At 62.4% G+C, this 113,776-nt stretch carries 106 protein-coding genes and 3 pseudogenes (1 of these 109 cut by a window edge); 72 read left to right on the forward strand and 37 right to left on the reverse strand.

All coding sequences use genetic code 11. From position 1 onward, the window contains the following. The 3 genes from GTP41_RS17890 to GTP41_RS17900 form a co-directional block, all read left to right on the forward strand. Positions 1–578: RNA-guided endonuclease InsQ/TnpB family protein (locus GTP41_RS17890; protein ID WP_229502948.1), on the forward strand; the 578-nt coding region annotated here is incomplete at its 5' end. 175 nt (positions 579–753) lie between these two features. Next, positions 754–993 carry an RpnC/YadD family protein gene (locus GTP41_RS17895; RefSeq protein ID WP_161026945.1) on the forward strand — a complete coding sequence of 80 codons (240 nt, stop codon included), beginning with the start codon at positions 754–756 and terminating at the stop codon, positions 991–993. A 69-nt stretch (positions 994–1,062) separates the two neighbouring features. Beyond that, positions 1,063–1,614: an ATP-dependent Clp protease proteolytic subunit gene (locus GTP41_RS17900; protein WP_161026946.1), complete on the forward strand. Its 552-nt coding sequence runs from the start codon at positions 1,063–1,065 to the stop codon at positions 1,612–1,614. A 50-nt stretch (positions 1,615–1,664) separates the two neighbouring features. Here GTP41_RS17900 and GTP41_RS17905 read toward each other — a convergent pair whose 3' ends face one another. Beyond that, on the reverse strand, positions 1,665–1,844 hold the full coding sequence (locus tag GTP41_RS17905) for a hypothetical protein (protein WP_161026947.1): 180 nt from the start codon (positions 1,842–1,844) through the stop codon (positions 1,665–1,667). Positions 1,845–2,071: 227 nt separating this feature from the next. Here GTP41_RS17905 and GTP41_RS17910 point away from each other — a divergent pair, with 227 nt between their 5' ends. After that, positions 2,072–4,837 carry a DUF1631 family protein gene (locus GTP41_RS17910; RefSeq protein ID WP_161026948.1) on the forward strand — a complete coding sequence of 922 codons (2,766 nt, stop codon included), beginning with the start codon at positions 2,072–2,074 and terminating at the stop codon, positions 4,835–4,837. Here GTP41_RS17910 and GTP41_RS17915 read toward each other — a convergent pair. Then, positions 4,834–5,304, reverse strand: a complete 471-nt coding sequence (locus tag GTP41_RS17915) for a low molecular weight protein-tyrosine-phosphatase (protein WP_161026949.1) — start codon at positions 5,302–5,304, stop codon at positions 4,834–4,836. The genes GTP41_RS17910 and GTP41_RS17915 overlap by 4 nt on opposite strands. A gap of 78 nt (positions 5,305–5,382) precedes the next feature. On the opposite strand from GTP41_RS17915, the gene smc reads away from it, so the two are divergent. From smc to GTP41_RS17950, 7 genes are read left to right on the forward strand one after another with little or no spacing between them, the layout of a single operon-like run. Further along, positions 5,383–8,910: a chromosome segregation protein SMC gene (gene smc / locus GTP41_RS17920; RefSeq protein WP_161026950.1), complete on the forward strand. Its 3,528-nt coding sequence runs from the start codon at positions 5,383–5,385 to the stop codon at positions 8,908–8,910. Further along, on the forward strand, positions 8,910–10,073 hold the full coding sequence (locus tag GTP41_RS17925; protein WP_161027059.1) for a cell division protein ZipA C-terminal FtsZ-binding domain-containing protein: 1,164 nt from the start codon (positions 8,910–8,912) through the stop codon (positions 10,071–10,073). The genes smc and GTP41_RS17925 overlap by 1 nt, the downstream gene beginning before the upstream one ends. An 18-nt stretch (positions 10,074–10,091) precedes the next feature. Beyond that, complete coding sequence (gene ligA, locus GTP41_RS17930; RefSeq protein ID WP_161026951.1) at positions 10,092–12,452, forward strand: NAD-dependent DNA ligase LigA; 2,361 nt, start codon at positions 10,092–10,094, stop codon at positions 12,450–12,452. A 2-nt stretch (positions 12,453–12,454) separates the two neighbouring features. Further along, complete coding sequence (gene def / locus GTP41_RS17935; protein ID WP_161026952.1) at positions 12,455–12,991, forward strand: peptide deformylase; 537 nt, start codon at positions 12,455–12,457, stop codon at positions 12,989–12,991. A 51-nt stretch (positions 12,992–13,042) separates the two neighbouring features. Continuing rightward, positions 13,043–15,028: an OPT family oligopeptide transporter gene (locus tag GTP41_RS17940; RefSeq protein WP_161026953.1), complete on the forward strand. Its 1,986-nt coding sequence runs from the start codon at positions 13,043–13,045 to the stop codon at positions 15,026–15,028. After that, complete coding sequence (locus GTP41_RS17945; protein ID WP_161026954.1) at positions 15,028–15,723, forward strand: hypothetical protein; 696 nt, start codon at positions 15,028–15,030, stop codon at positions 15,721–15,723. The genes GTP41_RS17940 and GTP41_RS17945 overlap by 1 nt, the downstream gene beginning before the upstream one ends. Before the next feature lie 2 nt (positions 15,724–15,725). Next, positions 15,726–16,547: an aldo/keto reductase gene (locus GTP41_RS17950; protein WP_161026955.1), complete on the forward strand. Its 822-nt coding sequence runs from the start codon at positions 15,726–15,728 to the stop codon at positions 16,545–16,547. Between the two features lie 15 nt (positions 16,548–16,562). Here GTP41_RS17950 and GTP41_RS17955 read toward each other — a convergent pair whose 3' ends face one another. Beyond that, a complete protein-coding gene (locus tag GTP41_RS17955; RefSeq protein ID WP_161026956.1) occupies positions 16,563–17,330 on the reverse strand; it encodes a MipA/OmpV family protein in 768 nt (255 codons plus the stop codon). A 109-nt stretch (positions 17,331–17,439) separates the two neighbouring features. Here GTP41_RS17955 and GTP41_RS17960 point away from each other — a divergent pair, with 109 nt between their 5' ends. Together GTP41_RS17960 and GTP41_RS17965 are read left to right on the forward strand one after the other, a co-directional pair. Further along, the gene (locus tag GTP41_RS17960; RefSeq protein WP_161026957.1) at positions 17,440–18,111 is read left to right on the forward strand and encodes a response regulator; all 672 of its coding nucleotides are present in this window, start codon (positions 17,440–17,442) and stop codon (positions 18,109–18,111) included. Further along, entirely contained in the window at positions 18,108–19,517 is a 1,410-nt protein-coding gene (locus tag GTP41_RS17965) for a sensor histidine kinase (protein ID WP_371867373.1), read from the forward strand. Before GTP41_RS17960 ends, GTP41_RS17965 begins: the two co-directional genes overlap by 4 nt. On the opposite strand, the gene GTP41_RS17970 is transcribed toward GTP41_RS17965, so the two are convergent. From GTP41_RS17970 to map, 4 genes are all read right to left on the reverse strand, one after another. Then, entirely contained in the window at positions 19,492–20,247 is a 756-nt protein-coding gene (locus GTP41_RS17970; protein ID WP_202419791.1) for a flagellar brake protein, read from the reverse strand. The genes GTP41_RS17965 and GTP41_RS17970 overlap by 26 nt on opposite strands. A 124-nt stretch (positions 20,248–20,371) precedes the next feature. Continuing rightward, complete coding sequence (locus GTP41_RS17975) at positions 20,372–21,121, reverse strand: pseudouridine synthase (RefSeq protein WP_202419792.1); 750 nt, start codon at positions 21,119–21,121, stop codon at positions 20,372–20,374. Further along, positions 21,121–23,703: a [protein-PII] uridylyltransferase gene (locus GTP41_RS17980; protein ID WP_229502949.1), complete on the reverse strand. Its 2,583-nt coding sequence runs from the start codon at positions 23,701–23,703 to the stop codon at positions 21,121–21,123. Before GTP41_RS17980 ends, GTP41_RS17975 begins: the two co-directional genes overlap by 1 nt. An 18-nt stretch (positions 23,704–23,721) precedes the next feature. Beyond that, positions 23,722–24,585, reverse strand: a complete 864-nt coding sequence (gene map, locus GTP41_RS17985; RefSeq protein WP_371867374.1) for a type I methionyl aminopeptidase — start codon at positions 24,583–24,585, stop codon at positions 23,722–23,724. A 159-nt stretch (positions 24,586–24,744) separates the two neighbouring features. Here map and GTP41_RS17990 point away from each other — a divergent pair, with 159 nt between their 5' ends. Then, positions 24,745–27,165, forward strand: coding sequence for a phosphocholine-specific phospholipase C (locus tag GTP41_RS17990; RefSeq protein WP_161026959.1), 2,421 nt, complete (start codon positions 24,745–24,747; stop codon positions 27,163–27,165). Position 27,166: 1 nt separating this feature from the next. Here GTP41_RS17990 and GTP41_RS17995 read toward each other — a convergent pair whose 3' ends face one another. The 3 genes from GTP41_RS17995 to GTP41_RS18005 are packed head-to-tail and all read right to left on the reverse strand — an operon-like array spanning position 27,167 to position 28,358. Then, complete coding sequence (locus GTP41_RS17995) at positions 27,167–27,646, reverse strand: hypothetical protein (protein ID WP_161026960.1); 480 nt, start codon at positions 27,644–27,646, stop codon at positions 27,167–27,169. 60 nt (positions 27,647–27,706) lie between these two features. Further along, positions 27,707–27,913, reverse strand: coding sequence for a DUF4287 domain-containing protein (locus tag GTP41_RS18000; RefSeq protein ID WP_161026961.1), 207 nt, complete (start codon positions 27,911–27,913; stop codon positions 27,707–27,709). A gap of 10 nt (positions 27,914–27,923) precedes the next feature. Next, positions 27,924–28,358, reverse strand: a complete 435-nt coding sequence (locus GTP41_RS18005) for an SRPBCC family protein (protein ID WP_161026962.1) — start codon at positions 28,356–28,358, stop codon at positions 27,924–27,926. Positions 28,359–28,666: 308 nt separating this feature from the next. On the opposite strand from GTP41_RS18005, the gene rpsB reads away from it, so the two are divergent. The 18 genes from rpsB to GTP41_RS18095 all read left to right on the forward strand — a co-directional run bounded on the left by rpsB (position 28,667) and on the right by GTP41_RS18095 (position 46,096). Then, entirely contained in the window at positions 28,667–29,419 is a 753-nt protein-coding gene (rpsB, locus tag GTP41_RS18010) for a 30S ribosomal protein S2 (RefSeq protein WP_161026963.1), read from the forward strand. Positions 29,420–29,564: 145 nt separating this feature from the next. Next, complete coding sequence (gene tsf / locus GTP41_RS18015; RefSeq protein WP_161026964.1) at positions 29,565–30,479, forward strand: translation elongation factor Ts; 915 nt, start codon at positions 29,565–29,567, stop codon at positions 30,477–30,479. A gap of 162 nt (positions 30,480–30,641) precedes the next feature. After that, the gene (pyrH, locus tag GTP41_RS18020; protein WP_161026965.1) at positions 30,642–31,358 is read left to right on the forward strand and encodes a UMP kinase; all 717 of its coding nucleotides are present in this window, start codon (positions 30,642–30,644) and stop codon (positions 31,356–31,358) included. A gap of 32 nt (positions 31,359–31,390) precedes the next feature. Next, positions 31,391–31,951 carry a ribosome recycling factor gene (gene frr / locus GTP41_RS18025; protein ID WP_161026966.1) on the forward strand — a complete coding sequence of 187 codons (561 nt, stop codon included), beginning with the start codon at positions 31,391–31,393 and terminating at the stop codon, positions 31,949–31,951. A 66-nt stretch (positions 31,952–32,017) separates the two neighbouring features. Further along, entirely contained in the window at positions 32,018–32,767 is a 750-nt protein-coding gene (gene uppS, locus GTP41_RS18030) for a polyprenyl diphosphate synthase (protein ID WP_161026967.1), read from the forward strand. A gap of 6 nt (positions 32,768–32,773) precedes the next feature. Next, the gene (locus GTP41_RS18035; protein ID WP_161026968.1) at positions 32,774–33,610 is read left to right on the forward strand and encodes a phosphatidate cytidylyltransferase; all 837 of its coding nucleotides are present in this window, start codon (positions 32,774–32,776) and stop codon (positions 33,608–33,610) included. An 8-nt stretch (positions 33,611–33,618) separates the two neighbouring features. Then, positions 33,619–34,791 (forward strand): 1-deoxy-D-xylulose-5-phosphate reductoisomerase, encoded by a 1,173-nt coding sequence (gene ispC, locus GTP41_RS18040; RefSeq protein ID WP_161026969.1) that lies wholly within the window; start codon positions 33,619–33,621, stop codon positions 34,789–34,791. A 16-nt stretch (positions 34,792–34,807) separates the two neighbouring features. Further along, complete coding sequence (rseP, locus tag GTP41_RS18045; RefSeq protein WP_161026970.1) at positions 34,808–36,172, forward strand: RIP metalloprotease RseP; 1,365 nt, start codon at positions 34,808–34,810, stop codon at positions 36,170–36,172. Positions 36,173–36,189: 17 nt separating this feature from the next. Next, positions 36,190–38,523 carry an outer membrane protein assembly factor BamA gene (bamA, locus tag GTP41_RS18050; RefSeq protein WP_161026971.1) on the forward strand — a complete coding sequence of 778 codons (2,334 nt, stop codon included), beginning with the start codon at positions 36,190–36,192 and terminating at the stop codon, positions 38,521–38,523. Between the two features lie 32 nt (positions 38,524–38,555). Continuing rightward, a complete protein-coding gene (locus tag GTP41_RS18055) occupies positions 38,556–39,074 on the forward strand; it encodes an OmpH/Skp family outer membrane protein (protein ID WP_161026972.1) in 519 nt (172 codons plus the stop codon). A gap of 21 nt (positions 39,075–39,095) precedes the next feature. Continuing rightward, entirely contained in the window at positions 39,096–40,151 is a 1,056-nt protein-coding gene (lpxD, locus tag GTP41_RS18060; protein ID WP_161026973.1) for a UDP-3-O-(3-hydroxymyristoyl)glucosamine N-acyltransferase, read from the forward strand. Further along, positions 40,148–40,609, forward strand: a complete 462-nt coding sequence (gene fabZ / locus GTP41_RS18065; protein WP_161026974.1) for a 3-hydroxyacyl-ACP dehydratase FabZ — start codon at positions 40,148–40,150, stop codon at positions 40,607–40,609. The genes lpxD and fabZ overlap by 4 nt, the downstream gene beginning before the upstream one ends. A gap of 4 nt (positions 40,610–40,613) precedes the next feature. Then, positions 40,614–41,405 carry an acyl-ACP--UDP-N-acetylglucosamine O-acyltransferase gene (gene lpxA / locus GTP41_RS18070; protein ID WP_161026975.1) on the forward strand — a complete coding sequence of 264 codons (792 nt, stop codon included), beginning with the start codon at positions 40,614–40,616 and terminating at the stop codon, positions 41,403–41,405. Then, on the forward strand, positions 41,389–42,543 hold the full coding sequence (lpxB, locus tag GTP41_RS18075) for a lipid-A-disaccharide synthase (protein WP_161026976.1): 1,155 nt from the start codon (positions 41,389–41,391) through the stop codon (positions 42,541–42,543). The genes lpxA and lpxB overlap by 17 nt, the downstream gene beginning before the upstream one ends. A 65-nt stretch (positions 42,544–42,608) precedes the next feature. Next, positions 42,609–43,226, forward strand: a complete 618-nt coding sequence (rnhB, locus tag GTP41_RS18080; protein WP_161026977.1) for a ribonuclease HII — start codon at positions 42,609–42,611, stop codon at positions 43,224–43,226. After that, positions 43,223–44,008, forward strand: coding sequence for a TrmH family RNA methyltransferase (locus tag GTP41_RS18085; protein WP_161026978.1), 786 nt, complete (start codon positions 43,223–43,225; stop codon positions 44,006–44,008). Before rnhB ends, GTP41_RS18085 begins: the two co-directional genes overlap by 4 nt. A 43-nt stretch (positions 44,009–44,051) precedes the next feature. Beyond that, positions 44,052–45,236, forward strand: a complete 1,185-nt coding sequence (locus tag GTP41_RS18090) for an EAL domain-containing response regulator (protein WP_229502950.1) — start codon at positions 44,052–44,054, stop codon at positions 45,234–45,236. Positions 45,237–45,292: 56 nt separating this feature from the next. After that, positions 45,293–46,096: a peptidase MA family metallohydrolase gene (locus GTP41_RS18095; protein ID WP_161026980.1), complete on the forward strand. Its 804-nt coding sequence runs from the start codon at positions 45,293–45,295 to the stop codon at positions 46,094–46,096. Here the strand turns inward: GTP41_RS18095 and ppsR are convergent. Next, a complete protein-coding gene (ppsR, locus tag GTP41_RS18100; RefSeq protein ID WP_161026981.1) occupies positions 46,071–46,919 on the reverse strand; it encodes a posphoenolpyruvate synthetase regulatory kinase/phosphorylase PpsR in 849 nt (282 codons plus the stop codon). The genes GTP41_RS18095 and ppsR overlap by 26 nt on opposite strands. 153 nt (positions 46,920–47,072) lie before the next feature. Here ppsR and ppsA point away from each other — a divergent pair, with 153 nt between their 5' ends. The 7 genes from ppsA (at position 47,073) to GTP41_RS18135 (ending at position 53,621) form a co-directional block, all read left to right on the forward strand. Further along, positions 47,073–49,502: a phosphoenolpyruvate synthase gene (gene ppsA / locus GTP41_RS18105; protein ID WP_161026982.1), complete on the forward strand. Its 2,430-nt coding sequence runs from the start codon at positions 47,073–47,075 to the stop codon at positions 49,500–49,502. 75 nt (positions 49,503–49,577) lie between these two features. Next, the gene (locus tag GTP41_RS18110) at positions 49,578–49,997 is read left to right on the forward strand and encodes an NfeD family protein (protein WP_161026983.1); all 420 of its coding nucleotides are present in this window, start codon (positions 49,578–49,580) and stop codon (positions 49,995–49,997) included. A gap of 14 nt (positions 49,998–50,011) precedes the next feature. After that, positions 50,012–50,932 (forward strand): SPFH domain-containing protein, encoded by a 921-nt coding sequence (locus tag GTP41_RS18115; RefSeq protein ID WP_161026984.1) that lies wholly within the window; start codon positions 50,012–50,014, stop codon positions 50,930–50,932. 44 nt (positions 50,933–50,976) lie between these two features. Next, a complete protein-coding gene (locus GTP41_RS18120; protein WP_161026985.1) occupies positions 50,977–51,396 on the forward strand; it encodes a DUF4259 domain-containing protein in 420 nt (139 codons plus the stop codon). Beyond that, on the forward strand, positions 51,393–52,535 hold the full coding sequence (locus tag GTP41_RS18125) for a hypothetical protein (RefSeq protein WP_161026986.1): 1,143 nt from the start codon (positions 51,393–51,395) through the stop codon (positions 52,533–52,535). The genes GTP41_RS18120 and GTP41_RS18125 overlap by 4 nt, the downstream gene beginning before the upstream one ends. 14 nt (positions 52,536–52,549) lie before the next feature. Then, positions 52,550–52,798, forward strand: coding sequence for a DUF1272 domain-containing protein (locus GTP41_RS18130; RefSeq protein WP_161026987.1), 249 nt, complete (start codon positions 52,550–52,552; stop codon positions 52,796–52,798). Continuing rightward, complete coding sequence (locus GTP41_RS18135) at positions 52,776–53,621, forward strand: NAD-dependent protein deacetylase (RefSeq protein ID WP_161026988.1); 846 nt, start codon at positions 52,776–52,778, stop codon at positions 53,619–53,621. Before GTP41_RS18130 ends, GTP41_RS18135 begins: the two co-directional genes overlap by 23 nt. On the opposite strand, the gene GTP41_RS18140 is transcribed toward GTP41_RS18135, so the two are convergent. The 3 genes from GTP41_RS18140 to smpB all read right to left on the reverse strand — a co-directional run bounded on the left by GTP41_RS18140 (position 53,602) and on the right by smpB (position 55,393). Next, positions 53,602–54,147 carry a FlgO family outer membrane protein gene (locus GTP41_RS18140; protein ID WP_161026989.1) on the reverse strand — a complete coding sequence of 182 codons (546 nt, stop codon included), beginning with the start codon at positions 54,145–54,147 and terminating at the stop codon, positions 53,602–53,604. The genes GTP41_RS18135 and GTP41_RS18140 overlap by 20 nt on opposite strands. Continuing rightward, complete coding sequence (locus GTP41_RS18145) at positions 54,147–54,830, reverse strand: hypothetical protein (protein ID WP_202419793.1); 684 nt, start codon at positions 54,828–54,830, stop codon at positions 54,147–54,149. The genes GTP41_RS18140 and GTP41_RS18145 overlap by 1 nt, the downstream gene beginning before the upstream one ends. Before the next feature lie 113 nt (positions 54,831–54,943). Continuing rightward, on the reverse strand, positions 54,944–55,393 hold the full coding sequence (smpB, locus tag GTP41_RS18150; protein WP_161026990.1) for an SsrA-binding protein SmpB: 450 nt from the start codon (positions 55,391–55,393) through the stop codon (positions 54,944–54,946). Positions 55,394–55,460: 67 nt separating this feature from the next. Between smpB and GTP41_RS18155 the strand changes: the two genes are divergently transcribed. Both GTP41_RS18155 and GTP41_RS18160 read left to right on the forward strand, forming a co-directional pair. Continuing rightward, positions 55,461–55,892: a type II toxin-antitoxin system RatA family toxin gene (locus GTP41_RS18155; protein WP_057262688.1), complete on the forward strand. Its 432-nt coding sequence runs from the start codon at positions 55,461–55,463 to the stop codon at positions 55,890–55,892. Next, positions 55,885–56,166 carry an RnfH family protein gene (locus GTP41_RS18160; RefSeq protein WP_161026991.1) on the forward strand — a complete coding sequence of 94 codons (282 nt, stop codon included), beginning with the start codon at positions 55,885–55,887 and terminating at the stop codon, positions 56,164–56,166. The genes GTP41_RS18155 and GTP41_RS18160 overlap by 8 nt, the downstream gene beginning before the upstream one ends. Here GTP41_RS18160 and GTP41_RS18165 read toward each other — a convergent pair. From GTP41_RS18165 to GTP41_RS18190, 6 genes and pseudogenes are all read right to left on the reverse strand, one after another. Continuing rightward, positions 56,163–56,447: a hypothetical protein gene (locus GTP41_RS18165; protein ID WP_161026992.1), complete on the reverse strand. Its 285-nt coding sequence runs from the start codon at positions 56,445–56,447 to the stop codon at positions 56,163–56,165. The genes GTP41_RS18160 and GTP41_RS18165 overlap by 4 nt on opposite strands. Before the next feature lie 68 nt (positions 56,448–56,515). After that, positions 56,516–57,046: a DUF4124 domain-containing protein gene (locus GTP41_RS18170; RefSeq protein ID WP_161026993.1), complete on the reverse strand. Its 531-nt coding sequence runs from the start codon at positions 57,044–57,046 to the stop codon at positions 56,516–56,518. 59 nt (positions 57,047–57,105) lie between these two features. Next, complete coding sequence (locus GTP41_RS18175) at positions 57,106–59,157, reverse strand: S9 family peptidase (RefSeq protein ID WP_161026994.1); 2,052 nt, start codon at positions 59,155–59,157, stop codon at positions 57,106–57,108. A gap of 23 nt (positions 59,158–59,180) precedes the next feature. After that, positions 59,181–60,986, reverse strand: coding sequence for a hypothetical protein (locus GTP41_RS18180; protein ID WP_161026995.1), 1,806 nt, complete (start codon positions 60,984–60,986; stop codon positions 59,181–59,183). Positions 60,987–61,406: 420 nt separating this feature from the next. After that, positions 61,407–61,901 (reverse strand): annotated as a pseudogene (locus GTP41_RS28105) (ATP-binding cassette domain-containing protein); the annotation flags it as partial. 2 nt (positions 61,902–61,903) lie between these two features. After that, complete coding sequence (locus GTP41_RS18190) at positions 61,904–62,314, reverse strand: GntR family transcriptional regulator (RefSeq protein ID WP_161026997.1); 411 nt, start codon at positions 62,312–62,314, stop codon at positions 61,904–61,906. A gap of 135 nt (positions 62,315–62,449) precedes the next feature. Between GTP41_RS18190 and guaB the strand changes: the two genes are divergently transcribed. Together guaB and guaA are read left to right on the forward strand one after the other, a co-directional pair. Beyond that, complete coding sequence (gene guaB, locus GTP41_RS18195) at positions 62,450–63,910, forward strand: IMP dehydrogenase (RefSeq protein WP_161026998.1); 1,461 nt, start codon at positions 62,450–62,452, stop codon at positions 63,908–63,910. A 53-nt stretch (positions 63,911–63,963) separates the two neighbouring features. Next, complete coding sequence (guaA, locus tag GTP41_RS18200; RefSeq protein WP_161026999.1) at positions 63,964–65,565, forward strand: glutamine-hydrolyzing GMP synthase; 1,602 nt, start codon at positions 63,964–63,966, stop codon at positions 65,563–65,565. 286 nt (positions 65,566–65,851) lie between these two features. On the opposite strand, the gene GTP41_RS18205 is transcribed toward guaA, so the two are convergent. Then, positions 65,852–66,988, reverse strand: coding sequence for a hypothetical protein (locus tag GTP41_RS18205; RefSeq protein WP_161027000.1), 1,137 nt, complete (start codon positions 66,986–66,988; stop codon positions 65,852–65,854). A gap of 91 nt (positions 66,989–67,079) precedes the next feature. Then, entirely contained in the window at positions 67,080–67,409 is a 330-nt protein-coding gene (locus GTP41_RS18210; RefSeq protein ID WP_161027001.1) for a hypothetical protein, read from the reverse strand. A 255-nt stretch (positions 67,410–67,664) separates the two neighbouring features. Here GTP41_RS18210 and GTP41_RS18215 point away from each other — a divergent pair, with 255 nt between their 5' ends. The 4 genes from GTP41_RS18215 to GTP41_RS18230 are packed head-to-tail and all read left to right on the forward strand — an operon-like array spanning position 67,665 to position 76,079. Further along, positions 67,665–68,285, forward strand: coding sequence for a recombinase family protein (locus GTP41_RS18215; RefSeq protein ID WP_161027002.1), 621 nt, complete (start codon positions 67,665–67,667; stop codon positions 68,283–68,285). After that, positions 68,282–70,951, forward strand: a complete 2,670-nt coding sequence (locus GTP41_RS18220; protein WP_161027003.1) for a TrlF family AAA-like ATPase — start codon at positions 68,282–68,284, stop codon at positions 70,949–70,951. The genes GTP41_RS18215 and GTP41_RS18220 overlap by 4 nt, the downstream gene beginning before the upstream one ends. Continuing rightward, positions 70,933–72,102: an RNA/DNA-binding domain-containing protein gene (locus GTP41_RS18225; RefSeq protein WP_161027004.1), complete on the forward strand. Its 1,170-nt coding sequence runs from the start codon at positions 70,933–70,935 to the stop codon at positions 72,100–72,102. The genes GTP41_RS18220 and GTP41_RS18225 overlap by 19 nt, the downstream gene beginning before the upstream one ends. 44 nt (positions 72,103–72,146) lie before the next feature. Continuing rightward, on the forward strand, positions 72,147–76,079 hold the full coding sequence (locus GTP41_RS18230) for an NACHT domain-containing protein (RefSeq protein ID WP_161027005.1): 3,933 nt from the start codon (positions 72,147–72,149) through the stop codon (positions 76,077–76,079). A 454-nt stretch (positions 76,080–76,533) separates the two neighbouring features. Here GTP41_RS18230 and GTP41_RS18235 read toward each other — a convergent pair whose 3' ends face one another. Further along, complete coding sequence (locus GTP41_RS18235; protein ID WP_161027006.1) at positions 76,534–77,901, reverse strand: FAD/NAD(P)-binding protein; 1,368 nt, start codon at positions 77,899–77,901, stop codon at positions 76,534–76,536. A gap of 72 nt (positions 77,902–77,973) precedes the next feature. Here GTP41_RS18235 and cysC point away from each other — a divergent pair. Continuing rightward, positions 77,974–78,444 (forward strand): annotated as a pseudogene (gene cysC / locus GTP41_RS27450) (adenylyl-sulfate kinase); the annotation flags it as partial. Here the strand turns inward: cysC and GTP41_RS18245 are convergent. From GTP41_RS18245 to GTP41_RS18270, 6 genes and pseudogenes are all read right to left on the reverse strand, one after another. Then, positions 78,402–79,295, reverse strand: a complete 894-nt coding sequence (locus GTP41_RS18245; RefSeq protein WP_229502951.1) for an arginase family protein — start codon at positions 79,293–79,295, stop codon at positions 78,402–78,404. The pseudogene cysC and the gene GTP41_RS18245 overlap by 43 nt on opposite strands. 32 nt (positions 79,296–79,327) lie before the next feature. Beyond that, positions 79,328–80,572, reverse strand: coding sequence for a sulfotransferase family protein (locus GTP41_RS18250; RefSeq protein WP_161027008.1), 1,245 nt, complete (start codon positions 80,570–80,572; stop codon positions 79,328–79,330). Then, a complete protein-coding gene (locus tag GTP41_RS18255) occupies positions 80,556–81,260 on the reverse strand; it encodes a methyltransferase (protein WP_161027009.1) in 705 nt (234 codons plus the stop codon). Before GTP41_RS18255 ends, GTP41_RS18250 begins: the two co-directional genes overlap by 17 nt. 215 nt (positions 81,261–81,475) lie before the next feature. Continuing rightward, a pseudogene (locus tag GTP41_RS18260) lies at positions 81,476–81,976 on the reverse strand (DDE-type integrase/transposase/recombinase); the annotation flags it as partial. Positions 81,977–82,204: 228 nt separating this feature from the next. Then, entirely contained in the window at positions 82,205–83,293 is a 1,089-nt protein-coding gene (locus tag GTP41_RS18265) for a 6-phosphofructokinase (protein WP_161027010.1), read from the reverse strand. A gap of 15 nt (positions 83,294–83,308) precedes the next feature. Beyond that, positions 83,309–83,572 (reverse strand): BON domain-containing protein, encoded by a 264-nt coding sequence (locus tag GTP41_RS18270; RefSeq protein WP_161027011.1) that lies wholly within the window; start codon positions 83,570–83,572, stop codon positions 83,309–83,311. 43 nt (positions 83,573–83,615) lie between these two features. On the opposite strand from GTP41_RS18270, the gene GTP41_RS18275 reads away from it, so the two are divergent. Beyond that, positions 83,616–83,966 carry a nitroreductase family protein gene (locus tag GTP41_RS18275; protein WP_161027012.1) on the forward strand — a complete coding sequence of 117 codons (351 nt, stop codon included), beginning with the start codon at positions 83,616–83,618 and terminating at the stop codon, positions 83,964–83,966. A gap of 137 nt (positions 83,967–84,103) precedes the next feature. Here GTP41_RS18275 and GTP41_RS18280 read toward each other — a convergent pair whose 3' ends face one another. After that, entirely contained in the window at positions 84,104–84,574 is a 471-nt protein-coding gene (locus tag GTP41_RS18280; protein WP_161027013.1) for a pyridoxamine 5'-phosphate oxidase family protein, read from the reverse strand. Between the two features lie 281 nt (positions 84,575–84,855). On the opposite strand from GTP41_RS18280, the gene GTP41_RS18285 reads away from it, so the two are divergent. The 4 genes from GTP41_RS18285 to rodA all read left to right on the forward strand — a co-directional run bounded on the left by GTP41_RS18285 (position 84,856) and on the right by rodA (position 90,142). Beyond that, on the forward strand, positions 84,856–86,109 hold the full coding sequence (locus tag GTP41_RS18285) for a putative Na+/H+ antiporter (RefSeq protein ID WP_161027014.1): 1,254 nt from the start codon (positions 84,856–84,858) through the stop codon (positions 86,107–86,109). A gap of 262 nt (positions 86,110–86,371) precedes the next feature. Next, entirely contained in the window at positions 86,372–88,102 is a 1,731-nt protein-coding gene (locus tag GTP41_RS18290) for a cation:proton antiporter domain-containing protein (RefSeq protein ID WP_161027015.1), read from the forward strand. 24 nt (positions 88,103–88,126) lie between these two features. Continuing rightward, a complete protein-coding gene (locus tag GTP41_RS18295) occupies positions 88,127–88,960 on the forward strand; it encodes a universal stress protein (protein WP_161027016.1) in 834 nt (277 codons plus the stop codon). A gap of 63 nt (positions 88,961–89,023) precedes the next feature. Next, on the forward strand, positions 89,024–90,142 hold the full coding sequence (rodA, locus tag GTP41_RS18300; protein WP_161027017.1) for a rod shape-determining protein RodA: 1,119 nt from the start codon (positions 89,024–89,026) through the stop codon (positions 90,140–90,142). A gap of 247 nt (positions 90,143–90,389) precedes the next feature. Here rodA and GTP41_RS18305 read toward each other — a convergent pair whose 3' ends face one another. From GTP41_RS18305 to GTP41_RS18315, 3 genes are read right to left on the reverse strand one after another with little or no spacing between them, the layout of a single operon-like run. Beyond that, the gene (locus tag GTP41_RS18305) at positions 90,390–90,719 is read right to left on the reverse strand and encodes a DUF389 domain-containing protein (protein ID WP_229502952.1); all 330 of its coding nucleotides are present in this window, start codon (positions 90,717–90,719) and stop codon (positions 90,390–90,392) included. A gap of 14 nt (positions 90,720–90,733) precedes the next feature. After that, positions 90,734–91,882: a YbdK family carboxylate-amine ligase gene (locus GTP41_RS18310; protein WP_161027019.1), complete on the reverse strand. Its 1,149-nt coding sequence runs from the start codon at positions 91,880–91,882 to the stop codon at positions 90,734–90,736. A 1-nt stretch (position 91,883) separates the two neighbouring features. Further along, entirely contained in the window at positions 91,884–93,071 is a 1,188-nt protein-coding gene (locus tag GTP41_RS18315; RefSeq protein WP_161027020.1) for a cation:proton antiporter, read from the reverse strand. Between the two features lie 146 nt (positions 93,072–93,217). On the opposite strand from GTP41_RS18315, the gene GTP41_RS18320 reads away from it, so the two are divergent. From GTP41_RS18320 to GTP41_RS18330, 3 genes are read left to right on the forward strand one after another with little or no spacing between them, the layout of a single operon-like run. Beyond that, on the forward strand, positions 93,218–93,607 hold the full coding sequence (locus tag GTP41_RS18320) for a site-specific integrase (protein WP_161027021.1): 390 nt from the start codon (positions 93,218–93,220) through the stop codon (positions 93,605–93,607). Positions 93,608–93,609: 2 nt separating this feature from the next. After that, positions 93,610–93,867, forward strand: a complete 258-nt coding sequence (locus GTP41_RS18325) for a DUF5985 family protein (protein WP_161027022.1) — start codon at positions 93,610–93,612, stop codon at positions 93,865–93,867. Beyond that, positions 93,867–94,151 carry a DUF5985 family protein gene (locus GTP41_RS18330; RefSeq protein WP_161027023.1) on the forward strand — a complete coding sequence of 95 codons (285 nt, stop codon included), beginning with the start codon at positions 93,867–93,869 and terminating at the stop codon, positions 94,149–94,151. The genes GTP41_RS18325 and GTP41_RS18330 overlap by 1 nt, the downstream gene beginning before the upstream one ends. Here the strand turns inward: GTP41_RS18330 and GTP41_RS18335 are convergent. Further along, positions 94,146–94,622 carry a MarR family winged helix-turn-helix transcriptional regulator gene (locus GTP41_RS18335; RefSeq protein ID WP_161027024.1) on the reverse strand — a complete coding sequence of 159 codons (477 nt, stop codon included), beginning with the start codon at positions 94,620–94,622 and terminating at the stop codon, positions 94,146–94,148. The two genes, GTP41_RS18330 and GTP41_RS18335, sit on opposite strands and share 6 nt — an antisense overlap. Positions 94,623–94,818: 196 nt before the next feature. Between GTP41_RS18335 and GTP41_RS18340 the strand changes: the two genes are divergently transcribed. From GTP41_RS18340 to GTP41_RS18375, 8 genes are all read left to right on the forward strand, one after another. Continuing rightward, positions 94,819–95,727 (forward strand): GGDEF domain-containing protein, encoded by a 909-nt coding sequence (locus GTP41_RS18340; RefSeq protein ID WP_161027025.1) that lies wholly within the window; start codon positions 94,819–94,821, stop codon positions 95,725–95,727. 533 nt (positions 95,728–96,260) lie between these two features. Next, the gene (locus GTP41_RS18345) at positions 96,261–96,800 is read left to right on the forward strand and encodes a carboxymuconolactone decarboxylase family protein (protein ID WP_161027026.1); all 540 of its coding nucleotides are present in this window, start codon (positions 96,261–96,263) and stop codon (positions 96,798–96,800) included. A 263-nt stretch (positions 96,801–97,063) separates the two neighbouring features. Further along, positions 97,064–97,933 carry an HD-GYP domain-containing protein gene (locus GTP41_RS18350; protein WP_229502953.1) on the forward strand — a complete coding sequence of 290 codons (870 nt, stop codon included), beginning with the start codon at positions 97,064–97,066 and terminating at the stop codon, positions 97,931–97,933. Positions 97,934–98,305: 372 nt separating this feature from the next. Further along, positions 98,306–98,725: a TerB family tellurite resistance protein gene (locus GTP41_RS18355; protein WP_161027027.1), complete on the forward strand. Its 420-nt coding sequence runs from the start codon at positions 98,306–98,308 to the stop codon at positions 98,723–98,725. A gap of 318 nt (positions 98,726–99,043) precedes the next feature. Further along, complete coding sequence (locus GTP41_RS18360; protein WP_161027028.1) at positions 99,044–100,264, forward strand: hypothetical protein; 1,221 nt, start codon at positions 99,044–99,046, stop codon at positions 100,262–100,264. Between the two features lie 182 nt (positions 100,265–100,446). Then, entirely contained in the window at positions 100,447–101,049 is a 603-nt protein-coding gene (locus GTP41_RS18365) for a TetR/AcrR family transcriptional regulator (protein WP_229502954.1), read from the forward strand. Further along, positions 101,037–101,336 (forward strand): YciI family protein, encoded by a 300-nt coding sequence (locus GTP41_RS18370; protein ID WP_202419795.1) that lies wholly within the window; start codon positions 101,037–101,039, stop codon positions 101,334–101,336. The genes GTP41_RS18365 and GTP41_RS18370 overlap by 13 nt, the downstream gene beginning before the upstream one ends. After that, a complete protein-coding gene (locus GTP41_RS18375) occupies positions 101,333–101,938 on the forward strand; it encodes a DNA-3-methyladenine glycosylase I (RefSeq protein ID WP_161027029.1) in 606 nt (201 codons plus the stop codon). The genes GTP41_RS18370 and GTP41_RS18375 overlap by 4 nt, the downstream gene beginning before the upstream one ends. A 213-nt stretch (positions 101,939–102,151) precedes the next feature. Here the strand turns inward: GTP41_RS18375 and GTP41_RS18380 are convergent, their stop codons facing one another. From GTP41_RS18380 to GTP41_RS18390, 3 genes are read right to left on the reverse strand one after another with little or no spacing between them, the layout of a single operon-like run. Next, entirely contained in the window at positions 102,152–103,540 is a 1,389-nt protein-coding gene (locus tag GTP41_RS18380; protein ID WP_161027030.1) for a TolC family protein, read from the reverse strand. After that, a complete protein-coding gene (locus GTP41_RS18385) occupies positions 103,537–106,827 on the reverse strand; it encodes an efflux RND transporter permease subunit (protein WP_161027031.1) in 3,291 nt (1,096 codons plus the stop codon). The genes GTP41_RS18380 and GTP41_RS18385 overlap by 4 nt, the downstream gene beginning before the upstream one ends. Before the next feature lie 9 nt (positions 106,828–106,836). Further along, the gene (locus GTP41_RS18390; protein WP_371867375.1) at positions 106,837–107,904 is read right to left on the reverse strand and encodes an efflux RND transporter periplasmic adaptor subunit; all 1,068 of its coding nucleotides are present in this window, start codon (positions 107,902–107,904) and stop codon (positions 106,837–106,839) included. A 304-nt stretch (positions 107,905–108,208) separates the two neighbouring features. On the opposite strand from GTP41_RS18390, the gene GTP41_RS18395 reads away from it, so the two are divergent. The 8 genes from GTP41_RS18395 to ureG form a co-directional block, all read left to right on the forward strand. Beyond that, the gene (locus GTP41_RS18395; protein ID WP_161027033.1) at positions 108,209–109,039 is read left to right on the forward strand and encodes a HoxN/HupN/NixA family nickel/cobalt transporter; all 831 of its coding nucleotides are present in this window, start codon (positions 108,209–108,211) and stop codon (positions 109,037–109,039) included. Between the two features lie 90 nt (positions 109,040–109,129). Further along, positions 109,130–109,972, forward strand: a complete 843-nt coding sequence (locus tag GTP41_RS18400; RefSeq protein ID WP_161027034.1) for an urease accessory protein UreD — start codon at positions 109,130–109,132, stop codon at positions 109,970–109,972. Between the two features lies 1 nt (position 109,973). After that, a complete protein-coding gene (locus tag GTP41_RS18405; RefSeq protein WP_161027035.1) occupies positions 109,974–110,276 on the forward strand; it encodes an urease subunit gamma in 303 nt (100 codons plus the stop codon). An 8-nt stretch (positions 110,277–110,284) separates the two neighbouring features. Further along, on the forward strand, positions 110,285–110,602 hold the full coding sequence (locus GTP41_RS18410; protein WP_161027036.1) for an urease subunit beta: 318 nt from the start codon (positions 110,285–110,287) through the stop codon (positions 110,600–110,602). Beyond that, positions 110,602–112,302 carry an urease subunit alpha gene (gene ureC / locus GTP41_RS18415; protein ID WP_161027037.1) on the forward strand — a complete coding sequence of 567 codons (1,701 nt, stop codon included), beginning with the start codon at positions 110,602–110,604 and terminating at the stop codon, positions 112,300–112,302. Before GTP41_RS18410 ends, ureC begins: the two co-directional genes overlap by 1 nt. A gap of 9 nt (positions 112,303–112,311) precedes the next feature. Next, positions 112,312–112,803, forward strand: a complete 492-nt coding sequence (gene ureE / locus GTP41_RS18420) for an urease accessory protein UreE (RefSeq protein WP_161027067.1) — start codon at positions 112,312–112,314, stop codon at positions 112,801–112,803. Between the two features lie 2 nt (positions 112,804–112,805). Then, positions 112,806–113,465 (forward strand): urease accessory protein UreF, encoded by a 660-nt coding sequence (locus GTP41_RS18425; protein WP_161027038.1) that lies wholly within the window; start codon positions 112,806–112,808, stop codon positions 113,463–113,465. Between the two features lie 10 nt (positions 113,466–113,475). Continuing rightward, a protein-coding gene (gene ureG / locus GTP41_RS18430) for an urease accessory protein UreG (protein WP_229502955.1) crosses the window boundary here: on the forward strand, positions 113,476–113,776 show its 5' portion. 344 nt of this gene lie beyond the right edge of the window; the window shows 301 of its 645 coding nt (coding positions 1–301); the start codon lies at positions 113,476–113,478; its stop codon lies beyond the right edge, outside the window.

Consider the following 113,776-nt stretch of genomic DNA (forward strand, 5'->3'; position numbering starts at 1 on the left):
GCGTGCAGCGCATTCACGCGCGCATAGGTAATGCGCGCAAAGACTTTTTGCACAAGGTGACGAGGGCGATCTGCAACAACCACGCGATCGTCTATATCGAAGACCTGCGTGTGAAGCAGTTGTCGAAGTCGGCTGCCGGCAGCCAAAGCGAGCCTGGGCGCGGCGTGCGCGCCAAATCCGGCCTGAACAAGGCAATCCTCGACCAAGGCTGGTATGAGTTTCGTCGCCAGCTTGCTTACAAACTGGCCTGGAAAGGCGGCTCGCTGGTGGCGGTTCCTGCGCATCATACGAGCCAGACTTGCCCGGGGTGTGGTCATGTCTCGCCCGATAACCGGCGCACACAAGCCAAATTCGCGTGTGTGGCGTGCGGCTATGAGAATAATGCCGATGTGGTGGGCGCGATCAATGTGTTGCGACGCGGTGAAGCAATGATTCGAAGCGAAGGGCGGGACGACGCCCGGTTAGCCTGTGTAGTGAATGGTGTAGTAATGCCGTCAACAGCAGGAACCCTCCGAAGCGGACTATGCCAGCCCACTGCTGGTAGTGGCGCAGCAGGAATCCCCCTCCTTCCCGCGTAAGCGGCGACCGGAGGCCGAGGTGGGGGAGGATGTCAACCGTCGGGCCTACAGTATCGGGTGGGGCCAGCAGCGCATCGTGGATTTTCTCAATGTACTAGACTGGTTAATGCAGTTACCCGGTGAGCAGGAGGCAAATTATCGAGTTTACCTGCGTGACTTGGAAAGGAGTATGAAAATGCCTTATGTACATAGCATGGTGCGTGAGAGCCGCCAGGAGGGCTGGCGGCAGGAAGGGCGGGACGAGGGGCAGCTTGAGGGACGGCGCCAGATGCTGGCGGAGGTGCTGGCCTCGCGGTTTGGCGCGCTGCCGGAGCCGGTGCGCTTGCAGTTGCAGGCTGCTTCGCATGAGCAATTGTCGCGCTGGGCGAGCAGGGCACTGGTGGCGCCAACCCTGGCTGAGCTCACGGGAGCGTGAGCCGGACGTAGCAAGTCGCGCGCCTGCGCTAGAATGGCCTTTCCATCCATCTCGACAAGTGGAGCGACCATGAGCGAAAAAGAAGACAAGTCGGCCTGGTTCACGCTGTCCGGTGACGTAAACAGCGACATGGTGCACCGTGTCTTCGATGCCGTAGCGGATATGACCGAGGACGGCATCGAAACCGCCCACATCCTGATCCAGTCCAATGGCGGCTACGTCAGCGATGGCCTTTGCCTGCACAATTACCTGCGCAACCTGCCGATCAAGATCATCACGTATAACGGCGGGGCGGTGGCATCGATTGCCGTCATCCTGTTCCTGTCGGGCAGCGAGCGCTATGCCAGCGAGACGGCCCGTTTCATGGTGCATAAATCGCACGCCAGCGCGCCGCACGGCGCCCGCCCCGATGCGCTGCGTATCATTGTGGAAGGCCTGCAGGCCGACGACGCGCGCACCGAAGCCATCCTGCGCAAGCATGTCCAGCTGACGGAGGAGCACTGGAACATCCACGCCTATTCAGACCTGCACCTGACTGCCGCCGAAGCAGCCAAGGTCGGTATGGTCAATGAGGTGGCCGACTTCCGCCCGCCCAAGGGCAAGCGCGTCACGAATATCTAAGCGAAAGGGGCCGTGAGGCGACGCTCCCGGCCCCCTGGGCTGCTCGTCGCTTAGCGTTTGCCGCTGCGGCTGGAAGGCGTCTTCTTATCCGTTTTGGCCTGACGGCCAGTGTCGGACTGCTCGTTTGCCGTCTGGGCGCCCGAGCGGGAGCCCTGGTCTGCCGACTGGCGGGCGCCCGAACCAGAACCCGACCCCGAGCTCTGCTTGCTGGATTTTTGCTTGGATTTCATGTCAGCTCCCTTTCAAAAGGATGGGAGCTTCATCATGCTTTGTGCAATAGTAAAGGTGTATCGGAATACAACGGCAAGCCTTGTAGGACAAGCCCCCGCACTATTGTGGTGCGCACTCGACAGTTGCGCGACATCACTGGAAATATTTTGAGATAATTTCCTTTTGCGTATTGCCATATGGAAATAATCTGCGACAATATGGATAACCCTCAAAGTCAGGTTCAATCATGATTCCAGAAACTCCACCATCTGCGGCGCCTAAAAAAGCGGTTACGCCGCGGCATGCGCTTCTGGAAAATCTGATCAGCCTGGTGAATAAGCACATCGGCGAGCAGTTCAGCGAACTCTCGACCAACTGGGCGGCCCGCCTGGTGGATGTGACGGATGCCTCCAACGTCAAGGACATGCAAGCGCGCCTGCGCTCGGGCAACCTGCTGCGCACCGACCATTACGCACTTCTCGGTTTGTTTGCCAAGCAGCTGGAGAGCGACCTGCGTCACGAAATCGCCCAGTTGGCGCCCGGCCAGAAGACCCAGGTGCGCAAGACGGCCGAACCGCTGTCGCTGGTCTCCATGGAAGAAATGGACAGCAAAGTCACCATGGGTAGCTTCAGCAAGGCGTTCGAAACCAAGTATTCCGACGCGCTGGCCACACTGAATGTGCGGCTGGCGTTCCTGCTCGACCGCGATATCCTGCGCATCAACCAGAATCCCTTCCGGCCCGAGGTGTTCCTGGGCGCTTTCCAGCAAGCGTGGATGGATTTCGTGAAGGACGAAGAGTCGAACGAGCTGGTAAAGCCCTTCCTCAAACCGGACGATTTCTTTGATTTCGCGCCGATGCTGGAGGAATTGAACCTGGCCCTGGAACGCAAGGGCGTGGGCCCGGGCTCCGTGGAAAAGCACAAGTCGCGCCGTGCCGATTCGCACGACGCGTCGCAAGCGCCAAACCGCAAGAAGAACCAGCAGGCCGCGCTGGCCGAGCAGCTGCGAAACTTCTTCGCCGGTGCCGGCGATGCGCCAGGCGGCAAGCCTGCGCCGACCGGTTTTGACCAGTTGGGCGACCTGGACCTCTCGCTTCCCACCATGAACGTGGCGCCCGGCCTGTATGGCACACCGGCCCACACTGCGGCAGCTTCGGCGCTGGGCGCCGGCGCGGCGCCTGCCATGGGCGCGGCCGCTCCGGTCGCAGCGGCGCCCGGTTTCCCGGCGCAAGGCATGCCGATGATGGCACCCGGCGCGGTACCTATGCCAATGCCGATGATGGCTGGCGGCGGTGCTGCCCTGCCTCCTGCTGCAGGTGTGATGAGCGGCATGCCTTTGATGAGCGGCGGCGCAATGCCTGCCGGTGCTGCCATGGGCGGCGCCATGCTGACCGGCGTCGCGGTGCCTGGCGTGCCAGGCGGGGTTGCCGTGCCGCCCGGCGGTTGGACCCAGGGCCCGGCACAAGGCTTTAACGGCGGCGCGAACAATGAGGCAGCGCAGCGCGCCTCGCTGCTGTCGGCCAAAGAACCTTTACTGAATTTCCTGGCCCAACTGCAACGCGCGGTGCCGCAAGGCGCGGTCTTCGCCGGTGCCGAAGGCGGTGCCATGCCGGCGGGCGGCTTCGTGACTGGCGCCCCAATGGGGGGCGCGCAGGTGGCCGGCCATGCAGGCGGCGGCCAGGGCATGCCAGCGCCAGGTTCGATCCCGGCCGGCGCCTCGATGGCAGCCCCAGGCTTCGCAGCGGGCGGCGCGATGGGCAACGTCTTCCTCCTGCCGCAGATTAAAGAACAAGCCCCGGCCGGCAGCCTGACGCGCGCCGACGAGGGTACGATCGACTTGCTGTCGGCGGTGTTCGACACGGTCTTCCGCGACCAGAGCATTTCGCCGGAAATCCGCGACCTGATCCGCTTCCTGCAAATCCCGGTGCTGAAGGCGGCGCTGGTCGACAAGAATTTCTTCTTCCAGGAGGCGCACCCGGCCCGCCGCATGATCGACTTGTTGTCGCGCATGGGCTGGGAGCAGCACAAGGACCCGGATGATCCGCTGTACCAGGCCATGCAGCGCAGCGTGGAGAAGGTCAGCAAGGACCACGAAGAGGAAATTTCGGTCTTCACCGAAGCGGTGAACGAGCTGGAAGCGTCGATCAAGGCCGAGGAGGCCGCCGCTGCCGCCGCCATGGCGGAGCCGATTGCCAAGGCCCTGAAGCAGGAAAAGATGTCGGTCGCCGCCAAGTCGGCCAAGGACGCCGTGGCCCTGCGCATCGGAACCGGCGAGGTGGTGGCGATTGTGGAAGCCTTCCTGGAGAACAAGTGGGTCTCGGTGCTGACCATCGCCTACAGCGTGGAAGACGAGAAGCCGGGCGCCGTCAACAACGCCACCCAGACCATGGATGACCTGATCTGGAGCGTGCGCCCCAAGATTACCCAGGACGATCGCCGCAAGCTGATCTCCAAACTGCCGTCGCTGCTGTCCACCCTGAACAAATGGCTGGATGTGATCAAGTGGCAGGATTCGGACCGCCTGCAGTTCTTCGCCGAGCTGGCCGAATGCCACGCTTCCATCGTGCGCGCGCCAATTGAGATGTCGCCTGAACGCCAGGTGGAGATTGCCCTGGAGGTGGCGCAGAAGGATGCCGAGCGCCGCCTGCAGTTGCAGGCGCTTGCCGAATCCGAGGCCGAGGTTCCGCCGCAAGAGGACGACGACGCATCGATCGAAGTGGATAGCCTGGCACGCGGCATGTGGCTCGAGTTCGACGAGGACGATGGTAGCAAGCGCAAGGTCAAGCTGGCCTGGATCAGCCCTTTGAAGACCCTGTATATTTTCTCCACCACCGGGCGGCAGGAGGCGTTTTCGATCTCCGGCGAGGCCATGGCGCAGCACTTCCGCGAGGGTAAAGTGCGCCTGATCCGCACCGAAGGCGTGGTTGCCGCCGCGCTGTCGGTGGCCATGGGCGGCGTGGCGGCCGTCAACGACGAGCACCACGACCTGCCGGCCAACGGTACCTCGGCTTAATCCTTGCGCAGGACGGCGATCAGGCCGTCCGCCGCGTCTTCCACATAGTCCAGCACCATGTCAAAGCCATTGGCGCCGCCGTAGTACGGGTCGGGCACAATGTCGGAGCCGGAGCGGCTGGCGTATTCCATGAACAGCTTCACCTTGTGCCGGTGCTGGGGCGGGCAGGCGCGCTGCAGGATCGCCAGGTTGTCGTGGTCCATGGCCAGTACGTAATCGAAGCGCTCAAAGTCGTCGGCGGCGAACTGGCGCGCGCGTTGGCTGCTTAAATCATAGCCGCGGGCGGCGGCGTGGCGGGTCGAGCGGGCATCCGGCGCGTTGCCGATGTGATAAGCATGGGTGCCGGCGGAATCTATCTCCAGTTGAAGTCCGGCGGCGTCGGCGCGGGCGCGAAAAACGCCTTCGGCGGTCGGGGAGCGGCAAATGTTGCCCATGCACACAAAAAGGATGGCGGTTCTGGTCTTCATTGGTGTTTAGCCTGCTGGTAAGATGGTATTATTAGCCACTTTTTTAACACGTCCCAGCGGGCGAAGTACAGATAAAACGTGCGTCTATCTTCCATTAAATTGTCGGGATTTAAGTCGTTCGTCGATCCTACCAATTTCCAGGTACCCGGCCAGCTGGTCGGCGTGGTTGGTCCAAACGGTTGCGGCAAGTCCAATATTATCGATGCTGTGCGCTGGGTGCTGGGCGAATCCAAGGCTTCCGAGCTGCGCGGCGAGTCGATGCAGGACGTGATCTTCAACGGTTCGACCCACCGCAAGCCGGCAGGTCGTGCTTCGGTTGAACTGATCTTCGACAACCACGAGGGCAAGGCGTCCGGCCAATGGGGCCAGTACGCCGAAATCGCGGTCAAGCGCACGCTGACGCGGGACGGCACGTCCACCTACTACATCAATGGCCAGCCGGTGCGCCGGCGCGATATCCAGGATATTTTCCTCGGTACCGGCCTGGGGCCGCGCGCTTACGCGATTATCGGCCAGGGCATGATCTCCCGCATTATCGAGTCGCGCCCGGAAGAACTGCGCGTGTTCCTGGAAGAGGCGGCGGGCGTGTCGAAGTACAAGGAGCGCCGCCGGGAGACCGAGAACCGTTTGCACGATACGCGCGAGAACCTGCTGCGCGTGGACGACATCCTGCGCGAGCTGAATAACAACCTGGAAAAGCTGGAAGGCCAGGCTGCGGTGGCGACCAAGTTCCACCAGCTGCAAACGGACCAGGACGAGAAGCAAAAGCTGCTTTGGCTGCTGCGCAAGACCGAGGCGCAGAACGAGCAAGCCAGGTACTTCCGCGAGATGGAGCAGGCGCAGAACGACCTGGAAGAGCAGACCGCCAAGCTGCGCAACGTGGAGCTGACCCTGGAGCAGATGCGCCAGGCGCACTTCGCCGTGGGCGACCGCCTGCACCAGGCGCAGGGCCACCTGTACCAGACCAATTCCGAGATCGGCAGCCTGGAGGCGCAGATCAAGTTCGTGATCGAGTCGCGCAGCCGTTTGCAGCAGCAGCTGGCAACCCTGACCGCGCAGCGCGACCAATGGCAGCAGCAGGCGGAGGACTATTCGTCCCAGATAGCCGAGGCGGAAATCAACCTGGAAGAACTGTCGGCGCGGGTGGAAGAGGCGCGCATGCTGGCGGAGCAGAAGGGCGAATTGCTGCCGGTGCTGGAGCAGGAGTGGCGCGAGGCGCAAACCAAGAGCACTGAGTCGCGCGCCCGCATCATGCAGGCGCAGCAGCAGCTGGAGCTGGAGTCGGCGCACCAGCGCAATGCTTCCAATATCCTGGCCGGCCTGGCGACGCGTAAAGAACGTTTGCAGCAGGAGAAGGGCGGGCTGGCGCTGCCGGATTCGTCGCACCTCTCCAACCTGAAGCTGCAGCTGGAGGAAAAGCAGCAGTCGCTGGAAGAGCAGAATATGATGCTCGAGGAGGCGCTCGAGCAGCAACCCAAGCTGGAGGAGGAGCGCCAGGCGGCGCAGGCGGCGGTGCAGTCGGAATCGGCCGCCACCCACCAGCTGGAAGCGCGCCTGAATGCGCTGCGCCAGTTGCAGGAGCGGGTGCAGACCGAAGGCAAGATCGTGCCATGGCTGCAGAAGCACGAGCTGAATGAGCTGCCGCGCCTGTGGCAGAAACTCGATATCGAGGAGGGCTGGGAAACCGCGCTGGAAGCGGTCCTGCGCGAGCGCACCTCGGCGCTGCAGGTCTCGAATATCGAATGGGCCAAGCATTTCTTCAGCGACGCCCCGCCGGCCAAGCTGGCGCTGTTCGCGCCTGCCGTCGCGGGCGCCCCTGCGGCCCCGGCCGACGCCGCGCTGCGCCCCTTCCTTGACCTGCTGAAACTGAACGACCCCGGCCTGCGCGGCGTGCTGCAGGACTGGCTGCACAACGTCTTCCTGGCCGACGACAACGCCAGCGCCTTTGCCGCGCGCGCCACGCTGCCGGCGGGCGGCTGCTTCGTGACGAAACAAGGCCACATCATCACCCAATCATCGGTGCGCTTCTATGCCGCCGACGACGAGCAAGCCGGCATGCTGGGCCGCCAGCACGAGATCGACAACATCACCAAGCAACTGCGCGCGCAATCGATGCTGGCCGAAGAGGCCCGCAGCCGCGCCGTGCGCGCCGACGCCGCGCTGGGCAACCACAGCCGCCTGCTGACCGAACTGCGCGCCAAAGTGCAAAGCCTGACCGCCAGCGTGCACACCTTGCAGCTGGAAGTGGTCAAACTGTCTGAAATCGAAGCCCGCTTCAACCAGCGCAGCAACCAGATCGAAGCCGACCTGGCCGAAATCGCCGCGCAGGAAGAGGAGCAGATGCAGGTCAAGCTCGAATCCGAAGAGAAGTTTGAACAGCTCGATATGGAGCTGGGCAACCTGCAAGGCGAACACGAGGACGGCCAGACGGCCTTCATGCTCAAGGAGCAGCGCCTGGCCGATGCCCGCGAGAACCTGCGCGAGCTGGAACGCAAGGCGCAGGAAGCCGAATTCGCCGAGAAATCCGGCCGCAACCGCATCGACGAACTGCGCCGCAACATCGCCACCGCCACTGCGCAAGTGGCGCAGGTGACGGAAAGCCTGCGCGCCGGCCAGCTCGAACTGGAAGGCCTGGAATCGGGCGCCGCCAACGAAGGCCTGCAAGAGCTGCTCGACCGCCGCACGCAGCAGGAGCGCGCGCTGGCCGACGCCCGCCATGAGTTGGACCAGATCACCCAGCAGCTGCGCCAGCACGAAGACGCCCGCATGCAAAACGAGCGCAGCCTGCAGCCGCAGCGCGACAAGATCACGGAAATGCAGCTGAAGGAGCAGGCCGCGCGCCTGAACCAGGAGCAGTTCGCGCAGCAACTGGCCGAAGTGCAGGCCGACGAAGCCGCGCTGGCTGAAAAGCTGCACCCGGAGATGAAGGCCTCCTACCTGCAAGGCGAGGTGACGCGCCTGACCAACGCCATCGCCGCGCTGGGCGCCGTCAACCTGGCCGCGCTGGACGAACTGGCGACCGCCTCCGAACGCAAGAACTTCCTCGACGCGCAGAACCGCGACCTGATGGAGGCGATTGCGACCCTGGAAGACGCGATCACCAAGATCGACAAGGAAACCCGCGACCTGCTGCAGGACACCTTCGACCGCGTCAACCAAAGCTTCTCCGAACTGTTCCCGATCCTGTTCGGCGGCGGTCAGGCCAAACTGATCATGACCGGCGAGGAAATCCTCGACTCCGGCGTACAGGTCATGGCGCAGCCGCCCGGCAAGAAGAACGCCACCATCCACCTGCTGTCCGGCGGCGAAAAAGCCCTGACCGCAACGGCCCTGGTGTTCTCCATGTTCCGACTGAACCCCGCGCCATTCTGCCTGCTGGACGAGGTGGACGCGCCACTGGACGACGCCAATACCGAGCGCTTCTGCCGCATGGTCAAGCGCATGTCGGACCAGACCCAATTCCTCTTCATCTCGCACAACAAGATTGCGATGGAGATGGCCAATCAACTTATCGGTGTGACGATGCAGGAACAAGGTGTATCGCGCATCGTGGCGGTGGACATGGAATCCGCCGCATCCTTTGCTACTGAGGCTCAAGCCGCATGATTACAGATCTTCAACTGAGTTTGCTCGCCGCCGGCGGTGTATTTGTCGTAGGCGTGATTAGTTATAACAAATGGCAGGAACATAAGCTGAAGAAGCGCGTTGAACGCGCGTTCGACGGCCAGCACGACGACGTGCTGATGCGCCCAGAAGGCGGCGCACGCGCCGAACCCAGCTTCCACATGGACGACGTGCCGATGCCGGACGCCGGCTCCGGCGCTTACGGCGTGCCTGAGCACCTGGGCGGCCATGTCGGCGCCGTGCCCGCGCCCGGCATCATGCCGGACAACGACGCCACCGGCGGCAGCGCGGCAGGCGTTGCCGGCGCCCCGGTGCGCAGCGCCGACGCCGATGTGCCGGTGGAAGAGCTGGCGACCTGCCTGGTCGACCCGCTGATCGACTGCCTGCTGCCGCTGGAGCTGGAAGCCCCGACGCGCGGCGAAAAGCTGCTGCCGGCGCTGCAAAAGCTGCGCTTTGTCGGCAACAAACCGGTGCACTTTATCGGCCTGGCCGTGAGCGGCGACTGGGAGCCGGTGCGCCACGGCGTGGTCTACACCAAGTTGCAAGGCGGCGTGCAGCTGGCCAGCCGCAGCACCGCGCTGAACGAACTGGAATACTCCGAACTGGTAACCCGCCTGCGCAGCGTGTCGGACGAAATCGGCGCCGAGCCGCACATCCCGGACATGATCGAAGTAATGCAGGACGCCAAGAACCTGCACCGCTTTGTCGCCAACCACGACGCCCAGCTGGGCGTCAACCTGGCCTCCAACGGCGCGCCATGGAATATCGCGACCCTGCTGGGGGCGCTGGAAAAGCTCGGCTTCGACGTGCGGCCGGACGGCCGCTACGCGATGCCGGACGGCGAGGGCGGCCACCTGTTCACCCTCTCCACCAACGTGACGCTGGCCGAGGAGACCACCTCGCGCCTGACGCTGCTGCTCGACGTGCCGTGCGTGGCGCCGGCGCGCGACGGTTTCGGCTCCATGATCGCCTGCGCCAAGAACCTGATGGCGCGCCTGGACGCGACCATCGTTGACGACGCCAACCAGCCGCTGGCCGACGAAACCCTGGCCAGCATCGCCGGCCAGGTGAAGGAGTTCTACGACGACATGGCGGGCTCCGACATCCCGGCCGGTTCCACCCGCGCGCTGCGCCTGTTCAGTTAAGCAGGTTGGCAACAGAGCATGAGCATCACCAACAACGCAACACCCGCCGCACGCGCCGCCTGGCTGACGGCGGAACTGAACCGCCACCTGCACGCCTACCACGTGCTGGACGCGCCCACCATTCCGGACGCGGAGTACGACAAACTGTTCATGGAGCTGCAGGCCATCGAGGCCGCGCACCCTGAACTGCAAGCGCCCGATTCGCCGACCCTGCGCGTCGGCGCGCCGCCGCTGGACGTTTTCGCCTCGGTCACGCATGCCGTGCCGATGCTGTCGCTGAACAACGGCTTTAACGACGAGGACATCGAGAACTTCGACCGCCGCGTGCGCGAAGGCCTGGACGCGCTGGAAGTCGAGTATTCGACCGAGGCGAAATACGACGGCCTGGCCATCAGCCTGCGCTACGAGGACGGCGTCTTCGTGCAGGCCGCTACGCGTGGCGATGGCTATACCGGCGAGGACGTCACCGCCAATGTCCGCACCATCCGGGGCATTCCGCTGCGCCTGGCCACCGACACGCCGCCGCCGGTGCTGGAAGTGCGCGGCGAGGTGCTGATGTTCAAGGCCGACTTCGCCGCCCTGAACGCGCGCCAGCGCGAGCTGGGGCAAAAGGAATTCGTCAACCCGCGCAACGCCGCCGCCGGCGCGTTGCGCCAGCTTGATTCGCGCATCACCGCCCAGCGCAAGCTGAGCTTCTTCGCTTACGGCATCGGTGAGCTGACTGGCGCCGAACTGCCAGCCACCCACAGCGCGCTGCTGGACTGGTACGCCCAACTGGGCTTGCCGGTGAGCGCGGAACGCGATGTGGTACGGGGCAAGGAAGGCCTGGCCGCCTACTACGAGCGCATCGGCAAGGCGCGTCCGGCGCTGCCTTACGAAATCGACGGCGTGGTCTACAAGACCAACCGCCTCGCCGACCAGCGCGCGCTGGGCTTCGTGTCGCGCGCGCCGCGCTTTGCGCTGGCCCATAAATTCCCGGCCGAAGAGGCGTTGACCACGGTGCAGGCCATCGAGGTGCAGGTCGGCCGCACCGGCGCCATCACCCCGGTGGCGCGTCTGGTGCCGGTGTTCGTGGGCGGCGTGACCGTTACCAACGCGACCCTGCACAACGAGGACGAAGTGCGCCGCAAGGACGTGCGCGTAGGCGACACCGTGATCGTGCGCCGCGCCGGCGACGTGATCCCGGAAGTGCTGGCCGTGGTGCTGGACAAGCGCCCCATGCCGGAACCGGCAATGTGGGCGCTGCCCGCCGCATGCCCGGTGTGCGGCTCGCACGTGGTGCGCGAAGAAGGCGAGGCCGTGGCGCGCTGCTCGGGCGGCCTGTTCTGCTCGGCCCAGCGCAAGGAGGCGATCCGCCACTTCTGCGGCCGCCGCATGATGGATATCGAAGGCCTGGGCGACCGCTATATCGACAACCTGGTGGAGTGCAACCTGGTGCACGGCGTGGCGGACCTGTACCGCCTGACGCTGGACGACCTGCTGAAAATGAAGCGCATGGCCGACGAGCGCGACGGCACCACGCCGGACACCGCCGCCCAGGGCAAGGTGCCGACCAAGTGGGCCGAGAACCTGCTGGAGGCGATTGCCGCCGCCAAGAATCCGCCGCTGGAACGCCTGCTGTTCGGGCTCGGCATCCGCCACGTGGGCGAATCGACGGCCAAGACCCTGGCCGACTGGCTGGGCCGCCTGGATCTGGTGCGCCGCGCGCCGGTCGCGCTGCTGCGCGTGCTGCCTGATATCGGCGGCATCGTGGCCGAGTCGATCGCCGACTTCTTCGCCGAAGCACGCAACCAGGAAGCGCTGGACGCGCTGCTGGCAGCGGGCGTGGCGCCGAAAGGCGAACATGCGCCGAAGGCCGCGCTGCGCGAAAAGCTGGAGCCGGTGGCCTTGCTGGCCGCCCTTGGCATTCCCAAACTGACCGAACCGCGTGCGCGCCAGCTGGCCGAGCAGGTTGACCAGGTGAGCCCGGGCGCCACGCTGCTGGCCCTGGCCCACCTGCAGGTGTTCAATGTCTTCGGCCTGCCGGCCGCTGTCGCCGAAGCGCTCGACGCGTGGATGCGCGAGCCGGGCAACCGCGAGGCGCTGGTGGCGCTGCACGAACTGCGCGAAGACCTGCTGGCGCAGTTGCCGCAGGCGGCCGAGACGGAGGGCGCCATGGCCGGCAAGACTTTCGTCCTGACCGGCACGCTGTCCACCATGAGCCGCGACCAGGCGCAAGCCCTGATCGAGCAGGCGGGCGGCAAAGTGTCCGGTTCGGTATCGAAGAAAACCTCGTATGTGGTGGCCGGGGCCGAGGCGGGCAGCAAGCTGGCCAAGGCGGAAGACCTGGGGGTCACCATTCTTGATGAAGCGGGCTTGCTCGCGTTGCTGGGAGCTTGAACATGGCGGTGCGTGAAATCCTGAAGATGGGCGATCCGCGCCTGCTGCGCGTGGCGGAACCGGTGCGCGAGTTCAATACGGCGCAGCTGCATGCCCTGATCGTCGACATGTTCGACACCATGCATGCCGCCAACGGCGCCGGCCTGGCAGCGCCGCAGATCGGCGTCAACCTGCAGCTGGTGATTTACGGCTTCAAGTCCAACGCGCGCTATCCCGATGCGCCGCAGGTGCCGGAGACGGTGCTGATCAATCCCGTGCTGACGCCGATCGGCGAGCAGATGGAAGAGGCGTTCGAAGGCTGCCTGTCGGTGCCTGGCCTGCGCGGCAGCGTGCCGCGCTATACGCGCCTGCACTATGAAGGCTATGACCAGTTCGGCGCACGCATTGTGCGCGATGCGGACGGCTTCCATGCGCGCGTGGTGCAGCACGAGGTCGATCACCTGCTCGGCATCCTCTATCCAGCACGGATCCGCGACTTCAGCAAATTTGGATTTACCTCAGTGTTGTTCCCAGACCTTGACCCGGGTGATGACGATTGAGGTAATATTCCGGCAAGTTTGTTTTCATACCAATAATCGGAATTCCTCCAGATGAGCAACCAGTCGCACAACAACCCGCTTGAATTCAGTGTCCGCGGCATCGTCCTCGGCATTCTCATCACACTGGTCTTTACCGCGGCGCAGGTCTACCTCGGCCTGAAAGTAGGCCTGACCTTCGCCACCTCGATTCCCGCCGCCGTCATTTCGATGGCGCTGCTCAGCGCCTTCAAGGACGCGACGATCCAGGAAAACAATATTGTGCAGACCATCGCATCGTCCGCCGGCACGCTGGCGTCGGTGATCTTTGTGCTGCCTGGCCTGTTGATGATTGGCTGGTGGGCCCAGATCCCGTTCTGGCCAACCTTCGGCGCCTGCGCCATCGGCGGCGTGCTGGGGGTGATGTACACCGTGCCGCTGCGCCGCGCGCTAGTGACGCAATCGAGCCTGCCGTATCCGGAAGGCGTGGCGGCCGCGGAAGTGCTGAAGGTCGGCACGCAGTCGCGCTCCGGCGCGCGCGAAGGCAAGGCCGGCCTGTGGGCGGTGATCTGGGGTTCCGTGGCCTCGGCGCTGTTCGCCTTCCTGGCAGCGGCCAAGCTGATGGCCCATGAGGTTGCGCACTTCGTCAAGGTGGGCAACGGCGCTACCGGCCTGGGTGCTTCCAGCTCACTGGCCCTGATCGGCGCGGGTCACCTGATGGGCATCACCGTCGGTATCGCCATGCTGGTCGGCTTGTTCATCGCCTGGGGCGTGCTGGTGCCGCTGCTGACCAACTGGGCGCCTGCCGCAGCTGGCGTTGCAGTGGCGGACCAGGCCATTGGCGTGTGGCGCACCGAAGTGCGTATGATCGGCGCTGGCACCATTGGTGCCGCTGCCATCGTCACCCTGGCCACGCTGGGCAAGCCGGTGCTCGGCGGCCTGAAGTCGGCCATGGAAGCATCGCGCCGCGCCAAGCAAGGTGGCGGCGACGTGCCACGCGAAGACAAGGACTTGCCGATCTTCTTTGTTGGCCTGGTCACCATCTTGTCGATGGTGCCGGCCGGCTGGCTGCTGGCGTCCTTCCTTTCCGGCGGTCCGCTGTCCTCGATCTCGACCACCCTGGTAGTTGTCGGTATCGGCTATATCCTGGTGGCCGGCATGCTGGCAGCAGCGGTGTGCGGCTACATGGCGGGCCTGATCGGCTCCTCCAATTCGCCGGTATCCGGCCTGGCCATCCTGACTATCCTCGGCGCTGCAACGTCCGTGGGCTGGGTCGGCCGTGAAATCATGGGCCCGGACACCGCCCAGGCGCTGATCGCTTTCGCCCTGTTCGTCACCACCGTGGTGCTGGCGGTGGCGGTGATCGGCAACGACAACCTGCAGGATCTGAAGACCGGCCAACTGGTCGGCGCCACCCCGTGGAAGCAGCAGATTGCGCTGATCATCGGCGTGTTTGCGGGTTCCTGCGTGGTGCCGCCGGTGCTGGAACTGCTGAACCATGCCAATGGTTTCGCCGGCGCGCCGAACGCCAACGCCATTTCGGACCAGCCGCTGGCCGCGCCGCAGGCGACCCTGATCTCCACCTTGGCCAAAGGTGTGATCGGCGGCGACCTGCGCTGGGACCTGGTGGGCTACGGCGCCCTGATCGGCCTGGCCCTGGTGGTGATCGACTTCATGCTGAAGTCCACCAGCAACAAAAAATACAGCCTGCCTCCGCTCGGCGTCGGCTTGGCGATTTACTTGCCGTCGGCCGTCACCGCGCCGGTGGTGGTGGGCGCTGTAGCCGGCTACTTCTTCGAAAAAGCCATGCGTGGCAGGAAGCACGGAGAAGCTGCATCGCGCCTGAGCGTTCTGGTGATGTCGGGCTTTATTGTCGGCGAGAGCCTGTTCAACGTGGCGCTGGCCGGCCTGATCGTGCTGACCAATAACGGCGAGCCATTGGCGATCGCCAACGGCATGTCGGAAGCGACCACCATGCTGATCGCGATTGCAGCCGCCACCGCTGTGGTGGTGGGCCTGTACCGCTGGGCGTCCAACTCGGCGCGCGCAATCGAGGCCTGATGGGCCTGGGAGAAATCCTGAATAGCGCTGGCCAGGCTTTGCTCCTGGTCGGCGCGGCACCCTGGTCGCTATTGGCGGGTGTGCTGGTTTACTTTGTTGTTGCGGAAGCGCTGATGCTGGTTCCCCGCATCGGCTTCCTGCTCAAGTTCTGCATCGCGGCCCTGCTGGCGCCGCAAGTCCTGGCGATGTTCCGCGTCGCCTCCCTTGGCGAAACGCCTTCGCTGCGCATCCTTGCCGATTTCGTCTACCTGCCGCCATCCTCAATGCTGGTGCTGTGCACCACGGCCTTGCTGCCGTTCTTCGTTGGCCTGTGCTATTTTGGCGTGATGCGGCGCGCCGACGGCCTGCGATTCTTTTTCGGGAATGTGCTGAAACAGAAAGCGCCAGAGGCCAAGCACTTCCTCGCGTTCAAAGCCATCATGACCCTCGCCGGTCTGCCATTTACTTATGTGGCGCCGGCCATGGTGCTCAAGGGCTATATTGGCGGCAACGCGCTGGAACAGGGTTTGCTGGCAGCTTTGCTGTATTGGCCGTCGCTACTGGCGTTGCTGGTCGCTGTCGTGGCTTTCGAAGCGCTGGTGGCGGTCTTGCCGCGCAAGCTGGTCGCGTTGCTTGTGGCGCCGCTGCTGGCAGGTTTCCTGTTGTTCCTGTTTGCTTTCACTTACGCGCTGTCCGTGCGTGCTTTCGGAGTGTGACCATGACGTTATCGAGGATGGGGCAGGGTACCTGGAATATGGGCGAGCGGCCTGCTGACAAGGCAGCCGAGGTGCGCGCCCTGCAACTGGGGCTGGACCTGGGCATGACGGTGATCGACACGGCGGAGATGTATGCCGATGGCGGCGCCGAGCAAGTCGTCGGCGAGGCCATTGCCGGACGCCGCAGCGAAGCCTACCTGGTCAGCAAGGTGTTGCCGCAGAACGCTTCGCGCAAGGGCGTGGTGGCGGCCTGCGAGCAGAGCCTGAAGCGGATGAAGGTCGAGCATATCGACCTGTACCTGCTGCATTGGCCCGGCAGCATCCCCTTGGCCGAAACCCTGGAAGGACTGATGGCGTTGAAGAAGGCGGGTAAGATCCATGAATACGGCGTCAGCAACTTCGACCTGGCCGACATGAAAGCGGCTGATGCCCTGCCGGGCGGCGACGCGATCGAAGCCAACCAGGTGCTGTACAACTTGCGCCGGCGCGGCGCCGAATGGGACTTGCTGCCCTGGTGCGAGGAGCACGGCGTCCTGCTGATGGCGTATTCGCCGCTGGAGTCGGACCGCGCCGAGCAAGCGCGCCTGCTGGCAGAGCCGGCCCTGCAGGCGGTGGCGGCGCGCCACCAGGCTACGCCGGCGCAGATTGCGCTGGCATGGTTGCTGCGGCGCGACGGCGTGATGCCTATCCCCAAAGCCGTGAGCGAGGCCCACGTGCGCGCCAATGCGGCCGCCATGTCGCTGCGGCTGGACCAGGAGGACCTGGCCGTGCTGGACCGGTCGTTCTCACCGCCACGGCGCGCGACGCCGCTCGACGTGCTCTGAGGCGCGACAGCTTTCTTAATAGCGGTAGCTGGCGTACACCGCAGCCGTGGGCGCCGTGCTGCGCAAGGTGAGCGGGCTGCGGGCGGCTTCGCGCAGCAGGGTGCTGGAACCGAGCATGCCGGTCACGCTCCAGCGTTCGTCCACCTTGTGCTGCCAGGCGATGTTCAGCACCGCCTCGTACAAGCCGGCGTCTGGCGTGAATTGCTTGCGCCCGGAGCGCAGCGCCTGCAGCGCGCTCACGCCGTGATAGGTCTGCATGTATTTTTTGTCGGCGAGGTTCGCGCCCAGCGAGATGGCGATCTTGTCGCTGTCGTCCTGGTGCACGATGCCGGTCACTTCCAGCCCGGCGGTCTTGCCGTTCTGGCGCTGCGACAAGGGCAGCGATGCCGTAGCGCCCACCATGAGGCCGGGGGTGATGCTGTAGCCGGCGCGCAGGTTGGCGGTGGCGCTGGCTTTGATGTCGCCCATACCGCGCAGCTCCTTGCTGCCGCGATTGCCGGCAAAGCCGCTTTCATTCTTTTCCTTTCGTTCGCCGCGCACGCCGAGCGCCGCATCCAGCGACATATTGCCCAGCGCCGTGCCGAAGCCCAGGCCGCGCATGGTGCTGGCGTAGAAGCCGTTGGCCATCTGGTAGTCGATGGCGACGATGGGCGCGAGCTGCATCTCCTTCGAGCCTGCATAGCGCGGCGCGGCGGCCAGGCCGCCGCCGAGGGTGAGGGTGTTTTCCTGCGCCTGGGCGGCGAAGCTGGCGGCCAGGAGGGCAAACATGATGCTTGGTTTCATGACTTTTTCTCAATGAAGTGATGGAGCCGGCAGTCTCGCAGCGCAGCATGAAGATTGGATAAAGCCCGCCTTCACCCTTCCTTCATGCAGGCATGCTTAAATAGCGGCCATGAAGATACTGTTGATCGAAGACGACATGGACCTGGGTAACGGCATCCGCATTGCGCTGGCAGACCAGGGCATGGACGTGACCTGGGTGCGCCAACTGGCCGATGCGCAACGCCAGGTGGAACAGCGCGGTTTCGATCTGCTGCTGCTGGACCTGGGGCTGCCGGATGGCGACGGCATGTCGCTGCTGGCGGCCTTGCGGCGCGAACGCGAGGGCGTGCCGATCCTGATCCTGAGCGCGCGCGACGCGCTGTCCGACCGCCTGCAAGGGCTGGATAAGGGCGCCGACGATTACCTGGTTAAGCCGTTCGAGCTGGCCGAGCTGCTGTCGCGCGTGCGTGCGCTGGCGCGGCGCAGCTACGGCTTTGACGGCGAAACCTTGGAGCTGCGCGGCATCGTGCTGCATGCTCCCACGCGCCGCGTCACTGTCAACGGCCGCGCCGCCGACCTGACCGGCAGTGAATACGAGCTGCTGCGCATGCTGATGATGCGCGCCGACCGCGTAGTGACGCGGCGCGCGCTGGAGGAGCAGGCCTTGCCCGGGGCCCAGGCCAATGCCAGCAATTCGCTGGACGTGCACATGGCTAACCTGCGCCGTAAGCTGGGCGAGGGGCTGGTGCGCACGGTGCGCGGCGTGGGGTATGTGATCGACCAGCGCGAGGGCGGCCGGTGAGCGCGGCCTTCGCGGCCCGCTGGCGCGCGCGCATTGCCGGGAGCAGCCTGATGGCGCGCCTGCTGCTGGCGCAGATGTCGGTGCTGTGCGTGCTCTGGCTGCTATGCATGGTCTTTATCGTGTACGACGCCAGCAAGGACAAGGTCACACTGCAGCAGCAAGAACTCTACGACGCCGCCTTTGCCGTGGCGGAGGGCCTGCAAGGCGATCCGGCCAGGCTGGCCCACACCATGAACGCGATGGAGGCGGCCTTGCGCGGCATTGGCGGGGCCGATGGCGTTGCTTTCCCCGGGCCGGGCATGGTGCTGGCGGACGCGAACGGAACGCTGTACCGTTCCCGCTTGCTGCCGACCGCCTTCCCGCTTATCGCGCCCGGCGAGGTGGTGCAGCTCGAGAGTGGCGGCCGCCAATGGCGCGCGCGCACCGTGCAGTCGCCACGCAGCGGGCTGCGCGTCACCATCGTTATGCCGGCCGACGGCGTCAACATCTTCCTGACCATGGCCTCGCGCGGGACCCTGGTGCTGCCCCTGCTTATCAGCCTGCCGTTCCTGATCCTGCCGGCCTGGTTCAGCATCCGCGTGGCGCAAGGCCCCTGGCGCGACGCCATGGCGGAACTGGCCACGCGCGGTCCGCAAGACCTGCGCCCGCTGCCGGTGGAAGGCCGGCCGCGCGAGCTGGCCGCCATGTTCACCCGCATCAATGCGCTGCTGGCGCGCGTCAGCGACAGCGCCCAGCGCGAGCGCGCCTTCATCGCTGACGCCGCGCATGAACTGCGCACGCCGCTGGCGGCCATGCGCATCAACGTGGAAGCGCTGCAGCGGCAGGCCAGCGAGCCGCGCCAGCAGCAGCTGTTGGACGGCATCGTCAGCGGCAACGTGCGCGCCACGCGTTTGGTGAGCCAGTTGCTGCGCCTGATGCGCAGCGACGCCACGGTGGGCGAGCAGCTGGAGCCTATCTGCTTCGACGCGCTGGTGCAGGAGCGCATGGCGGCGCTGGCGGGCATCGCCGATGCGCGCGGCATCGAGCTGGAGCTGAGCGGGGACAATGGCGTGCTGCTCGCCGGCCGGCGCGAAAGCCTGGTCTCGCTGGTGGATAACCTGCTGGACAACGCCATCAAATACAGCCCGCAGGGCGGCAAAGTGCTGGCCGATGTGCGCGCCGAGGGCGCGCAATGCGTGCTGCGCATTGCCGACCAGGGGCCGGGCATCGCGCCCGGGCTGCGCGAACGGGTGTTCGACCGTTTCTTCCGCGATCCGCGCCAGGCGCAGGGCGGCAGCGGCCTTGGTCTGGCGATTGTACGGGCGGTGGTGGAGCAGCATGGCGGCGGCATCGGGCTCGATGCCGCCGGCAGCATGGGGCTGTGCGTGACGGTGAGCTTGCCTAGCGCTGCAGGCGCGAAGCGCTGAGGCGCTCCAGGATGCGGTGTAGTTCTTCTTGCATCAGCGCCGACAGGTTGCTGAACTGGCAGCCGATCTGCACTTGCTCGCCCAGCAGGAAGGAGCGGAAGTGGCGCGACAGGCGGATCTCCAGGTCGCAGATCAATACCGAACCCGGCCCCATTTCCAGGCGCACGCGCTGCAGCTTGCGGCCCACATGCAGGCCGACCGCGTCGCGCGGCGAACAGCGCATGCCGACGCCGCCTATCGCGAAGTCGTACAGCTGCAGCTCATACGGTTTGCCGTTCAGGACGAAGGACGCCGTGTGGTAGGTGCCGAGCGGGGTTTCCAGGCGCGGCGCGGCGCGGCGGTTCAGCACCTGGCAGCGTTCCGGGAATTGCGCCGGGATCAAGGTGGGCTGCTCCGGCAGGGCGTTCCAGTGCGGGTCGTTCAGCTTGAACTGGAACTTGGCGCCGCGCAGCCAGGCGACGAAGGTGCATTCGCCCGGCGGCAGGGTGCTGCCCTCGTTGAGTTCGATGACAAAATGCGGCAGCTCGGGGTCAACCGACAGGAAGCGGGCCAGCACCACGTCGGCGTTGTCGTGGTGATAAATCGAGACAGCATCGCCCGTTTCGGCCAGCGCGGCCAGCGCGTTGCCGATTTCATCAGGGTCGACGATATCGTGGGGATGGGCTCCCGCAGGAATCGGCTCCACGGCGTCCTGCGGACGCGGTGGACCTTTGCGGAAGTCAGATGGCATTGGATCGTTCACAGCTTAATGTTCTCGTTTTTTAGGAGAAGACGCCAGCTACTTTACAGCGTTCCCGCCTCTTTCGCTTGCTAAACGGCAATCAATGCTGCATTTATGTTGCATCGATGCCGATTCAGAAGCACTCATCCGGCGACAGGTAGCGCCATTGTCCTTCCGGCAAGTTTCCAAGTTTGACACGCCCAATGCGCACCCGCTTCAGCCCGACCACGCGCAGGCCGACCATTTCGCACATGCGGCGGATCTGGCGCTTCTTGCCTTCGCGCAGGGTAAAGCTGAGCTGGTCGTCGTTCTGCCAGCGCACTTTGGCCGGCAGCAGCGGCTTGCCGTCCATCCACAAGCCATGGTTGAGCTTCTTCAGGTCGGCGTCCGGCAGGCGGCCTGGCTTGGTGTACTCGACGCGCACCAGGTATTCCTTGTCAATACTGGTATTTTCGCCGATCAATTGCTTGGCGATGCGGCCGTCCTGGGTCAGCACCAGCAGGCCGACGGAGTCGATGTCCAGGCGGCCGGCGGGCACCAGGCTGCGCAACTGGGCGCGGTCGAAGCGCTCCGGCGCGTCGTCCTCTTCCCAGCGGTTTTCTGGTTTTACCAGCACCACGGCCGGCTGGTAGCCGTCTTCGGCCTGGCCGGAAACGTAACCGACCGGCTTGTTGATCAGGATGGTGACGCGGCGCGCCTGCTCGGCGGCTGCCTGGCGCTCCACGGTGACTTTTTGGCTCGGGTAGACCTTGGTGCCCAGTTCGGACACGATCTGGCCATCCACGCGCACCCAGCCCTTGGCGATCCATTCATCGGCCTCACGGCGGGAGCACAGGCCCAGTTCGGACATGCGCTTGGACAGGCGTAACAGTTCTTCAGACATCAGATTTTCAGTGCTTCTAGTAAGTCGGTTTCCAGCTGCAGCTGGGTACGGGCATTGGCCAGGGCGGGGCCGTCGACGATGAACACGTCTTCCACGCGTTCGCCGAGGGTCATGACCTTGGCCGTATGCAGGTTGATTTTATAGTTGGTCAGCACCTTGGCGATCGAGTACAGCAGGCCGGTGCGGTCGTTGGCCGCCACCGACAGCAGGTAGTACTGGCCGCGTTCATCCGGCCGCAGGTCCACGGTTGGCTGGATCGGGAAGGTGCGCGACAGGCGCGACAGGCGGCCCTTGCTCGGGGCGCTGAGCGGGCCTTGCGTCAGCAGCAGCTCGCACAGCTCATGCTCGATCAGGTTGATGATGTCGCGGTAGCTCTTGGCGAAATTCTGCTCGGTGACCAGGAAGGTGTCGAGCGCGTAGCCGTGCTTGGTGGTGTGGATCTTCGCATCCAGGATGCTGAAATTCTTGCGGTCGAAGTAGGAGCAGATGCGCGCGAACAGGTCGGGCTGGTCCTTGATGTAGACCGCCACCTGCAAGCCTTCGCCGATCGGCGCCAGGCGCACTTTCACCACCGGCTGTTCGCTGTCCAGGCGGTCCCACAGAGCGCGCGTCTGCCAGGCGATATCGCTGGCGTCGTGGCGCAGGAAGTAGGCCAGGTCGAGCTGCTTCCACAGCGCTTCGTGGGCATCGGGCGGCAGGCCGTACAGGCGCAGGGTGGCCAGGGCTTCCTGCTGGCGGTTCTTCAGCTCGCGGTCGGCGGAATGCGGCTCGCCGCCCAGCACGCGCAGGGTCATTTTGTACAGGTCTTCCAGCAGCTTGCCTTTCCAGGCATTCCAGACTTTCGGGCTGGTGCCGCGGATGTCGGCCACCGTCAGCAGGTACAGGCCGGTCAGGTGGCGCTCGTCGCCCACGGTCTTGGCGAAGGCCTGGATCACGTCCGGATCGGACATGTCCTGCTTCTGCGCCACGTGCGACATGGTCAGGTGGTGCTCGACCAGGAAGGCCACCAGTTCGATGTCTTCCTGGCTCATGCCGTGTTCCTGGCCGAACTGGTGCACGTCGGCCACGCCCAGCTTGGAGTGGTCGCCGCCGCGTCCCTTGGCGATATCGTGGAACAGCGCCGCCACGTATAGCAGCCAATGTTGCGGGTAGTTCGCCATCAGCTGCGAGCAGAACGGGTATTCGTGCGCGTGCTCGGTCATGGTGAAGCGGCGCATATTGCGCAGCACCATCATGATGTGCTGGTCCACCGTGTACACGTGGAACAGGTCGTGCTGCATCTGGCCGGTGATCTTGCGGAAGCTTGGCAGGTAGCGGCCCAGGATGGACAGCTCGTTCATGCGGCGCAGGTTGTGGATGATGCCTTGCGGCGCCTGCAGGATACGCAGGAAGTAAGCCTTGTTGACCGGGTCGGCGCGGAAGCCGGCGTCGATCTTGAAGCGCTCATGCCACAGCGCGCGGATGGTGCGCGCCGTCATGCCCTTCAGGGCCGGGCGTTCGCACAGCAGCACGAAAATCTCCATGATGGCGGACGGCGTTTTTTCAAACGTATCGTCGTCGTTCATGTCGATCAGGCCGTTCACTTCGCTGAAGCGCTCGTTGATGCGCACCTTTTCCTCGTTGTGCGGGAACAGGTAGGCTTCGATATTCTGCAGCAGGATGGTGTTCAGCTGCACCACGGCCTTGGCAGCCCAGTAGTAGCGCTGCATCAGGTATTCGCTGGCGCGGCGCATGTGCACGCCGCTGCCGGTGGCTTTCAGGCCCAGGGTCTCGGCGACGGCGGTCTGCACGTCGAACACCAGGCGGTCTTCGCGGCGGCCGGCCACCAGGTGCAGGCGCACGCGGATATCCTTGAAGGCGCGCTCCTTCTCCATCAGCTGGCGCGCCTCGGTTTGCGTAATCAGGCCGCGCACGGCCAGGGTGCGCCAGGAGTTGGCCAGGCCGGCGGCCTTGGCCATCCACAGGATCACGTGCAGGTCGCGCAGGCCGCCCGGGCTCTCCTTCACATTCGGCTCAAGGCTGAACGGGGTGTCCTCGTACTTGGCGTGGCGCTGGCGCATTTCGATGGTCTTGGCCTCGAAAAAGGCGCGCGGGTCCATGGCCTTGTTGTAGGCGTCCTGCATCTGCGCGAACAGCACCATATTGCCGGTGATGATGCGCGCTTCCAGCAGGCTGGTTTGCACGGTGATGTCGGCCTTCGATTCGGCCAGGCATTCGTCGATGGTGCGGATGCTGTGGCCCACGTCCAGGCCCAGGTCCCACAGCAGCTGGACGAATTCCTCCAGGCGGCCGCGCGTGGCGTCGTCCGGCGCCTCATGCAGCAGGATCAGGACGTCGACATCGGAATAGGGGAACAGCTCGCCGCGCCCGTAGCCGCCCACGGCCACCAGCGCCGCTTGCGGCGGCAGGCGCGTATTGGCCCAGGCCTGGGTCAGCACGTCGTCGACGCTGCTGCGCAGGTTGCGCAGCAGCTTTTCCGGCATGCCGTCCTCGTGGAAGTTGGCGATCAGGCGCTGGCGGTCCGTTTTCAGGCGGGCCTTCAACTGTTCCCGCAGGTCCTTCTTCATCACGGCGTGGGGCATGCGTACTCGGGCTTTCGCTTAAGCTGCGACTTTTTCGGTGACAAAGGCTGGCGGCTGCGGGCTGCCGGCGGACAGGGTCAGCACTTCATAGCCGGTTTCGGTCACGAGGATGGTGTGCTCCCACTGCGCGGACAGGCTGCGGTCCTTGGTCTTGATGGTCCAGCCATCCGGCATTTCCTTGATCTCGCGGCGGCCGGCGTTGATCATCGGCTCGATGGTGAAGATCATCCCCGCTTCCAGCACGGGGCCGGTGCCCGGCTTGCCGTAGTGGAGGATTTGCGGCTCTTCGTGGAAAACTTTGCCGATGCCGTGGCCGCAGAATTCGCGCACCACGCTGTAGCCGGCCTTCTCGGCATGCGCCTGGATGGCGTGGCCGATATCGCCCAGGGTCGCGCCCGGCTTGACCTGCTCGATGCCCAGCCACATGCACTCGTAGGTGATGTCGGACAGGCGCTTGGCCAGGATCGATGGCTTGCCGATGAAGAACATACGGCTGTTGTCGCCGTGGTAGCCGTCCTTGATCACGGTGATGTCGAGGTTGACCACGTCGCCGTCCTTGAGCGGCTTTTCGCCCGGGATGCCGTGGCAGATCACGTCGTTGACGGAGGTGCAGATGGCTTTAGGGTAGGGCGTGTAGCCTGGCGGGCAGTAATTCAGGGGCGCCGGGATGGTGCCCTGCACATTGGTCATGTACTCGTGGCACAGGCGGTCCAGCTCGGCGGTGGTGACGCCAACCTTGACGAAAGGGGTGATGTAGTCGAGCACTTCCGAGCCGAGGCGGCCGGCGAGGCGCATGCCTTCGATGTCCTCGGGGGTTTTGATATTGATAGTCATGGATTCTTGCTGGGTTGTCTTGGTCGCGCACGGGCGCGTTATCAGCAAGATTATAAACGACAGCGGCGCTCGCGCCGCCTATGCCGTTTTCGCCGCCCGGCAGCGCGAAAGCGGCGCAAGCCGTCGCGCACGGGTTACAGGCGACATTTGCTTGTCATAAAAGCACCTTAGGATCGGCCCACCCTCAACGACCCATAAGGAAGACCGATGCCCTCCAGCCGCCGCAAATTCCTCGGCATGGCCACCGCCGGCGCCGCCGGCACCCTGTTTCCCGACCTGATCCGGCAAGCGCTGGCGGTGCCGGCCTACAGTCCCACCGGCACCCTGGCCGATGTGCAGCACGTGGTGATCTTCATGCAGGAAAACCGTTCCTTTGACCATTATTTCGGCACCCTGGCCGGCGTGCGCGGTTTTAATGACCCGCGTGCCATCACCTTGCCGGATGGTAAGCCGGTCTGGTATCAGCCCAACGCGGCGGGCGGCTATGTGTTGCCTTTCCACTTTGATGCAAAAAATACAAGCGCGCTGTCGCTTGGCACCAATCACAGCTGGAAGGGTTCGCAGGCGACCTGGCAGGGCTGGGATGCCTGGGTCAAGCAGAAGACGGCCCAGGCCATGGGCTATTTCGATCGTGGCGACCTGCCGTTCTACTATGCCCTGGCGGACGCCTTCACCATCTGCGACGACTACCACTGCTCGATCTTCGGCGCGACCGACCCGAACCGCATGTACTCGCTGACCGGCACCAACCAGAACTGGCTGGGATCGATGGGCAGCCTGTACAACATCGATGCGGCCGGCTATTACAACAACGATCCCAAGTACGACAACATCGGCTCCAGCGTGACGGCCGGCGCGCCGAACTGGCGCACCTATGCGGAAGTGCTGGAGGGGAACAGCGTCAGCTGGAAGGTCTATCAGGAACGGGACAACTATGGCGATAACTACCTGGCCTATTTCCGCAATTTCCGCGTGAATGCCGACGGCTCGCGCCTGTCGCCGGACAGCCCGCTGTACCAGAAGGGGCGCGCCATCGCGCCAGGTTCGACCGAGGCGAACGCGCGCGGCACCAAGGGTGACTGGCTGGTCGCCTCGTTTGCGGACGATGTGCGCAATAACCGCTTGCCGCAGGTATCGTGGATCTGCGCGCCGAACGACTATACCGAGCACTCGCCCAATTCGCCCAACGCAGGGGAGAACCTGACCGCGCGTCTGCTGGCGGCGCTGGTGGCCAACCCCGAGGTCTGGTCGAAAACGGTCTTCCTGCTCACCTACGATGAGAACGACGGCTTCTTCGACCATATCCCTTCGCACCTGGCGCCGCTGAATCCGGGCATGGGGCGCGCGACCATGGCGGACGTGGGGCAGTACGAGAACTACAATGGCGTGCCAGTCGGCCTGGGGCCGCGCGTGCCGATGCTGGTGATTTCGCCCTGGAGCAAGGGCGGCCGCGTTTGCTCGCAGCTGTTCGACCACACGTCTAAACTGCGCTTCCTGGAGGAGTGGCTTGCAGCGCGCGGCAAGGCGCGCAGCAGCACGCGCTGCGAGCATATTTCCCCTTGGCGCCGGGCGGTGTGCGGCGACCTGACCTCCGCCTTCGATTTCAGGACGCCGAATGCCGCCTGGCCGGCCTCCGTGCCCAAGACAACCAGCTACCAGCTGGTCTCCGGCAAACCGTACCCGCAGCCCCCGGCGCTGCAAACGCTACCGCTACAGGAGGCGGGCAGCCCGCGCTATTCATGCGCCTTACCGTACAACTTTGCGGTGAGCGGACGCGTGGCGGCGGCGCGCCAGTTTGAGTTGTCCTTCTTTAACCAGGGCGCGGCGGGCGGCGCATTCATTGTCTATTCGCGGGCGCGCACCGATGGGCCTTGGTACTACACGGTGGAGGCCGGCAAGCGTATCGAGCGTGAGGTGTGGAACTGGAATGGCGCGAACTATCACTTGAGCGTGCTCGGCCCGAATGGCTTCCTGCGCGAGTACGGCGGCGTGCTGGCGCTGGCCAATGCGGCTGGCGGTGCGCGGCCTGAAGTGTCGTTTAACGCCCATGCCAACTTCACGGCGCAGGGTGTCGATGTCATCCTGTCGAATGCCGGCGGTGCGGCGGCTGTCACCTTCAAGGTGGTCGACAATGCCTATGGCCGTGGAGAGAGCAGCCATACCGTTGGGGCCGGCCAGCAGGTGGCGGTCAGGGTGTCGGTTGCCGCCAGTTTTGGCTGGTATGACTTGTCGGTCAGCTGCGATATGGATAGCCAGTACTTGCGCCGCATGGCGGGCCGCGTCGAGATTGGGCAGCCGCTGCGCACCGATCCGGCGCTCGCGCGCAGCGGCGCAGGGGCGCGGGCGACGCTGGCGGCAACCCCGGTCGCGGTGCCGCGCGCGACCCCGCTCAGTTTGGCCTACACGGTGCCCGCGCCCCAAGTGAGCGGCAAGAACTGGATCGGCATCTACCGTAGCGGCGTCACGCCCGGGCAGGCGTCCTCCCTGGCGTGGCAATATGTCGGGGCCGGCTCAGGTAGCGTCCGCTTCGAAACGTCGGCGCTGGTCGCGGGAAGCTACTCGGCGTGGCTGCTGTACAACGATGGTTACCAGGCGCTGGCCGGTCCGGTCGCGTTCACGGTGGCTTGAGTCATCGCGTCGGCGTAGTGCGCTTTTCGGCGAGCAGATGTTCGATCTGGTTGAGTTTCAGCAGGATTTCGACTTGCGCCGGCGATGCTTGCCGGCCCTGCCCGAAAGCGGACTGCATATTTTGCAGTAGCGCTGCGTTGAAGGCGGCAACGCCGAAGACTGTGCTGAGGGTGGCCGCGATGCCGGTTGCGACCACAGCGCGCTTGACGCTGGTCACGGCCTGTTCAAAGGCGGCCATGCGCCGCTCAACGTCGCGAGCGCGAAGCTCTTCCCGATCGCGGGCAGCAGCCTCCCGCTCACGGGCCGCGGCCTCGCGCTCGTCGGCGCGAGCTGTGTAGGCCTCCATAATGGCGCGGAACTCAGCAAGTTTCGCATCGTGGCGCGCTTCGGAAACGGCAAGGCTGGAATCGACATACTGTTTGAGGGCGGGATCCATAACTTGATCTTCGGCGGTGGCGGATTGGATGTCAACCAGACTCATGGGGAACCTCCGTGAGATTCCCCATTATGGCGACTACCCCCTTACCCGCTTAGAGCCAGATCAAGCTTTGGCTGGCTTGCCTGCCGCCAGATGGTGCGCCACCAGGGCGTTGGCGTGACCATGACCCATGGCGTGCTCGTTCTTCAGCACTCCGACCATGTCCATGTGCTTCATGCCTTTCATGCCCTGCAGCAGCTTGAACCAGTGCTCGATCGGCTGGCCGTATTTGGCTTCGATGGACGGGAAGTAGGAGGATGGGGTTCCCATGTGCGCCTCCTTATTGTTCAACCAGCAGGGCAAGCAAGGCCAGCGACTGCTGCCAGCCCACGTAGCACTGGTCGGCCGGGATCACGGCCGGCACGCCTTCCTGGGTGATTTCGACCTCGGTGCCGCAGGAAACGGCGCGCAGGATGATGGTGGAGGTCATCTGGCCCGGCAGGTTGGGGTCGTCGAAGGTGGCGCTGTAGCGGATCTTCTCGCCCGGGTGCAGTTCCAGGTACTCGCCGCCAAAGGAGTGCGTGAAGCCGGTGCCGAGGTCGGTGAAGGACATGCGGTACTTGCCGCCTACGCGGGCATCCATTTCGTGTACCTCGCCCAGGTAGCCGTTCGGCGGCAGCCATTTGTTGAAGGCGGCAGCGGTGGTCCAGGCTTTGTAGATGCGATCCGGGGAGGCGCGCAGGACGCGGTGCAGTTTGATGGTGTTGGTTGCCATTTCAAGTCTCCTTGTGGGTGGTTGGTATAGGCACGACGTGCCAGCCTTGCCGGAATCGACAGGAAAATACAAAAAGTGCGAAATATTTTGTATTCATTGTCAATGTTGCACTAAAATGCCGCCCGGTGCACGGCCGGCAGAGCGGCAACACGCTTGCACAGCACCCCCTGAATAAGCTAAAATCGATGGTTGCCTGAACTCCGTTCTTGCAATGTTGTAAATTTTCTTATTTTATAAACCCGAATCCCCCCAACAAGGGTGCCCGCAAGGGTCACTGGGCGGATTCCAGACCCAACCCTGGAGTAAATATGTCTGTAACGATGCGTGAAATGCTGGAAGCCGGCGTCCATTTCGGTCACCAAACCCGTTTCTGGAACCCAAAGATGGCTCCGTTCATCTTCGGCCACCGCAACAAGATTCACATCATCAACCTGGAAAAGACCCTGGCCATGTACCAGGACGCGATGAAAACCATCCGTCAAATCTCCGCTTCCCGTGGCACCATCCTGATGGTTGGCACCAAGCGCCAGGCTCGCGACATCATCGCTGCTGAAGCTCAGCGCGCAGGTGTTCCGTTTGTTGACCAGCGTTGGCTGGGCGGCATGCTGACCAACTTCAAGACCATCAAGACCTCGATCAAGCGCCTGAAAGACATGGAAGCATCGATCGAAGACGGTTCCGTCGAGAAGCTGTCGAAAAAAGAAGCACTGCTGTTCCGTCGCGAACTGGACAAGCTGCAGAAATCCATCGGCGGTATCAAGGATATGGGCGGTGTTCCTGACGCAATCTTCGTGGTGGACGTTGGCTACCACAAAGGCGCGATCACCGAAGCTGCAAAACTGGGCATCCCAGTGATCGGTGTGGTCGATACCAACCACTCCCCAGCAGGCGTGACCCACGTTATCCCTGGTAACGACGACTCTTCCAAAGCGATCACCCTGTACGCCCGCGGCGTAGCAGACGCGATCCTGGAAGGCCGCGCAAACGCCACCACTGAAGTCCTGGAATCGATCAAGACTGCAGCTGGCGACGAGTTCGTAGAAGTTAACGAGCAGGCTTAATTGCCTGGCTGCCGCAAGGCAGCTTCAGCTTGAGAAAGGGGTGGCCCACCAGCTCCCCCTTTTTTTTAAACCGAATCACCCGGACGAGCAGGCTGCCTTTGGCGCCGCCCCGGACAGAATCCCAAACCGAATACAGGAGAAACACATGGCAGCAATTACTGCAGCAATGGTAGGCGAACTGCGCGCAAAAACCGACGCGCCAATGATGGAATGCAAAAAAGCGCTGACCGAAGCCGGCGGCGACATGGACAAAGCGGAAGAGCTGCTGCGCGTTAAGCTGGGCGGCAAAGCTGCCAAAGCTTCGGCACGTATCACCGCTGAAGGCGTGGTTGCTTCCTACATCGCTGGCAACGTCGGCGCCCTGGTGGAAGTGAACTCCGAGACCGACTTCGTTGCGAAAAACGACGACTTCCTGGCCCTGGCCGCCCTGGCTGCCAAGCTGGCCGCTGAACACAACCCGGCTGACGTTGCTGCCCTGCAGGCTCTGCCAGCTGGCAACGGCCAGACCCTGGACGAAGTGCGCGCCGCCCTGGTTGGTAAAATCGGCGAAAACATGTCCTTCCGTCGTTTCCAGCGTTTTGAAACCACCGGCAAGCTGGCAACCTACCTGCACGGCACCAAGATCGGCGTGATCGTTGATTTCGACGGCGCCGACGAGCAAGTGGGTAAAGACGTGGCCATGCACATCGCTGCAATGAAGCCAGTCGCCCTGTCGTCCGACAACGTGCCAGCTGACCTGATCGCTAAAGAGCGTTCGGTTGCCCAGGCCAAGTCCGACGAAGATGCAGCTGCCGCTGTTGCCGCCGGCAAGCCAGCCCAGCCAGCCGACATCGTTGCCAAGCGTATCGATGGCGCCGTGGCCAAGTACCTGAAAGAAGTGTCCCTGATGAACCAGGCTTTCGTGAAAAACGACAAGCAGTCCATCGAGCAGATGCTGAAAGCCGCTAACACCACCGTTAAGGGCTTCACCATGTACGTGGTTGGCGAAGGCATTGAGAAGAAAGTTGACGATTTCGCGGCGGAAGTCGCAGCCCAAATGGCTGCCTCCAAAGGCGCATAATCAAGAGAACGGGCCGCAAGGCCCGTTTTTTTAGCTGTACCCGGCTTGTTAAGCTTTTTTTAAGGCTTGCACGCTGCGATTTGAACGGTGGACAATGGCATTTCCGTTATCATTGCCGCCGAAGCCAGACCGAACAAAACATTGAAAAAGGAGCCCCAGCTCATGTCAAAACCAGCCTTCAAGCGCGTCCTCCTGAAATTGTCCGGCGAAGCCCTGATGGGCGACGACCCGTACGGCATCAACCGCGCCACCATCGAGCGCACTGTGGCGGACGTCGCCGAAGTCGCAAAGCTGGGCGTTGAAGTAGCGGTCGTGATTGGCGGCGGCAACATCTTCCGTGGCGTGGCGCCAGGCGCCCAGGGCATGGACCGCGCGACTGCCGACTACATGGGCATGCTGGCTACCGTGATGAACGCCCTGGCCCTGGCCGATGCGATGAAGCACGTGGGCGTGACCGCGCGCGTGATGTCGGCCATCGGCATCGAGCAGGTGGTCGAGCCGTATGTGCGCCCGAAAGCGCTGCAGTACCTGGAAGAAGGCAAGGTCGTGATCTTCGCTGCCGGCACCGGCAACCCGTTCTTCACCACCGACACCGCTGCCGCGCTGCGCGGTTCGGAAATGAGTGCGGAAATCGTGCTGAAGGCGACCAAGGTCGACGGCATCTACACCGCCGACCCGAAGAAGGACCCGAACGCCACCATGTATCACAAGATCAGCTTCGACGAAGCGATCTCCAAGCACCTGCAGGTAATGGACGCCACCGCCTTTGCGCTGTGCCGCGACCAGAAGCTGCCGATTAAAGTGTTCTCGATTACCAAACCCGGCGCGTTGATGAACGTGATTATGGGCGAGGAAGAGGGTACACTGGTACACGTTTAATAATATTCAAGTTAAAGCAACAGGAGTTATGAATGTCTACTGCTGACATTAAAAAGAGCGCCCAGGACAAAATGGGCAAATCCCTGGAAACCTTGCGCGCCAATCTGGCCAAGGTGCGTACCGGTCGTGCCCACGTCGGCATGCTGGACAGCGTGATGGTGGATTACTACGGCAACCCAACCCCGATCAACCAGGTCGCCAACCTGACCCTGGTCGACGCGCGCACTATCGGCGTGACCCCGTTCGAAAAGAAAATGGGCGCCGTGATCGAAAAGGCGATCCGTGATTCCGACCTGGGCCTGAACCCGGCCTCGCAAGGCGACACCATCCGCGTGCCGACCCCGCCGCTGAACGAAGAGCGCCGCAAGGAAATGGTCAAGCTGTGCAAAGGCGAAGGCGAAGATTCGAAAGTGGCCGTGCGCAACATCCGCCGCGACGCCAACGAAGCCATGAAAAAGCTGGTCAAGGACAAAGCCATTTCGGAAGACGACGAGCGTCGCGGCGTCGACGAAGTGCAGAAGCTGACCGACAAGTTCATCGCCGACATCGACAAGATCGTTGCCGAAAAAGAGAAAGAAGTCCTGACCGTCTAAGGACCCAAAACCGGGGAGGGGTGGAGGCATTGCCTCCACGTCCCCGGATTTTTAGTTTACGTACCTATGAAATATTCGAGTTCGACGACCGCAGTTCCGGATGCGCCCAAGGTGCCGCGCCACCTGGCCATTATCATGGACGGCAACGGACGCTGGGCAACCAAGCGTTTCATGCCGCGCGTGGCAGGCCACGTCAAGGGCGTGGAAGCGGTGCGCACCGTGGTGGAAGCCTGCGCCGCGCGCGGCATCGAGTACCTGACCGTCTTCGCGTTCAGCTCCGAGAACTGGCGCCGGCCGGAAGAGGAAGTTTCGCTCTTGATGAAACTGTTCGTCACCGCGCTGGAGCGCGAAGTGTCGAAGATGCATGCGAATAATATCCGCCTGAAGGTGGTGGGCGACCTGTCGCGCTTCGATGCGAAGCTGCAGGAAATGATCGCCAACGCCGAGCGCAAGACCGCCAACAACACCCGCATGACCGTCACCGTGTGCGCCAACTACGGCGGCCGCTGGGATATCATGCAGGCCATCGGCAAGATGGTGGCCGAGCATCCGGGCGTGACCGACTTCTCCGAAGAGCAGCTGGCGCCGTACCTGTCCATGGCCTATGCGCCCGAGCCGGATCTGTTCATCCGCACCGGCGGCGAAGAGCGCATCTCCAACTTCCTGCTGTGGCAACTGGCCTACACGGAGCTGCACTTCACCGATACCTATTGGCCCGATTTCAATGCCGAACGCCTGGACGAGGCGATTGCCTCCTACCAGAACCGTGAACGCCGCTTTGGCCGCACCGGCGACCAAGTGGCCCAGAAAAGCTAAACTAGCATGCTGAAAACCCGCGTGATTACCGCCGTCCTGCTGCTGGCGGTACTGCTGCCCGTCCTGTTCTCCGGCTACCAGCCGGCGGTGGACGCGGTGGTGACTGTCTTCTTCGCCGCCGCCGTGTGGGAAACTTTCCGCCTGTTCAAGAACCGCGCCGCCATCGTGGTGGCCGGCGCCTGGACGCTGGCCTTCGTCTACACCTTCTTCTTCAGCAACGGCCTGGAGCAAGCCAAGTTCTGGCTCGCCATCGGCGCCGCCATCTGGCTGATCCGTTTTACGCCGTCCCTGAAACTGGGCCTGCCGCCGGCTGAAGGCGCCGGCAATACCATGCTGAGCATGGTGTATGCGGCCACCCTGGTGTCGTGCTTCGTCGCCATCCTGCTGCTGTTTGCGCGCGGCCCGGTCTACCTGCTGTCGGTGATGGCGGTGGTGTGGGCGGCCGACATCTTCGCCTATTTCTCGGGCAAGGCCTTCGGCAAGCACAAACTGGCGCCTACCATCTCCCCCGGCAAATCGTGGGAAGGCGCGGTCGGCGGCCTGCTGGCCGTGCTGCTGCTGGCCAGCGCGACCGTGCTGCTGGCGCCGTCCGTGCCGCTGCTGCAGGGCACCTTCGCGGTGCGCCTGGCCGAGCGCATGGGTTGGGGCATCATGCTGGCCGTGCTGGTGCTGGTGGTGGCCGCCTCCATCGTAGGCGACCTGTTCGAGTCCATGCTCAAGCGCCGCGCCGGCATGAAGGACAGCAGCAACCTGCTGCCTGGCCACGGCGGCGTGCTGGACCGGATCGACGCGCTGGTGCCGGTACTGCCGATCGCCGCGCTGATCACCCCAAGGCTGTTCTAAGGAATTCCATGCAACGCATTACCATTCTCGGCGCCACCGGTTCCATCGGCGTTTCCACGCTGGACGTCATTGCGCGCCACCCGGACCGTTACTCCGTCTACGCGCTGACCGCCCATAGCCGGGTCGAAGAGTTGGCGGCGCAGTGCATCCAGTTCCGCCCGGCGCGCGCCGTGGTGGGCAGCGCTGCCGGCGCCGAGCAACTGGCCGCCTTGCTGCGCGCCGCCGGCTGCCGCACCGAAGTGGAGTGGGGCGAGGCGGCGCTGTGCGCCGTGTCCGCCGCTGCCGACACCGATGCCGTGATGGCTGCCATCGTCGGCGCCGCCGGCCTGGCGCCGACCCTGGCCGCCGCTCGCGCCGGCAAGAAAGTCATGCTGGCGAATAAGGAAGCGCTGGTCATGTCCGGCCAGCTGTTCATGGACGCGGTGGCCGCCAGCGGCGCCGTGCTGCTGCCGATCGACTCGGAACACAACGCCATCTTCCAGTGCCTGCCGCAGCACTACGGGCGCGCCCCGGCCGCGGCCGGCGTGACCAAGGTGCTGCTGACCGCCTCCGGCGGCCCGTTCCTGAAACGCGACGTGGCCACGCTGGAAAACGTGACGCCGGACGAGGCCTGCAAGCACCCGAAATGGGTCATGGGCCGCAAGATTTCGGTCGACTCCGCGACCATGATGAACAAGGGCCTGGAGGTGATCGAGGCGCATTGGCTGTTCGGCGCCTCCGCCGAGCAGATCGAAGTGGTGATCCACCCGCAGTCGGTGGTGCACTCCATGGTGTCCTACAACGACGGCTCGGTGCTGGCGGAGCTGGGCAACCCGGACATGCGCACCCCGATCGCGCACGCGCTGGCCTACCCGGAGCGCATCGCCTCCGGCGTGGCGCAGCTGGACCTGACCCAGGTCGGCACGCTGCAATTTGAAAAACCGGATTTCGCACGCTTCCCCTGCCTGGCGCTGGCCTTCGACGCCCTGCGCGCCGGCGGCACCGCGCCAGCCCTGCTGAACGCGGCCAACGAGGTGGCGGTGCAAGCCTTCCTCGACGAGCGCATCGGCTTCCGCCGCATCGACCGCGTGATCGCCCAGGTCATGGATGAACTGCCGCACGGCGCGGCCAGCAGCATCGAGGCCGTGATGGCGCAGGACGCGCTGGCGCGATCCGCTGCGGAACGCATTATTTCGGGATAACCCAGGAGGGCCAGCCATGGACACCTTGCGCACCATCCTCGCTACCATCGTCTGTCTTGGTTCCCTGATTGTCATCCACGAGCTGGGCCATTACCTGGTGGCCCGCTGGTGCGGCGTGAAGGTGCTGCGCTTCTCGGTCGGCATGGGGCGCGTGGTCTGGATGCGCAAATTCGGCAAAGACCAGACCGAGTGGGCCCTGTCGGCCATCCCGCTGGGCGGCTACGTCAAGATGCTGGACGCGCGGGAAACCGAGACGGAAGGACTGCCGCCGGAGGACCTGGCGCGCGAGTTCACCCGCCAGAATGTCTGGAAACGCATTGCCATCGTGGCTGCCGGGCCGCTGGCCAACTTCCTGCTTGCCATCGCCCTGTATGCCGGCCTGTATATGACCGGCGTGCAGGAGCCCACCGCGCGCGTGGGCGCGCCGCAGGCCGCCACGGCGGCTGCCGCTGCGGGCGTGCAGCGCGGCGACCTGGTGAAGTCGGTCAACGGCGAGCCGGTGCAGGGTTGGAATGAGCTGCGCTGGGCCATCATCCAGGCCGCCATCCATAAGGAAGACCTGCGCCTGGAGTCCGAACGTCCCGGCTACGGCACGGTGCGCGCCACCTTGCCGGCGTCGGCCGCGGCCGGCATCAAGCTGGAAGACGACGTGCCCAGCGCCCTGGGCCTGGACCTGATGCGCCCGCCGGCCGTGATCGGCCGCATGGAGGAGGGCGGCGCCGCGCGCCGCGCCGGCCTGCAGAAAGGCGACACCATCCTGGCGGTCGACGGTCAGCCGGTGCCCGACGCGCGCGCCTTCCTGCGGGAAGTGCAGCGCGCCCCCGGCCGCACCCTGGCCGTGACGGTGCAGCGCGACGGCAAGCCGCTCGAACTCGCGGTCACCCCGGAAGCGGTGGAAGACAAGTCCGCCAACAGCAAAGGCCTTGTAACAGTCGGTAAGATCAAGGCCGAACTGGTGGGCGCCGTTGATACGATGGCAGTGCGCTATGGCCCGCTGGACGCCACGGCCAAGGCGGCGCGCCAGGTGACCGAGATTTGCAGCATGACCCTGCGCATCCTGGGCCGCATGATCGTGGGAGAAGTCTCGCTGAAGAATATTACCGGCCCGATTACCATCGCTGAATATGCGGGTGAAACGGCCAAAATGGGCGCCGAATCTTTTATCGCCTTCGTCGCCTTTATCAGCGTGAGCCTTGGCTTAATGAATTTGCTACCAATTCCTGTTCTGGATGGGGGGCATTTGCTGTATTATTCGCTGGAAGTTTTGACCGGGCGTCCTGTTTCGGCACGTATTGCCGATCTGGCGCAGCGTATTGGACTGGGATTGCTGGTGTCTTTAATGGCGCTGGCGATTTTCAATGACCTGGCCCGGAAGCTTTAATATTTTTCGATTTGCCGATGAAATTACACACTGATCGTATCGCTCCCAATTTCCGCCGCACCCTGGTAGGCGCCGCCGTCCTGGCAATCTGCTCCGGCAGTGCACTGGCCGCCGAATCGTTTGTCGTCAAGGATATCCGCGTCGAAGGCATCCAGCGTACCGAAGCCGGTACCGTATTCAGCTACCTGCCGGTGCGCGTGGGCGAAACCTTTAGTGATGACAAAAGCGTGGCCACCATCAAGGCCCTGTACGCGACCGGCATCTTCAAAGACGTGAAACTGGAACGCGACGGCAATGTGCTGGTCGTGATCGTGGAAGAGCGCCCGGCCATCGCCAAGGTGGACTTCAAAGGCACCCACGAATTCGAGAAGGACATGCTGATCAAGGCGCTGAAGGATATCGGCGTCGGCGAAGCCAAGACCTTCGACAAGGCGTCGGTCGACCGCGCCGAACAGGAACTCAAGCGCCAGTACCTGTCGCGCGGCCTGTACGGCGTGAAGATCACCACCACCGTGACGCCGATGGAGCGTAACCGCGTCAGCATCGACTTTGAAGTCGATGAAGGCGATGTGGCGCGCATCAAGCAGATCAGTTTTGTCGGCAACAAGGCTTTCAGCGACAAGCAACTGCGCGAGCAGATCGCCCTGAATACCGGCGGCTGGTTCAGCTGGTACACCAAGGCCGACCAGTATTCCAAGACCAAGCTGAATGGCGATATCGAATCCCTCAAGTCCTTCTACACGGACCAGGGCTATATCGAGATGAATGTGGATTCCACCCAGGTGTCGATCACCCCGGACAAGAAGGACATCTACATCACCATCAATATCACCGAAGGCGCGCAATACACCGTCTCCGACATCAAGTTCGAAGGCGAAATGTACGGCCGCGAAGACGAGCTGCGCCAGCTGGTGCTGCTGAAACCCGGCAAGCTGTATTCGGGCCGCGCGCTGACCGCCACCAATAAGCTGATCACCGACCGCCTGGGCAATTTCGGCTTCGCCTTCGCCAACGTCAACGCTAATCCGGAACTCGACCAGGAGAACCGCAAGGTCGCCTTCACCTTCATGGTGGACCCGGGCAAGCGCGCCTATGTGCGCCATATTAATATCTCGGGCAATACCACCACCCGCGACGAAGTGATCCGCCGCGAGTTCCGCCAGTTCGAATCGAGCTGGTACGACGCCAACAAGATCAAGGCTTCGCGCGACCGCGTGGACCGCACCGGCTACTTCAAGGACGTGACCGTGGACACGCCGGAAGCGCAGGGCACTTCCGACCAGGTCGACATCAACCTGACCGTGGTGGAACGCCCGACCGGCAACTTCCAGATCGGCGGCGCCTTCTCGCAGGCTGAAAAGTTCACCTTCAACGCCGCGATCCAGCAGGCCAACTTCGCCGGTTCGGGCAATACCGTGGGCCTGGAGCTGAATACCTCCAAGTACAGCCGCACCATCGCCTTCAACCACACCAACCCTTACTTCACCGAAGACGGCGTGTCGCGCAGCTACGAGCTTTACCTGCGTACCTTCCGTCCGCCGGCAGTGAACTCGGGCCTGTACAACATCAAGCAGACCGGCGGCCGCATCAGCTTCGGCGTGCCGTTCTCTGAAACCGACACCGTGTTCTTCGGCATCGGCCTGGAAAAATCGCGCGTGGAAACCGACGAATCGTCGCCGGCCTACTTCCTGCAGTATGTGCGCGACCTGGGCGGCCCGGCCAACGGCGTCGGCTCGGTCAACGCCTACTCGGTGCCGCTGACCGCCGCCTGGGCGCGCGACAGCCGCGACTCGGCCATGACCCCGACCATCGGCTTCATGCAGCGTATTAACCTGGAGCTGGACGCGATCGGCGAGACCAAGTACTGGCGCACCGTGTACGAGACCCAGTGGTACAAGCCGCTGACCAACAAGATCACCCTGGCGCTGAAGGGCGAGTTCGATTACGGCCGCGGCTTCGGCGGCAAGCGCTACCCGGTCTTCAAGAACTTCTACGCCGGCGGCATCGGTTCGGTGCGCGGCTACGCCAGCTCCTCGCTGGGCGTGGTGGACCCGCGCTTCGGCGACACGCTGGGTGGCGCCTCGCGCCTGATCATGAACACCGAGCTGCAGATGCCGTTCCCTGGCCAGGGCCAGGACCGCTCGCTGCGCTGGTTCGGCTTCCTTGACGGCGGCCAGGTGTACCAGGAGCGCGCCAAGATGCGCCTGTCCGAGCTGCGCTTCTCGGCGGGCCTGGGCCTGAGCTGGATTTCCCCGGTCGGCCCGCTGAAGTTGAGTTATGCTTTGCCTCTGAATGAAAAGTTCGGCGACCGCCTGGAACGCTTCCAGTTCCAGATGGGTACCGGCTTCTAATTGCTGTATAGCAACGTCTTTTTATACGGAGAATGAAGTTGAAGACTGCCACCGCTACGCTGAGCAAAATGGCTGCCATCCTGGCGCTGGGAATCATCGCCACGGCGCCGGCGCAAGCGCAGTCCTCCAAGATCGCCTGGCTGAGCGCCGAGCGCATCTATAACGAGTCGAAGCTGGCCAAGCTGGCCGACAACAAGCTGCGCGAGGAATTCTCCAGCCGCGAAAAAGCGCTGCAGGAACTGGCCGTGCGCTCCAAGGCCGCCGCCGACAAGTGGGAGAAGGAAGGTTCGGTCAAGCCCGAGCCGGAGCGCAGCCGCTTGCAGCGCGAGGCCTACGAGGCGGACCTGAACTTCCAGCGCCGCCAGCGCGAATTCCGCGAGGACCTGAGCCAGCGCACCAATGAGGAGCGCGCGGCGATCGCCGAAAAAGCGACCAAGATCATCAAGCAGATCGCAACGACCGAAGGCTACGACATCGTCCTGCAGGACGCGGTATGGGCCAGCCCGCGCATCGATATCACCGCCAAGGTGCTGGAAGCGCTGGACAAATAACAGACAGATTGGATTTCAAAGATGGGCCTTCGACTAGGAGAACTGGTCGAACGCCTGGGCGGCCAACTGGTGGGGGACCCGGCACTTTACGTGACGGGTATCGCGCCGTTGACCGATGCAGGCGCTTCGCAGATCAGCTTCCTCAGTAACAGCAAATTCCGCTCGCAAGCGGGGCAAAGCCAGGCGGCAGCCCTGATTGTCAGCGCCAATGACGATGCCACCGTGGCAGAAGCCTACAAGGGCGCCCGCATCGTCGTCAAGAATCCCTATGTATACTTTGCCCGCGCCGCGCAGATCTTCGAGGCGCAGACGGCCTATGTGCGCCCGGCGGGCGTGCATCCGACGGCCTACGTCGATCCCGGCGCGTCGGTGCACCCGAGCGCCCACATCGGCCCCAAAGCCGTGGTGGAAGCGGGCGCGCTGGTCGGCGCCGGCGTGGTGCTGGACGCCGGCTGCTATATCGGGCGCGACGCGCAGGTAGGCGAGGGCACGCACTTCTTCGCCAATGTGACCTTCCACGCCAAATGCGTGATCGGCAAGCGCGGCATCATCCACTCCGGCGCCGTGATCGGCACCGACGGCTTCGGCTTCGCCAACGACGGCGGCGTGTACGTGCGCATCCCGCAGGTGGGACGGGTGGTGATCGGCGACGATGTCGACATCGGCGCCAACACCACGGTCGACCGCGGCGCGCTGGCCGACACCATTATTGAAGACGGCGTGAAGCTGGACAACCAGATCCAGATCGGCCACAACTGCGTGATCGGCGCGCACACCGCCATGGCCGGCTGCGTCGGCGTGGCCGGCAGCGCGAAGATCGGCAAGCACTGCACATTCGGCGGGGCGGCCATGATCCTGGGCCACCTGAGTATTGCGGACAATGTGCATATTTCATCGGGCAGCCTGGTGTCGCGCTCGATATCCGAACCTGGCCAGTACACGGGCATTTACCCGCTGGCCAAAAACAGCGATTGGGAGAAGTCGGCAGCCATAGTTCGCAACCTGCCGACAATGCGCGATAAAATGCGCGCGCTGGAAAAGACCATTAAAACTAAAACCGAAGACGAAGAATCATGACCACTACCGAAACCAAGACGATGGACATCTGCGAGATCAAGTCCTACCTGCCGCACCGCTACCCGCTGCTGCTGGTCGACCGCGTGCTCTCTTATGAAGAGGGCAAGTCCATCACCGCCATCAAGAACGTGACCGTGAACGAAGAGTTCTTCAACGGCCACTTCCCGCACAAGCCGGTCATGCCGGGCGTGCTGATGATCGAAGCGATGGCGCAAACCGCAGCCCTGCTGTCGTTCAAGTCCATGGGCATCAAGCCGGACGAGAACTCGGTGGTGTACTTCGTCGGCATCGACAACGCGCGCTTCAAGCGCCCGGTCGGCCCCGGCGACCAGCTGAAGATGGACGTGGAAATCCTGCGCAACGCGCGCGGCATCTGGAAGTACAAGGCGGTCGGCTCGGTCGACGGCCAGGTAGCGCTGGAAGCTGAACTGATGTGCACCATCCGCGCCGTGGAGTAAGACTATGGCAACCATCCACCCAACCGCAATCGTCGACCCGAAAGCCGAACTGGCGGCGGGCGTCGAGATCGGCGCATACACGCTCATTGGCCCGAACGTGGTGATTGGCGAGAACACCGTGGTGGGCCCGCACGTCGTGATCGAGGGCCATACCACGATCGGCAAGAACAACAAGTTCTTCCAGTTCTCCTCCATCGGCGCCGCGCCGCAGGACAAGAAATGGAAGGGCGAACCGACCCGCCTGGAAATCGGCGACGACAACACCATCCGCGAGTTCTGCACCTTCAACCTGGGCACCGTGCAGGACAAGGGCGTGACCAGGCTGGGCAACAACAACTGGATCTCGGCCTACGTGCACCTGGCGCACGACTGCGTGGTCGGCAACAACACCATCTTCTCCAACAACGCGCAGATGGCGGGCCACGTTGAAATCGGCGACTGGGTGATCATGTCCGGCTTTGCCAACGTGCACCAGTTCTGCAAGATCGGCGCCCACGCCTTCGTCGGCATGAGCACCAGCCTGACGCAGGACGTGCCGCCCTTCGTGCTCCTGAACGGCAACCCGGCTGCCGCCCACGGCGTCAACATCGAAGGCCTGAAACGCCGCGGCTTCACCCGCGAGCAGATCAACGCCATCCGCAACGCGTACAAGATCCTGTACCGTTCCGGCCTGACGCTGGAAGAAGCCAAGGCGGCCATGCTGGCGGCCGAAGGCGAACTGCCGGAAGACTGCGCCGCAGCCGCGCGCTCCATGCGCGAATTCCTCGATACGGCGACCCGTGGCATCGTCCGCTGACGTATCGATCGCAGTCGTCGCCGGCGAACCGTCCGGCGACCTGCTGGCCGGCCGCCTGCTGGGCGGCCTGCGCCCGCACCTGCCCGAGGCCCGCTTCCACGGCATCGGCGGCCCCGCCATGCAGGCGCACGGCTTCGAATCGCACTGGCCGATCGAGAAGATGACGGTGCGCGGCCTGTTCGAGATCATCCCGCGCTACCGCGAGCTGAAAGGCATCCAGAACAGCCTGCGCGACCAGTTGCTGGCCGAACGGCCGGCCTGTTTCATCGGCGCCGACTACCCGGGCTTTAACCTCGGCCTGGAAGCGCAGCTGCGCGACGCCGGCATCCCCACCGTGCACTATATCGGCCCGCAGATCTGGGCCTGGCGCGGCGGGCGCATCAAGAAAATCATCAAATCGGTGTCGCACATGCTGGTGATCTTCCCGTTCGAGGAAGAGATCTACAAAAATGCCGGCGTGCCCGTGACCTACGTCGGCCACCCGCTGGCCGAAATGATTCCCGTGCAGCCCGACGAGGCCGCCGCCCGGCGCCAGCTCGGCCTGGCGCAAGACGCCAACGTGGTCTGCGTGATGCCCGGCAGCCGCATGGCCGAGATCAAGTACAACACGGTCGCCTTCATCGGCGCCTGCAAGCTGCTGCTGCAGCGCGACCGCTCGCTCAAGTTCGTGGTGCCGATGGCCGGCGAAAAGCAGCGCCAATACTTTCTGCAACTGATCGCCGAAGCCGGCCTGCAGGACGTTGAGCTGATGCTGCTGGACGGCCAATCGCACACCGCGATTGGCGCCGCCGACGCCGTGCTGGTCGCCTCCGGCACTGCCTCGCTGGAAGTGGCGCTGTTCAAGAAGCCGATGGTGATCGCCTACAAGATGATGGCCGCTTCCTGGCACATCATGCGCCATATGGGCTACCAGCCCTGGATCGGCCTGCCGAATATCCTGGCGCGCGAATTCCTGGTGCCCGAACTGTTGCAAAACGCGGCCAGCGCCGAAGCCCTGGCCGACGCCATGTGGAAGCAACTGAGCGACGTCCCGCACCGCCTGCAACTGGTACAACGTTTCACCGACATGCACCACAGCCTGCTGCGCAACAGCGCCCAGGAAAGCGCCGCCGCAGTCCTGAAAGTCATCAACAGATAAGCCCGTGTCAACCTTGGGGTCAGACCCCAAGGTTGACACGAGCTCTACCGTAGGAAGAAGAGGCCATGGGCCATCAATCGGGTCTTTTCGACGACCTCCCTTATTCGCTGGAAGAGATCATCTGCGGCGTCGACGAAGCCGGCCGCGGGCCGCTGGCCGGGCCGGTCTTTGCGGCGGCGGTGATACTGGACCGCGAGCGTCCCATCCCGGGCTTGCGTGATTCCAAGAAACTGAACGAGACGCGGCGCGATGCGCTGGCGCCGTTGATCCGCGAGCATTCCATCGCATGGGCCGTGGCCAAGGCTTCGGAGGAGGAGATCGACCGCCTCAACATCCTGCAGGCCAGCCTGCTGGCCATGAAGCGCGCCGTGTATGCGCTGTCGACCGTGCCGACCCTGGCCCTGATTGACGGCAACAAGTGCCCGGTCATGCGCATCCAGAGCATCGCCATCGTGGAAGGCGACGACAAGATCGAGGCCATTTCCGCCGCCTCCATCCTGGCCAAGACCGCGCGCGACGCGGCCCTGGTCAAATTGCACAAGAAGTACCCGCAGTACGGTTTCGACCAGCACAAAGGCTACGGCACCGCGCTGCACCTGGAGCGCCTGCGCGAGCATGGCCCGTCGGCCGTGCATCGCCGCAGCTTCGCGCCGGTGCGCGTGCTGCTGGAGAAAGAACAATGAAACACATCACCTCGCGCGACAACGCGCAATACAAAGAGATCGCCAAGCTGGCCACCAATTCGCAGGCGCGCCGCAAGGCCGGCCGCAGCCTGCTGGACGGCGTGCACCTGTGCGAAACCTGGCTTGAGCTGCGCGGCCATCCGCTGCAAGCCATCGTGGCCGAGGGCGCGCTGCAGCACGCCGAAGTCGGCCCTCTGGTGCGCCGCCTGGAGGCCGAACATGCCCACATCCTGTGCCTGCCGGACCAGCTGTACCACGGTATCAGCCAGGTCGAACACGGCGTGGGCCTGATGTTCCTGATCGACACGCCGGAAAAGCCGGTGCCGGCCGCCCTGAGCGTCAACGCCGTCCTGCTGGATAATGTGCAGGATCCCGGCAACGTCGGCTCCATCCTGCGCAGCGCGGCCGCCGCCGGCGTCAAGGAAGTGTATTGCGCCCCCGGCACCGCCTTCTGCTGGTCGCCCAAGGTGCTGCGCGCCGCCATGGGCGCCCACTTCGTGCTGGATATCTACGAGAACGTCGACCTGGCCGCCCTGCAAGCCGGCGCCGGCATCGCCACCCTGGCCACCAGCGGCTACGCGGCCGAGCAGCTCTACCAGCTGGACCTGAAACGCCCGGTCGCCTGGATTTTCGGGCACGAAGGGCAGGGCGTGTCGGATGCCCTGCTGAGTGGCGCCAGCCATCGCGTGCTGGTGCCACACTTGGGTAAAGTCGAGTCGCTGAACGTTGCCGCCTGCGCGGCAGTATGCTTTTTCGAACAAGTCAGGCAAAATCTGGGTTAAGAATAATATTCAGATTGGAATAGGTGTTATGGAAATTGCAAGCATGCATTTCCTGGTAGCCGAAGGCGAACCTGTCCAGCGCGAGCTCCTGGTTGGTATGTTGCGTCACCTGGGCGCCCAGCACATCACGACGGCGTCGGATGGCTTGAGCGCCTTGCGCCTGCTTGAAATCGGCCTGACCCCACCGGTCAACATCGCCTTGATGGACTTGTCCCTGCCCGGCATGGATGGCCTGGAGGTGATCCGCCGCCTGGCCGAAGTCGATTGCCGCGTCGGCATCATCGTCATCGGCGCGTACAGCGCCGACGTACTGTTCTCGGTCGAGACCATGGCCGAAGCCTATGGCGTGGACATGCTGGGCAGCTCGGCCAAGCCACTCAGCTCCGCGCGCCTGCAGGAGCTGCTGGCCCATTACAGCGAGCCTTCCACCGAGCCGCAGCCGGAGCCTGAGATCCCCGAGTTCACCTTCGCCGAAGTCGGGCGCGGCCTGCAGGCGCGCGAATTCGATCCCTTCTTCCAGCCCAAGATCGAACTGGAGACCGGCGCCGTGAAGGGGCTGGAAATGTTCGCGCGCTGGCGCCACCCGCAGCACGGCGTGCTGGGCCCGGCCGCCTTTGTGCCGGTGCTGGAAAGCGTGCGCCGCATCGATTTCCTCGACTGGAGCATGATCGAAAAATCGGTGGCCGCCTGCCGCAACCTGCATGACAAGGGCATTCCGATCTCGTTCTCGATCAATGTCGATCCAAGCACGCTGGCGCACCCGCAATTCATTGCCCAGATCACCGCTTGCCTGGAGCGCCACCGCATCCTGCCCGACTACATCACCTTCGAGATCACGGAATCGTCGGTGCTGACCACCAATCCGCACTTCCTGGAACGCCTGCTGCGTCTGCGCATGATGGGTTTTGGCCTGGCCATCGACGATTACGGCACCGGGCGCTCCAACCTGCAGCTGCTGGCCGCCATCCCGTTCTCCGAACTGAAGATCGACCGCAGCTTTGTGGACGGCGCCTCGCGCAAGCGCGCCATCAGCACCGTGCTGAAGTCCTATCTTGGCCTGGCACGCAGCCTGTCGCGCCAGGCCTGCGCCGTGGGCGTGGAGACCAAGCAGGATTGGGACTTCCTGCAAGACCTGGGCTGCACCTACGCCCAGGGCTACTACATCGCCAGCCCGATGCCGGTGGAAGACATTCCAGGCTGGCTACACGACTGGAAGCACTTCTTCTGAGTCCGCGCGCCACCGCTCCGCGCCGCAAGCGCCGGCTGCTGGCCGCTGCCGCGCTCATGGTCGCCGCGCTGGGCGGCGCCCTGGCCGCCACGCCGGCCGGCAAGTTCGCCTATTACGGCGCGCGCGCCTGGCTGGCCGATACCTCGCAGTTTCACGCCTGCACGCCCGATCCGCGCCTCCTGTGCGAACCTGGCGCGGAAGCGGCCGCCAAGGCCATAGCGCCGTTGCTGCCGGCAGCGGTGGCGCGGGTGGAGGCAGCCTTCCGCATGCCGTTCACCCACGACGTCCGCATGTTCGTCTACGCCACGCCGGAGAGTTTTGCCCTGCATTCCGGTGTTGCGCCGCGCGCAGCGGGGGCCGTATCGCTCGGCGTGGTCCACCTTGCCCCGCGCCTGGGCGCAGCCACCGCGCGCGAAGCCGCCATCATCACGCACGAACTGGCCCACCTGCACCTGATCCAGCGCATCGGTGTGACGGGCATTGGCAAGCTGCCGAACTGGCTGTGGGAGGGATTGCCGACTTACTTGTCCGGCGGCGGCGGCGCCGGCGGCGTGACGGCCGAGAACGCGGCCTACGCCATCGCGCACGGCAAACACTTCACGCCAGAGGCGAGCGCCTCGCTGCTGTTCCCGAAATCGGCGCAAACCTACGGCGTCGAGCACGCCATGTACTACCGCCAGGCCGCGCTGCTGCTGGAATGGATGGACCGCAAAGACCCGGCAGCCTTTAAGCGCATGCTGGCCGCACTGGGCCAGGGCGCCACGTTGGAGGAGGCGCTGGCCGCCAGCTACGGCCAGCCGATGGAGGCGCTGTGGCGCGCCTTCCGTGCCGAACTCAGTACACCGAACGGTTCGGCTTGATCTCTTGCAGGATGGTGGTCGAGATTTCCTCGATCGACTTGGTGGTGGAGGACAGCCAGCGGATGCCCTCGCGGCGCATCATCGCCTCCGCCTCGTTCACCTCATAGCGGCAATTCTCCAGCGACGCGTACTTGGAGCCGGCGCGGCGCTCGTTGCGGATTTCGGACAGGCGCTGCGGCTCGATGCTCAGGCCGAAAATCTTCGACTTGAAGGCATACAGCGCCGATGGCAGCTTGCCGCGCTCGAAATCGTCCGGGATCAGTGGATAATTGGCCGCTTTCACGCCGTACTGCATGGCCAGATACAGCGAAGTCGGGGTCTTGCCCGAGCGCGACACGCCGACCAGGATCACGTCGGCCGACGACAGGTTCTTATTGGACTGCCCGTCGTCGTGCGCCAGCGAGAAGTTGATCGCCTCGATACGGTTCTTATACTCCTCGCTGTCCACCACATTGTGCGAACGGCCGATGGTATGGGTCGATTTGACGCCCAGTTCCTGCTCCAGCGGCGAGACGAAAGTCTGGATCAGGTCCATATGCATGGCATTGGCGCGCTGGATCACTTCCGACAGCTCGGTCTTCACCAGGGTCGAGAAAACGATAGGTTTGGTGCCATCGTCGGCCGCCACCTCGTTAATTTTGCGCACCGCATCATAGGCTTTGTCGCAGGTATCGATGAAGGGCAGGCGCACCTGGCGGAATTTCAGGTCGAACTGGGTCAGCACCGAGTGGCCGAAGGTTTCTGCCGTGATCCCGGTGCCATCTGAGACGAAAAAGACGGTACGGAAGGAGGAGGGCAGGTCGGGGCGTTGTTCTTGTGGCATCAAAAAAGCTTTTCCAATGGATGAATCGTCAATTTCCGTCGCAGGCTGTAAAATGCTTGCCAACAGTAAGATTGTGCTGCACGGCGCCAAGAATGACAAGAACGATGCCGCGCGCACCTGCGTAAAGATTTTTATCATCAAAAAGGTGTCTTTATGACTAACGCAGCATTGAAGGAGCAGGGGGAAGGGGCGGTGTACGTCGCCTCGTTCGAAAACTTGCGCATGACGGACGTTGAATCCGTCGGCGGCAAGAACGCGTCGCTGGGCGAGATGATCTCCCAGCTGGCTGGTGCCGGCGTGCGCGTGCCTGGCGGTTTCGCCACCACCGCGCTGGCTTTCCGCGACTTCCTGTCGCACAGCATCGACGGCGGCCCATCGCTGGCACAGCGCATCGCCGACCGCCTGGAACACCTGGACGTGGACGACGTGCGCGCCCTGGCCGCATCGGGCGCCGAAATCCGCCAGTGGATCATCGATACCCCGTTCCAGCCACGCCTGGAAGCCGATATCCGCGCGTTCTACGAGCGCCTGGTGGCCGATTCCTCCACCGAAGTGTCGTTTGCCGTGCGCTCTTCCGCCACCGCGGAAGACCTGCCCGACGCATCCTTCGCGGGCCAGCAGGAGTCTTTCCTGAACGTGGTCGGCATCGACAACGTGCTGGAAGCGATGAAGCACGTGTTCGCCTCCCTGTATAACGACCGCGCGATTTCCTACCGCGTGCACAAAGGCTTCACCCACGCCGAAGTGGCGCTGTCGGCCGGCGTGCAGCGCATGGTGCGTTCCGATACCGGCGCATCGGGCGTGATGTTCACCATCGACACCGAATCGGGCTTCAAGGACGTGGTCTTCATCACTTCCTCCTACGGCCTGGGCGAAACCGTGGTGCAGGGCGCCGTGAACCCGGACGAGTTCTACGTCCACAAGCCAATGCTGGAGCAGGGCAAATCCGCCGTGATCCGCCGCAATATCGGCTCCAAGCTGATCAAGATGGAATTCACCAACGAAGCCAAGGCTGGCCGTTCCGTGAAGACCGTGGATGTGCCGATCGAAATGCGCAACCGCTACTCGCTGAACGACGCCGAGATCGTCGAACTGGCCAAGTACGCCATGATCATCGAGAAGCACTACGGCCGCCCGATGGACATCGAGTGGGGTAAAGACGGCCGCGACGGCAAGCTGTACATCCTGCAGGCGCGTCCGGAAACCGTGAAATCGCAGCAGAAAGCCACCGACTCGCAGCAGCGCTTCAAGCTGAAGTCGACCGGTACCGTGCTGACCTCCGGCCGCGCCATCGGCCAGAAGATCGGCGCCGGCCCGGTGCGCGTGATCCGCGACCCGAGCGAAATGGAACGCGTGCAGCCGGGCGACGTGTTGGTGGCCGACATGACCGACCCGAACTGGGAACCGGTGATGAAGCGCGCCTCCGCCATCGTCACCAACCGCGGCGGCCGCACCTGCCACGCAGCGATCATCGCGCGTGAACTGGGCGTGCCGGCGGTGGTCGGTTGCGGCGACGCGACCGACGTGCTGAAAGACGGTAACTTCGTAACCGTGTCCTGCGCCGAAGGCGACGAGGGCAAGATCTACGACGGCCTGCTGGAAACCGAGGTATCCGAAGTGTCGCGCGGCGAACTGCCGCCGCTGAAGACCAAGATCATGCTGAACGTGGGCAACCCGCAGCTGGCCTTCGACTTCCAGTCGGTGCCGAACAACGGCGTCGGCCTGGCCCGCCTGGAGTTCATCATCAATAACAATATTGGTGTGCACCCGAAAGCGATCCTGGAATACCCGAACATCGACGCGGACCTGAAGAAGGCGGTGGAATCGGTCGCGCGCGGCCACGCCTCGCCGAAGCAGTTCTACATCGACAAGCTGGCTGAAGGCATCGCCACCATCGCCGCAGCCTTCTGGCCGAAGAAGGTGATCGTGCGCCTGTCCGACTTCAAGTCCAACGAGTACAAGAAGCTGATCGGCGGTTCGCGTTACGAGCCGGATGAAGAGAATCCGATGCTGGGCTTCCGCGGCGCCGCGCGCTACCTGTCGGAAGACTTCGCCGCCGCGTTCGAGATGGAATGCGTCGCCATGAAGCGCGTGCGCGAAGAGATGGGCCTGACCAACGTCGAGATCATGGTGCCGTTCGTGCGCACCCTGGGCCAGGCGGAGAAGGTGGTCAACCTGCTGGCCAAGAACGGCCTGAAACGCGGCGAGAACGGCCTGCGCGTCATCATGATGTGCGAAGTGCCTTCCAACGCCGTGCTGGCGGAGCAGTTCCTGCAGTACTTCGACGGTTTCTCGATCGGCTCCAACGACCTGACCCAGCTGACCCTGGGCCTGGACCGCGACTCCGGCATGGAGCTGCTGGCGGCCGATTTCGATGAGCGCGATCCGGCGGTGCAAGCGCTGCTGGCCATGGCTATCTCGGCTTGCCTGAAGCTGAACAAGTACATCGGTATTTGCGGCCAGGGTCCTTCCGACCATCCTGAGCTGGCGGTATGGCTGGTGGAGCAGGGTATCGAGACCATGTCCCTGAACCCGGACTCCGTGATCGATACTTGGCAGAAGCTGGCAGAAATGCAACAATAAAGTAACGATAAGCCTCGTTGCTTGAACCCCTGTGGCCTTATCGGCGACAGGGGTTTTTTATTTTTGGAGGTTGGAATGGCGGATTGGATGATGTGGGCGGTCGGCGCGGGCGTGCTGGTCGCACTGGAGCTGTTTATCGGCACCTTTTACCTGCTGATGATCGCGATTGGTTTTGGGGCCGGCGCCTTGACCGCGCTGGCGCGCGTCGATATGCCGGGGCAGCTGCTGGTGGCGGCGCTGGTAGCCGCAGTCGCCACCTTGCTGCTGCGCCGCAGCCGCTTTGGCAAGACGGCACAGCCGCGCACGGAAGCCAACCCCGACGTCAACCTCGACATCGGCCAAAGCGTGAGCGTAGCGGCCTGGCAGGACGGCGCAGCGCGGGTGATGTATCGCGGCGCGCTGTGGGATGTGGAACTGGCGCCGGGCGAAGCTGCAGCGCCGGGCGTATTCAAGATCCGCGAAGTTCGCGGCAGCCGGCTGATCGTCGGCGCTTAACAAGGAGAGTATGTATGGATATCAGTTTTGGCACCGTCACGATGGTGGTTTTCATCGTCGCCCTGGTCTTTGTGTTCAAGACCATCAACGTGGTGCCGCAGCAGCACGCATGGGTGGTTGAGCGGCTTGGCAAGTACCACGCCACGCTCGGCCCAGGCTTGAATATCGTGGTGCCGTTCGTCGATCGCGTCGCCTATAAGCACGTGCTGAAAGAGATTCCGCTCGACGTGCCGTCCCAGGTCTGCATCACCAAGGACAATACGCAGCTGCAGGTGGACGGCATTTTGTACTTCCAGGTGACGGACGCGATGCGCGCGTCGTACGGCTCCACCAACTATGTGGCCGCGATCACGCAACTGGCGCAAACCACCTTGCGTTCGGTGATTGGCCGCATGGAGCTGGATAAGACGTTCGAAGAGCGCGATCACATCAACACCACGGTGGTCAATGCGATTGACGAATCGGCCGCCAACTGGGGCGTAAAGGTGCTGCGCTACGAGATCAAGGACCTGACCCCGCCGCAGGAAATCCTGCACGCCATGCAGGCCCAGATCACCGCCGAACGCGGCAAGCGCGCCCTGATCGCCGCCTCCGAAGGCCGCAAGCAGGAGCAGATCAACATCGCCACCGGCGAGCGCGAAGCCTCGATTGCCCGCTCCGAAGGCGACAAGCAAGCCGCCATCAACCGCGCGCAAGGCGAGGCCGCCGCAATCCTCGCCATTGCCGAAGCGACCGCCGGCGCGCTGCAGCAGGTTGGCCTCGCGATCCAGCAGCCAGGCGGCGAAGCGGCGGTGAACCTGAAAGTGGCCGAGCAGTATGTGGAAGCCTTCGGCCAGCTCGCCAAGACCAACAACAGCTTGATCGTCCCGGCCAATGTGGGCGACATGAGCAGCCTGATCGCCACCGCCCTGCAAGTCGTCAAAACCCAAAAATAAGCACGGGCGGTACAATTGCGTCATATATTGATTGGGAGGCGCTTGTGGGAACCTGGGCTATTGGACCGTACGGCAATGACTTTGCGCAGGATTGGGTGGAGGATTTGCAAGAGTCGAAGGACCTCTATTTTATCGAGGACACCTTGAATAACGTGCTGCAGGCGGAAACGACCGAGTACCTGGAGGCGCCCTTCGGCGCGGAGGCGCTGGCGGCGGTGGATACCTGGGCGCGTTTGCTGGGCAAGGGCGGTGCGGCCGACGAGGACTCCGAACGCGTCGATGCCTGGGTGGCGGATGTGCTGCCCAAGTTCAAGCCTCGCGCCGATATCGGCGAGAAGGCGCTGCGCGTCCTGGCGCTGGTGCTGTCCGAGGGCTCGGAGTTGCGCGAGCTTTGGCAGGATAGCGAGCATTACGCAGAATGGCGCGCTTCCGTCGAGGAACTGCAGCGCAGGCTGTCGGCATGATGCGTCGGCCTGCTGCGCGCTTGTTCCTCGCCAGCTCGGCCTTGCTGGCACTTGCCGCGCTGGCGCCCGTAACCGCCTTGGCCCAGGCGGGGCAAGCTTCCGCCATGCAGGGTGGCGCTGCCGCTCCCGATGCGGCGCTGGCGGCGCGCATAGCCGCCATCCGCGCCATGCCGCCTGCTGCCAACGCGGCGGAAGTGGGCGCCCAGCGCGTGGAGCTGAACGCCGCCTGGCGGCTGTTCGGCATTTACCGGGATGACGCGGTGCCGCTGCTGCGGCGCGAACTCAGCGCTGAGTTGCGGGCAAAGCGGCCGAGCCCCCAGCTTTTGCTGGATGCGGCGTGCTTCCTGCTGGCCTATGGCGCCGAAGCGGATCGCGCCCTGGCCTTGCAGGCCGCATTGCTGCTGCCGCCCGACGTTGCGCTGGATGGTCCCCAATTATTCCGCCTTGTGCATGTGGCAGCCGCCAGCCGCGACCCGCGCCTGCTGCCCTTGATTGACCGCGCGTTCCTGCGCAGCCCCGTGACGCTGCCGCTGCCGCAGCAGGGTGCCTCCATCGATGAAAACGGCTTGCGCGTGCTGTTGTATGGCCGTTTTGGCGCCGCCGGCGAACGCCACCTGCAGCCTTTCCTGAAGGACGAGGCGCTGGCCAAGCCCGTGCTTGATGTGCTGCTGCTGGTCGGCGGATCTGATAGCCTGCCTGCCGTACTGCCTTTGCTGCGCAGCGCCGATATCGAAGTGCTCACCCGCGCGGCGACCTTCCTCATGCGCGCAGGCGGGCCGCAGGGACGCCAGGCGTTGCTTGCCCTGCCGACGCAGGGCTTGTCGAAGGATGCGCTGGAATTCCTCGATCCGCTGCGTGAACAATTGGCGCGCCAGCCAGCGCCCGGTGGCGCCGTAGGGCAGTCCGCCGCAACCGACGCCCAGGTGCGGGACCTGCTGGACGCCTTGGAGCGTGCCGATGAGCGCGAGCCGGCGGTCGACCACGCGGCCATCCTGCGATCTTCCCTGCCCAAGCAGGAGCTGCTGGAGCGCCTTTCCCGTATCCGTGAGCGCAGCTTGGGGCGCGCCACCAACGACAGCCTGGCCCTTGTCGAGACCACTGCTGCGCTGATCAACGCGGTGCGCTACCGCGAGCAATAGGAGACATACGAATCATGCTGCAAATGCGACCTAACTGCGAATGCTGCAATAAGGACCTGCCGCCCGGTGCGCAGGATGCTTTAATCTGCTCTTTCGAGTGCACATTCTGCGCCGATTGCGCCAATGAAAAGCTGCACGGCAAATGCCCGAACTGTGGCGGCGATTTCGCGCCGCGCCCGACGCGCGCGGCGGCCAAACTGGAAAAGTATCCGGCCTCCACGGAACGGATCTTCAAGCCAAATGGCTGCGCTGGCGTCGACTGAAGAGGGGCTGGCCGGTTTCCTGGCCAGGCACAGCCGGGTGCTGGTGCTGACCGGGGCGGGCTTGAGCACCGCCTCCGGCATCCCCGGCTATCGGGATAAGGACGGCGTACGGCGCGGGCGCACGCCGATCCAAGGGCCCGAGTTCCGCCGTTCCGACGCGGTGCGCCGCCGCTATTGGGCGCGCAGCATGGTGGGCTGGCCGACCATGTCGCGCGCCGAGCCGAACGCGGGCCACCGTGCCATCGCGCAGCTGGAGGCCAACGGCCATGTGGCCAGCGTTATCACGCAGAACGTGGATGGGCTGCACCAGCGCGCCGGCAGCAAACGGCTCATCGAGCTGCATGGCAACCTGCATCATGTGATCTGCCTTGACTGCCATGCGCGCTACTCGCGCGCCAGTTTGCAGCCGCAGCTTGAGCGCGCTAATCCCGCGCTGGCCAGCGCGCTGGCGCAGCCGCTGCCGGACGGCGATGCGGCGGTGGAGCCGGACGCGCTGGAGGACTTCCACGCGCCGCAATGCGTCGCCTGCGGCGGGGTGCTGAAGCCGGATGTGGTGTTCTTTGGCGATAACGTGCCTGCCGAGCGCACGACGCTTGCGCTGGCGGAAATGGAAGCGGCCGATGCGTTGCTGGTCGTCGGTTCGTCGCTGATGGTGTTTTCCGGCTACCGCTTCTGCCGCATGGCGGCAGCGGCGGGCAAGCCGATTGCTGCCATCAACGCGGGCATGACCCGCGCCGATGACTTGTTGTCGCTCAAGCTGGAATTGCCGGCGCAGGAAGTCTTGCCGCGTCTGGTGGACTTGCTCAGCGCCCCATCAGCATAGAGCGCACCACGCCATCCTTGGCCAGCACGAAATCATTCGCTGCCAGCACCTGGTTGGTTTGCGGGTGCACCACTTTGATATTGACGAAGACCGCGTCGCTGGTTTCGCCGTACGAGCCGACCACCACGGCTTGAGCATTGTGGTTGTGCGCCACTTCGCCGACTTCGCGCGTGAGCATCATTTCGCCCATATGGCGCTTCATATACACCGAGGTGCGCAGCTTCATTTCGAGCATGCGCAGGCCGCCTTGCGCCAGGCGGCTGGAGACTTGCTCGGATACCAGGCGGCCCAGGGTGGAGCTCTGGTCCAGCGCGTCGATATTCACCACGGTGGCCATAATCAGCGGTTTGTCCGCCGTCAGGCGCCCGCGCAGCTGTGCCAGCAGCGCGTCCGCTGCTTCATAGTTGGCAGCGACGAACTTGTTGGAGGCGGTGTCGGCATACTGGCTGGTCGGTTCGGGTGGCATGCTGGAGCAGGCGCCCAGCGCCAGCGGCAGCAGCAGGGCGGCAATCGCACGGGCGCGCATCAGCGGTCCCCCTTGACCACGAAATTGGTGGTCAGCTTGGGTGCTGCCACGGCGGCTGCCGCAGCCGCCGCCGTGGCAGGCGGCAAATCTTCCTTGATGCCGTATAGCCCACGATCCATGTCGGCCACGTAGAAGGCGTTGGTGGAACGCGCATAGTAGCGATACTGGTCGCTCACCGAGAGGGTGATGATCAATTCGGTGCGCGGCGTTGCGCCGGGCGCGAAGGCGCTGCGGCTTTTGGCGGTGGGGTCTTGCTGACTCGCCACCCAGACGCCGTTGGAAATCAAATTGCTGGTGAATGAGGGCCGGTACTGCGCGCGCTCGGCGCTGAAGGTCAGCGCTTGCACGTCCAGGTCGATGCGGAGGGCGCCGCCTGGCGTGCGCGAGACAACATAGCCATCGTTCACCAGTGAGGAGATGATCTGCGTGGTGAGGGCGCGCTGGAATGGCGTGGCTTGCGGATTCTCATGGATGAAGAAGGGCCGCTGCGGCCCCTTTTTCATTTCCTCCACCAGGCGCTTTTCCAGGTGCTGGGCGATCGCGCCCCAGTGGGCGGCCGCCTGCAGCTTGCTCTGTTCCGAGGTAGGGAAATTGGTGGCCAGCGGGGTGGGGGTATAAGGCGGTGCCGTGCAGCCGGCCAGGACGGCAGCTGCCAGGATCGCGGATGCGGTTTTGCTCAGCATAGATACTCCCCTCTGGCGTCTGGTATTAACCGCCAAAGTGTATCATGCGCGTTGCTAGTTGGAAACAACACGCCTGCGGCGTGGCGCAGGCGCGACGTCCGGGCTGACGGTTATCAGCGGCGGTTTTGTTTCATTGCCATTTGCACTTCGCGGCTGGCGTCGCGGTCTTTCTCTGTGGCGCGCTTGTCGTGCTGCTTTTTGCCCTTGGCCAAGCCGATCTCGCACTTGATGCGGCCGCCCTTGAAGTGCAGGTTGAGCGGCACCAGGGTGTAGCCGGCGCGTTCGACCTTGCCGATCAGTTTGTCGATCTCGGCGCGGTGCAGCAGCAGCTTGCGGGTGCGTACAGCTTGTGGGTGGATGTGGGTGGAAGCGGTCGGCAGTGCGCTGATGTGCGCGCCAAAAAGGTACAGTTCGTTATCGCGGATGGTAACGTAAGCTTCCTTGATCTGAACGCGCCCATCGCGGATTGCCTTCACTTCCCAGCCCTCGAGCGCGATCCCGGCTTCATACTTGTCTTCAATGAAGTAGTCGTGGAAGGCTTTGCGATTATCGGCGATGGACATGGGTAAAAATGCGTGGGTCGGTTAAACTACGGGTTCTTTGGACAACATCATAGCAAACGGTTACTCAATGGCAGTAGTGCACAAGTCGGTATTCCTGGGATACAGCGCCGAGCAAATGTTTGATTTAGTGGCAAAGGTCGAGGATTATCCCAAATTTTTGCCCTGGTGTGGCGGAGTTGATGTCCGCGAACGGGGTGAGAACCATGTTGTGGCCAGTGTTGGGATCAATTTCCATGGTGTTAAGCAGCATTTCACCACCTCCAACTCGAATACGCCGTTCAGCGAAATCCGCATGAAACTGGTCGATGGGCCGTTCAAGACCCTGGATGGCACCTGGACTTTCAAGGCGCTGCGCGAGGATGCCTGCAAAGTCGAACTGGATCTGCACTATGAATTCTCCAGCAAGCTGCTGGAACAGGTAATCGGCTCCGTGTTCGGCATGATTGCCAACAGCATGGTGGATTCCTTCTGCAAGCGTGCCGAGACTGTCTATGGCTGACCGCATCAAAGTAACCGTGTGCTACGCGCCGGCGTCGCAGCCTATCCTGTTTGCGCTGGAAGTGGATGAGGGCACGACCATTGGCCAGGCCATCGAGATGAGCGGCATCCTGCAGGAAGCGCCGGAGATCAACCTGGTGACCATGCTGGTTGGAATCTACGGCAAAAAGAAGACGCTGGATACCGTGCTGCATGCGCGCGACCGCATCGAAATTTACCGTCCCCTGATCGCCGATCCCAAGGACGCCCGCCGCCGTCGCGCTAAGAAGGCTTAGAGTATCCCTGCCAGCTTGAGCAGGGCGCCAATGACGGCAAGCTGGGTGGTGAGGAAGACCAAGGCGGAGAATCGGCGGTCGCGGTGGAATTCTTGTCGGAGGGCCTCAATGCTTTGCCGCAGGACCCTGTTCTCTTCCTTGAGCTCGGCAAGCCCGCGCTCCATGCGCGCGAAACCTTCTTCAACTGTTTGCTGCAGGTGCTTTACAGCCTCTTCCAGGCGAGTGATGCGCACTTCGTGGTCAAACAGGTCTGAGTGTTTCGCGGGTTCGTTGCCGTTCATAATTGCCTCCGGTGCGTGACTGTCTCTTCACGCACCCTTTGACAGTGGCCCCAGGAGCAAGTTCCCGACTATTTGCAGGCTTTGTTGTAAGCGCTGCGGTCTTCCTGCAGGCGTTTGGCGCGGCCTTCGTCGGACATGTAGCCGCGCTCACCCTTATTGTCCACCTCGGAAATACGGACGCCGCTTTCCAGCAGGTCGATATTCTTCTTGGCCTCGCTGCAGTATTTGGTTTTCTCGTTGGCGCGGTTGGCATCCTCTTGCGCCTTGGCGGCATTTTCAGCAGCCAGTTTCTGGCGTTTGTTGTAGTCCGCGTTGCGTTCGGCCAGGGAGGGTTTGGCTGCCGGCGCTTTAGCGTCGGCTGGCGCGGCGGCATCCTCGCCTTCGGCTGCCGGCGCCGGTGCGGCCGCTTGGCGCGCATCGGCTGGCGCCAGGCCGCGCGGGGATTTCAGGACACGGTTGGCCGGGGTGCCCGGTGGCGGCGGCTGGTCGCTGAGCTGTTTAACGCCTTTCTCGTTCACCCAGATCCATTGCGCCTGGGCCAGGGAAGAACAGGCGATCAGCGCGGCGGCCAGCATACAGCGTGTAATACGTTGATTCATATCGGGAATTCCTTGGGTGAGAGTGTCAATTTCACCGCGAAATCCCCTCCATGTCAAATTTATTTCCTGTAAGCATTGTTGAGTGTGAGGTTTTGCTCGAGATAACGGCATAGCTCCGGCGCGCAGGGTTCCGGCGCGGGGCCACCCAGGTAGTCGTGCAGCAGGCGCTCCAGCAGGTGGACATAGGCCTGGCGCACGATAGGCTTGCGCGGGTTGTGGCCTTCCGCCGGGTCGACCAGCAAGGTTACTGCTTTGCCCGCCGCGTGCAGTCGCGCGGCGTACTCGGTAACGCTGGCAATTTCCACCTTGTCGTCTTTGCCGCCGGCCAGGAGCACGAGTGGCCGCTGTACCCGCGCCGTGCCGGCCAACGGCGCGTCTTTGCGCAAGGCGACCATGGCGGCTTCGTTGGCGGGACTGATGCCCATTTCATTGAAGCGCATGGCGGTCGGCAGGTCTTCGGTGCCCGCCAGGTTCTCGGAGGTCGCCAGTTCGATCACGCGGCTGAAGTCGGGCGGCGGCACGGTGGCGAAACCGAACTGGAACAGCTCGGGTGTATGGGTGAGCGCCAGCAGCGTGCTGTAGCCGCCGAAGGAGCTGCCCATGATGGCGAGCCGCGCCTTGTCGCCCACGCCGTTCTCCAGCAGCCATTGGACGCCCTCCATGATGTCGCGCTGGACGCGGCCATTGCCGAAGTCCATGCCGGCGGCCAGCATGTGTTTTTCGCCATACCCCGTGGAGGCGCGGAAATTGGGCTGGAAGGCGGCGACGCCGCGATTGGCCAGCCATTGCGCCAGCCAGTCGTATTCACCGTCGAAACGCGACCAGGGGCCGCCATGCACCACCACCATCAAGGGGACGCTGGCGGCGTCCCGCCCGCGCGGCAGGGTCAGGTAGCTATGAATGCGCCTGCCATCCGAGGCGCGGTAGCTGATGGCATGCTTGTCGGCCAGTGCTTCCGGTGCGAGCGGCTTGCCCAGCGCGCGTTCCGCCTGCAGCACTTCCTGGCTTTGGCGCGAGGCGCTGTCATACAGCCAGTAGCGCGGCTGCTGCAGGCCGGGGCCGGATTCGGCGACCAGCCAGCGCTGGCCGCCGGCGGCCGGTGTGAGGCTCGTACTGGCTTGCGCAAAGCGCGCATTGATGTCGGCCAGGGCGCGGCTGGCGCTTGCCGCCACGGCATAGTTGCGGCGCTGCGGCAGGTCGTAGGCTGCTGACAGGATGGCGCCGCTGCGTGGATCGGTGGCGACACTGCGCAGGTCGGCCATGGCGCGCGGGTCTTCATGCCGCAGGCGCGGCTTGCCGCTGGCCGCCTCGACTTCGAGCAGGGCGGTGCGGTCGCCCTGGTAGCCCATCAGCATCGTGATGCGCTGGCCGTCGGGCGAGATGCCGACCATCGAACACGGCCGCACCGGCTTGCAGCGCATGACTTCGCGCCAGCCGCCGCCAACCCGGCGCGCAATGACCTGGCTGTAGTCCGCTGCCAGGGTCTTGATGTACTCGGGCTGGCCTTTGGCGTCCAGCATGGCGTCGCGCAAGGGCGGGCCTTCGTATAGCTGCACGCGCTGGCCGTCGGCACCGTAGCTGAAAAGTTTGTAGATGCCCGCCTTGCGCTCGTATTCGCTGGCCAGGATGTGGCGCGGCCGGCGCAGGTCGATGTTCAGCACCTTGTGTTCGCGCGCGGTATCGAAAGCCGCAACGCTGCTTACGCTGCCGTCGGCGATGGCAACGGCTTTGATGCCGCTGGTGTCGTCGATGAAGACGGTGCTGCCATCGGTGGACCAGCTCAGGGTGCCGGGCGGAGCGTTCTTGAGCAGGGTGCGGGTGGTACCGCGGGCCGTGTCATACAGGTTCAGGCTGGCGCCCTGGCCGGTCGCCAGCAGGAAGGCGATGGCGTCGCCATCCGGCGCCAGGCGCACCTCGCGCATTGCCGGGCGCTGCACCAGGTCGGCCAACGTCAGGGTGGGCGCAGGCGCCAGGGCGGCGTTGTGGGCGGCGATGGTGCGCAAGTCTTGCGCTGGCGCCGCGCGGCCATGGCCGGCAGCGAGGGCGATGAGAAGCGAGCAAACTAGAGGGCGAGCGAGGGCCGCCCGCCCGTTCCGGGGCGAGAAAAGCATGGGTGTCTCCTTGGGTTAAAAAATCAGGCGGCGGCTGGTGTGCTGCCTCTCAGCCTGGCCGTTAGCCTTGCGCGGCGCGGCTGCATGACGGCCAGGCAGAGGAAGGCCGCCGGGCCGAGGAGCAGGCAGGCCATGACCCATCCCGCCCGCAGCCGTTGGCTGGCATCGGTGCGGCGCTGCCACCACCAGGCCGCTAGCGCCGACAGCACGGCAGCCAACACGGCGGCGATCCATGCGGCGGGCGGGCGCGGCAAAGTGAGCGGCAGCGGCGGGAAGACGCCGGGATTGGCCAGCAGCCGACCCGGCACCGAGTCCAGTGCATGCAGAACCGGGGAAATCCACCAGTCCTTATGCTCGAACAGGGTCGGGAAATCGTGTGTCAGCGGGCGTCGCGCCACTTCCATGGCCTGGCCTCCCGCCCCAATGAAGAGGGTGAGCTGCTCGCCGCCAGGCGCGCCATCGATCATGCGTTTGCCGAAGACGAAGCTGGCCAGCAGGCCGTCGGTCACGGTGGCGATATCGACACTGGCCAGGTCGGCCGCAGGGCCGGGCAAGGGGATGCTGAACAGCTCGCGCCGTTGCGGACTGTCTTCCAGGACGAGCAGGCGCTTGCTGGTGACGAGGTAGTGGCGCCCTTGTGCGGCACGCGCCGGGGTGCCGAGCAAGACTTCATCCGACGGTACGCGCAGGACCTCACGCCACGACCGGCTCGCCGCGTCATATACGGCCTGGCTATGCGGGAACATGGCGCTGACCCGGCCCGCTTCATCCTGTTCCACCAAAGGCAGCGAGGGCACGGCAAGGAACGCCTTGCGCTCGCCGGTGAAGGCGTTGCGTCCGATGAAGCCGGCGGCGTCCTGGCTGTAGGTCCAATCGAGCTTGTTGGCGGGGTCGCTGAAGCCGTGCGGCGTGAGCGGGCCGACCTGGTTGCGGATCGGGTAACGGTCAAGGTACACCGGGCTGGCGACACTGTTCTCTGCGCCGATCGCGGCGCGCCATTCCGCCGCGCGGGGATGGCGTGAGGTGGCGAGCCCCAATTGCAGCAACTGGTCTGGCGTACTGCGCACCGCTTGCGTATAGCCGCCAGCCGGCGGCACCTCGGTGTTTAATGGATGCGCGCCAAGCAGAATGGCTGCATATTGGTACGCCATCGAACCTCCCCAGCTGAGCAGGAAGTAAGCCGCCAGCAGCAAGGGCAGGGCGGTCGCCAGCACCGGGCCAGCGCCACGCGGCGCCGCGTGGCGATTCGGCTGCATGGTTGTCGCCACCATGGCCGCCAGCAGGAAGATGGACAGCGCGTCCAGGAGCAGCAGCTGGTACACCGACGTGATATAGAACTGCAGCAGGAACGGCAGCAGCACAATGGCGGCGCCCAGCTTGCTGCGGTTGAGCATGACGTAGCCGGCGCACAGCCAGGCCGCCATGGCGAACAGAGTGCCGTGCAGGACGACGGCGTAATGGTAGGCGTCCACCACGCGCGTGGTGAGCAGTTGGGTGCCGGCCAGGGCCAGCAAGCCCGGCAAGCCGATCACCAGAGCGACCAGGGTGGCCGATGCCGCGCAGATGGCGGCGGCGATCCGGCTGGCGGGTACTGGACGGTGCATGAGCCACATCCAGCGGTTGGGCTGGCGGTAGGTGCCGAACTGGTAAAGGCCAAAGCCGAACACCAGGAGCAGCTGGATGAACATCACCAGCAACTGGCGGTGCGCATGCATATGCACCAGGTCGCAAAAGCGCAGCACCAGGAAGAGCGCCAGCAAGTGCAGCGGCGCCGCGAGCAGGGCGGCGTTGCGGAAGCGGCGCAGTTCGGACAGGTAAAGTTCGCGCATAAAATCTCCTCAGGCAGCGCGTTTGGCGGAGGCATGGCCACGGCGCAGGAAGCCGTTCACAGCGCGTTCCAGCGTGGTTGACATGGACTGCACACTGCGCGCGCCCATGAGTTTCAGGCGCGCGCCGAATTCTTCCGGCTGGTCGAAAACCGTCAGGTGCGTAAGGCCGTCGATCTGCTGCACTTCCAGCAGGCCGGGCAGGGCGGCGAGATCGGGTGTCTTGAAGGGGAACTCCGCCACCCATACGCGCACGCGCTCGCAGAACTCGTCCGGCGCCGACATATGGCGCAGGCGCCCCCGCTCGATGATGACCAGGTTGTCCGCGACGCGCTCGATCTCTTCCATCTGGTGCGAGCAATACACGACGGTGGCATCGTTGTCCGTCGCCGTGAACATCAGCGATTCGAGGAAGGCGCGCTTGGCGACCACGTCCAGCCCCAGCGTCGGTTCGTCCAGGATCATCAGCTCCGGGCTTTGTGCCAGCGCCAGCGCAAGGCTCACGCCCGCCCGTTCGCCGCGCGAGAGCTGGGCGATCTGCTGCCCCGGCAGGACGTTGAAATTGCCTAGTACTTCTTCAAAACGCGCCTGATGCCAGCGCGGATACTGCTTGCGCTGCATGGCGGTGACATCGGATACGCGCAGCCAGCCGGGCAGGGAATGCTCCTCGTTGACGAAGCCGATGCGGCCGCGCAGCGCCGGCGTCAGCGCGCCGCTGTCGCAGCCCAGCACCGCCGCGCTGCCGGCCGTCGGCGATTCGAAACCGAGCAGCACGCGGAACAGCGAGGATTTGCCAGCGCCATTGGCACCGACAATGGCATGGACGCCGCCGCGCGGCAGGTCCAGCGTCATATCGTCCAGGGCAAGCTTGCGCTGGTAGAGCAGGCTTAGCCCCTTGGTCTGTATCGCGTAGTCCATGGTCAGGCAGTCTTTTTAGGTGTCAGAAAGGACAGTTCTTCATCGATGCGGCGCAGCACCTGCTCCTTCGGCAGGTCCAGCGCAATCACATCGCCGACAAAGCGCTGCACGGCTTCGTCCAGGCGTCGCTCGCGCTCTTCCGGCGCCAGTACCTGGCGCGGCGGCGCCACGAACAGACCCAGGCCGGCGCGCGCATCGAGCCAGCCTTCCGCCGTTAGCTCGTTATAGGCTTTCGCCACAGTGTTGGGGTTGATGGTGAGCTGCTGCGCCAGCCCGCGCACGCTGGGCAGGGCGGCGCCCACCGGCAATTCGCCGCTGGCGACCAGGCGGCGCACGCCATCCACGATCTGGCGTGTGATCGGGCGCGGGTCGCCCGGGGTGATTTGCAGCATCAAAGGGGTTCGGCGGCTCATTGGGTTACTCCACTGTACTAGTACGGATAGTACAGTACCCCGATTCCGGGGCGTCGTCAACTACTTGAACGAAGATTGCCAAGACGAAAGCGCGCATTTTCTGTATAATCTACTTTTGCGCCTATAGGAAATACTATGCGTCTGCTCCAAAAAGCACTCACTTTCGATGACGTGCTCCTCGTCCCCGCGTATTCCAACATCCTGCCTGCGGATACGTCCCTCAAGACTCGCCTGACCCGCAACATCTCCCTGAATATCCCACTGCTGTCCGCGGCAATGGACACCGTCACCGAAGCCCGCCTGGCTATCGCGATGGCGCAAGAGGGCGGTATCGGTATCATTCACAAAAACCTGAATCCAAAAGACCAGGCACGTGAAGTATCGCGCGTCAAGCGTTTCGAGGCTGGCGTGCTGCGCGACCCGATCACCATTCCGCCGGACATGAAGATCCGCGACGTGATCGCCCTGACCGAGCAGTATGGTATTTCCGGCTTCCCTGTGGTGCAGGGTAAAGAAGTGGTCGGTATCATCACCAACCGCGACCTGCGTTTCGAACAGGAACTGGACGCCGAAGTACGCGCCAAGATGACCCCGCGCGAAAAGCTGGTCACCGTCAGCGAAGGCGCCAGCACCGAAGAAGCCAAGCGCCTGATGAACAAGCACCGCCTGGAGCGCGTGCTGGTGGTGAACGAAGCGTTTGAACTGCGCGGCCTGATCACCGTCAAGGACATCCAGAAATCCACCGAACACCCGAACGCATCGAAAGACCAGCACGGCAAGCTGCTGGTCGGCGCGGCAGTCGGCGTCGGCGCCAAAGACCTGGAACGCATCGACCTGCTGGTCGCTGCCGGCGTGGACGTGCTGGTGGTGGACACCGCCCACGGCCACTCCCAGGGCATCCTGGACCGCGTAAAGTACATCAAGACCAAGTACCCGCACGTTGACGTCATCGGCGGCAATATCGCCACCGCGGCGGCAGCCAAGGCGCTGGTGGAATACGGCGCGGACGCGGTCAAGGTCGGCATCGGCCCAGGCTCCATCTGCACCACGCGTATCGTGGCAGGCGTCGGCGTGCCGCAGATCACCGCGATCTCGAACGTGGCCGAAGCGCTGAAGGGCACTGGCGTGCCATGTATCGCCGACGGCGGCATCCGCTTCTCGGGCGACATTTCCAAAGCACTGGCAGCCGGCGCATCCACCGTGATGATGGGCTCCATGTTCGCCGGTACCGAAGAAGCGCCGGGCGAAGTAATCCTGTACCAGGGCCGCTCGTACAAGTCCTATCGCGGCATGGGCTCCCTGGGCGCGATGGCCGACGGTTCGGCCGACCGCTACTTCCAGGACGCCAGCGCCAAGCAGGACAAGTTCGTACCGGAAGGCATTGAAGGCCGCGTGGCTTACAAAGGCTCCGTGCTGGCGATCATCTTCCAGCTGGTGGGTGGCGTGCGCCAGTCCATGGGCTACTGCGGTTGCGCCACCATCGACGAGCTGAAAGAGAAAGCGGAATTCGTCGAGATCACCTCCGCCGGCATGCGCGAGTCGCACGTGCACGACGTGCAGATCACCAAAGAAGCGCCGAACTACCGCTCCGAATAAGTAACCCGCAAAGCGGCGACCACGGGTCGCCGCTATTTTTTTTTGCCCCCGCTATGCACTCAAAAATCCTCATCCTTGATTTCGGTTCCCAGGTGACCCAGCTGATCGCACGCCGCGTGCGCGATGCGGGCGTGTTCTCCGAGGTGTACCCATACGACGTAGACGACGCATTCATTCGCAGCTACGGCGCATCGGGCATCATCCTGTCCGGTTCCCACAACTCCACGCTGGAAGGCGATTCCCCGCGCGCGCCGCAGGCCGTGTTCGAAGCCGGCGTGCCGGTGCTGGGCATCTGCTACGGCATGCAAACCATGGCTGCGCAGCTGGGCGGCAAAGTCGAAAACGGCCTGGTACGTGAATTCGGCTACGCCGAAGTGCGCGCCCGCAACCACACCGCGCTGCTGAACGGCATCAACGACTTCGTCACCGACGAAGGCCACGGCATGCTGAAGGTCTGGATGAGCCACGGCGACAAGGTGCTGGACATGCCGCCCGGCTTCAAGCTGATGGCGTCCACCGACTCCTGCCCGATCGCCGGCATGGCCGACGAAGAGCGCAAGTTCTACGCCGTGCAATGGCACCCGGAAGTGACCCACACCGTGCAGGGCAAGGCCATGCTGAGCCGCTTTGTGCACGAGATCTGCGGCGCCAAGGCCGACTGGAATATGCCGGACTACATCTCCGAAGCCGTGGAAAAGATCCGCGCGCAAGTCGGCACCGATGAAGTGATCCTGGGCCTGTCCGGCGGTGTGGATTCCTCCGTTGCCGCGGCCCTGATCCACCGCGCCATCGGCGACCAGCTGACCTGCGTCTTCGTCGACCACGGCCTGCTGCGCCTGAACGAAGGCAAGATGGTGATGGACATGTTCTCCAAGAACCTGGGCGTGAAGGTAATCCAGGTCGATGCGACCGAACAGTTCATGGGCCACCTGGCCGGGGTCACCGACCCGGAGCAGAAGCGCAAGATCATCGGCCGCGAGTTCGTGGAAGTGTTCCAGGCCGAATCTGGCAAGCTGGTGAACGCCAAGTGGCTGGCGCAAGGCACCATTTACCCGGACGTCATCGAGTCCGCTGGCAAAGGCAAGAAAGGCCAGACCATCAAGTCGCACCACAACGTGGGCGGCCTGCCGGAAACCATGAAGCTGCAGCTGCTGGAGCCGCTGCGTGAGTTGTTCAAGGACGAAGTGCGCAAGCTGGGCGTGGCCCTGGGCCTGCCGCATGAGATGGTGTACCGCCATCCATTCCCGGGCCCGGGCCTGGGCGTGCGCATCCTGGGCGAAGTGAAGAAGGAATACGCCGACCTGCTGCGCCGCGCCGACGCCATCTTCATCGAAGAACTGCGCAACACCCCGTACGAAGGCGCCGCTATGCCGGGCGAAGAAGCACCGAAGAACTGGTACGACGCAACGTCCCAGGCCTTCGCCGTGTTCCTGCCGGTGAAATCGGTTGGCGTGATGGGCGATGGCCGCACCTACGACTACGTCGTGGCCCTGCGCGCCGTGCAGACCCAGGACTTCATGACCGCGCACTGGGCGCATCTGCCGCACACATTGCTGGGCAAGGTCTCCAACCGCATCATCAATGAAGTGCGTGGTCTGAACCGCGTGGTGTACGACATCAGCGGCAAACCGCCTGCGACCATCGAGTGGGAGTGAATTCTTAAAATACTAATATTGTATTTTGATTCACTTTTCATAGTTAAGGCCCTGTTTTTACAGGGCTTTTTCTTTTAACTCTTCGTTCGCAAGCCACCAGCTTTTCGTCGTAGTTCATAATTCGAAAACAATTATAGTCGACGATTGACGTACTAATTTTGGGGTACGGTCAAGTAACAGTGGACTCCAGTTCGGGGCCGTACTAAATTGGGGAGCAGGTCAGGATGGAAGCGCGGCCCCTGGGGAATCTAGCCCCCAGTGGCAGCATTTTGAGTAGCTGGAATGCTCAATAAACTGTATTGGCAGTCATGTTGCCCCACAGTATTTTTCGATCCAACTTTTTGCCCTGGTAGATAACCTCACCAAATGTGTCGTCAACGACTCGCCGAACTCCTTCGCCTTCGTAGATGTGGACGTGGATACCAAGGGCCTGAGGTCTGTCTGCAGTCCAAAGCACAGCCGGTGTTGATGACCAAATATCAAAATGGTGACCCGGATAGTCATCAAGATTTAATTGCGTCTCAGGTTTGATATAAGTATTGCTATTGTTGAATTGATCATGAAGCGGCTTCAGTGGCGTCGAGACAATCTTTTCTTCGCTCCAAACGCTATCATTTCCGCAGTTGCCGCAAAAATGCTTAGCGTGGGGGGTTCTGGCAAAACTCCCAAGGTCGAGATGTGGATACTTACATTTCTTGCATGTTACGCAGTGCGTAGGGTTGCCCATTTCTAAAGAACGTACGAACTCAAATGCAGCCGGTGGAGTGACTTGAATCAAGGTGATGTCAGTGCTGGCAAATAGTCCCGTATTTTGATTGTAGGAGCAGACAATCGCGTCAAAGTCTCTGTCTAAGATTTTCTTGTCGCTACCCGAAAATCTCTTATGTACATGAATTCTCGGCGAACGCTTGGCGATTGGGCGGCTCGATAGTGCAGGTGGCAACGAACACCAAATACCAATTTCCTCGTAGTCGTTAAAGCTGACCTCCAGCGGGTCTACCACGTAGCTCATCTTCATCGAGTGATTACTGCACCGAACCTCACCTGATTCTGGCAGGGCCGCCAGGTCAGCATTTGTTCCCCAGTGAAGTTGATGTGTCTTGCAATACCAGCGCCTAGCGCCGTTACGGAATTTTCCACACGGTACTACATGGCATGGGAGAATCGCATCATCACCAGCTTTCCCTTCAAAATGCCCAAATACCTCTTCAGAACTGACAGCGATATTTCCGATCGTTCGTCCTGGAGCCCAGCAGACCGCTGACGCTGCAGAGTAGTCTTCATGTTCAAACTGAACGTCTTCTTCATCGCCATGCTTACGAATAAACTCCTTCCGAGCCATGCCAGTGCCGAGGTTGGACCATTCGCATTCCCATACCTCGACACGACCGGTTTCCCTATTGAGCTTGCGCGAGTAAAACATTTATCAAATTCCAAAAAATGGTGAGGGGACTAGTAGCAAGTCCCACAAGAAAAGTCTTATATAGAGCCGAACTTATGTGGCGAACTCCGAATCACGTATGGTCGGCGCGGAACGTTTCCATCGCGGTTGCCAAGAATTTCGCCTCGTCCGGTCGCAGCACGCATCGATTAAGATCGACAGTGACAGTGAAAGCGTTGAATTTCTCGTCATATTGTGCTGCTACGTTGTGGCCGGCAAAGAACTGAGCGTAGTCGTCGATAACGGATTCATGGAGGCGTTGGCGGCCAGTCCCGGCTTTCAATTCGCCCGCCGTGATGCGAAAGGTGTAGACCATATCGCCAGAGTGGGCCACTCGGTTTATCGATGAGTTGATGAAAGAGGAAAAGGCGTCTTCCAGGTAATTCAGGTCTTGTGTCTGCATGGCGGTGACTCCAGGTGAGGTCTAAGCATCTTGTAAGAGGACTGTATCACATCTGTAAGATATTTTCAAAGGGGCTGTAGCAGTGCTGGAAAGCCCCCTGTCTGATCAAAGTACGCATGATTGGCTAAGGTTGAGCTTGAAAGTGTTCATAAAACGGTCGTTTTCTGAACATGGGCAACATGCATGCTGAATGGCCGCTAGAAGCGGCCAATGTGTTAAAATTCCCATCTATTTTTCAACGTCCGGTAACTGTTAATGAATCAACGGATCGGCTATGCCTGCGTTTCGACAGATGACCAGAACTTGGATCTGCAGCGCGACGCACTGCGCCTAGCGGGGGTTAGTTCCATCTATGAAGAAGCTGAGGGCGGGAAGACGGCTGTTCGACTGGAGCTTGACCACTGCCTGAAGGCGTTGCGAACAGGTGACACCCTTGTGGTGTGGAGGCTAGATAGGCTCGGACGCAGCCTGGCGGACCTTGTGCACATCGTTGCTGGCTTAGAGGAAAAAGGGATTGGCTTCGAGAGCATCACCGAGAAGATCGAAACCACTAGCGCGGCCGGGAAGCTGGTCTTTCATGTGTTCGCGGCGCTGGCAGAGTTCGAGCGCAACCTGATTCGGGAGCGGACACGGGCTGGTCTTGTCGCGGCACGAGCACGTGGTCGCTCTGGAGGGCGCAAGCCGAAGCTGGATGCGCGACAAATTAGGGAGATCAAGCGCTTGATGTCTGACCCGGCTATCCCAGTCGGCCAGATCGCCGAGCGATACAAGGTCTCGCGGACAACCATTTACAAGGTGGCCCCCCGCAGTGCTGTGCCAGCTAGTGAGCCACAGCCCAAGATCGCGGAACCGTCAGCATATGAGGAGGATCAATGATGGCAAGTCTGGCGCCAAAGCAGTCAGGGACTCAATCCGTTGTCTTCACAGAAGGAGCACAGTGGGTACGCACAGACTTTCACCTTCACACCCGCGCAGACCGCGAATTTAAGTATTCGGGCGATGACAACTTTTACAACAGCAACTATGTAGATGCGTTGGAGAAAGCGAACATTCGACTTGGCGTCATCACTAATCACAATAAGTTTGACCTCGACGAGTTCAAAGCACTGCGCAAGACGGCCCATAAGAAAGGTATTGCGATGCTGCCAGGCGTCGAGTTGTCGGTCAACGATGGGGCCAATGGCATCCACACACTTGTCGTTTTCTCGGACGCATGGATTAATGAACACGACTACATCAATCCTTTCCTGACCAGCGCATTCGAAGGTAAGACTCCCGCACAGTACGAACAGGAAAATGGCCGCACGTCGTGGTCTCTTCTGGAGACGATCAAGAAGCTCGAAAGCTATCACCGGGATTTTTTCCTGGTCTTTGCTCATGTCGAGGCACCTAGTGGTTTGTGGGCCGAGTTGGATGGAGGCCGACTGACCGAGTTGGGACAGAACGAGTTCTTCCGACGTAGAACCCTCGGCTTCCAAAAAGTCCGCACCCACGATGGAGCGGGCAAAGATAAACCCTGCCGCACCAAGATTCAAAGCTGGCTGCAGAGCTGGTATCCCGCTGAACTGGAAGGCAGTGACCCCAAGTGCGTCGATGAAATCGGCAAGGGCAAAACCAGTTACCTCAAGTTGGGCGAGCTGTCCTTCGAGGCGGTCAAGTTTGCCTTGAGCGATCCCGCTGGGCGAGTAGCCATGGAGCCGCCCAAGCATCAGGCTTCGCACGTCCGCAGCATCCACTTCGACGGCGGCATCCTCGACGGGCAGACGCTGCATTTCTCTTCCGAGCTGAACGCACTGATCGGCATCCGGGGGAGCGGAAAGTCATCCATCTTGGAGGCAGTGCGGTACGCCCTCGATATTCCAAGGGGCGAGAAAGCGCAGGACACGAAATACAAGGATGAGTTGATTCGCCACACCTTAGGTAGTGGCGGCAAGGTGACGCTGACGGCCTCCGATGTGTACGGGCAGGAGTTCACCGTTTCCCGCATCTTCCGCGAAGCGCCGAATGTCTACTTGGGCGGAAAATTGCAGCCGGGCGTGTCGATCCGGGAGACCGTACTGCGTCGTCCGATCTACTTTGGCCAGAAGGACCTCTCTAGCACAGGCGAAGGGTTCGAGACTGATCTGGTGGAAAAGCTGGTTGGCGAGAAACTTCGTGTGCAGCGTGACGAAATCGATGCCCAACGCCAGCGTGTACGCGACGCTGCTCAGCGCTGGCTCAAGCTGAGCAATACGGCCGAGCAGAAGCGCGACTTCGAGACTCAACTTAACGATGCCAACTTCCGTCTGACCAAGTTCGCGGAGCACGGCATCGCCGACAAGCTTCAAAAGCGCCTCGGTTTCCAGCAGGACGCTACTGCGCTGGCTCGCATGAAGGAACGGGCGGACGACTTCATCCGCGCGTTGGGGCAACTGATAGCCGAACACGAAGACGAGTTGCGCAATGCCACGAGCTACACCTCCAAGCAGAACCCGGATTTCTTCGCGGCGTACTACGCCGAGTTCGCCAACCTCGTTGCAAAGGTCGATCAGCTCAAGCAGATTGAGAAGGACGCGCGCGCCGTTGTGGGGCGCCTCAAGGCCAAACAGGGCGAATTTGAAGGTGCAAGCAGGAGCCTTCAGGAAGAGTTTGCCCAGGTCGAGCGGCAATTAGCCCAGGAACTCAAGCAAACTGGCATGACGGCCATCCAACCAGACGACTTCCTGGCCCAGCAGCAACGTAAGACTAAGGCGGAGCAAATGCTGGAGGCGTTGGCCAAGCAGGAATCACAGCAGACAAATATCCGCGACGCGCTAATCGCGGAGATCGACAAGCTCAACGAACTTTGGCTGCGCGAATTTAACACCATCAAGGTGGAGCTGGATCGCGTGAACGCTGGCCACACCGCTTTGCAGATCGAAGCTGACTTCAAGGGCGACAAGGAAGCCGCCATTAGCTTCATGCAGCAGCTCTTCAAGGGAAGCAACATCCGCGAGACCACGCTGCGCGCAGTGATGGAGGACTATGCCGACTTCGGCGGCCTCCTGCGTGCCCTGCCGGGCGCTTTGGCCAAGGCTGGCAGCACCCCCGAGGTCTTCGAGAAGACCTTCATGCAGAACCTGACCGAGTTCGTCACCTGGCAGGTTCCCAGCCGTTTCGTCATACGGTATCGCGGGAAGGAGCTGAAGCATCACTCACTAGGGCAGCGAGCTTCTGCGCTGCTGTTGTACGTGCTCAGCCAACGGCAGAACGACGTAATCATCATCGATCAGCCAGAAGACGATCTGGACAACCAGACTATCTACGACGACGTGATCAAGCTGCTGCGTGAGATGAAGCCTCACGCCCAGTTCATCTTCGCTACCCACAACGCCAATTTCCCGGTGCTGGGTGACGCGGAGCAGGTGCACGCCTGCGAGTACCAGGATGAAAGGGTCAACGTGGAAAGTGGCAGTATCGACGCCCGCCCGGTACAGCGCGCCATTATCAACATCATGGAAGGAGGCCAGGAGGCCTTCAACCGTCGCAAAGAGGTGTACAACCTATGGAAACCACAGAGCTGATCGACCTGCTCAGCCGGGGCGAGGACAGCCGGCAGCAGTTCAAGGCAGACATGACCAATGCGGATGCCTTGGCTGCAGAGATCGTGGCCTTCTGTAACACGGCTGGCGGGCGCATCTTCATTGGTGTGAACGACGACAGTACGGTGCGGGGTTTGTCCGGAGCCGATGTCGCCCGTCTCAACCAACTCATCGCCAACGCGGCCTCACAGGTTGTGCGTCCCGCCGTAAACCCGCTCACCGAAAACGTGCCACATCCAAATGGCACAGTAATGGTTGTCTCCATTCCAGAGGGTGTCAACAAGCCCTACATGGACAAAAACGGCACCATCTGGGTGAAGAATGGTTCAGACAAGCGCCGCGCAACGTCGCGCGAGGAACTGCAGCGGCTTTTCCAGCAGGCGGGGTTGGTGCACGCCGATGAAACGCCCGTGGCGGGCTTGAGTGCGGGCGATGTTGATATGTCCTATTTTGAAGGGTTCTTCGAGCAACAATTCGGCGAGCCGCTCGCCCAACATAACCAGCCGTTGCCGCAGTTGCTGAACAACATGAACCTGATGAACCAGGGACTGCTCAACGTAGCTGGCAGCCTGCTATTCGCGAGGGCACCGCAGTACGCGCTACCTGCTTTCATTGTCAAGGCTGTCGCCTTTGTCGGCACGCAGATCGAGGACGAACGCTACATCGACAGCCGCGACATTACCGGCAAGCTAGCCGATGTCTTCCAGCAGACACTGGGCTTCATCATTGCCAACACTCGCGCCGCGCAGGGCGAGCAAGGATTCAACTCCCCGGGCCTGCCTGAGATTCCACGTATTGTCTGGGAAGAGCTGGTCGCCAACGCCCTCGTTCACCGCGACTACTTCATCAGCGCGCCGGTACGCGTCCTGGTCTTTGCGGATCGTGTAGAGATCATCAGCCCCGGTCATTTGCCTAACAACCTGACCATCGAGAACATCAAAGCTGGCAACTCCAACATGCGTAATCCCATCCTTGCCTCTTTCGCGGCAAAGCTCCTTCCTTATCGCGGTCTAGGCAGCGGCCTATTGCGCGTGCTTCGAGCCTGGCCGCAGGTCGAACTCATCGATGATCGTGGCGGTAACCTTTTCAAGGCCATCGTGCAGCGGCCCAATGCGCCGGGGGCGGCGGGATAGACAGCAGCTAGCTGGTAGAACGAGATGAAGTGATAGGTGGGGGAATGACCTCAAAACGAATGACGGGTGGCAGTGCTGCGGAGCGCGGGCTGGATTTCCAGGCGCGCATAAGCGCAATCGTGATGGCTCACCTGCTAGCAGAACGGCCACTGGGCTGGCTCGAAGGGGTATTGGACGACACGCCGCTGGGGCTGCACGCAGAAACGGGCGGTCCAGGGGATGATGTTCGCTTCTCGGTCAAGGACGGAAAGCACGTGGAGCTTCAGGCCAAGCGCGGGCTTCAACGAGGAGATGACCTTTGGGATGCCCTGATGGACTTGTCCAGAGGTGTTTCTGACGGCACGATTGACGCGGCGGTCTTGGCTGTGTGCCCAAACAGCAGCGGCACGATCCGCGAAGCCTTGGCCGAGGACATTATCCGGCTGGGGACGGGACGAAGCGACGGATTGCGCGAAATTGGCCAAGCTTGGGCGGCGCGGCTGTTGGCATCGTCCTTGGACGCCACCTTGGTATGCAAACACTTGCGCATCGTCGTGGTCAGCGCGGTTGACGGAAGCCGGGAGGCTGAGGCTATGGCCGCTGAGCGGCTTGGCCGCATCGTCCAAAACCAAGAGGCAGCGTGGCCGGTGCTAGTGGAGTATGGGCGGCGCTTGATACGTAGGAGGGAGCGGTCGGCACCAGAAGACATCTACCGAACCTTGTCGCTCGCCAAAGTCGCACTGAAGACTAGCGAGATCGACACGCGCGTTCAGTTGTCAGCAGCCACACGCCAATGGCTGCATCGTACCCACGCCGGCATGACCGTCCTTGGCGTGCATAGCAAAGTTCCCTTCGAGACATGTTGGCTCGAACTGGATGCACAGGCGATGGACGATACGTCCACTGATCAAGAGGACCTCGATAAGGCTCTTCGCCGCTACCATGAGTACGGCCATCGTCGCGGGACCGGCGGCCCCTCCTTTGATTCCCAGACTATCGCACGTTTTGTCAGGAAGTGTGTCGTCGTAGGTGGCCCTGGTATGGGCAAGTCAACATTGCTCAAGAAGCTGGCATTGGACTACTCGGCGGACGGGTTCCTGACTCTCCTCGTGCGCCTGCCACAGGTAGTTGCCCTTCTGGCTCGAGATGGTCGCCGTTTCGAGGAAAGCTTGATGGAGGTGGCTCTCAGCGGTTCGGGCCTTCGAACGCCACTCGTTTCACTCGAAGGGGCAGTCATCTTGTGCGATGCGTTGGACGAGTGCGGAAGCCAACAGCCACTGGTGACTGCGAACCTACACGCTTTCTCCGTAGCGCATCCAAACACCCGCATAGTTGTAACCAGTCGCCCCATCGGCTACCGTTCGGGTGAACTTGCAGAATGGCGGCATTATGAGCTGCAACCGCTGGATGACACCGCTGCCGAGAAGGCGGTCACCAAAGTGCTTGAGGCGATTCCATTTGCAAACGCAGCGCTGCGATCACGCGCGGTTGGGCAAGCAATCGCCCAACTGAGCGCCAAGACTATCAAGGGTGCTGCCGCACGAAGTCCCCTTATGATCACACTGGTGGCAGCCCTTTCTGTCAAGGGAATTGAGCCTGGACTGAAAAAGGGCGGTTTGTACCGCAAGCTTTTCCAGTTGTTGCAGGACCATCCGCCCGCTCGGCTTACCGAACGCCCCCCAAGCGACCCGGAAAGAAACCGATTTCTGGAGATGCTCGGGTGGTGCCTTTTGTCACACGGGAACGAACCGGCCGAGCAAACTCTTTCACGATGCGCTCGTTGGTGGAGCGAAGAAACGGGGCAATCCTTTCTCGTCAGTGAGACGAAGATCAGCGAATGTCTTGGCTACTGGGAGTGTCTGGGCGTCGTCGAACGGGTACGCACGTACACCCAGGAGGCGATTACGTTCGTCCACAAGACTTTCGGGGAGTTTGCGGCCGCCCGGTACATGTCTAAGTGCCCTCCTGAATCGCAACGAGGCATCATCGGGCGCGCGATCTGTACACCAGATTGGAAGGAGGCCTTGTCGTTCGCCAGCCATCTCGGCCTCACGTCACTAATCCTTCAAGTCTGGGCGGAACTTGCGGAGCTTGGTGACACTAAGGTCGGTAATAGGCTTGACGATGCCGTCGAGTTGGTGGTTCAAGCGGGAGCGCCGTTGGCGACGGATGCCCTTGCGAGCTTTGTGCAATGTTGTTGGCGTGCCGTGGAGAACACGGCATCGCGGGTGCGCTATGCCGCCGGAGAAGCACTTTGCTTGGTGTCCCAGGAGCATTGGAGTCTGATCAAGGAAGGGGCCTTGGCACGACTGGAGTCGCCCGATGGGTGGAACCGACTGGTAGCTTGGGCCTGTCTATGCGTCAGCACGGACCACGGACTGCCGATTCCTGCACTCACTGAAGCGCTACCCAGGTTGGCCGAATCTCGGCCGACAGACTCTTACCTTGGCGGATTCTCCCTCAGACCGAATGGGAGTGCCGTTTGGCAGCACCTAGTGCTAGGCGCAGCGCGGCGTATGCTTGTCACTCCACCAGAGCCAGACGTGCTGCGAGCGCTCCATGAACTGATTGGTAGTGCCAAGGGATTGAATGTAAGCGCCATCGGCGAGTTAGAGCGGGTATTCAGGCAGGCGGGACAGGAGTTGGGCTGGCTACTGGACGGAGCATGGTCAAAGAGCATGGCCGGGCTGATGCCGAATCGTGAACAATGGAACCGGGAGGCAGCTTACTTACTCGCACTTATCGAGGACCCCTTGGTGATGAGTGAAGAAGCCGAGAGCCTCGATTCTGGTCGCAGCTTTGAGCTAGGAGCGTGCATGACGGCAATCTCCTATTGGGAGATGCCTGTGGGGGACGCCCCAAGCGCAACGGCGTCAGCGTCGGGGGATGCCGCAAGGCGCTTAGTCATTCACGCGCTTGCTCGGGGTGCAGGTTTAGACCACTCCCAACTAGTGCGACAGGCTCGTGCGATGAACAGGGAAATCCTTCAAGATATAAAGAACGAAGCATTCGTCTTCTTTAACTTGCCGAAGGTAGATGCTAAGGCAGAACTCGATCATCCGCTTGTCGACAAGCAATTTATGCCTATGCTCGAAGAATTGATTGTTGGTCCGTGCCACCTCTTTGCGTTGAACGCGGCTCACGTGCTCTATTCAATGAACGAGGACCCAGAATACTACGGTACAGTGAAGCGTCTTCTGACCCGTGGCCGCGGCGAATCGCTTCGTTTGTCCGCTGCGCTGGCTAAGCATCTGCCTGATCAGACAGGACAACAGCTCATACTCGGTCGCCTTTGCCAAGGAGAAAGCACTTCCGGGTGCCGGTACCTATATTCGAGCCTGATCTCTCCTTATGGCGTCCCTCACCTTGAAGCTGTTCGAAAAGGTCTAGGTGGTAGGTCAGCCAGCGCCGCCAAGGCAGCTGCGGAGTTAGTTAAAGAGTTTCCTATGGACGGCGCATTGGCGGAAGAGTTGCGCGACTTTTTCGATGAATGGCGGGTCAAAGAAGCGCCGTATCCGAAAGGAGGCGGAGTCGTCCCGGAAAGTCCTCGTGACGAGTTGGCCAAAGTCCTGGCTGCGGCGTATACGCAGGACCACGAATTCCTTCTGTACCTGCTGACGGACGAGCGACCTGAGGTGCGAAGCGCTGCGCGCGACCATTTCCTAACTGAAGCTGCCGGCTCAGCACTGTTGCGCTCAAAGCTCTTGGAACAAACTGTAACCGGTGGGCTACGGCCGGATCTCCTCCGGGCAGCTATATTCAAGGGGCTATACTCAGAGGCGGAGGAGGTAATGGCTGTGGCCCGCTTGCTTCGCAGTGAAGATGCTCGACTTCGCTATGCCGGCTTGCCCATTCTCGACGTCAAGTATCTTCATCCGGATCAAGTGCGAGATGAAAGCAAACGGCTTTTATTGGACGGGGAGTTGGACATTAGGGATGGAGCCAGTCAAGCGCTACAAAGACTAGGGGCGTCGGGCTCGGAGCCGCAAAAGGCATAGCCCGATTTCGCGACGGATTCCGCGTCCGCGACCAGGTCAGTAGTTAACTGGTTGCACTCGTTACGCAACAACTTTAGCGCGCGCTACACATGGTATTTCTAATGGTATCGGGAATATGAGCGATGGAAAATCTTTAAAAATCAATCGAATAGCTCTGTTGTTAATTACTGAGTGGGAATCATTTCCCGTCTGGCTGCAGCACGCAGCACTCGGTACTCGGCATTAAACCAAGACTAAGCCAATGATTTTTCAGGGGCTTTCAATTTAACCGCTTACGCGATTCGCTACCATCAAGTTAGGAAAAACGGCCGATACCATCGCGTTTTCCGTTGATGGTATCGGAGTGCGATTTTGGCGCGGTTATGCGATGAAAGCGCGCATTTCTGCGTGACGGCAGAGGATGCCCTCCTCAATACAACGATGCGGCACCAGGCTTTGGCGCTGTCGCTAACATTCACGATGCCAGGCAAGCCCTGGCAATGCTGGCGGCGAACTGGCGCAGTTCGGGGACCGCAGTCGCCTCCCAGAACTTGGCCCTGAGCCAGGGGCCGATGTAGTACAGACCCGGCGTCGGCTGGCCGTCCTCTCCTAGCAAGGCACAATCGGCTCCCGTTTCCACCCCGAGGCCGAGTGGATCGGCCCGCATCATGCCATCGGCCAGCAGTTGCCGTACCAGCGGTATCGCAGCGTCCTGTGGACTGGCACAACTGCCCGTGCAATTGATGATGCGGGCGGCACGCAGAGCGATGCATGTTTGGACGCTGCGCGGTTGCACAATCAACACCGTCCGCTCCGCTTCATCGCGGATGTCCAGCATTCGCCCTGCTGTCACTTGTAGCGCGCCTCGTGCCAAGGCCGCCGTCACCTCTTGCTGTACGGGCGGGGGCAACTGATGCCGATGCACCTCCCAATACGGCCGTAGGTGGCGCAGGAAGCGGCGCCGCTCCGATGCGGTCCAGCTTTGCCAGATGCCTGCCGTTTGGTGGCGCAATGTGGCCAGCGCTTCGTGCCAACCCAAACCGACCGCTTGAAGGTGGGCCACCTGCTGCTGAAGCGCACGCAGGGCTCCCCGCACTGTCGTCGTTTCTTCGCGCTGCAGCATGACGCCTGGCGATTGCGTCGATGGCGGCGCATAGGGCCTGGGCAGCAAGCCGTGGCGCGACAGTGCATGCACCTGCTGCGCGGGGTGGCGGCGAAGCAACTGGAGTGCGATATCGACTGCGGTCAGCCCCGTCCCCAGTAACAGTACCGGTTCGTGTACATCAATGGCGGACATCAAGCCGCGTTGCCAGGGATCTGCCACATACCGCGCGCAGTCGACCAGAGCGCCCCGTGCTAGCGCCGGTGGCGGCGGCGGAAGGTGGCCTATGGCCAGCACCACTTGGTCGGCCTCGATGCAGCGGCCGTCGTCCAGTGTGGCAGATAGCCTTCCTTGTGCCATGGATTGCAAGCTGCAAACGTTACCGCTGATGCAGTCGAGAGTAGCTGTGCGACTCGACTGAGCATGCGCCTGGTGCAGCGCCCATTCCAAGTAGTCGCCGTAGACGCTTCGCGCGACAAAGGAATCACCTGTCACGCGGCTTTCGCGTGCATTAGCGTAGTGCAAAAAGTGGTTAGCGTCGTCCGGTAATACGCTCATTTTGGCCGCCACCACATTGAGCACGTGTTGCGGGCTCTGCGTGCCATATGCCATGCCGCGCGCCAGCCGTCCACCACGATTGAGCAGCATCACGCGCACGGGCTGCTGGCCGGCACTGCGCAGCAACTGTATCGCGCATGCGACACCTGAAAAACCGGCTCCTACGATCAGAATCGTACGCATGCTTCGCCTCCACTTCGCGTATATAGTGCCTTCATGGACTCCTCCTATATCTCACGCCAACAGCGCGAAGAAATGCACAACCATCGCGGCGCGGTCGTCTGGTTTACCGGCCTTTCGGGTGCCGGAAAGACAACGCTGGCGCGCGCCATTGAATTGCGCTTGTTCCAAGCTGGCTGCCAGGTCGTGCTACTGGACGGCGACAGCCTGCGCCAAGGCCTGTGCGCGGGCCTTGGCTTTTCACCGGAAGACCGCAGCGAGAACATCCGCCGCGCCGGTGAAGTGAGCCGCCTGTTTGCCAATACAGGCACTATCGTGCTGGCGGCTTTCATCTCTCCGTCGCGCGCAGACCGGGCGCGCGTGCGCGCCATGCAAGCCGATGGCGACTTCATAGAAGCCTGGTGCATGTGCCCGTTGGAGACCTGCGAGCAGCGTGACGTCAAAGGCCTGTATCGCCGTGCCCGCGCAGGTGAGGTGGCGCAGTTCACTGGCGTCTCGGCGCCCTACGAAGCGCCGCTGGCCCCCGAATTGACGCTCGATACAGGGGGCGACAACGTTGCCGCTTGCGTCGAGCAGGTGTTGACTGAATTGCACTCGCGCGGCGTACTGTTTGCGGTAGGCAGTAATTCGTCCAGCAGCTCGAGGCAGATGCGCGCAGCCTGGTCGCCATCGTCCAGTTCCGTGTGCCACGCCGATATCGACACCGCCAATAGCGGGTAGTCGCGCAGGCGGCGGAACAGTGCCGCCAACTGCTCCACGCGTGGCCCGTTCGGTACGTGGTACTTCAGGGCCGGCATTCGCTGCGCCTCGTCCAGTACATCGGTGTCGAAATGCAGGTACAACGTTTCGTTCGGCGACATGTGGCGCATGACCTGGCCCAGCGGACATCGCACAATGGCCGACTGCGCCAATGCTGTGTCCTCACCCGGGTCCAGGTCGCGTGCATCGGATAGCAGCACCCGCTCTTCCGCATAGGGACGGATCCCGACAGCCTGGCGCAATGCCGTGATGCTATCGCGCTGGTGCTGGCGGCGGTCAGGCCGACCTACCAGCATGGCCAACGGCATGCCGCCTAGGTACCGGGTATGCGTGGTGTTCCAGGTGTGGAAGTCGCCATGCGCATCCAGCCACAACATGCGCTGTGGTTCGCGGTTGGCGCGCTGTAGACCCGCCATGACACCCAGGGTGGACATACAGTCGCCGGAAAGGCTGACGGGGAGCTCGCCTGCCGACGCTGCTATGGCAACGTGCTGCGCCAGTTCGGCATAGACGCGGCCCATACTGCGCATCTGTTCCTCCTTGGCCACCAGCTCCGTGGCGGTGGACAGTGGCGAACCCACCACGGCCCATTGCTGCGCACCAAGTAGTTGCACACGTTGCAGATCTTCGCGTCGCATCCCCATCAGGTACGGCACCAACAGGCGGCGAATCACGGCCATTGCTCCGGCGCTAACCCATAGCCCAGCGTGCGCATCATATCGGTGACTTCCGCGCGCTGTGCCAGGGGCAATAGTTGGGAACTACGATTGCGCCAGCGACCTGGTGCGGGCGCCTTGGTAGCCATGGTCACCCGCAGCGTCGGTGGCTGTGGCAGCGGCGGCAGATCGAGCCATGCGCATACACGTTCGAGCACGCCAACTGGATCGGCCAGGTAGGACTCGAAGTGCACCCGCAGCGCCGTCAATCCGCCGTCAAGGATGTGACGGTGGCAGGACAGCCATTGGTTCAGGCACACCTCCTTCAGCGGCGCTGACGTATAGCTGCGCCAGTTAGGTGGCAGGTCGAACTTCCACCAGCGGTGCCCGTCTGCGCACTGTTCCGAATAGCCGTCCATGGCGAGCGTGACGCCGTGCCGCTGCATGTCATGCGCATGGAAGCCCGTGGGTGAGAGCCAGCCATCCATCATGCCGTTGACGCAGGCAGCGAAGTTGCGGGTCAGGTGCAGGTAACGTACTTGCGCACGAGGGAAGAGCTGTTCATAGAGTCCAACGCGGTAGGCATCGGACGGTGTCTTGAACAGCAGTACCTTGCTGGCCGCATCGCTTTCGGTGAATTGCCGGGCATGCATGGCGGGTAACACAAAGGGCGGTTCTTCGATTTTTACCGCTTCGGCAAAAGGCCGGCGTTCCCCAGGGCCATGTCCGCCATCATAGTAGTCAAGGCGCCAAGCTTCGCGCCAGAATACGGCGCTCAGCGCGGCACGCTGCAACTCCTGCTCCCCGGGCCCATCGGTGGCCTCGCTCAACAGCAGCGCTTCATCCAATCCACGCTGCAGCTGCGCATAAGAAGCGGCGGCCGCAAACAAGGCTGGAAACTGCAGCAGCATACGTTTGCGCCAGCGTGATTTCAGCTCGGCCAGAGGCGCCAGTCTGCCGGTATGCACGGTCAGACCATCGAAGATGTCGTCAGCCAGTGTATCCGCATTGCGCAAGCATGTGATGACGTCGCTCTGGCACGTAGGATCGTGACCGAAACCATTGCCGCTCAATGCGAGAAATGGTTCCACTTCGCCATCCAAACTGGCAATGCAGGGGTGCTGCGCCAGGCTCGCCTTGAACAGCGTGGAGCCGGAACGCGAGCTGGTGAGAATGACGACGACGCGCCTGACCTTTGCTCGCCATGGCGCGTGTGGTACTGCCCGAAGTTTGCGAATGGTCTCAGTCAGTGCGTCCATGCTTGGCCGCCGGCTTGATCAGAAAGACAAAGAACTGACGCTTTCCGGCGCGTTTTGCCGCACTCTTGGCTATCATACGAATACTAAACCCGGCTTGCTTCGCCAGGCGGCGTACCTCGTCCACTGCGCCAAAGTTTGAATGGGCGAAATAGATGCGGCCGCCAGGTTTGAGGTACTGCGCCACCTCTTCAAAGAAGCGTCTGTTGGTGCGGAAATCCGTGTCCCACTGCGAACGTGCCACGACGTCGGGTGCGGGCTTGTCGCGAAACGGCAGGTTGGCGGTGATGACATCGAAGCGCTCATCGCCCACGGAATCAAACAAGTCCGAATGCCGCACTTCCATCACGCCAACGAAGCCATGGGCCTGCGCGTTGTGGTGTGCGCTACGAATGGCCGCCGGATTTAGGTCCAACGCCAGCACGCGCGACGCCTGTTGGTAGCAGGCGAAGATTGCGATAACGCCGGACCCGGTGCCCACATCGAGCACGCTTTCACCACGCTGAATGCGGAAGTTGCGCACCAGCGGCTGGCTGTCCAGGAATGGCCAGAAGGTATTCGGATAAACGTGGAATTTTTTGCCAAGATAGGTAATGGTGCGTCCGGCTTCAGGGACTGACTTGAAAGCGTGCTGACGCATGACTTGCCAGTGATCGATCTGCTCCGACGTGGGAAGCGCGTGTGATGGCATCTCTATCCCCCTATCTGATGATGCCATGCTATAGAACCTGCCGGACGAGGGCAAGTGCACGTCGCTCGGCGCGCGCAAACTGTTGGATACTTACATTGCTTCCGATTTGCCAGTCCGTTTAGGCGCCGCGGTCGGCGTATGGGCCGCTGAACCGCTGTTCGTCTGCGTCATCACGGTGATTGCAGGGACGCGTCCGATCATGCAGCTTGCAAGACCTCAGGCTGTCGGGCGTAAAGCGCTTGCTCCAGTGCGTCCAGCACGAAGTCAGTGTGCATTGAGCTGCTCACTCGCCAGCCCACGATTCGGCGCGCGAAAACGTCGATCACGAGGGCGACATAGACGAAGCATTGCCAGGTCGAGACATAGGTAAAGTCGCTGACCCAAAGTTGGTTTGGACGCTCAGCACGGAACTGGCGGTTCACTCGGTCAAGAGAGCACGGGGCCGCCTTGTTGGCAATCGTCGCTCGTACAACCTTGCCTTGTATGACGCCACGCATCCCATCACGGCGCATCAGTCGTTCAACTGTGCAGCGAGCGACCTCAATCTTCTCGCGGCGCAGTTGGCGCCAGACATTTTCAGCGCCGTAGACCAGGAAGTTAGCTTGCCGCACGCGACGAATGTGGGCGTACAACGAGTCAACGCGCTTTGTACGCGCGCAGCGCAATTCGGGATTGCAGCGCAGAGCAATGTGACGCCAGTAATTCGATGGAGCGAGTGCTGCGAGTGCCGGAGGCCGGAGCGCGCAGCACTCGCCATTAAACCAAGACTAAGCGCCTGATTTTACCAGCGGTGCCCGGACTATCCCGGCGCACCGGATGAAGCGCCGCAACCCGCATAACGTCTACATGACGCGCCAGGCGAAGGCTTAAAGTATGGGCTGCCGTCACACTACGACGCCGACCTGCCGACCTCGCACCCGACGCTGATTCAGCCAGTTCATCTTTCATGATAAGGCCGGCGTTGCATCTTCCTGCTGTGGTAGTGCTGCTTCACCTAGGACCACGCCGATATGCCGAGCGCATGTCAGTAAATGATGGCCTAATGGCACGCGCCGGGTGCGTCCGGCCACATCGGCCAGGGCCACGGCGCCGGTGCCTCCACCCTCGACCGTCACCATGCTTCCCCATAGATCGGCGCGCGCCATGGTCGCGCCGGTTTCACCCAGCAGAGTGCCAAGCAGGCGGTCGCCCGGGGTCGGCGTGCCGCCGCGCTGCACATGCCCGAGTATTGTCGCCCTGACCTCGCATGGCAAACGCGCGCCGAGTGCCCTGGCCAGCATTTCGGCCACGCCGCCCAGGCGTTGCGGCTCCGGCGCGCCCGCCACCAGGTCCCGCATTGTCATTTCCCCGCCGCGCGCTTTCGCGCCTTCTGCCACGCTGATCAGCGTATTGCCACGCTGCGCGGCCCGCGCGGCGCAGACGGCTGCGATGCCTTCGAGGTCAAAGTCGATCTCGGGCAGCAGAATGATGTCGGCGGCGCCAGCCAGTCCCGCCTCCAGCGCCAGCCAACCAGCCGTGCGGCCCATGGTTTCGACCAGCATCACCCGGCCGTGGCTGGCGCCTGTGTTACGGCTGCGTTCGAGGGCCTCGGTGACTGTAGCCACAGCCGTGTCGAAGCCCAAGCTGCGCTCGACGCAGGCGATGTCGTTGTCGATGGTCTTTGGCAGCCCCAGTGTGGGCAGTCCGCGTGCGTGCAAGGCACTGGCGATGCTCATCGTGCCATCACCGCCGATGGCGACCACGCCGTCCAGGCGGAGCTCACGGGCATAGGCAAGAACCTCGGCGCACCAGTCGCGGCCTTTGTAGTTGAGGGGGCTGACGCGGTTGGTGGTACCGAGAATAGTGCCTCCGGCGGCCTCGATGCCGGCGACGGTGGCGCGCCCCAAAGGCCGCACGCGGCGCTCGATCAGGCCGAGATAACCGTCTTCGATGCCAAGCACCTCGGCACCGTCGAGCGCCAGAGTCAGCGCTCGAATCACGGCGTTAAGTCCAGGCGCGTCGCCGCCGCCGGTTAGAACTCCAATACGTTTCATAGGATGCAGGGCCGGTCAAGGTACGGGAGACGAATCAATGGTGACCCGGTTGGTGACATGGGTCACTCCCGGTGCCATCCAGGCCGCGCGTTCCGCTGCCATGCGCTCCGCCCATGAGTGTACCGTGCCTTCAAGCGCTACCGTGCCGCCAATCGCTTCGACCTTAACATGTCCGGCATCGATGGTCGCGATGCGATGTAAGGCTGCCACAATTTGACGCTGGACGTCCTTGGGTTCGACGGCCGGCCGCAGTTCCAGATGGTTGGCTACGCCGCGCACCCCGCGGATCGCTCCCGATACAGTGGACGTTTATGCGGCAACGTTGGACGGAGTTTACCTGTTTAACCCCGATGCCTCGTTTCTCGAGCATGCGGTTAAACGGGACTGCCGTGCACTTTGCGGCAACCCGTTCGCGGCACAGGTGCCGTTGACCTTGATCTACGTCGCAAAGGACTTGGAAGGACGCGATGACGCGTCCAGCCAACAGGAAACGAAGGCGGTGCTTGCGGCCGGCTGCATCAGTCGCAATGTCACCTTGATGTGCGCTGCGGAAGGCTTGGCTAGCGCACTTGCCTTTCTGCCTGAGTGCACGACACTGGCCGGCGTGATGGGGCTCAAGCGTCCCCATCGTGTCCTACTCACCCAGGCGATTGGGCGTTCGGCGCACTGCTGAAGCAGCCTTTACTTACCGAATCCCCGCGAACTTGGGTGTGCAAGCGCCTTTGCGGCAGCGTCGCGCCAGACCCTGGGGTCGTAACGCGAGACAATGCGTACGCGCCGCGAATGACCTAGTGTGGTGGACCAGGCAAATCAGTTCGATCGGTATAGCTCTGTGTGGCCGAAGCCAACGCCATAATCCAAAAGCGAGATGACTTCCAAATCGATGTGGAGGAACAGCAGGCCTTCCCACGGCATGTTGCTTCCCTGAGCGGCGAACTCTTTCGCCTCGGGGAATTTCTGCAGGATTTTCTGTCCAATTTCTTCCAATCGGTCCTGACCACGAACGAAGTCGGCGGTGCCGCTGAATGATAGCCCTCGAATCTCGGACCAGCGATCGTATGGAAGGTTAATTGTCCCGGATACTTTATTGTTGTGTTGAATGTTATCCGCCTTTTGGCTACCCAATCCAATGACGGCGTAGATAGCTAGTCCATCATGGACGTAGCTGACCGTGGTGGCTTGCGGATAGCCATCGGGGCGGATTGTCGCCAACGTCATGTCGCGAGCCCCGTGCATGATCTCGAGTACCCGCTGTCGTGCTGATGCGTTAAGCTGTTCCATACCGTTCTCCCAGGATTGCTGCACCCGGACACGCTTGCCGGGTCATGGTGTGCGCTGTCATGTTTGATACATATTATGCCAGTGGCACGGTGAAGCAAAACTCGTCAGCATCGGCCTTTCGGGTAGGCGTAACCATGGCGCCGCCGCGCCAAATCATTCGCGGTGGCGTCCTGGAATGAAGGCAGGGTATAATTAGCAACAAGGGTGCTCGCACAATCTGGTGCGACAGGATTCGCGTCGGTCGGGCCGCCACGTGCAATTGTTCACGCCCTTACTTTCAGATGCACCCATCCTTTGTTGAGCTGCTCGGCGCAGCACTGTTCGGCATCGCCGTCCTGCACACGTTTTCCACCGGATTGTTCGAGCGTATGGCGCACCGCCAATCGCGCCACGCTGGCATTTGGCATTTGCTGGGTGAAGTGGAAGTGGTGTTTGGTTTCTGGGCGATGGTGCTGATCCTGTTCATGTTCGCCATCGTCGGCAAAGATGACGCCACGCGCTATCTTGACAGCCGCAACTTTACCGAGCCGCTGTTTGTGTTCGCCATCATGGTGATCGCCGGCACGCGCCCGATCCTGCAGTTTGCCGCGCGCGCGATAGGCTTCCTGGCGCGCCGGCTGCCGCTGTCGCCCAATATCGCGCTGTACGTGTTGGTGCTTACGGTGGTACCGGTGCTGGGCTCGTTCATCACCGAACCGGCCGCGATGACGTTGGCGGCGCTGATGCTGCGCGAGAACGTCTATCGTCATCAGCTGTCGTCGCGGCTGAAGTACGCCACGCTGGGCACCTTGTTTGTCAACGTTTCGATCGGCGGCACGCTGACCACCTTCGCGGCGCCCCCGGTACTGATGGTGGCGGGCGTGTGGAACTGGAACGTACCATTTATGCTGGCCACCTTTGGCTGGAAGGCGGTCGTCGCCATCGTCGTCAATGCTGCCTTGGTTGCCGTTTGGTTCCGCAAAGAGCTGGCGAGCATCGACGGCGAGCCTGAGCGGGTCGATCCTGTGCCATTGCCGATGGTGCTGGTGCACATCGCTTTCCTGGTGCTGGTGGTGATGTTCTCGCACCACCCGGCGGTCTTCATGGGCGCGCTCCTGTTCTTCCTCGGGATCGCACAAGCCTATCCGCGCTACCAGGATCCATTGATCCTGAAAGAGGCGCTGCTGGTGGCGTTCTTCCTGGGCGGCCTGGTCGTACTGGGCGGCCAGCAGGGCTGGTGGCTGGAGCCGCTGCTCCTGGGGCTTGATGCGGACGCCGTGTTCTATGGCACTGCGGCACTGACCGCGATCACCGACAATGCGGCGCTGACCTACCTGGCGTCGCAGGTGCCGGGCTTGACACCGCAGTTTCAGGTGGCGCTGGTTGCCGGGGCGGTGACTGGCGGCGGGTTGACCATTATTGCTAACGCCCCCAATCCGGCGGGCGCCGCGATTTTGCGCGAAGGCTTCGAGGACGGCGCTATCCGGGCGGAATTCCTGTTGCTGGGCGCGCTGGTTCCTACGGTTGTCGCCGCCATTGCGTTCCGAGTACTGTAACGCGGCGTGACGGCGGCAAGGACGAGGCCCCCTTTTTACTTCCCCCTGAAGTGTTGTTTGTGGAGGTGGCACGTGGCGATCTGTCCCGCGCCGTCCGCAGCGCAGGCGAGATAAACGGAACGATGCAGTTGGCTGTGGGCTGGGAAACGGCGCGCCCACTCTGTAATGTCAAGGACGCAGGTGCAGGTGATGGGAGAGCGACCGGAAGCCGGCCCCGGTTCGCATCATTGATTGTTTAACGCTACGTTAGCGGAAGGACCGTATGACCGTCCATCATTTGCGCGAGGCGCTGCTGTTTCTGGCTCTGGCCGGCATTCTGGTGCCGGTGCTGCAACGCCTGCGCGTCAACCAGACAGTGGGCTTCCTGTTGGTCGGCATCCTGTTCGGGCCGCACGGCTTTGCCAGCTGGCTGCCCGCCGTGCCGGCGTTGGCCTGGGCCAGCTTCCAGGATGTGGCGGTGATCAAGCCGGTGGCGGAACTTGGCATCGTGTTCCTGATGTTTATGATCGGACTGGAGCTGTCGCCCGGCCGTCTGTGGGCGCTGCGACGCGACGTGTTCGGCACCGGGCTGGCGCAGGTCGCGGTGAGCGGGATCGTGCTCGGCCTGTTCGCCTTCGCGTTCGGCAATAGCGGCGCGGCCGCCGCCGCCATCGGCATCACGCTGGCCATGTCGAGCACGGCGGTGGTGATGGACCTGATGAGCCGCCAGCATACCCTGCGCACCACGCTGGGCCAGAAATGCTTCGCCATCCTGATGCTGCAGGACCTGGCGGTGGTGCCGGCACTGATTCTGGTGGAAGGGCTGGGCCAGGGCGGCGGCCAGGCCTTGTGGCTGACGCTGGTGCTGGCCGTGCTGCAAGCGGCGGCGACGATCGGCGTCCTGTACTTCCTCGGCAAGCGCGTCACCCGGCCCTTGTTCGCCTCACCGGCGGTGCAGCGGCAGCCGGAAGTGTTTGTTGCCTTGATTCTCTTGTTAACCCTGGGGATCGCCGCGCTCACAGCGTGGAGCGGGCTGTCGCTGGCGCTGGGGGCGCTGCTCGCGGGACTGTTGCTGGCCGACAGCGAGTTCCAGTACGAGGTCGAAATCATCGTCGAGCCTTTCAAGGGCTTGCTGCTGGGCCTGTTTTTCATGTCGGTTGGGATGGAGATCGATTTGCGCGTGGCGGCCGAGTATCCATTGCTGTTGCCAGCCTCGGTGCTGGCCCTGCTGGCCTTGAAGGGTTCGGTCGTGGCGCTACTGCTGCGCGGCCTGGGCTGGCGGCGCGCCGTGCACGGTGGCTTGCTGCTGGGGCAGGGCGGCGAATTCGCCTTCATCATCCTGGCGTACGCAGTCAGCACGCAGGTGCTGACGCGCGAGGCCAGCCAATTCCTGTTGCTGGTGGTGGGCCTGAGCATGCTGCTGGCACCGATGGCGGCTGCTGCCGGCAGCATGCTGGTGCGGCGCGGCGAACCCATCGACGACCATGCGCCGACGCTCGCCAGCGGTGCGCTGGGGCATCTGAGCGGGCATGTGATCATCGGCGGCTATGGGCGCGTCGGCCAGTTGGTGGCCGATGTGCTGAAGAAGCAGGGTTATGCCTATGTCGCGGTGGAGCGCGACCGCCACCTGGTCGAGGTGGCGCGCCGCGCGCGCCACGAGGAATGCGTCTTCACTGGCGATGCGTCCCTGCCTGAGATGTTGCAGCGGCTCGGCATCACGCGGGCGGCATGCGTGGTGCTGACTATGGACGATCCGCGCGCCGCGTTGCACGCTGTTGGCGTCTTGCGGCGGCACTACCCGGAGCTGTACCTGCTGGCGCGGGCCCGCGACGAACGGCATGCGCGCGCGTTGAAGTCGGCCGGGGCATCCGAAGTGGTATCCGAGGCGGTGGAATCGGGGCTGCAGATGGCGTCCTTCGCGCTGACGGCGGCCGGCATGCCGCTTGGCGCTGCGGACTTCCAGGTCGACCGCCAGCGCGAGGAGCTGCGGGCCAAGATCGACGCCTCACGATGAATCGAGCGTAACCGAGGAGATGACATGACGCCCTACAAGACCATTCTGGTGCATGCCGGTCCGCCGTTTGATGCCGGCGTCGGACGTGTTGCCGTGCAGTTGGCGCAGGCATTCGATGCCCGCTTGGTGGCGCTGGCTTGTTCCGGCATCGAGATGCTGCTGGCGCCGGGACTGATCGAGACCGGCAACGAAACGCTGGCCCGGCACATGATGGACAAGATCGATTCTGCCAGCGGCGCGCTGGAGCAGTTGCGCGAGTTGGCGGGCGAGGCTGGCATTAGCGCGGAAGTGCGGCGCCTGAATGGGCGTTCCGAGCGTGAGCTGGCGGAGGAGATGATGTTTGCGGACCTGGCAGTGATTGGCCAGGCCCTTGACCGGCGTCGGGCGCGCAATGGCTGGCGCACCTTGCCGGAAATGTTGTTGCGCAATGCCGCGCGCCCGGTGCTGGTGGTGCCCGATGGCTATGCCGGCGCGACGTGCGGCAAGTGCGTGCTGCTGGCCTGGGATGGCAGCGCCGCAGCGGCCCGCGCAGTGTCGGCCGCGATCCCGTTGCTGGCCAGGGCGGACGTGGTGGAGGCGGTCACATACTCGACCGATGACGGTTTCAATGTTCCGGGTGAAATTGATTCACTGGCGACCTTCCTGGCGTCCCATGGCGTGAATGCACGCACCCGCTTCCTGCGCGCGCGCCGCAACGTCGATATCGGCGAAGCCATGCTAGACCATGCCCGTGCGTCAGGTTCCGACCTGTTAGTCCTGGGTGGCTATGGTCATTCCCGTCTGCGCGAACTCATATTGGGAAGCGTTTCCACCACCGTTATGCGCAACATGAAGATGCCCGCGCTGTTTGCCCGCTAGGCGGTTGTAGCAGGCGTGCATTTCGCCCCCCCGTTTTTCGCTTCCTTGATTCCCGTAACCCGCATGCGCAGTCCATACTCCTCCCCATTGTTATCCCGCCTGACAAGCTTTCTGTATTTCGACAAGACGCTGCTGGTGCTGTTGTTGTTGCTGTTGGCGCTCAGTACGCTGACCATGTATTCCGCAGCTTATGACTTCCCTGGCCGCTTCGCTCTGCATCTGAGGAACATCGCGGTGGCGGTCGGGATCATGGTGGTCATCGCGAATATGCCGCCTACGACGCTGATGCGCTTTGGCCCCTACCTGTATGGCGCGGGCGTGCTGTTGTTGCTGGCGGTCGACCTTTTTGGCACGATCAAGAAGGGGTCGCAGCGCTGGCTGCATATCGGATTCGAATTCCAGCCATCGGAGTTGATGAAGATCGCCACGCCGTTGATGCTGGCATGGTACTTCCATACCTACTCGGATATCCGGCGGCTGCGCCTGTTCCTGGTTGCCGGAGCCTTGCTGATGGTGCCGGTGCTGATGATCCTCAAGCAGCCGGACCTGGGGACCTCGATCCTGGTGTTCGCGGCGGGCTTCTACATCATTTTTCTGGCCGGGTTGCCGTGGAAGGTGCTGTTCGCCATGGCGGGTACGGCGGTGCTGTCGATCCCCTTCATGTGGCCGCTGCTGCACGACTACCAGCGCGACCGCATCCTGACCCTGCTCAACCCGGAGGCCGATCCGCTGGGCAAAGGCTTCCAGATTCGGCAGGCGATCATCGCCATCGGCTCCGGCGGCGTTACCGGCAAGGGTTGGATGGAGGGCACCCAGGGGCACCTTGGCTTCGTGCCCGAGCGTTCAACCGACATGGTGCTGTCAGTGTTCTCGGAAGAGTTCGGGTTGGCCGGCATCGTGGCGCTGCTCCTTTTGTTTTCCTTTCTGATCGTACGCGGCATGCAGATTTCGATCGGCGCCGCGACCCTCTACTCACGCCTGCTGGCGGCGGCAATGGCGATGATCATTTTCACCTATGTGTTCGTCAACATCGCGATGGTGAGCGGGATGGCGCCGGTCGTTGGTATCCCATTGCCATTTCTTACTTACGGCGGAACCGCGCTCGTCACGATTTGCACGGCGTGCGGCATCTTGTTGGGAGTTCATCGTGAGGCGTGCGGTGCGATGGTTAGCAAGAGGTAAGGGAGGTTGGTCGAATGGCAGCCCGATGCATGGCGCACCGGGCGCCAGCTCGAGGCGCAGTGCCAACGCGCTGAGGTTCGCCTAACGGCACTTCCGGCGGTCCTCCAGTGTCAGCCGTGCCAGCTCATTCTTGGTGCGACCCTGGAGCCAGGCAGTGGCGCGACTGGCTTCCGCTGCGGCGAGTGGGCGCTTGCAGGCGGCAGTCAATGTTGGAACCTCGATGCTCTCGCGCAAGCCCTGCTGAGTGTCACGAAAAATCTCGCCGACGATATCCGCTTTGAGTACGCCTACATCGACCCGAGCGCCGGATCAGGGCAAAGTCATAAATGCCAATGCCGTAGCCGATCCCTACGATCGGTCCCATGAGCGGCGAAATGAGCATGGCGCCGACAATGACTGCCGGCGAATTGATGTTGAGTCCGATCGAGGCGATAACGATGGCGAAGATCAGGATCCATGGCGTGGCGCCCCGCAATTCGACGCCGGCGCGCAGCGCGCTGTCGATAACGTCATCATCCGCCTTGTCGTGCAGCAGGCTGAAGCGATGGGAGCGGGGCGCAGCTTGGTTTTCGGTCAAAGTGGCGGTCCTTCTCAATCGGGATTTGCTCTTAAGTCCGTCGCCGGCGCTTGCTGGAAGCGCTCGATCGCAGCGGCCACCATGCCCTCGACGCTGCCTCGCTCGTCAAACTGGGTGCGCAGGTAGTGGGCGTCGCCACCGGTATGGGTCACCTGATAGATGTGGTCCAGCGCGGCGCTGCTGCCAAGCGTGCGCGCATACGGCTCCAGCTTGCGCAACGTCGTCAGGATATCCTCACGCAGTACGATGCTTTCATGCCGCTGTGGATGGACCAGCGTTCCATCGAGGCCAAAGCGGCACGCTTGGAAACGGTTGTAGTTGTAGACCAGGTAGTCTTTCTCCTGTGGCGGTGGTTCGTTGCGATCAAGCAGCCAGGCGCACAGCGCTTGCAGGTAGCCCGCCAGCGCTGCTGCGCGCTCAACCGTGAGCGGGGTATCGCAGACGCGCAGTTCGATCGTTCCGTACTCCGGCTTAGGGCGAATGTCCCAGTAGAAATCCTTCATGCTCTTCACGACGCCTGTTTGCTCCATATGGGCGAAGTAGTCGCTTTCAAAGCTGGACCAGTCGAGTAGGAACGGTGCGCGTCCACTAAGAGGAAAGGCAAAGACCGAGTTCAGGCGGGCAGAGTTAAACAAGGTATCGCTGCCCTGGATAAACGGCGAGGATGCGGACAGCGCGATGAAGTGCGGCACAAAGCGGTTCAAAGAGTGTAAAAGGAACAGCGCGTCGTCGCCGGAAGCGCAGCCGATATGCACGTGCTGGCCAAATACTGTGAACTGTTTCGCGAGATAGCCGTAGAGCGCGGAGACTTCCTTGAAGCGCGGCTTGGCGTAGATGCGCCGCTCATTCCAGCGCTGGAAAGGGTGCGTGCCACCGCCGCATACGCCAACATTCAGGCGCTTGCCGGCCACCACCAGCAGATCCCGAATTTCCTGCAGCTGCTGCAGTAAGGGACCGTGTGCGGTCTGGACCGACGAGTTAATCTCGATCATGCTTTCGGTGATCTCGGGCGTGACATTGCCGGGAAACGGGCGGCGTCCCAGCAGATCGAGCATATCCGGCGAGGCGGGCGACAGATCGTAATCACTGGCACTGACCAGTTGCAGTTCAAGCTCGACGCCCATGCTCAAGGCGGCCGATTGGGAGAATGGCTGCAGCGGCATATTAGTCCTTTCGCTCGCTTTGGGTTTCGCGCGCAAGGCGCAGGGCGAGATAGGTAAGTGCGGGACCGGCCACCTCCAGTAGTAGGGCCATGGCTGCCAGGGCGTCGAGCCGGTCCACCAACTGCAATTCCATATAGCGCGACTGTTCGAGCAGGAGCAAGGCGAAGACGGACATCGGCGCCAGCGCTATGCCGGTCAGGTAACCTTTACGCAGCGTGATGCCGCTGGCGCGGGCCGTGGCGCTGCTGACCGCGATCTTGATGGCCATGCGCGCGAGCACCAGCGTCACGCCCAGCAGTGCACCGGCCCAGGCATGCTCCCACGCGATGGTGCTGGCCACATAGAAGAACAGGAGAACGCTTAGCAGGTCGCCCAGCACCCCGAAATTGCGCTGCGTGCGGCTCAAACTGACTCGACGATGGCGCGCAACCAGGCCAAAGGTCAATGCCGCAACGATCGGCGAGAGCTTTAATACGTGTGTGAGCGAAACAAGCAGCAGGACGCCAAAGGCGAAGGCGATCGTCCCATCAGCACTCAAGCGGCCCATGCGCCGCAGCCAGGCCGGAACGATAACCCCAGCCGTCACACCAATCCCTGCGGAGACCAGTAGAACAAACATGCTGTGCCAGCCGGCGCTCATCCAGTCGCCTGAGCTCTGGTAGACGCCGACGCCAAGGATGATCTTGAACATGCACACGGCCATGACGCAATTGATTGCCGTCAGATGCAACACACGTTCCGTGACCTGGCCGGCGGCGCGCTCCTCGTTGATCACGCGTAGCACGCTGGCGGGCGAAGTGGACATGGCTAAGGCACCCAAAAGCCAGGCGGCGAGAGATGACTGTCCAGCGAACTTGGCCAGGAATACGACGACAGCAAAGGTGAGCAGGCTTTCCAAAGCGCCCGTCAAGGCAATCCACGGATTGTCGCGCAACCACGCAATATTGATACGGTAGCCAAGCTCAAAAAGCATCAGGCCAAAGGCGAGGTTGGCCCCGATCATCAGCAGTTCGGCATTTTGGTTGGCCAGGAAGGCCGATACGCTATTGCCAAATGCGAAGCCAAGTATCGCGTAAATGCTGATGCGCGGCAGGTGCGTGAAGCGGTTGAAGACTTCACCAAGCACCCATGCCATGGCCAATGCAAATGGCCACGTAAGCAGCTGCAGATGGCTACTGAGTTCGAGCATAATTGCCTCCTGTTATTGTTGTGTACAGCACTTGGGCGCACGTTACAGGCCGTATTCTTGCACCATATACACATTTGGTGCAATATAAAATCCTCGTAAGCAAGAGCTCTGACGAACCTAGGGCAGTCGGGCTCTCATAGCAGAATATGGAAAATACACCAATCCCTGATGACATTCGGCGCTACGTGCTTACCCGCGTGCCCTCGGTTCCATATATGGAAGCGATACTGTTGTTGCGTGAAAAGCGGGATGTTTGCTGGGAGGCTGAGCAAGTGGCGCGCAGGCTTTATCTGAGTGAAGGACAAGCCGATCTTCTACTGCAACAATTGCGAGATGATGGAGTTGTCCAGTTGATCCAAGGAAAGACCAATGCCTATTCTTATGCCCCGGTATCCGGTGAGCTGGCCGAGTTGATAGATCGCGTCGCGCAGGCATATATCGCGAACCTGATCGCGATCAGTACGCTGATCCATTCGCGTGCGGGAGGGAAGGCGAAGATGCTGGCAGAAGCGTTTGTTTGGAGAAAGGACAAGTAGCAATGGCTAGTTTGATCTATTTCCTGTGTGCCATTACTGCGCTGGCCTGTGCGGTATTGGTATTGCGTAGCTATCGGAATACGCGGCACCGTCTGCTATTCTGGTGTGGCCTGTGCTTTGCAGGCATGTTCGCCGCAAATCTCTTACTGATCATCGACCGCCTTGTCATGCCCGACACCGATCTGTCGACCGTAAGGCTTATTGTTGGCTTGATCGCCTTATTGCCACTGTTGTATGGGCTTGTGTGGGAGGACGAGTAATGCTTAACGCGTGGCTCAGCGGCGCCATCTGCATGGCGGCACTCACGATTGCTCTGTTCTTCCTGCGTTTTTGGCATCACACCAGCGACCGTTTGTTCTTATACTTTGCGCTGGCCTTCGTGTTGGAGTCGGCGCATCGGTTGGCCTTTGTCTGGCCATCAGCCAATCTGGACGGGCCACACATTTATATCCTGCGCCTGCTCGAGTACGCATTGATCATGTGGGCCATCATCCAGAAAAATCGTAAGCGCCCCGCCGAGGTGCCGGAAAGCGAAGGGTCATAGGTCTGCCAATGGCGTGCGCGCAGCGTTCGCTTTTGGCGCAACCTCGACGATCAACGCTCCAAGGTCCTTTTCCAGGCGGGCCAACTGCTTGGGCGTCATTTTCTGAAGCGCTGCCGGTAGAACCCCACTAAACGGAGTGGGGGCAGACTTGAGAATTCTCTTTCCTTGAAGCGTGACGCTGAGTGCTACGGCGCGCCGATCAGTTTCGCTTGGTTGGGTGGCGATCAGCGCCTGCTCGACCAGAGCCTTGACCAGGTTGCTGGCGGTGGTCTGATGGATATCGAGAGCGCGCGCGAGTTCGCTGACGCCAATCCCTGGGCGCTGGCCGATGACGCTAAGTGCCCATAACTGCGCTCCCCCGATACCGGCGGTCCGTTCGACCTCCCGGAAGTGGGTGCGTACCGCATTGAATAGAATGCGGAACTGCCGCAATACACGGACGGATGGTTCGGTGGAGTCAATGGCAGGCATGGCGTCAATTGAATTTTGGTGACGGCAACATTGTACGCGGCCATGTATCCACTGGACAGAACTCTTTGCGCACCCACGTTCTGTTAAGTATTTGTGCAAATGCAAAAAATGACCCTATAATCAGTTCTTGTTTCCAGATGGCCGGCCAGGATGCGGGAGCCGGTCTTCAATTGACTTTGTGTCGGGAGCTAAGCCCTTGAAGTCGCTCTTATTCAGGCCGGAAGCCGAACTTGGTGCAATGCACTGGGCGCCCGATGGTCAAGACTCGGGGCGCTGGCAGCGCGTGCTACGGGCTGGCCTCATCACGCTGTTAATCGCGGGTATTGCCTGGCTCGATTTCGTGAGTGGGCCGGACGTCCATTTGTTCGTCTTCTATTTGATGCCGATCTTGCTGGTAACGAACGGCCTCGGGCAGGTTGCTGGCATCCTGATGAGCATTCTGTGTGTCGCTTGTAATGTCGCGATCGCTTGGTTCGTCAACCCCGGCTTTGCGGTTCCGGACCTCGTCACGGCGGCGGCGCGGCTGTTAATGTCGGTGTTGGTGGTGATTGCCTGGGGCCGGTTGCAAACTATGGGGCGGGCGTTGGCGGAACTGAGTCTGACCGATCCGCTCACCGGCCTGCAGAACCGGCGTGCCTGCGTGTTGCGGGGCGACGTCGAGTTGGCGCGCATGCGTCGCAGCGGCGAGTGCCTGAGCCTGATGTACATCGACCTGGATAATTTCAAGTCGGTAAACGACAGTCATGGCCATAAGGGCGGTGACCGGGTCTTGCGCGCAACGGCGGAGGGCTTACGTGAGTTCCTTCGCCGAAGCGACTTAGCTGTCAGGATAGGTGGAGATGAGTTCGCGGTGATCCTACCTGCTACGGGCAGAGATGGGGGGCGAAGACTGGGCGAGGAAGTGCGCAGTTGCCTCCGTCTCCTGTACATCAAGGAAGGTGTTGCAGTCACTGCGAGCGTTGGCGTGGCAACTTTCTATACTGCGCCGGAATCGTTTGAGGAGGTCCTGCATTTCTCAGACCAACTAATGTACCAGATCAAACGCAATGGCAAAGATGGCGTCTTGCAGCGGGACGTTGGGCACCCGATGACCGCTTCGGCGTGAAGATCAGCTGTCTCGAAAGCTCTTGGCCGCGGCGTTCCTCAGAACTGCCATCGCAAAGAGGGCATCACATCACGCTACGTTCGAATGGCTTCCTGTTGTCTCCAATTGGCCTTTGTGGACCGACAAGGATTCGCACGGTTGTCATACCGAAGGAGGGCGAGTTCCAACCGTTGCCCGATGTTGGCGTTCAGGCCTGTTTAATAACCGGGCTTCCCGTCAACTTCACGGTTTCCTTGGTTCGCAGCTCGTCGCTGATCCGGCTATTGATCGCTGCACTCGAAAGTGTGCGTTGCGGGACCAGCCGATGCCCTGGTAGTCAATTTCCAATCTGGTCGGACTAGCATATGGACTGTACGGGTTGTCTTATACGCCGTCGGGCGAGTGGAGGCATCATTATTCCAATGAATGAAATAGTCTATTGCCTTTAGCGTGTATTCTTCTAAATTCCTTGCTCTGGCAAAGTAGCACCATTCGCAGCGCGCTACGCTGATACGGATGACACTTACCCCACTTGCCTAACTAAGGAGCGCAGCATGAGCCGGATTACTATCCCTACCGATGAACAAACCCTCGCAGCGAGCAAGCCATTGCTGGCTGCCGTGAAGCAGCAACTAGGTGTGGTGCCCAATTTGATGAAGCTGGTAGGCCATAGCCCGGCTGCACTGGAAGGCTACCTGTCGCTCAGTGGCGCGCTAAGCAAGGGGACGCTCAGCGCAGCGTTGCGCGAGCGTATCGCACTGGCCATTGCCCAATACAATGGCTGTGACTATTGCCTGTCGGCGCATACCTACCTTGGCCTGCACGTGGCGAAGCTGAGCGAGGCGGATATCGCTGCGGCCCGCGACCATCACAGCACCGACCCGAAAATTGCCGCCGCACTTCACTTCGCTTATCGCGTCGCCGCCGAACGCGGCCGAGTGAGCGATGCCGACCTGACCACGCTGCGTCAAGCCGGATTTGGCGAAGCGGAGATCGTTGAAATCGTGCTGGTCGTCGCCCTGAACGTGCTGACCAATTACGTGAACAACGTCGCCCAGACCGACATCGACTTCCCGAAAGTTTCGGCCAACTAAGTGGCTGCTCGCTACGCGAGTACCTGCTTTCGCTGGGGCGCTCGGTGCCACACCTGTGCAGGGCGTGGCCGTGGATACTGACCCACCTGGTGTTCCCACCAAACCCCTTGGCGCAAGCCAGGGGGTTCGTTGTCTTCGCGCCCGCGGCCTTGTTCTCGCAGAATCGCCGGGTAGCTATGGCGTTGAGCACTTGGCGTGCTGTTGCGCCCTAAATACAGCGAACTCTTCGCCTTTGATCCAAATTGACCTTAAAGATATCCCCGATGATGGAAAGCACCACGACGATTCCCCATGACGGCCTGGTGCAAACTGGCCTGCTGCGCAGCCTGATGCTGATGGCGTGGATCGTGGAAGCACGCGACCCTTATACAGGTGGCCACCTGTGGCGCGTTGCCAGAATGGCCGAGGCACTGGGCCGCGCGTCCGGCCTGGCCGAAGAGGAAGTGCGACGCATTGCGCTGGCCGGCTTCCTGCACGACATCGGCAAGATCGGTGTGCCCGATGCGATCTTGCGCAAGCCGGGTAAGCTGGATGACGATGAATACGCCGTCATCAAGACTCATCCCAGCATTGGCCAGCGGATCCTGGCCCAGCATCCGCTGGCCCATCTCGTCATGGATGTGGTGCTCTGCCACCATGAAACGCCGGACGGACGCGGCTATCCGATGGCACTTGCGGCCAACGATATCCCAATGGATGCGCGCCTGATCGGCATCTGCGATGCCTTCGACGCCATGACGAGCACGCGGCCTTACCGTAAGGGCATGGCCATTGGGGGGGCCTTGGATATTATCGAGAAGGCGGCAGGTCGCCAGTTCGACGCCGCGCTGGCGATGCGCTTTGTCGCCCTGGGGCGGGACGGAGCGTTCGACCATATCGTCGGCCATAGCGAAGAAGGCATTCCGCTCGGCGCTTGTGCCAGCTGTGGCCCGGTCATTCAGCGCTACAAATCGACGCAGGCCGGCGACCATGCCGATTGCCCTGCGTGTAATGCGCGTTATCAATGGCACCCATCAGGCGGCGGCTTGAAGGCAGTTGCTACGGGCAAGATGCACGGCAGCCTGGGCATGCCATTGCCTGACACCAGCCTGCTAAATACCCTGCTGTCGGAGTGGGCGCCGCAGCTAGCTTAACAGGCAGGTCGGCCGCGCTGGGGCGGCTTGCCGAAGTGGTGCTGATCCCGACAATAGTGCTGGGGGCGGGTTCGCTTGGAGGAATTGGGTTCACAATGCCGATTTTTATTACCAACTTGCTCGTCTGGCTGAAGTTTAGGGGATCTCCCCTCGCGACAGATCCCAGTCCTGACACCGTGGATTTCGAGGACGGATCGGTCTCAAGTCACATGGGGCGCCAAAATATCGTACGGCCGCGCTAGCAAACCTATATTGTCCTGATGGGCTATGCGTTAGCACGTCATAGCTCACCTTTAACAGTAAGCGTGTGCCGCAGGTGATCTGGTAATGCAATACTTAGCACCTATAAAACCTGTTTGGCAAGGAAATGCTATGCGTTCCTACCCGTCTGATAGCCCGCAAGCTGTTTTCCGCTTGCTTGCTTTGACCGTCATAAGCGACGGCGGAGGATCGCCGCCCGAGATTGCGGCTACTTACCGACTGAGCTTACTCGACTATGCCAGGATTGATGAAGATGTCTTCGATCAGGTCCTCCAGGAGTTGACCGCTGATCTTCCGACCACCGCTAACGGCTTGGTAAAAGTTGAAGCCGAAATGATCGATCAGTGCATTGGGGAGATCAGGCATCCTGAGCTGCGGCTACGCGTATGGGAGGCGATGTGGGAACTGGCATATGCTGACAACAATGTAGCTTATTCAGAAGGCATTTTGCTTCAGAGAGCGGCTGACGTATGGGGCATTGAATTGAATGCCAATGGTAGTGGACGGATTGTCGGCGCCAACCCCACTTGACTTGTCCCTCAGCTCGCTATCGCTCAGTGAAGGGCGACCTTCCGCAGAAAGTCCTGGTCGGGGCAATCCTCAGAACTGCCATCGCAGAGATGACATCACGCTACCTTCGAATTCCTTCCTGTTTTCTCCAGTTAATGGGGGCGGCACGTTCGCTGTCGACTAACATGGATTCCAGCATCAAGGAAAAGATACTCGGCAGTGGCAGGCTATAGGTCAGTCCAATCGCATGCCCCTTCTCGCTGCATTGCCTGAAACACCAGCTACCAGCCGGCTGCGGGGGTGCCATATGGGGGCAACCAAGACGAGTAAAATGCTGCCATGACATACCGAATCCTGCCACTGGCCCTGGCTTTGCTGGCCACCGAATCCTATGCCGCCGAATTGCACGGCTCGCTCGATCTGCGCGCCGGGCATTCCAATGCGGGGCGCAGCTTCCTGGATGGCGGCATGGGCAAGACGCGCTATGACACCGCGGCGCCAGCCCTGAGCATCGGGCAGGCGGTGCTGCGCGCGGAGTTCGATGTGCTCGATACCGTCAGTGCTGGCGTGGAGTTGAGTGGCGATGACCGGCACCACAATGTAGTCGACATGCGCGAAGCTTGGTTCGTCTGGAGCCCGGTTCCGGCCGGCGCGTGGAAGATGCGCGTCAAGGCGGGGTATTTTTTCCCGCCTACGAGCGTCGAAATCGACTACGAAGGCCTGGGCTGGACGCCAACGCGCACCATTTCCAGCGCGGCCATCAACAGCTGGATTGGCGAGGAGCTGCGCACCAATGGCGTGGAGTGGAGCGCGCGCCGGATGGGGCGCCATGTCGATGCGCCGTATGACGTCGGCGTGGTCGCGGCTGTCTTCACCGGCAACGATCCGGCCGGCACCTTGCTGGCCTGGCGTGGCTGGTCAATCAGCGACCGCATCGCTGGACGCAACGAGGCGCTGCAACTGGCCGATCTGCCGGTGTACCGGGCTGATGGCGCCATTCCGCGCCAGTCGCGCACCATCCATCCGTTCCGCGAAATCGACGGCCGGCCCGGCTACTATGTGGGCACCAACCTGCGGTCTGGGCCAGGACTGGAGTTGGCGGCGCTCCATTACGATAACCGTGCCAATCCGCTGGCGGTGCAGGGCGGTCAGTATGGATGGCGGACGCGTTTTCATCATGCCAGTCTGGCCTGGCGTCCCGCGCCGGGCTGGGAATTGCTGGCGCAGGCCATGCGCGGCGATACGCTGATGGGAGCCAATGGCGTCGCACTCGATTTTCGCGCCTGGTATGCCCTGGCCAGCCGCCGCATCGGCCGCGCCACGCTGGCGCTGCGCTACGATCGGTTCAGCACCAGTGAACACGATATCCTGCCCGATGATCCGAACAATGAGCGCGGCCATGCGCTGGCGCTGGCCTACCGGCTGCCGCTGGCCGACGGCTGGACTCTGATGTTCGAATCCTTGTTCGTGCGCAGTGATCGCTCCGCTCGAGACTTGATTGGCGAACCGCAGCACCAGGCCGAACGTAGTCTGTTGGCGTCCCTGCGCTGGCAGTTCTGACGACCGGTGGCGGTCGAGGCGGCCTATTTCGACTGCATTAGCCGCGCCAGCGGTTGTTGGAGGGTGCTCGCCTCGGAAATGGAAACCGGCCTGTTGCAGGAGGTTTGTCACCCCTAAACATTGCCCGCTTGACAATGCTGGAGAGGAGCAATACTATGACATTAGGATGATTGTCCTAATGGTTGAACTCAATATTCAAAGACTTTGCGATGAGTGGAAGTGGAACACGTGAACGTATTGTTGACGCTGCCAATGCCCTGTTCTATCAACTGGGCTTTGAGCAGACCTCGTTCACGCATATCGCCGAGGCAGTAGGCATCACGCGCGGCAATTTCTACTATCACTTCAAGTTAAAAGACGAGATTCTGGATGCGGTGATCGCCTCACGGTTCAGCGCGACCGAAGCAATGCTTGAGCTCTGGGAGCAGGTGAGCGACAGCCCGGAGGGCAGGCTATGCTGCTTTGCCGAAATGCTCATGGTGAACCGCGTGAAGATCAGGGGCTACGGTTGTCCGGTTGGGACGCTCAGTACGGAATTGGCGAAGCTGGATCATCCATCGCGGCACGGAGCCAATGAGATCTTTTCTCTCTTTCGCATCTGGCTGCGTAGACAGTTCGAGTTGGCGGGACGGTCCGGCGATGCAGATGATTTGGCGATGCATCTGCTGGCCCGCAGCCAGGGTGTTGCCACGCTAGCACATGCGTTTCAAGACGAAGAGTTCATCCGCAAGGAGGTCAAAACGATGCGTGAGTGGATAAAGGGAGTTTGCACATGTTCATCATAACTCTGCGCTTTTCACACAATAGAGGCCTGGCGGCCCAGCACATGGACGCACACAAGGCTTGGATACGACGAGGCGTGGAAGACGGCGTGTTTCTGCTAGTGGGCAGTCTGCAGCCGAATTCCGGCGGCGCCATTATTGCCCACAACATTTCGTTGCCTTCCCTGCGTGAGCGCGTAGCGCAGGATCCATTTGTTATAGAAGGAATTGTCGCGGCCGAGATACTGGAAATCGCGCCTTCGCTGACAGATGCCCGTCTTGCCTTCCTGAAGGCCGAGGCGCCAGCATGACGGCACTGGTGGAAGGACCCGATGGTGGCGCACGGTGTCGATGGTGTGCGGCGGCGCCGGAATTCCTACATTATCACGATTCCGAATGGGGCTATCCGGTCACGGACGATGCTCGCCTGTTTGAAAAGCTCTGCCTTGAAGGCTTTCAATCAGGATTAAGCTGGCGAACCATTCTGGCTAAAAGGGAAAACTTCCGGCGCGCATTCCATAACTTTGATATTAAGCGCGTCGCACGATTTACTGAAAGGGATGTCGAGCGATTGCTGCAGGATGAGGGCATCGTGCGCCATCGCGGTAAGATCGAAGCGGTTGTCAACAACGCCAAGCGCGCCCAAGAATTGATTGCCAGAGAGGGCTCGCTGGCACGATTCATCTGGAAGTTTGAGCCGCGACCAGAAGCCTTAGCGCCGCCGCAAACAGTGTCAACTTCCGTGGAAGCCACTGCACTGTCCAAAGAATTGAAGAAGCTTGGCTGGAAGTTTGTCGGGCCCACCACCGTGTATGCGTTTATGCAGGCAATGGGGTTGATTAACGATCACGTTGAGGGCTGCGTGATTCGCGAGCGTGCCGAGCATGCACGGTCAAAGCTAAAGCGCGCATGAGTGTGTGATCACGGCGTCGTCGATGCCGGAGGATTCCGTGTAGCGCGAATGCCCTTAACGACAGGCGATTCCAGTATCCGCACCAAGCGCTTGGACGGGGGCATACTATCGGTGACCGCGCGACCGTCGGCCAATTGGGCAGCAAGCGCCTGACTCCAGGGGCTTCTTCTTCCCTGATCCTGATCAGGGGCGGCTCCTTGGCGTTGGCAGTGCCTACGGACTGCCCCAGCCGCCGGCCAGCGCCTTATAGACCGTCACCAGCGAACCGGCCGCATTGGTTTGCGCCTGCGCCAGCCGGTCCCGCGCCGACAGGAGCTCGCGTTCCGCGTCCAGCACTACAAGGAAGTCGGTCGAGCCAACGGCAAACCGTTCACGTGCTATGACGGATGCTTTTTCCGACGCCGCAACTGCGTCGTACAGCAGTGCAGCTTGCTGCTGCGCCCGTGTGTAAGTGATGAAGGCGCCTTCGGTTTCCTCCAGCGCCGCCAGCACAGCGCGTTCGTACTGCGCTGCGGCGGCGTCGAGCCGAGCATCGGAGGCCGCGATGCGGGCGCGAATGCGGCCAAAATCGAGCAAATTCCAGGCCAGTTGTGCGCCCAGGTTATAGGCGTAGGACGCTCCGTCACCGATATCCCCGGCGCGTGCGGCGTTCTGCCCCAGGCTCCCGCCAAGGGTGATGGTTGGGAACCAGGCGCTGCGCGCGACGCCTGCATTCGCAGCGGCGGCGGCCAACTGGGCTTCTGCCACCTGAACATCCGGCCGACGCCGCAACAGGTTTTCCGGTGTTCCAATGCCGCCGATATCGATTGGTTTAATTCCCGGCAATGGCCGCGTATCCTGCAATTCCGCATCGAGTCCGGTTGGCGCCAGCCCGCACAGGACGGCGAGGCGGTAACGGGTACGGGCCAGCGCCGACTCGATTGCGGGCACCGAGGCGGCGGTGGAATTGACCAGGGATCGGGCACGCTCGCTGTCAAGTGCGGTTCCTCGTCCCACACCTTCCCGTGCCTCGACCAGTTGAAGGGCGGCGCGCTGGGTTTCCAGCGAGGCCAGGGCGACCCGCAACTGTTCTTGCAGTCCGCGCAGGTTGAAGTAGTTGCGCGCGACTTCGGCGGCAATACTTAGCTGGGCTGCGCGGTGGCCCGCTTCGCCGGCCAGGACTCCTGCCTGGGCCGCACGACGCGCGTCGCTTAAACGGCCAAATACATCGACTTCCCACAGGACGTCCAGGCCCACAGAGAAGGCGTTGTCTGTCTTCGGTACGCCATTGCTGTCCTTGGCGCGCACCCGTGCGGCGCCAGCCGCAAGGTTGACGGTGGGCCACAGGTCGGCATCGGCAAAGCGTCCGATCGCGCGCGACTCGGCCAGGCTGGCGGCAGCGATGCGCACATCGGTATTGGCGAGTAACGCCCGCTCCACCAGCGAGGAGAGCTTGTCATCGTCGAAGCGTTGCCAGAAGCGCGCCACCGGTTCGGTGTCGGCTGCCAGCTCGGGCGCATTCGTAAACATCGTCTGCGGCGGCGGCTGATAGCGCTTGGTGAGCGGCGCATGCGAGCAGGCGCATAGCGCCATCAATGCGAGCAGGGGGAGGGCGCTTCTCATGATTTCCCCTTTGGCGGCGTGTCGGCATCGTCGATGCCGGGATGGAAGGCGTGCGCACTGGCATCGACCGTCCGGCGCAGTTCCGCCGCGTGCTCGCGGCGCTTCTCGGTACTCTTGCGCACCATGCTGTAAAACACCGGCGTCAGGAAGATGCCGAACAAGGTCACGCCGACCATGCCGGAGAATACCGCGATGCCCATGGCCCGCCGCATTTCGCTGCCGGCGCCGCTGCCTAGTATCAGCGGAATGACACCAGCGCAGAAGGCAATGGATGTCATCAGGATGGGCCGCAGGCGCAGGCGGCAGGCCTCCAGCACGGCTTCAATCATGGACATGCCGCGCTCTTCCAGTTCTTTGGCAAATTCGACGATCAGGATGGCGTTTTTGCAGGCCAAGCCGACCAGCACCACCAAGGCCACCTGGGTGAAGATGTTCAAGTCGCCGGTTTGACGGAACGGCGGCAGGTGCGACAGCCACACGCCGAACAGCGCGCACAGGATGCACATCGGTACGATCAGGATGATCGCCAACGGCAGGCTCCAGCTCTCGTATTGCGCCGTCAGCACCAGCACCACCAGCACCACCGAGACGAACAGCACCGCCGCCAGGGTGGGAATCTTGATGCCGGAACCCGGCAATGTGATGTCGCGTGTCAAGCGATCCTGGTAGGTAAGGTCGGTCCACTCGTAACCCATGCCACGGGGCAGGCCCTGCACCATTTTCTCGATCTCGGCCTCGGCCTGGCCGCTTGAGAATCCCGGCTTGGGCGCCCCGTTGATATCGGCGGCAGGGAAGCCGTTATAGCGCGTCACCCTGGTCGGACCAAAAGTCGGCTGGATCTGCATCACCGCGCCCAGTTGCACCATCTGGCCAGCGTCGTTGCGTGTTTCGAGCCGCACGATATTGTCCGCATTGGCGCGGTAGGGCGCATCGGCTTGTACCACGACCTGGTAGGTCTTGCCGAAACGGGTGAAGTCGTTCACGTACAAGGAGCCAAGGTTAATCTGCAGCGTGTCGTAGATCGATTGCAGGGGCAGCCCCATTTGCTTGGCCTTGGTGCGGTCCACATCGGCAAACAGCTGCGGCACATTGATGTCGTAGGTGGAGTAGGGTGTCGCGATGGTTGACTTCGGGTTGCCGTAGATCGGCCCCAGGATGCCCCATACGCTGCCATACAGCGCTTGCTCGCCCTGGCTGCTGCGGTCCTGCACCATCAGCTTGAAGCCGCCGGCCGCGCCCAGGCCGTCCACGGCCGGTGGCGGTACCACGAAGATGCGCGCCCCCTGCAGCTGCTGCATCGCCCCATTGACCTTGCCAAGGATGGCGTCCTTGGAGAGCTCGGCGGATGTGCGGTCTTCGAAGGGTTTTAGCCCAAAGAAGACAATGCCCTCATTGGGGGCGGCGGAGAAACCTGCGATGGATAACCCCGGGAAACCGATCGAATCCTGGATTCCCGGCACCTTGAGTGCAATGTCACTCATGTCCCGAATCACCTTTTCCGTGCGGTCCAATGTGGCGCCGGCAGGAAGCTGCGCCACCCCGATCAGGTATTGCTTGTCCGGCGCCGGGACAAAGCCGCTCGGAATGGCGCCGAACATCACGGCCGTCAATGCCAGCAGGACGCCGTACACTGCGAGGGCCGCCGTCTTGCGCTTGAGGATACCGTCAACACCACGGCTGTACTTTTTGCTCTGGCGCTGGAAGAAGCAATTGAACCAATGGAAAAAGCGCCCGAAGAGCCGATCCATCCAGATCATCAGTTTGTCCTTGGGCGCATCGTGCGGCCGCAGCAGCAGCGCGGCCAGGGCGGGGGACAGGGTGAGCGAGTTGATCGCCGAGATAACGGTCGAGATGGCGATGGTGACGGCGAACTGTTTGTAGAACTGCCCCGACAGGCCTGGCACGAACGCCAGGGGAATGAACACCGCACACAGCACCAGTGCAATGGCCACAATTGGTCCGCTTACTTCGCTCATCGCCTTGTGGGTTGCCGCGTGCGGCGTCAGGCCGTCTTCGATATTGCGCTCGACGTTTTCCACCACGACGATCGCATCATCGACCACGATACCGATGGCCAGGACCAGGCCGAACAAGGTCAGCGTGTTGATCGAATAGCCCAGGAGCAGCAGGACGCCAAAGGTACCGACAATCGACACCGGCACGGCCAGCAGCGGAATGACCGAGGCGCGCCAGGTCTGCAGGAATATGATCACGACCAGGACCACCAGCAGGACAGCCTCAATCAGCGTTTGCACCACCTTTTCAATGGAGGTCTGGACGAATCGGGTGGGGTCGTAGACGATATTGAAGTCGACACCCTGCGGGAACCCTTGCTTCAGGCGCGCCATGGTGGCGCGCACATTGTCGGACAGTGCCAGCGCATTGGAGCCGGGCGACTGGAAGATGCCGATGGCCACCGCCTCCTTATTGTTCAGAAGGCTGCGCAGGGCAAAAGTGCTGGCGCTCATTTCGACCCGTCCGACATCCTTGACCCGGACCACGGCACCGGTGCGGGTATCGCTGCGGATGATGATGTTGGCAAAATCCTCTTCCTTGACCAGGCGCCCCTGGGCGTTGATCGCCAACTGGAATTCCGTGTTGTTGACGGCCGGCGGTGAACCAACCACCCCCGCCGCTACCTGCGAGTTCTGCTCACGGATCGCTTGCACGACATCGCCGGCGGTCATGCTGCGCGAGGCCAGCTTCTGTGGATCGAGCCAGATGCGCATGGCGTAATCGCCGCCGCCAAAGAACAGGACCGAACCCATGCCGGGAATGCGCAGCAGCTCATCCCGCACATACAGGTTGGCGTAGTTGCGCAGGTAAAGCGTATCGTGGCTATTCTGGGGGCTGACCATGTGCACCACCATCGTCAGGCTCGACGACTGCTTCTCGGTCGTCACGCCGATCTGGCGCACGATTTCGGGCAAGCGGGGCAGGGCGCGGTTGATTCTGTTCTGGACTGCGGTTTCCGCCTGCTCAGGAACGGTGCCGATTTTGAAGGTCACCGTGATGCTCATGCTGCCGTCGGCGGTGGCCTGGCTCTGGAAGTACAACACGTTTTCCAGGCCATTGATCTGCTCTTCCAGCGGCGCCGCCACGGTTTCCGAGATCACGCGTGGATTGGCGCCTGGGAACTGGGCCCGCACCACGATCTGCGGCGGCGCCACCTCGGGATACTCTGAAACCGGCAGCTGGAAGATTGCCAGCAAACCGGTCAGGAAAATGAAGACCGAGATGACCGTCGCAAGGCGGGGGTGCTCAATGAAATGCTTGGAGAAGTCCATGGCTTCTCCTTAGCCCTTGGCCGGCGCGGGCGGCGGCGGGGCCGGGATGGGCATGCCTTGCTCATTCACTTTCAGCACCTGGGGCGTCACCGGTGCGCCGGGAAACGCGCGGAGCAAGCCATCCACGATCACCAGTTCCCCTTCCTTGACACCTTCGACAACGCGCATGCCGTCGATCAGCGCCCCCGGCTTGACTTCGCGCTGCTCGACGATATTGTTCTTGCCCACCATCAGCACCACCTTGCGCGTCTGGTCGGTGGTCATGGCGCGGTCCGGCACCACGGTGGCCGTGTATTTTCCGCTGCCCACCAGCTTCAGGCGCGCGAACAGGCCAGGTGTGAACAGGCCGTCCTTGTTGGCGAACACCGCGCGTCCACGCAAGGACGCTGTGGCGGGATTGAGGCGATTGTCGACGAAATCCATCTTGCCTTCATGCGGGAAGCCCTCTTCATTGGCCAGTCCCAGATAGATGATATTGGGCACGTCGCGTGACGATTGCCTGGTTCCGTCCCGCGCGGCACGCATGTATTTCAGGTAAAGCGCCTCGCTGGCGTCAAAATAGGCATACACGCGGTCCGTGGAAACCACCGTGGTCAAGATGGGATCGCCGGCGTTGACCAGGTTGCCTTCAGTGACATTGGCGCGCGAGGTGCGCCCATCCACTGGCGAAGTGATGTGCGTGAACTCGAGGTTCAGGCGAGCCTGGGTCAACGCCGCCTCGCCGGCCCGGATGGACGACTGCGCATTGGCGACGGCAGCGCGCAGCTGGTCGAGCTCTTGCTGGCTGACGCCGCGCACGGCGATGAGCTTTTCCGCCCGCGCAAATTCGGATTTGCTCAGCTCGGACTGCGTCCGCGCCGATTGCAACTGCGCTTCCGCGCGCGCCACTTCTGCTGCATAAGGCCGCGGGTCGATGGTGAACAGGGCTTCGCCTTTCCTGACCACCTGGCCTTCCTTGAAATGCACCTTCACCAGACTGCCCGGGACGCGCGATCGCACATCCACCGTATGCGGGGCTTCCAGGCGTCCGGTGAATTCGTCGAACTCCTGCACCTGGCGCTTGACAACTGGTGCCACGGAAACAGCGGGTGGCTGCCCAGCTTGCTTGGAAGGATCATCTTTGGCACCGCACGCAATGAGCGAAGCCAGGACTGCAAAGGAAACCAGACGTGCTGTCAGCGTATTCATACGAGAACCTTCCAGACTGCGTTGCACAGTGGGATACCGATTCTTACAGCGTCTTACTTACGGGTAATTGCTGGAGAATAGCACAAAAGTATTTGCGCGAAACGAGGCGGTCGCCAGCCTCCCAGTTCCCAAGGTTCAGGTACGACTCTTGCTTGAAGGGATCGGTTAATGACACCACTCCAGCCGAGAACGTATGCCCGACACCAATCCCGATAACCTGATGGCGCTCTGCCTGCTCGTCTATCTCCTGGGTATGAAGCATGGCTTCGATGCCGACCACCTCGCCGCCATTGATGGCTTATCGCGCAGCCAGGCGCCAAGCAATTGGCGCCTGGCGCGTTGGTGCGGCGTTTGGTTTTCCCTCGGTCACGGCGCGGTGGTCGTCGCCATCGCGCTGGCGGCCAGCATGCTCGCCGCGCGCTGGCGCGTGCCGCCCTGGCTGGAGCTGTGCGGGGCCTGGATTTCAGTCGGGTTCCTACTGGCGCTGGGCCTAGTGAATCTGCGTGCCGCGCTCAGTGCCGCAGCCAGGCAGGTGGTCTATCCAGTTGGCATCAAAGGACGATTGCTCGGGCGCTTCCTGTATGCCGCGCATCCCGCCAGGGTGGCGCTGGTAGGGGCTTTGTTTGCGATCTCGTTCGATACCATCAGCCAAGCGACCTTGTTCGCCATGAGTGCGAATCGCCACGGCGGGTGGCAGTGTGCCTTGCTCTTTGGCGTGCTATTCATGTTAGGCATGGTGGTAACCGACGCTATCAACGGTTTCTGGTTCGCGCGCCTGGCGCGGCGCGCCGATCAGGCCGCGCTGCAGGCTTCGCGGATAATGAGTGTGGCGGTGGCTATGGTCAGCTTGCTGGTGGCAGGGTTCGGCTTACTCAAGATCCTGCTGCCGGATCTGCGCGCCTGGAGCGAGGGCAAAGGACTGTTTTTCGGCACGGTGGTGGTGGTGGTGGTCTATGGCGCCTTCCTGCTGGCGATTGCCGGCGCCCGGGTACGCCCGCCGGCGCCTGCTGATTCGCCAATGTGATGCGCGGTGCGCCATGCATGTGCATTCTGCACTGAAGCGGTGCGAAAGCGGGTGGGAATCGTAGGCATGCTTCATGCTTCGGTATAAGCCATGCGTGATACCCCTGCGACCGATACTCTTGTTCAAGCGCCATGGCGCGCCAGCCTGGTGCTTGGCTACCAGCGCTCAGGCGCCGCCACGCGGCTGGCACGGCGCGAACATAGCGGCCCCCTGCGGGTGCAGAAGGCCCTGTACCCGGAGGGCGAGGCGGTCTGCCACACGATCCTCGTGCATCCGCCGGGCGGAATCGTGAGCGGAGATGAGTTGGCCATCGATGTCGTGGCCGGCGCTGGTGCGCATGCCTTGCTCACCAGCCCCGGCGCGGCAAAGTGGTATCGCTCCACGGGCAAGGCGGCGCGCCAGCATGTGCGCATCCAGCTTGCAGATGGGGCGCGACTGGAGTGGCTGCCGCAAGAAACCATCTTTTATGACAATGCGGAGGCGCACCTGCAGCAGGAGGTGGAACTGGCCGCCGGCGCGCGCTACGTCGGCTGCGACATCCTGTGTTTCGGCCGCGAGGCCAGCGGCGAGCGCTTTGACCGCGGCTGCGTGCGCCAGCAGCTGCAGGTGCGTCAGGAGGGCCGCCTGCTATGGTGGGACCAGGGCGTCCTGCGTGGCGGCGGCAGTGCCATGCGGAGTCCGCATGTGCTGGATGGCGCAACCGTGAGTGCCACGCTGCTCGCCGTGGGACAGGCGGCGGATGCTGGTCTGGTGGCGCAGCTGCGCGCCTTGCACCCCGAGCTGGGTGTCACGCATTTGAAATCAATACTGGTGGTGCGCTATCTCGGGCACGATGCCGAACACGCGCGCCACCTGATGGCACAGGCCTGGCAAACGATGCGACCCGCCTGGATCGGCCGCGCCGCAGTACAACCCCGCATTTGGACGACCTGACATGGATCTCTCACCGCGCGAGAAGGACAAACTGCTGCTGTTCACGGCGGCGCTGCTGGCGGAACGACGCCGGGCGCGTGGCCTGAAGCTCAATTACCCGGAGGCGGTGGCCCTCATCAGCGCTGCCATCCTGGAAGGCGCGCGCGACGGCAAAAGCGTGGCCCAGTTGATGTCCGAGGGGATGTCGGTGCTGGCGCGGGAGGACGTGATGGAAGGCGTACCGGAGATGATTCCAGACATCCAGGTCGAAGCGACGTTTCCTGACGGGACCAAGCTGGTAACTGTCCATAACCCTATCATATGAGGTGGCAAATGATTCCTGGCGAATTCCTGCTGGAAGATGGTGAGCTGCCGCTGAACAGCGGCCGAGCCACCTGCACGCTGGTGGTGGCCAATAGTGGTGACCGGCCGATCCAGGTCGGTTCGCACTTTCATTTCTTCGAAGTGAATGCCGCCCTGCAGTTCGATCGCGCCAGTGCGCGCGGTATGCGGCTCGACATTGCGGCCGGCACTGCCGTGCGTTTTGAACCGGGACAGCGCCGTACCGTGCATCTGGTCGCGCTGGCCGGTGCGCGTCGCGTTTATGGTTTCAACGCCTGTGTGATGGGCGCTTTGGAGGACGGGCAGTAATGGCCACCATTTCACGCCGTGCCTATGCCGAAATGTTCGGCCCCACGCTGGGTGACCGTATACGATTGGCGGATACGGAGCTGTTCATCGAAATTGAGAAGGACCACGCCATCCCTGGCGAAGAGGTCAAGTTCGGCGGCGGGAAAGTGATCCGTGACGGGATGGGACAGTCGCAGCTGCCGCACCGGGACGTGATGGATACCGTAATCACCAACGCCGTGATCCTCGACCACTGGGGCATTGTGAAAGCCGACATCGGCCTGAAAGACGGGCGCATTGCCGGCATCGGGAAAGCCGGAAATCCGGATATCCAGCCGGGCGTCAGCATGGCCATTGGCGGCGCCACCGAGATCATCGCCGGCGAAGGTTTGATCGTCACTGCGGGCGGGGTGGATACGCACATCCACTTCATCTGCCCGCAACAGATCGAGGAGGCATTGGCTTCCGGCGTGACCACCATGATCGGCGGCGGCACCGGGCCCGCAGTAGGCACGGCGGCAACCACCTGCACCCCGGGCCCCTGGCACATTCACGCCATGCTGGCGGCGGCCGATGCATTCCCCATGAACCTGGGCTTTCTTGGCAAGGGCAACGTGAGCCTGCCGCGCCCGCTGGAAGAGCAGGTTGAGGCCGGCGCCGTCGGTCTCAAGCTGCATGAAGACTGGGGGAGTACGCCGGCCGCGATCGATAATTGCCTGTCGGTGGCGGACCGCATGGACGTACAGGTCGCCATTCATACGGACACCCTGAATGAAGGCGGCTTCCTGCAGGCGACGCTGGCCGCATTCAAGGACCGCACCATCCATACCTTTCATACCGAGGGGGCAGGCGGCGGCCACGCGCCGGACATCATTGCGGCGGTTGGGCACTCCAACGTGCTGCCGTCATCGACCAATCCCACGCGTCCCTTCACTGTCAATACCCTGGACGAGCACCTGGATATGCTGATGGTATGCCACCACCTGGATGCTGCCATAGCCGAAGACGTCGCCTTTGCCGAGTCGCGCATCCGCCGCGAGACCATCGCGGCCGAAGATATCCTGCATGACCTGGGGGCGATCTCGATGATGTCGTCCGATTCGCAGGCCATGGGGCGCGTCGGCGAGGTCATCCTGCGCACCTGGCAAACCGCGCATAAGATGAAGGTGCAGCGCGGCGCGCTGCCAGGCGACAGCGCGCGCAACGATAACGCCCGCGTCAAGCGCTATGTCGCCAAATACACGATCAATCCCGCCATCGCGCACGGCATCTCGCATGTCGTGGGCTCGGTCGAAGTCGGCAAGCTGGCCGACTTGGTGCTCTGGCGGCCGGCATTCTTCGGGGTGAAGCCGTCCATGGTGCTGAAGGGCGGCATGATCGCTTGCGCCCAGATGGGCGATCCGAACGCTTCCATTCCCACACCGCAGCCGGTCTACATGCGGCCCATGTTTGCCGCGTTCGGCGGCGGCTTGAAGAAGTCCTTGACCTTTGTCTCGCGCGCGGCCTTTGACGCCGGAATTGGCGAGCGACTGGGCCTGGCCAAACAGGTGGTGCCGATCAGCGCCACGCGCCAGCTGCGCAAGGCCGACATGGTACACAACAGCGCGACCCCGCACATGGAGGTCGATCCGGAAACGTACGAGGTGCGTGCCGACGGCGCATTGCTGGTGTGCGAAGCCGCCGCGGTGCTGCCGATGGCGCAGCGCTATTTTCTGTTCTGAGGGATGATGATGCTGACCTTGCATACCAAACTGGCCGCCTCCGAACGCGTCGATGGCGAACTGGTGCTGAACTATGAGCAACGTGAAAAATGCCGCCAGCGCGCCCGCCTGGCCTGCGGCCAGGAGGTTGCCTTGTTCACGGCACGCGGCACTGTGCTGCGCGATGGAGACCTGCTGACCGGCGAAACGGGTTTTGTCGCGCGCGTCCGGGCGGCCACGGAGCCCGTCTACGTGGTGCGAGCCGCCGACGCGCAAGGTTTGCTGCGGTGCGCCTTCCATCTTGGGAACCGGCATTGCCAGGTGCAGGTGGGCGCGGGCTTTTTACGCATCCGCAGCGACCCGGTGTTACGCGATATGCTCGCCGGCCTGGGCGCCTCGGTGGTGGCGGAAGTGGCGCCCTTTGATCCGGAACCGGGCGCGTACGCCGGCGGCCACGCGCACCACCATGCGCTGGCCCCGGTGCCGCTGCGGCAAAAGATCCATCGTCCCGGCGCCGCGTGAGGATGGATGCCATGGCGCTGCTGCGCTTGCTGCAGTTCGCCAGTCCGGCGCTGCCCATTGGCGCATACAGCTATTCGCAAGGACTGGAAGCGGCGCTGGAGCAGGGCCGGGTGTGCGACAGCGCTGGCGCGCAGGCCTGGATCGCGGGCCAGTTGCATGACGTCCTGGCGCGCTGGGACGCACCGGTGTGCTGGCGGCTGCTGCGTGCCCATGCGGCGGGCGATGAGGCGTCGGCGGCATGCTGGGCCGAGCGCTACCTGGCCTCGCGCGATACGGCGGAACTGCGGGCGGAGTCGATCCAGATGGGCTATTCCCTGGGGCGTTTGCTGGCCGAACTGGACATTGCGCCAGCGCTCGCGGGCGATACAAGCTATCTCGCGGCGTTCGCGCGTGCGGCGCACGGGCTCAACATCCCGCACCAGGAAGCGCTGCTGGCCATGCTGTTCGGCTGGGCCGAGAACCAGGTGCTGGTGTGCGTCAAGTCGATGCCGCTGGGTCAGGTGGCCGGCCAGCGACTTCTCATGCAGCTGCAGCCTGACATCCTGCAGGCGGCCAGCACCGCCCGGGCCTTGAGCGATGATGACTTGTCCAATTGGACGCCCGGCTTATCCCTGTTGTCCATGCAGCACGAGGTGCAGCATGGCCGTATTTATCGTTCATGAAGGAGTATCGATGGCATCCAACCCACTACGTGTCGGCATCGGCGGCCCAGTCGGATCGGGCAAGACCGCCTTGTGCGAGATGCTTTGCAAGGCCATGCGCGACGCTTACGACATGGCGGTCATCACCAACGACATCTATACGCGCGAGGATATGGAGATCCTGCTGCGCGCCGATGCCTTGCCGCCGGAGCGCTTGATGGGGGTCGAGACCGGGGGCTGCCCGCATACGGCGATCCGCGAAGACGCCTCGATCAACCTGGAAGCGATCGCCCGCATGCAGGCCGATTTCCCGGAGCTGGACCTGATCCTGG

Origin of the sequence: Pseudoduganella guangdongensis (assembly GCF_009857475.1) — a bacterium.
Lineage (GTDB): Bacteria > Pseudomonadota > Gammaproteobacteria > Burkholderiales > Burkholderiaceae_D > Rugamonas > Rugamonas guangdongensis.

Bases quoted from the DNA above. Each gene is read 5' to 3' on its own strand.
- GTP41_RS17895 (WP_161026945.1), top strand. From the start codon at position 754: ATGCCTTATGTACATAGCATGGTGCGTGAGAGCCGCCAGGAGGGCTGG.
- GTP41_RS17900 (WP_161026946.1), top strand. From the start codon at position 1,063: ATGAGCGAAAAAGAAGACAAGTCGGCCTGGTTCACGCTGTCCGGTGAC.
- GTP41_RS17905 (WP_161026947.1), bottom strand. From the start codon at position 1,844: ATGAAATCCAAGCAAAAATCCAGCAAGCAGAGCTCGGGGTCGGGTTCT.
- GTP41_RS17910 (WP_161026948.1), top strand. From the start codon at position 2,072: ATGATTCCAGAAACTCCACCATCTGCGGCGCCTAAAAAAGCGGTTACG.
- GTP41_RS17915 (WP_161026949.1), bottom strand. From the start codon at position 5,304: ATGAAGACCAGAACCGCCATCCTTTTTGTGTGCATGGGCAACATTTGC.
- ligA (WP_161026951.1), top strand. From the start codon at position 10,092: ATGAGCATCACCAACAACGCAACACCCGCCGCACGCGCCGCCTGGCTG.
- def (WP_161026952.1), top strand. From the start codon at position 12,455: ATGGCGGTGCGTGAAATCCTGAAGATGGGCGATCCGCGCCTGCTGCGC.
- GTP41_RS17940 (WP_161026953.1), top strand. From the start codon at position 13,043: ATGAGCAACCAGTCGCACAACAACCCGCTTGAATTCAGTGTCCGCGGC.
- GTP41_RS17945 (WP_161026954.1), top strand. From the start codon at position 15,028: ATGGGCCTGGGAGAAATCCTGAATAGCGCTGGCCAGGCTTTGCTCCTG.
- GTP41_RS17950 (WP_161026955.1), top strand. From the start codon at position 15,726: ATGACGTTATCGAGGATGGGGCAGGGTACCTGGAATATGGGCGAGCGG.
- GTP41_RS17955 (WP_161026956.1), bottom strand. From the start codon at position 17,330: ATGAAACCAAGCATCATGTTTGCCCTCCTGGCCGCCAGCTTCGCCGCC.
- GTP41_RS17960 (WP_161026957.1), top strand. From the start codon at position 17,440: ATGAAGATACTGTTGATCGAAGACGACATGGACCTGGGTAACGGCATC.
- GTP41_RS17970 (WP_202419791.1), bottom strand. From the start codon at position 20,247: ATGCCATCTGACTTCCGCAAAGGTCCACCGCGTCCGCAGGACGCCGTG.
- GTP41_RS17975 (WP_202419792.1), bottom strand. From the start codon at position 21,121: ATGTCTGAAGAACTGTTACGCCTGTCCAAGCGCATGTCCGAACTGGGC.
- GTP41_RS17980 (WP_229502949.1), bottom strand. From the start codon at position 23,703: ATGCCCCACGCCGTGATGAAGAAGGACCTGCGGGAACAGTTGAAGGCC.
- GTP41_RS17990 (WP_161026959.1), top strand. From the start codon at position 24,745: ATGCCCTCCAGCCGCCGCAAATTCCTCGGCATGGCCACCGCCGGCGCC.
- GTP41_RS17995 (WP_161026960.1), bottom strand. From the start codon at position 27,646: ATGAGTCTGGTTGACATCCAATCCGCCACCGCCGAAGATCAAGTTATG.
- GTP41_RS18000 (WP_161026961.1), bottom strand. From the start codon at position 27,913: ATGGGAACCCCATCCTCCTACTTCCCGTCCATCGAAGCCAAATACGGC.
- GTP41_RS18005 (WP_161026962.1), bottom strand. From the start codon at position 28,358: ATGGCAACCAACACCATCAAACTGCACCGCGTCCTGCGCGCCTCCCCG.
- rpsB (WP_161026963.1), top strand. From the start codon at position 28,667: ATGTCTGTAACGATGCGTGAAATGCTGGAAGCCGGCGTCCATTTCGGT.
- tsf (WP_161026964.1), top strand. From the start codon at position 29,565: ATGGCAGCAATTACTGCAGCAATGGTAGGCGAACTGCGCGCAAAAACC.
- pyrH (WP_161026965.1), top strand. From the start codon at position 30,642: ATGTCAAAACCAGCCTTCAAGCGCGTCCTCCTGAAATTGTCCGGCGAA.
- frr (WP_161026966.1), top strand. From the start codon at position 31,391: ATGTCTACTGCTGACATTAAAAAGAGCGCCCAGGACAAAATGGGCAAA.
- uppS (WP_161026967.1), top strand. From the start codon at position 32,018: ATGAAATATTCGAGTTCGACGACCGCAGTTCCGGATGCGCCCAAGGTG.
- GTP41_RS18035 (WP_161026968.1), top strand. From the start codon at position 32,774: ATGCTGAAAACCCGCGTGATTACCGCCGTCCTGCTGCTGGCGGTACTG.
- ispC (WP_161026969.1), top strand. From the start codon at position 33,619: ATGCAACGCATTACCATTCTCGGCGCCACCGGTTCCATCGGCGTTTCC.
- rseP (WP_161026970.1), top strand. From the start codon at position 34,808: ATGGACACCTTGCGCACCATCCTCGCTACCATCGTCTGTCTTGGTTCC.
- bamA (WP_161026971.1), top strand. From the start codon at position 36,190: ATGAAATTACACACTGATCGTATCGCTCCCAATTTCCGCCGCACCCTG.
- GTP41_RS18055 (WP_161026972.1), top strand. From the start codon at position 38,556: ATGAAGTTGAAGACTGCCACCGCTACGCTGAGCAAAATGGCTGCCATC.
- lpxD (WP_161026973.1), top strand. From the start codon at position 39,096: ATGGGCCTTCGACTAGGAGAACTGGTCGAACGCCTGGGCGGCCAACTG.
- fabZ (WP_161026974.1), top strand. From the start codon at position 40,148: ATGACCACTACCGAAACCAAGACGATGGACATCTGCGAGATCAAGTCC.
- lpxA (WP_161026975.1), top strand. From the start codon at position 40,614: ATGGCAACCATCCACCCAACCGCAATCGTCGACCCGAAAGCCGAACTG.
- rnhB (WP_161026977.1), top strand. From the start codon at position 42,609: ATGGGCCATCAATCGGGTCTTTTCGACGACCTCCCTTATTCGCTGGAA.
- GTP41_RS18085 (WP_161026978.1), top strand. From the start codon at position 43,223: ATGAAACACATCACCTCGCGCGACAACGCGCAATACAAAGAGATCGCC.
- GTP41_RS18090 (WP_229502950.1), top strand. From the start codon at position 44,052: ATGCATTTCCTGGTAGCCGAAGGCGAACCTGTCCAGCGCGAGCTCCTG.
- GTP41_RS18095 (WP_161026980.1), top strand. From the start codon at position 45,293: ATGGTCGCCGCGCTGGGCGGCGCCCTGGCCGCCACGCCGGCCGGCAAG.
- ppsR (WP_161026981.1), bottom strand. From the start codon at position 46,919: ATGCCACAAGAACAACGCCCCGACCTGCCCTCCTCCTTCCGTACCGTC.
- ppsA (WP_161026982.1), top strand. From the start codon at position 47,073: ATGACTAACGCAGCATTGAAGGAGCAGGGGGAAGGGGCGGTGTACGTC.
- GTP41_RS18110 (WP_161026983.1), top strand. From the start codon at position 49,578: ATGGCGGATTGGATGATGTGGGCGGTCGGCGCGGGCGTGCTGGTCGCA.
- GTP41_RS18115 (WP_161026984.1), top strand. From the start codon at position 50,012: ATGGATATCAGTTTTGGCACCGTCACGATGGTGGTTTTCATCGTCGCC.
- GTP41_RS18125 (WP_161026986.1), top strand. From the start codon at position 51,393: ATGATGCGTCGGCCTGCTGCGCGCTTGTTCCTCGCCAGCTCGGCCTTG.
- GTP41_RS18130 (WP_161026987.1), top strand. From the start codon at position 52,550: ATGCTGCAAATGCGACCTAACTGCGAATGCTGCAATAAGGACCTGCCG.
- GTP41_RS18135 (WP_161026988.1), top strand. From the start codon at position 52,776: ATGGCTGCGCTGGCGTCGACTGAAGAGGGGCTGGCCGGTTTCCTGGCC.
- GTP41_RS18140 (WP_161026989.1), bottom strand. From the start codon at position 54,147: ATGCGCGCCCGTGCGATTGCCGCCCTGCTGCTGCCGCTGGCGCTGGGC.
- GTP41_RS18145 (WP_202419793.1), bottom strand. From the start codon at position 54,830: ATGCTGAGCAAAACCGCATCCGCGATCCTGGCAGCTGCCGTCCTGGCC.
- smpB (WP_161026990.1), bottom strand. From the start codon at position 55,393: ATGTCCATCGCCGATAATCGCAAAGCCTTCCACGACTACTTCATTGAA.
- GTP41_RS18155 (WP_057262688.1), top strand. From the start codon at position 55,461: ATGGCAGTAGTGCACAAGTCGGTATTCCTGGGATACAGCGCCGAGCAA.
- GTP41_RS18160 (WP_161026991.1), top strand. From the start codon at position 55,885: ATGGCTGACCGCATCAAAGTAACCGTGTGCTACGCGCCGGCGTCGCAG.
- GTP41_RS18165 (WP_161026992.1), bottom strand. From the start codon at position 56,447: ATGAACGGCAACGAACCCGCGAAACACTCAGACCTGTTTGACCACGAA.
- GTP41_RS18170 (WP_161026993.1), bottom strand. From the start codon at position 57,046: ATGAATCAACGTATTACACGCTGTATGCTGGCCGCCGCGCTGATCGCC.
- GTP41_RS18175 (WP_161026994.1), bottom strand. From the start codon at position 59,157: ATGCTTTTCTCGCCCCGGAACGGGCGGGCGGCCCTCGCTCGCCCTCTA.
- GTP41_RS18180 (WP_161026995.1), bottom strand. From the start codon at position 60,986: ATGCGCGAACTTTACCTGTCCGAACTGCGCCGCTTCCGCAACGCCGCC.
- GTP41_RS18190 (WP_161026997.1), bottom strand. From the start codon at position 62,314: ATGAGCCGCCGAACCCCTTTGATGCTGCAAATCACCCCGGGCGACCCG.
- guaB (WP_161026998.1), top strand. From the start codon at position 62,450: ATGCGTCTGCTCCAAAAAGCACTCACTTTCGATGACGTGCTCCTCGTC.
- guaA (WP_161026999.1), top strand. From the start codon at position 63,964: ATGCACTCAAAAATCCTCATCCTTGATTTCGGTTCCCAGGTGACCCAG.
- GTP41_RS18205 (WP_161027000.1), bottom strand. From the start codon at position 66,988: ATGTTTTACTCGCGCAAGCTCAATAGGGAAACCGGTCGTGTCGAGGTA.
- GTP41_RS18210 (WP_161027001.1), bottom strand. From the start codon at position 67,409: ATGCAGACACAAGACCTGAATTACCTGGAAGACGCCTTTTCCTCTTTC.
- GTP41_RS18215 (WP_161027002.1), top strand. From the start codon at position 67,665: ATGAATCAACGGATCGGCTATGCCTGCGTTTCGACAGATGACCAGAAC.
- GTP41_RS18220 (WP_161027003.1), top strand. From the start codon at position 68,282: ATGATGGCAAGTCTGGCGCCAAAGCAGTCAGGGACTCAATCCGTTGTC.
- GTP41_RS18225 (WP_161027004.1), top strand. From the start codon at position 70,933: ATGGAAACCACAGAGCTGATCGACCTGCTCAGCCGGGGCGAGGACAGC.
- GTP41_RS18230 (WP_161027005.1), top strand. From the start codon at position 72,147: ATGACCTCAAAACGAATGACGGGTGGCAGTGCTGCGGAGCGCGGGCTG.
- GTP41_RS18235 (WP_161027006.1), bottom strand. From the start codon at position 77,901: ATGCGTACGATTCTGATCGTAGGAGCCGGTTTTTCAGGTGTCGCATGC.
- GTP41_RS18245 (WP_229502951.1), bottom strand. From the start codon at position 79,295: ATGCGACGCGAAGATCTGCAACGTGTGCAACTACTTGGTGCGCAGCAA.
- GTP41_RS18250 (WP_161027008.1), bottom strand. From the start codon at position 80,572: ATGGACGCACTGACTGAGACCATTCGCAAACTTCGGGCAGTACCACAC.
- GTP41_RS18255 (WP_161027009.1), bottom strand. From the start codon at position 81,260: ATGCCATCACACGCGCTTCCCACGTCGGAGCAGATCGATCACTGGCAA.
- GTP41_RS18265 (WP_161027010.1), bottom strand. From the start codon at position 83,293: ATGAAACGTATTGGAGTTCTAACCGGCGGCGGCGACGCGCCTGGACTT.
- GTP41_RS18280 (WP_161027013.1), bottom strand. From the start codon at position 84,574: ATGGAACAGCTTAACGCATCAGCACGACAGCGGGTACTCGAGATCATG.
- GTP41_RS18285 (WP_161027014.1), top strand. From the start codon at position 84,856: ATGCACCCATCCTTTGTTGAGCTGCTCGGCGCAGCACTGTTCGGCATC.
- GTP41_RS18290 (WP_161027015.1), top strand. From the start codon at position 86,372: ATGACCGTCCATCATTTGCGCGAGGCGCTGCTGTTTCTGGCTCTGGCC.
- GTP41_RS18295 (WP_161027016.1), top strand. From the start codon at position 88,127: ATGACGCCCTACAAGACCATTCTGGTGCATGCCGGTCCGCCGTTTGAT.
- rodA (WP_161027017.1), top strand. From the start codon at position 89,024: ATGCGCAGTCCATACTCCTCCCCATTGTTATCCCGCCTGACAAGCTTT.
- GTP41_RS18310 (WP_161027019.1), bottom strand. From the start codon at position 91,882: ATGCCGCTGCAGCCATTCTCCCAATCGGCCGCCTTGAGCATGGGCGTC.
- GTP41_RS18315 (WP_161027020.1), bottom strand. From the start codon at position 93,071: ATGCTCGAACTCAGTAGCCATCTGCAGCTGCTTACGTGGCCATTTGCA.
- GTP41_RS18320 (WP_161027021.1), top strand. From the start codon at position 93,218: ATGGAAAATACACCAATCCCTGATGACATTCGGCGCTACGTGCTTACC.
- GTP41_RS18325 (WP_161027022.1), top strand. From the start codon at position 93,610: ATGGCTAGTTTGATCTATTTCCTGTGTGCCATTACTGCGCTGGCCTGT.
- GTP41_RS18330 (WP_161027023.1), top strand. From the start codon at position 93,867: ATGCTTAACGCGTGGCTCAGCGGCGCCATCTGCATGGCGGCACTCACG.
- GTP41_RS18335 (WP_161027024.1), bottom strand. From the start codon at position 94,622: ATGCCTGCCATTGACTCCACCGAACCATCCGTCCGTGTATTGCGGCAG.
- GTP41_RS18345 (WP_161027026.1), top strand. From the start codon at position 96,261: ATGAGCCGGATTACTATCCCTACCGATGAACAAACCCTCGCAGCGAGC.
- GTP41_RS18350 (WP_229502953.1), top strand. From the start codon at position 97,064: ATGATGGAAAGCACCACGACGATTCCCCATGACGGCCTGGTGCAAACT.
- GTP41_RS18355 (WP_161027027.1), top strand. From the start codon at position 98,306: ATGCGTTCCTACCCGTCTGATAGCCCGCAAGCTGTTTTCCGCTTGCTT.
- GTP41_RS18360 (WP_161027028.1), top strand. From the start codon at position 99,044: ATGACATACCGAATCCTGCCACTGGCCCTGGCTTTGCTGGCCACCGAA.
- GTP41_RS18370 (WP_202419795.1), top strand. From the start codon at position 101,037: ATGTTCATCATAACTCTGCGCTTTTCACACAATAGAGGCCTGGCGGCC.
- GTP41_RS18375 (WP_161027029.1), top strand. From the start codon at position 101,333: ATGACGGCACTGGTGGAAGGACCCGATGGTGGCGCACGGTGTCGATGG.
- GTP41_RS18380 (WP_161027030.1), bottom strand. From the start codon at position 103,540: ATGAGAAGCGCCCTCCCCCTGCTCGCATTGATGGCGCTATGCGCCTGC.
- GTP41_RS18385 (WP_161027031.1), bottom strand. From the start codon at position 106,827: ATGGACTTCTCCAAGCATTTCATTGAGCACCCCCGCCTTGCGACGGTC.
- GTP41_RS18395 (WP_161027033.1), top strand. From the start codon at position 108,209: ATGCCCGACACCAATCCCGATAACCTGATGGCGCTCTGCCTGCTCGTC.
- GTP41_RS18400 (WP_161027034.1), top strand. From the start codon at position 109,130: ATGCGTGATACCCCTGCGACCGATACTCTTGTTCAAGCGCCATGGCGC.
- GTP41_RS18405 (WP_161027035.1), top strand. From the start codon at position 109,974: ATGGATCTCTCACCGCGCGAGAAGGACAAACTGCTGCTGTTCACGGCG.
- GTP41_RS18410 (WP_161027036.1), top strand. From the start codon at position 110,285: ATGATTCCTGGCGAATTCCTGCTGGAAGATGGTGAGCTGCCGCTGAAC.
- ureC (WP_161027037.1), top strand. From the start codon at position 110,602: ATGGCCACCATTTCACGCCGTGCCTATGCCGAAATGTTCGGCCCCACG.
- ureE (WP_161027067.1), top strand. From the start codon at position 112,312: ATGCTGACCTTGCATACCAAACTGGCCGCCTCCGAACGCGTCGATGGC.
- GTP41_RS18425 (WP_161027038.1), top strand. From the start codon at position 112,806: ATGGATGCCATGGCGCTGCTGCGCTTGCTGCAGTTCGCCAGTCCGGCG.